We start from the raw sequence: 115343 nt of genomic DNA on the forward strand, positions 1-115343 counted from the left end.
GGTCGCACCCGGTGCGGCGAGGCGCGCGAGCGCCTTGGCGATGTGGGCGTCCCACATCTCCGCGTTGCGTGCCGGTGCGAAGCCGTCGAGGTAGAAGGCATCGACGTCGGCCACCAGTTCGGGCAGCCAGCTGCGCACGTCGCCGAGGGCAAGCAGCAGGCGCACGCGACCTGCCTCGAACTCGAGCGTGTGCAGGTTGTGCGTGAGAGAGGGCCAGGCATCGACCAGCGTGGCGGCCAGCGTTGGCGCAGGCGATTGTGCGTGGGCGCGCCGCATGTCGTCGGCGGTGAGAGGGTGCTGCTCGACCGAGATGAACACCAGCCGCTCGCATCGGGCCGGGTCGTCGCGCCATGCCTGCCAGGTGGCGAGGAAGTTGTTGCCGAGGCCGAAGCCGGTTTCCAGCACGACGAAGCGCGAGCGGCCCTGCCAGCGCGCTGGCAGCTCATTGCCGCCGAGGAACACATAACGTGCCTGCACGAAGGCACCGGCGCGCGGGTGGTAGATGTCCTGGTAGTGCGCCGAGTACGGCACGCCGTCGTCGGTATAGGCCAGCGTGGCCGCGGTGATGGGCCGGGTGTTCATCCGGCGGCGCGGGCCTGCAGCCACTCGAGCAGGCGGCCGCGGGCATCGGTGAGGCTGCGGTAGGCCAGCACCGCGTCGCTCATGCTTGCGAGCGCATCGTGCAACTGCTGCGCCTGGGCGGCGCTGGCCAGCGCTTGGGTGAGCGGCGTGAGGGTCACATGGATGGTGAACACCGCCTGCTGCAGTCCAGGCAGGGGAATGAAGGTCTGGTGCTCGGTGCGGAAGAAGGCGCGCTCGGCCAGTGTCCGGGCGTCGGCGGTCGCGGGCCAGGGGGCCGGGTCCAATCGCGCCGGGTGGGCATGCAGGCGCGGGTGCCGGGTGATGCTCCACACGTCACGGGACCAGCGCTCGTCACCGGTCACCAGCCGCGCCAGGTGATCGCTGGCCGTCACCAGCCGCTGGTTGTCGGCCACCGGGGCATGGACCTCGGCGAAGTGGCGCCCGACCTTCTCTTCCGGCGCCCAGCCGGATGGAAGGCACACCGCCAGCCAGGGGATGTGGGCGGTGCGGCCATCGATGACGGCGAAGTCTTCGGCAAACGCCAGGCTCAGCAGTGCGGGCAGCCGCCAAGGCGGAGGCAGCGCATGCAGGCACGGGCCGATGTCGGCTTGTGCGTTGGCGTGTGGCTCGAACTGGCCTTCACGCACCGACCAGCCCAGCCACCTGGCATGACCGTGGCCGGCACCGAGGGAGGACCAAGCCTCTGGATGCTCGGCGGCGGCATGCTCGCTGAGGGCCTGCAGCGCGGGAGATGGATCGAAACCTGGCGCGCAGAGCAAAGCCTGGCCGGCGTAGGCGCCGAGCACCGCGAGTTTTTCGCGCAGCGCCCGGTGACCCGGCGCATTGGGGGTCAGCTGTGTCGCACCGGGGGGCAGCCGGCGCAGGCCGGGCTGCATGCGGAACGGGGCGCTGACGCTCGCGAAGTCGAATGCCATCCGCAAATGATGCCCACAAAAGAGAAGGGCCCGCAAAGCGGGCCCGCCTTCGTCTCTGGCCGAGAGGCCTCAGACGCGCTTGCGGTACTCGTGCGTACGGGTGTCGATTTCGATCTTGTCGCCGGTTTCCACAAAGAGCGGCACCGCGATCTCGAAGCCCGTGGCCAGCTTGGCCGGCTTCATCACCTTGCCCGAGGTGTCGCCCTTGACGGCCGGCTCGGTGTAGGTCACTTCGCGCACCAGGCTGGTCGGCAGTTCGACCGAGATGGCCTTGCCTTCATAGAACACCACTTCGACCGGCATCTGCTCTTCCAGGTACTGGATCGCGTCGCCCATGTTCTCGGCCTCGACCTCGAACTGGTTGTACTCGGCATCCATGAAGGCGTACATCGGGTCGGCGAAGTAGGAGTAGGTGCACTCCTTCTTCTCGAGAATGATTTGGTCCATCTTGTCGTCGGCCTTGAAGACGACTTCGGTGCCCGAGTTGTTGAGCAGGCTCTTGAGCTTCATGCGCACGGTGGCGGCATTGCGGCCACCGCGGCTGTATTCGGTCTTGAGGACGACCATCGGGTCCTTGCCGTGCATGATGACGTTGCCGGCGCGAATTTCTTGAGCGATCTTCATAGCGATTCCCGTGGGGGTTTCCGTGTGCGTAGCAGGGGGTGCGCGCGCCGAACGGAACGACCTGTCAGGACGCGCAAAACGGCGGATTTTAGCCTGCTTCCGTGGCGAAACCCACCAGCTGCGTGGTCAAGTCCGGCTGCGCCAGCAACTGTTCACGCCAGTACCGACATGGGGTCGTCCAGTCTGCGGACGAGGGCTCCGGGGTTTGCAAGGGCCAGGGGCCGAGGCCGTTCCATGCGTGCCAGAGCGCGCGCAATCCGGGCACGTGCGGGAACCTGTCGAGAAAGGCATCGAGCTTTGCGGCATGGGCACCATCTGCCTGCGGGTAGATGTGCCACACGAAGGGCTTTCCGGCCCACTGGGCGCGCACGAAGGAGTCTTCGCCGCGCACGAAGTTGAGGTCGCAGCTCCAGAGGAGCCGGTCGTAGTCGGGCTGGCGGAGGTAGGGCAGGGTCTGACACCGCACCTGAGCGGGAAGGCGCGACGGCGCAGTACGGCCGGCCGCGAGCAGCAGCAGGGTGGGCGCCTTCCCGAGGGAGGCGAGCAGTGATTCGAAGGCGGGGTTCTCGTATGAGAACAGGCTCACCAGGCGCTCACCCTCGTGGGGCGTGATGCCGTGCGCCGCCAACCAGGCCTCGCGGTTGAAATGGGCGTGCGCGGCTATCAGATCGGGCTCACGCAGCAAGCCACCGGTGGCCGGAGTGAAGCCGGGGTAGAAGAACCATTTGGTCAAGCCTTTGCCGGGCCCTTGCCACTGCGGCGAAGGCAGTCGGTGGCTGCGCTCGACGTAGGACTCGGCGCTGAGATATTCGAGGTTGATCCAGCGTGGCGGCCGCGTCGCTGCGGCCATGCGTGCAACGAAAGCGTCGGGCACGGTGCAGCCGAAGGCTTCGATGACGACATCGCCAGGCTGCGCCTCCTCGAGGCTGGCCTGCCAGGGCAGCACCGTGACGCCCGTCGCGCCTTCGGGCGCCATCCAGGCGAATGCGGCGGGGTCGTCGATCCACAGGCGCACCGCGTGGCCACGCGACGCGAGGTCGGCCGACAGGCGCCAGCACACGCCGATGTCGCCGTAGTTGTCGATCACCTGACAGAACACATCCCACTGCATCGGCCGATTATCGAGGCGGCACAATCGTCGTCTGATGAGCGAGACAGAGTTCCCCGATCAACCCGAGCAGGGTCCTGCGCAAGACGCAGTGCGCGAGCGGCTGCTGGCCGAGGTGGCCGCCTTGCCCGGCCTGCCTGGTGTCTACCGCTACTACGACGCGAGCGAAGCAGTGCTGTATGTAGGCAAGGCGCGCGACCTGAAGAAGCGCGTCTCGAGCTACTTCCAGAAGAACCACGGCGGCACGCGCATCGGCCACATGGTCAGCAAGATCGCGCGCATGGAGACGACGGTCGTGCGCTCGGAGGCCGAGGCGCTGCTGCTCGAGAACAACCTCATCAAGTCGCTCGACCCGCGCTACAACATCCTCTTCCGCGACGACAAGAGCTACCCGTACCTCAAGATCGTGTCGCACAAATTTCCGCGCATGGCGTACTACCGGGGTTCGGTCGATCGCAAGCACCGCTATTTCGGTCCGTACCCGAGCGCGTGGGCGGTGAAGGAATCGATCCAGCTGCTGCAGAAGGTGTTCCGCCTGCGCACCTGCGAAGACACGGTCTTCAACAACCGCACACGGCCCTGCCTGCTGTACCAGATCAAGCGCTGCTCCGGCCCCTGCGTGAACTACATCGGCCCCGAGGATTACGCGCGCGACGTGGCGAATGCCGAGCGCTTCCTGCTTGGCGAGCAGCAGGAGGTGATGGACGCGCTGCAATCGCAGATGATGGCTCACTCGGAAGCGCTGGCCTTCGAGAAGGCGGCCGAGATCCGCGACCAGATCGGCGCCTTGTCCAAGGTGCTGCACCAGCAGTCGGTGGAAGACAACACCGGCGCGACGACGAAGGATGCCGACATCCTGGCCGTGAAGGTGCAGGGCGGTCGCGCCTGCGTGAACCTCGCGATGGTGCGAGGCGGACGCCACCTGGGCGACCGCCCGTATTTCCCGACGCATGTCGACGACGCGACCGAGATGGAACTGGAGGACGGCGAGGCGCGCAGCTCGCCCGAAGTGCAGGTGCTGGAAGCCTTCATCGCACAGCACTATCTCGAAAGCAGCGTGCCGCCCCTGCTCGTGCTGAGCCATGCGGTCGACAAGGCGCTGATCGAGGCCCTGTCGGTGCACAGCGGCACAAAGGTCACCGCCCAGCATCAGCCGCGCGAGCAGCGCCGGGCCTGGCTCGACATGTGCATCCAGGGCGCCGAAATCAAGCTGGCGCGGCTGCTGTCGGAAGAAGGCTCCCAGCAGGCCCGCACACGGGCGCTGGTGGAGGCGCTGGACCTTGCACCCGACAACCTCGACACCTTCCGAATCGAGTGTTTCGACATCAGCCACACCGCGGGCGAGTCGACGCAGGCGTCATGCGTGGTGTTCGAAGGCCACAAGATGCAGAGCTCGCAATACCGCCGCTACAACATCGAAGGCATCACCGGCGGTGACGACTACGCCGCGATGCGGCAGGTGCTCACGCGGCGCTACAGCAAGCTGGCGGCAGCGGCGCAGGCAGGTGAAGGGCGGCTGCCTGACCTGGTGCTGGTCGACGGCGGGCGTGGGCAGGTCAGCATGGCGCGCGAGGTCTTCGAGGAGCTGGGGCTGGACATCTCGCTCATCGTCGGCGTGGAGAAGGGCGAGGGCCGCAAGGTCGGCCTCGAAGAGCTGGTCTTCGCCGACGGCCGCAGCAAGGTCTACCTCGGGGCCGATTCCGCGGCCCTGATGCTCGTGGCGCAGATCCGCGACGAAGCCCACCGGTTCGCCATCACCGGCATGCGTGCAAAGCGTGCCAGTGTGCGCACCGGAGCCAGTGTTCTCGAGGAAATCCCGGGCGTCGGCCCGAAGAAACGTGCGAAACTTTTGCAGCGCTTCGGGGGGGCTCGTGGCGTTGGCCACGCCAGTGTCGAAGACCTCGCCAGCGTGGATGGGATCTCCAAAGAACTCGCAGAGGAAATCTATCGTGCGTTGCATTGACCTCACGCCATCCCGCAGCTCTGCCAGCTGGGCCGTCGTCGGCAGCCTGATGATTGCCGTGGGCCTCGCAGGGTGCGGAAGCAGTCCGAGTGCACCGTCGGCACCGGCACCCTCCGCGCCCAGCAAGGCCGCCGCGCCTGCAGCGCCCGCGCCGGCACCGGCGCCCGCAGTGTCGGGCGGCGTGAAGCTGCCGCCTCCGGCCCTGTCGCGCAACTGGAACGAGTACAAGCTGCAGGCGGCCAAGCGCATGGTCGCCGCCAACCCGACGGGCACCTACACCGGCAAGCCGCAGCAGATGCTGCTTGCGATCCCGGTGCTCGAGATCGAGCTGAATGCCGATGGCAGCGTCAAGAACATCGATGTGATGCGCCGCCCGAGCCAGGCGCAGGAGACCACGCAGATGGCGATCGATGCGGTGAAGCGCGCCGCGCCCTTCGGCGATGTCTCGAAGTTGCCCAAGCCCTGGAAGTTCGCCGAGGCCTTCCTCTTCAACGACGACAGGCGCTTCAAGCCACGCACGCTCGACGCGCAATAACCTCCAATCTGAAGAACGCGCGGGCGAAGCCGAGAAGTTCGGCACAATCCCCGCATGTTCTTCAATCTGCCCACCCTGCTGACCTGGGCGCGCATCGTCGCGATCCCGCTGATCGTCGGGATCTTCTACCTCGATCTCACCGCGGGCACCAAGAACCTGGTGGCCACGGTCCTCTTCGTGGTGGTGGCCCTGACCGACTGGGCTGATGGCTACCTCGCACGCAAGCTCAACCAGACGTCTTCCTTCGGTGCCTTCCTCGACCCGGTGGCCGACAAGTTCCTGGTCTGCGCCTCGCTTCTGATCCTGGTGCAGCTCGGCCGACTGGAGTCGCTGGTCGCCCTGGTGATCATCGGCCGCGAGATCGCGATCTCGGCCTTGCGCGAGTGGATGGCGCAGATCGGCGCGTCGCGCAGCGTGGCGGTGCACATGCTCGGCAAGCTCAAGACGACGGTGCAGATGGTCGCGATCCCGTTCCTGCTGTACCACGGGTCCCTGTTCGGCGTGATCGACACGCAGGCCTGGGGCACCTGGCTCATCTACGCCGCGGCGGTGCTCACCATCTGGTCGATGGTGTATTACCTGCAGAAGGCTCTGCCGGAAATCCGCGCCAAGGTCCGCTGACGCCGTTCCGCAGTCCGTGACGAGCCTTCAACGCGACGCGCTGCTGCGTGTCATGCCCGCGGTGTTCGTGCTGATCTGGAGCACGGGCTTCATCGTCGCGCGCTATGGCATGCCACACGCGCCGCCGCTCACCTTCCTCAGTTGGCGCTATGCGTTGTCGGTGCTGTGCTTCGGCATCTGGATCGTGCTGTCGCGCGCGGCCTGGCCACAGGGTGCGAAGCAGTGGGGGCACCTCTTCGTAACAGGTGTGCTGATGCACGCTGGCTATCTCGGTGGGGTGTGGGCCGCAGTGAAGGCCGGCATGGGTGCCGGCACCATCGCCCTGCTCGTCGGCTTGCAGCCGGTCCTGACGGCGCTCTGGTTGAGCCGCTCGCAGTCGCATGGCGAGGGCACTGCCGTTTCATGGCGGCAGTGGGTAGGCTTGCTGCTGGGCTTGCTGGGCCTCTTGCTCGTGGTGTGGCGCAAGCTCGGAGCGGGCGAGTTGTCGGCGCTGAACCTGTCGCTTGCGGTGCTGGCATTGATGGCCATCACGGCCGGCACGCTCTATCAGAAACGATTCGTCGCACCGTGCGATGTGCGGACTGCGAACATGGTGCAGCTGCTGGCGGCGCTCGCCGTGAGTCTTCCGCTTGCACTCCTCGAGACCGAGCCCATCGTGTTGCATCCGCACTTCGTTGGTGCTCTCGCATGGTCGGTCCTGGGGTTGACCCTTGGCGGAAGTTCGCTGCTCTATCTCTTGATCCAGCGAGGCGCGGCAACGCAGGTGACGAGCCTTCTGTATCTCGTGCCGCCCACCACCGCAGTGATGGCTTGGTTGCTTTTCAAAGAAGCATTGACGTTGCTCATGCTGGTCGGAATGGCACTCACTGCACTCGGTGTGTGGCTCGTCGCGCGCACCGAGGGAAAGCCCGAGGCGTGATGCGCACACGAGGTGTCGAAGTAGGCGGCACCCCTTCGCTTGTCAAGCGTGGAAGCACGCGGCGAGGCCCTCCGGCGATGCAGTTGATTACGCATAGAATCCGCTTCCGCGCTTGACACTGGGGGTGCCTGCGGCTGTAATCGTTTGAGCCGTTGAGCCACCAAACACGCGGCCCGAACCATCCACCCAGATTCTTTCGAGACACCTTTTTTGAGGGGGTACCTTCGTGAACAAATCCGAATTGATTGAACACATTGCCAAACAGGCTGACATCTCCAAAGCTGCTGCCACTCGCGCGCTGGAGGCCCTGATCGGCGGTGTGAAATCAACGCTCAAGAAGAACAACAGCGTCTCGCTGGTGGGCTTTGGCACTTTCAGCGTGAGCAAGCGCGCTGCACGCTCCGGCCGCAACCCCCGCACCGGCGCGACCATCAAGATCAAGGCTGCCAAGGTGCCGAAGTTCCGCCCGGGCAAGGCCCTGAAGGATGCGGTCAACTGATTGAGAATTCTGCGGGTGCTTAGCTCAGTTGGTAGAGCGGCGCCCTTACAAGGCGTAGGTCGGGGGTTCGAGCCCCTCAGCACCCACCAAGTCGTAGAGCTGGCCCCAAGGTGACCAGCCACCGTCAGATAAGATTCACGGCGTCCACCCGGCAAAGGCGAACTCAGGTTCGCCTTTGTTGCGTCTGGAGCCCCATTGCGCTCCTGCTCTGCGATCCATTGATCGAGGTCACCGATGTTTGAATTCGTCCGCAAGCACACTCGCATCCTGCAGTTCGTGCTGGTGTTGCTGATCTTCCCGTCCTTCGTGCTCTTTGGCATCCAGGGCTACAGCGGCCTGACCGAAGGCGGCAATGCCACGGTCGCGACCGTCGGGTCTCGCAAGATCAAACAGGCCGAGCTCGATGCTGCGCATCGTCGCCAGGTCGACATGCTGCGCCAGCAGATGCCAGGCATCGACGTGGCGCTCTTCGACACGCCGCAAATGAAGCGCAACACGCTCGACGGTCTTGTGCGCGAGCAAGTCATGCTTGCCGCAGCCGAGAAGGCGGGCTACGTGACGACCGACGATCGCCTGCTGCGCGAGTACATGACCGACCGGCAGTTCGACACCTTCCGTCGACCCGATGGCAGCCTGAACGTGCAGGCCCTCGAGCAGGCACTGAACGCACAAGGCCTCACCAAGCAGGGCTACGACCAGCTCAAGCGCGAAGAGCTGATGATGCGCCAGGTGCAGGGCGGCATGGTGAACACGGTCGTGGCGCCGTCGACGGCGGTGGCTTCTGCGATGGATGCCTTGTTCCAGCAGCGCGAGGTGCAACTGCAGCGCTTCGACACGAAAGACTATCTGTCCAAGGTCAACCCGACCGATGCGGACCTCGAGGCCTATTACAAGAACCCGGCGCACGCTGCCGAATTCCAGCTGCCCGAGAAAGCCGACGTGGAGTACGTCGTGCTCGACCTCGAGACCATCAAGAAGGGCATCAACGTGCCCGAGGACGAGCTCAAGAAGTACTACAGCGAAAACGAGAAGAACTACACCACTGCCGAAGAGCGTCGCGCGAGCCACATCCTGATCAAGGCGCCGTCGTCCATGCCGGCGGCTGAGCGGACGCAAGCGCGCGCCAAAGCCGATGCGTTGCTCGCCGAGCTGACCAAGGCGCCGGCGTCCTTCGCCGATGTTGCACGCAAGAATTCGCAAGACAGCTCGACCGCTGCGACCGGCGGCGATGCCGATCTCTTCATTGCCCGAGGCGACACCGAGAAGGCCTACGAAGACGCGCTGTTCGCGCTGAAGAAGCCGGGCGAACTGAGTCCCGTCGTGGAGACGAAGGACGGCTTCTTCATCCTGCAGCTCAAGGCCACGCGTGGTGGCGAAAAGCGGCCCTATGAAAGCGTGCGCGCCGACATCGAGCAGCAGCGCAAGAATCAGCTGGCCCAGGCCGAATACGCCAAGGCGGCAGCCGACTTCGGCAACGTCGTCTACGAGCAGTCCGACAGCCTCAAGCCGGCCGTCGACAAGTTCAAGCTCGAGTTGCGCACGGCCAAGGGCGTCACCCGCTTGCCGCAGCAAGATGCGTCAGGCCCCCTGGGCTCCAAGAAGTTGCTTGATGCCATCTTCAACGCGGAGGCCTTGCGCAACAAGCGCAACACCGAAGCGGTGGAGACCGCGCCCAACACGCTGGTCTCGGCACGTGTCGTGAACTACCAGCCGGCGGCGACGCCGCCCTTGGCGGAGGTCAAGAGCCGCGTGCGCGAGAAGGTGGTGGCGCAGCAGGCTGCGGCCCTGGCGCGCAAGGAAGGCGAGGCCCGACTGGCGGAGCTTCAGAAGGCGCCGGCCACCGACCTGGGCACGCCGACGAAGGTGGTCTCACGTGCCCAGGCGCAGGACGTGCCTCGCCCCGTCGTCGATGCGGTTCTGAAGGTCCCGACGGTGCCCGCCGTCGAGGGCGTGTCGCTGGACGACGAAGGGTATGTGGTGGCCAAGGTCACCAAGGTGCTGGGTCGTGACCCGTCCACCGCCGATGCAGCCCGCGCCTCCAGCTCTTACGCGCAAGCCTGGGCGAGTGCCGAAGCCCAGGCGTACTACGCCGCGCTGAAGAGCCGGTTCAAGGTTGAAGTTCACACGCCTGCCGCAGCGTCTGCTCCGACGAAGTGAGCTCGGGCGCTGCCGGTCCGCTATACTTGCCGGCTCTGCGGTGGCTGTAGCTCAGTTGGTAGAGTCCCAGATTGTGATTCTGGTTGTCGTGGGTTCGAGTCCCATCAGCCACCCCACCGTATTCAAGGCCTCCCCTGTGGAGGCCTTTTCATTTGGCAGATGGCTCCGCGCGCTCCGATAGCTGGCGGACGCACACCCGGCAGCAGATGCCGCCGGTCGGCACCTCGCGCCATTCCACTTCCCCGCCGAGCTGCTTGACGCGCTTGCGCACCCCTCCCAGCCCGAGCCCGTGGGACCAGGCCTTGGGGTTGCGACCGACGCCGTTGTCGCAAACGCTGAGGTCGAGGCGATCGTTCTCCAGCGAGAACTCGACGTCGACGCGGCGTGCCTGCGAATGCGAGATGACGTTGCTGACCAGTTCGCGCATGACCCGGGTCAGGGCCGACCACTGGACGACGGAGAGGGAGATGTCGCGATCGGTACTGAAGCTCCAGCCCAGCGTGATGTGAGCGGCGGCCAGGCGCTGCGTGAGGTCGGCTTTCCACTCGGCGGCCGCGTGTGACAGCGGGTGGCTGGGGGCGGCCAGGCCACGGGTGAGCGTCTTCAGGTCCTGCAGCGTGTGCCGCACGTAGTCCTCCATCTCGGGAGACTGGGCCTTGTACATCAGTGTCAGCAGGCGAGCGCCGATGTCGTCGTGCAAGTCCTGTGCGATGCGCAGCCGCTCTTCATTGCGACCCTGCTCGACGGCTTGGTCGAACGCGACGGCGCGCCGCAACTGCTCGACGACCCGCTCTGCGAGCCGGGCGTCTTCCGACGTGAACAGCCGTCGGCCGTGGTGGGCAAAGCGGATGACGATGGTGCCGTGCTCGGTCGCATCGCCGTGAGGCAACTCCGGAACAGGGATCAGCAGCGTGGAGCCGGCGCCGGCCACGCGCGGCGTCGGGTAGCGCTTGTCGATCACGCCGGCCTCCATCGGCTGGAAGAGATCGCGCAGCAGCTGCGTCAGCAGGCTCGACGTACGCTCAGGATGGGCTTCGACCTCGCGCGCAATGCGATAGAGCTTCTCGAACATGCGCTCGGTGGTGATCACGTTCTGGTTGCTCAGCTGGTTGAGCAGCCACTGGCGGGCGCCCGAATACAAGCCCAGCGACAAGAAGAGCGCCAGCGTCAGCGAAGCGAACTGGCCGAGCGAAAACGCGGCGACGAAGAGCAGGTCGAGCGCCGTCGCGATGGTGCTGATGGCCGCGAGCAGCGAGAACTCGCGCATCACCTGCTGCGATTTCGAGAGGAAGGGCAGCAGCACCAGCAAGGAGCCGAGAAGCACCGACCACAAGGTAGGCCCGACGATGGCGATCTGCTGCTGCAGCAAGGGGTGGTTGGCCGACCAGGCGATCGCAAGCGTGAGCGCGAGCCACGCCGCCGTGGCGAGCGTCGCGAAACGCCTCGTCACGATGGCGAACGGATGCGGCTCGAGCATGTGCGACCAGCTGAGCAACACGATCGCGCCCATGCCGAGAAGGGCCACGCTGCCTTGCACCCACCACCAGGCGGCCGCGAGCGCACCGTGGTTCAACGCCCACGACACAGCGGCCGTGCCCAGCCAGACCAGCCAGCCAATCACCCCTGCTGCAGGCAGCCGCCGTGGATGAAGCGCCGCGGCGTGCACCAGGGCGGCGCCTGCCAGGAGGTCAAGCGTCGCATGCGCGGGCAGGTTCCAATGCGGCATCGGCAGCGGAAGGCCCAGCGACATGCTCGACTCGATCGCAATCAGGGCCAGGTTGCCGGCCTGGCACAAGGCGGCCAACGCGAAGAGCAGATTGCGCAGGGTCGGCCTCGCCAGCATGACGACCATGGCCACGAGGTAGACGATCAGCGCAAGCCCGCACAACAGCCAGAACATCGGGCTGAGGGCCCGGATGCCGCGTGGCTCGGCTGGCACTTCGGCAGAGGAGCCATCGGCGAAGAGCAGGCTGACCTTGCCCTGCTGCAGGGCGCTCGCCATCGCCTGCTGCATGGCGATGTGCGCGTTGCGCTGGTTGTCGTCGACGAGCCAGCGGGAGGCGCGCCGCAGTGCCAGGTCGTCGAGTTTGATTCGGGTGCCATCGGCAGCCACCATCGCGACCACCGCTTCTCCTTCGTGGGGCTTGAGGACGGGCAGGGCGCTGGAGGCGAGCTCGAGTTGGCCTTTGCCCGAGGCGCGCCAGCCGACGTCGACCTGGGGAATGTCGCCCAGCGCACGCGCGAGCAGCAGGGTTGCAAGGCACCCGATGAGTGCCGCCACCACCAGCAGCCGCAGTCGCCAGCCCATCCACCGCGACAGGGGCTCGGCGGCGAGGCTGCGCTCGATCAGAGCGGAGTCGAGGGTCGAGTTTTCAGCGCCGAGGGTCGAGGCGCCCGGCAGCGCCGAATCAACGGAAGCGGACAGGCCGGGCGGGTGCATCTGGGCATCACCGAGCGGGCGGTGTCGGCCTCAGACCAGCCCTTGCTTGCTGGCGAGCACGGCTGCCTCGGCGCGGCTCGACACGTTCAGCTTCTTGTAGATCGACTTGATGTGGTCGTTGACGGTGAACCACTTGATGCCCATCAGGTTGGCGATTTCCTTGATGGTGAAGCCCTTGCTGAGATAGGTGAGCACCTCGCTCTCGCGCGGCGTGAGGCGCTCGTGGTCGAGCGGCGCACCACGGCCGAGGGCCATCGGCCGGCTGCTCTGGAAGCCGGAACCCCCGCCGAGTGCCGGCTCGGCCGCATTGCCCGTGCCGCCCGGGCCCTGGCGGAAGTGGCTCAGCAGACGTCGCGCGATGGCCGGCGACAGCGGCGGCTGCCCGCGCACGATCTTCTGCAGCTCCTCCACCAGCACCTCGAAGCGGTCTTCCTTCAGCAGGTAGCCATCGGCACCGCATTGCAGCGCCGGGAAGAGGTGGTCGTCATCGGAATAGAGCGTGGTGACGATCTTGGTGGCCGGGTAGCGCGCCAGCTCGGCCAGCAACTCCATGCCGTTGCCATCGGGCAGCTCCAGGTCGACGAGGGCGAGCTTGAAGGGATCCGCAGGAATCTCGCCGTTCTTCAGGTCGCGCAGCCCGATCTGGCGACGCGCGGTTTCCAGGTCACCGGCTTCGGTGATGGCGATGTCGTCGCTGAAGCTCTCGCGCACCACGCGGCACAGGAAGCTGCGGGCGACCGGGTTGTCTTCGACGATCAGTACCTTGATGGCCATGCCTGCGGGGTGCGCTCAGGAGTGCGTTCACAGAGAGGACACGCATCGTAGCGCACTGACCCTCGGGTGGCGTATCCCACACTCCTCAATGGCGAGGATGGGTGGTGCACTTGTCGTGGTGCACCACCTTGGGCGGCCTTACTCGTTGAGGAGGACGAGCTTGCCGCGCACTTGCCGGCTGCCCATGCGCGTGAAGGCTTCCTTGAGCCCGGTCATGGGCAGGCGGGTGTCGATCACCGGCTTGATCTTGCCCTGCGCGTACCACGAGGCCAGATCGGCCAGTGCCTGCACGTGTTGCTTCGGCTCGCGGCGCGCGAACTCGCCCCAGAACACCCCGACGATCGCGGCACCCTTCAGCAAGGTGAGGTTGAGCGGAATGGCAGGGATGGTGCCCTGCGCAAACCCGATGACGAGATAGCGGCCGCGCCAGCCGATGGAACGGAACACGGGCTCGGCGAGGTCGCCGCCGACCGGGTCGTAGACGATGTCGGGCCCCTTGCCGTCGGTGAGGGCCTTGATCTCGTCACGGATGTTGGCCTTCGCGTAGTTGATGGTCGCGTCGGCTCCCAGCTCCTTGCACAAGGCGCACTTCTCGTCGCTCGACGCGGCGGCGATCACCTTGGCGCCGGCGGCCTTGGCGATCTGGATGGCCGCCGTGCCCACGCCGCCTGCCGCGCCGAGCACAAGCACCGTCTCGCCCGCCTTGAGCGCACCACGGTCCATCAGCGCGTGCCAGGTGGTGCCGTAGGTGCACAGGAACGCTGCAGCATCGTCGAACGCAAAGCCTTTGGGCAGCGGCATCAACAGTGAGGTCTTGGCGACCACGTGGGTGCCGAAGCCGCCACCACCGCCGAAGGCCGCGACTGCATCGCCCACCTTAAAGTTGGTCACGCCTTCACCCACTGCTTCGATGACGCCGGCGTATTCGGAGCCGGGCACGAAAGGCGGTGTCGGCTTGGCCTGGTACTTGTTCTGGACGATCAAAAGGTCAGGGAAGTTCAGGCTCGCGGCCTTGATCGCGATACGCACTTCGCCCGACTTGGGCTCGGGTGTCGGCAGGTCCTTCCATTCGAGGGCTTCGGGGCCGATCGGGTTCTCGCAGAGCCATGCTTTCATCGTCGTCTCCATCCAGTGGGGCAGGGGTCGAAGATCATAGACGGCACGCCTGTGCCAGCCCCGTCACGGAGGTGACGAGTCCCTACAATCGCCACATGCGCATCCTCATTGCGAATGACGACGGCTACCTCGCACCTGGCTTGGCTGCTCTGGTGCGAGCTTGCGAAGGGCTCGGCGAGATCGACGTGGTGGCGCCCGAGCAGAACGCGAGCGGCACCTCCAACTCGCTGACCTTGAATCGACCGTTGTCGGCCTACACCGCTGCCAACGGGTTTCGATATTTCAACGGCACGCCCTCGGATTGCGTTCACGTCGCACTCACGGGCCTGCTGCCGCACCGGCCCGACCTCGTGCTCTCGGGCATCAACAACGGCGCCAACATGGGCGACGACACCTTGTACTCGGGCACGGTGGCGGCCGCCATGGAAGGGTTCCTTTTCGGCATTCCGGCGATCGCGTTCTCTCAGGTCGACAAGGGTTGGACGCATGTCGATGCCGCAGCGCAGGTTGCACGCGCCATCGTCGAGCATGTGCTGGCGTCACCGCCTGCGGCCGGCCCCTGGCTGCTGAACGTGAACATTCCCAATCGCGCCGATGCGATCGATTTGCCGCGCGAAGTGACGCGCCTTGGCCGCCGCCACGCCAGCCAGCCGGTGATCTGCCAGACCAACCCGCGCGGCGAGCCGATCTACTGGATCGGCCCCGCGGGCGATGCACGCGATGCCGCATCGGGCACCGATTTCCACGCCACGGCGAACGGGCGCGTGTCGATCACCCCGCTTCAGGTCGACCTGACCCACCACGCCGGCCTGCCTGCATGGCGCGAGTGGTTGAAGGCATGACGAAGCCCGAGCGTCCGCGCCCGAAGTTTCCGCTCCAGCTCGAGGGAGTGGTGTCGGGTGGCGTTGCCAGGAAGGCACCGCTCCTGCGGCCGCAGGCACCGTTGCAGCAGGCTGCGGTCGATTCAGCTCGGGCGGTGCGGCCCTCCGGCCTCGGGCTGGACTCTGGCGACGTGCGCCAGCGCATGGTCGATCGTCTGCAGGCGGCCGGCCTGCGCCACGAGCTCGTGATCGGTGCGATGAACAAGGTGCCGCGGCACCTCTTCGTCGACACCGCACTCGCAACGCAGGCCTATGAAGACACGAGCCTGCCCATCGGGCACGGCCAGACGATCTCCAAGCCGTCGGTGGTCGCCCGCATGATCGAGCTGCTGATGGCCGGAGCCAACGCGCGTGCGCGCCAGTCGCTCGGGCAGACGCTCGAGATCGGCACCGGCTGCGGCTATCAGGCAGCGGTGCTGGCGCAGTTGTCGCGCCAGGTGATGAGCGTCGAGCGCCTGAAGCCATTGCATGACAAGGCCCGCGAGCTGCTTTCGCCCTTGAGGCTGACCCACATCCGGCTGGTGTATGGTGACGGCATGCGTGGGCATGCACCGAATGCCCCGTACGACAGCATCATCTCCGCCGCAGGTGGCGAGGCGTTGCCCGAAGCCTGGCTCGCACAGCTCGCCGTGGGCGGCCGCCTGGTGGCACCGGTGCATGACGCTGGTGGCCGGCAGCAGGTGCTGGTCGTGGTGGACCGAACCGAAAGTGGCTTCGCGCGTTCGGTGCACGAAGCCGTGAACTTTGTTCCTCTGAAATCAGGAATGGATTGATGACGTCGACCTTGTCAGGATCGATACGCGAGAACACCAAGCCGACGCGGGCGGGCATTGCCCGCCTCGTGTTTGGATTTGCCGCCCTGCTGATCGTGGCGGGCTGCGCCTCGCCCGACAAATACCGCGCTCCGGTCGAAGACCGTTCCCTGGCGACACGGCACGTTGCCGGAGCCCCCGCGTCTGCGGCCTCTGCGCCCGCGGTGCCCGCGGCTGAGCCGGCGGTCAAGCCGCTGCCCGGCAGCGAAAACGCCGGCAAGGCAGGCTTCTACACGGTGCGCCCGGGTGACACGCTCATTCGCATCGGCCTCGAAACCGGCCAGAGCTGGAAAGACATCCTCAAGTGGAACAACCTCGAGAACCCCAACGTGATCGAGGTGGGGCAGGTGCTGCGCGTGGTGGCGCCCGGGGCTGACCCGAATGCCGTCGTCACCCGACCGGTGACGCTGCCGCGGCTCGAGTCGCGCCCGATCGACCCGTCGAAGCCGCCTCCGACGACGCCACCCGCATCGCCGTCGCCACCTGCGGCTTCCACCCCACCGGCCGTGCCGCCCGCGTTGCCAGCGCCTCCCGTCGCCCGCGAAGGCGACGACAACGTCAACTGGCTCTGGCCTGCGGCCGGCGCGGTGGTGAGCAACTTCGACGAAGCGCGCACCAAGGGCATCGCGATCGCCGGCAAACCCGGCGACACCGTGGTGGCTGCCGCCGACGGCAAGGTGGTCTACGCCGGCTCCGGCCTGCGCGGCTACGGCAACCTCGTCATCATCAAGCACAACAACACGTACCTCACGGCCTACGCCCACAATCAGGCCTTGATGGTCAAGGAGGAGCAGGCCGTGAAGCGTGGGCAGAAGATCGCCGAGATGGGCTCATCCGACGCGGAGCGCGTGCAACTGCACTTCGAGATCCGCAAGCAAGGCAAGCCGGTCGATCCGGCCAAGCTGCTGCCGCAGCGCTGAACGCCGCTGAGCCCACTCCCCAGCCTGGACGCGCCCACCATGAGCAAGAAGCGCCACGATGGGAACGGGTCCGCAGGGCCGGTGGTCGAGACCCCGGGGAACGGTGGTATGCCGCCGTCGCTGCAGTCCGTCTTGCAGACGCACGGCGAAGACCTCGATGCCGATGAGCCCGTGCCCGTGGCGGCTGTGGAAATCACGGCCGGCGAAGGCGAGGTCGGCAACACCCTGCAGGCCTATCTGCGCGAGATCCGGCGAGCGCCACTTTTCACGCCGCAGGAAGAGTTCGAGACGGCCACCCGCGCGCGCGCCGGTGATTTCGCAGCGCGTCAGCAGATGATCGAACGCAACCTGCGCCTCGTCGTCAGCATCGCGAAGAACTACCTCGGCCGCGGCCTGCCGATGACCGACCTGATCGAGGAGGGCAACCTCGGGCTCATGCATGCCATCGGGAAGTTCGAGCCGGAGCGCGGGTTTCGCTTCTCGACCTATTCCTCGTGGTGGATCCGCCAGAGCATCGAGCGCGCGATCATGCACCAGGCACGGCTGGTGAGGCTGCCGGTGCACGTGGTGCGTGAACTCAACCAGGTGCTCAAGGCCCGGCGCGCGCTGGAGGCGGCCACACCGGGGGTCGATGGCGAGCAGCAGGTGCGGGTGGAAGACATCGCGCAGCGCATCGGCCGGCCGGTGCAGGTGGTGGTCGAACTGCTGAAGTTCGCCGAGACCCCGACCTCCCTCGATGCACCGCTCGACCACGACGGCACCGAATCCATGCTGGACAGCGTGGCCGACGATGGCGCTGGCGATCCGGTCAACCTCACCTTGCACAACGAAGTCGAAGTGCTGCTCCAGCATGGACTGGAAGAGCTGAGCGAGCGTGAGCGCGAGGTGCTTGCAGGCCGTTATGGCCTGCACGACCGCGAACCCGAGACGCTGGAGGTGCTGGCCGAGCGGCTCGGGCTCACCCGCGAGCGCATCCGCCAGATCCAGCAGGAAGCACTCATCAAGCTCAAGCGCCGCATGACGCGCAGCGGCGTCAACCGCGAATCGCTTTTCTGAGCCGGTCGGGCTGAGACAATCGGCCCCATGACAGCAACAGACGAATGGCTCAAGGTCGAATCGCTCGACCTCGAGGCGCAAGGCGTGGCGCACAACGCCGAAGGCAAGGTGGTCTTCATCGACGGCGCCTTGCCCGGCGAAGAAGTGCGGGTCAGCGTGCAGCGCCGCAAGAACAACTGGGAACAGGCGACGGTCGTCGACCTGCGCCGGGAAAGCTCGCAGCGGGTAACACCGCGCTGCCGCCACTTCGGCACCTGCGGGGGCTGCAAGATGCAGCACCTCCACGTGGGCGCTCAGGTCGCGACCAAGCAGCGCGCGCTCGAGGATGGCTTGTGGCATCTGGGAAAGGTGAAGGCCGAGCGGGTGCTCCGGCCCATCGAGGGGCCGGCTTGGGGCTACCGGTACCGGGCTCGCTTGTCGGTGCGCCATGTGGTGAAGAAGGGCAAGGTGCTGGTGGGCTTCCACGAGCGCAAGTCGAGCTACGTGGCCGACATGGACAGCTGCGAGGTGCTGCCAGCGCACCTGAGCGCGCTGCTCGTCCCGCTGCGTGAATTGATCGCCTCGATGGAGCAGCGCGACCGGCTACCGCAGATCGAAGTGGCGGTGGGGGATGCGGTCACGGCCCTGGTGCTGCGTCATCTGGAGCCGCTGAGTGCGGGAGACCTGCAACGCCTGCGCGACTTCGCGGCGGAACACGGCATCCAGTGGTGGCTGCAACCCAAGGGACCTGAGACGGTGCGCCGGCTCGACGATGTGGGCCCCGAACTCGCGTACACCTTGCCCGAGTTCGGCATCACGATGCCGTTCAAGCCCACCGATTTCACCCAGGTCAACCACCAGATCAACCAGGTGCTGGTGGGCCAGGCGCTCAGGTTGCTGGATGCGCAAGCCGAGGAGCGCGTGATCGACTGGTTCTGCGGGCTCGGCAATTTCACCTTGCCGATCGCGACGCGCGCGCGCCAAGTCTTGGGCATCGAAGGCAGCGAGGCGCTCGTGGCTCGCTCACGCGAGAACGCGGTGGTGAATGGACTTTCGGGCAAGACCGAGTTCGTGGCGCGCAATCTTTTCGAGATCACGCCTCAGGAACTTGCGGGATATGGCCGGGCCGACAAATGGCTGGTCGATCCACCGCGCGAGGGAGCGTTTGCCTTGGCGAAGGCCTTGGCGGAGCTGGCGGCCGATCCCTCTTTCGCGGCAGGCTACCGCGCCCCGGGTCGCATTGTTTACGTCAGTTGCAATCCCGCCACCCTCGCGCGTGATGCGGGGCTGCTGGTGCACCAGGCAGGCTATCGCTGTGTTGCGGCCGGGGCGGTCAACATGTTCCCGCATACCGCGCACGTGGAAAGCATGGCGGTCTTCGAAAGGAGCTGAGCACAAAAGAGAAGGGGGCCCAAAGGGCCCCCGCTTTCTGCATTGCCGACAAGTCGTCAGTCGCGCTCGCCACCGAAGATGCCGAGCAGGCTCAACAGGTGCACGAAGACGTTGTAGACGTCGAGGTAGATCGCCAGCGTGGCGGTGACGTAGTTCGTCTCGCCGCCATCGACGACGCGCTTCAGGTCGTACAGCATGTAGGCCGAGAAGATCACGACGGCCAGCACCGACACCGTCATCATCAACGCGGGCATCTGCAGCCAGATGTTGGCCACGCTCGCGACGATGAGGCCGATCACGCCGACGAATAGCCACTTGCCCATGCCGGAGATGTCGCGCTTGATCGTGGTCGCCAGGGTGGCCATGCCAAAGAACACCAGGGCGGTGCCGCCGAAGGCCATGGTGATCAGCTGGCTGCCGTTGCGATAGCTGCCGAGCACGCCGCCGATCAGGCGCGACAGCATCAAGCCCATGAAGAAGGTGAAGGCCAGCAGCAGGACGACGCCCAGGCCGGAGTTCTTGGTCTTCTCGATGGCGAAGAAGAAGCCGAAGGCAACGCCCATGAACACCAGGAAGCCGATGAACGGGCTGCCGGCGAACCAGGCGAAGCCCATTTGCATGCCGACCCAGGAGCCCAGCACGGTGGGTACCAACGAAAGTGCGAGCAGCCAGTAGGTGTTGCGCAGGACGCGGTTGCGCTGCTCAACGGAAGGGACCGCATCGGAAAAACCGTACGCGGTCTGCAGGTTGTCGTTCATGAAACCTCCTTGAAAAAGACGATTGGGCTCTCGGACCCGGACGCCAAAATTCTAGTTCCGGCTGGCGGGTCGCAGCATCCACGAAAACGTGCAGGCAGGGAGCGTGCCTGCTCGTGGGGGATCAGGCTGCGACGGCGATGGGAACGTGGAGGGTGGTGATGCCGTGCTGGCGGGGCGCGGCCGAGCGGGCAGCTTCAAAGACACCGCGTGCGCAATCGGTGCAGCGGCCGCAGCATGAGGCCACGCCACTGTCCATCTGGAGCTCATCGAAGCTCGTGCACCCGTTGTGGGCATGGCGCTCGATGTCACGGTCAGAAACTCGACGGCAAACGCAAACGATCATGTCGATCCTCGGGAGCCCAGACCTCGGGCTGATGGATCGCACTATAAATAAGAATGATTCGCAGTTCAAGCGCGCCCGATCCCCATTCGGGGGATTAGTAGGCGCTCTCGGCGCGCGAGGCGCCGTCAGGAACTGATTTCACCCATCTGCGACTGCTGGTAGTTCTGCAACCCCACCTTGTTCACGAGTTCGAGCTGGGTCTCCAGGAAGTCGATGTGCTCCTCGGTGTCGTCAAGGATGCCTTGCAGCAGATCGCGCGACACGTAGTCCCGCACCGATTCGCAATGCGCAATGCCGTCCTTGATGGTGAGCTGGGCGGCTTGCTCGAGCTTCAAGTCGCACTGCAGGACTTCGACTGTGTCCTCGCCGATCAAGAGCTTGCCCAGGTCCTGCAGGTTCGGCAGGCCGTCGAGGGTGAGGATGCGGTCCATGAGTTTGTCAGCGTGCTTCATCTCGCCGATGGACTCGGCGTATTCCTTCGCGGCCAGCTTATCCAGGCCCCAGTGCTTGAATATCCTGTAGTGCAGGAAGTACTGGTTGATGGCCGTGAGCTCGTTCTTCAGCTGCGCGTTGAGGAACTCGATGACCTTGGCATCGCCCTTCATGGTCGTGTCCTTTTTGTTGGTGTGGGGAAGCATTCATTATCAGAGGCGGATGGGGCGTCGCTGCATCTCATTACGCTCTGACCGGACTCTCGAACCGATACGCGTTCTCGTCCGCATTCGCACATCTCACGCGCAGGCGGAATGTCGCGCTCGAGTACAATTCGAAGGTTTACCCGCAAACCCCACCGCCCAGCGAAGCCTCTCGCTGTTCCCGCGAAAACTCCTTCAGTTTTCCCAACCGTTCATGCTTGTAGAGCAGAGCTGGGCGCGCACAAAACGGAGAATCGTGTGCCCCCGCCATTGCTGCCCAACCAAGCCCAGGCTCTTCTCGCACTTGCGGATGGAACGGTCTTCAAGGGTGTGTCGATCGGCGCTGCCGGCCACACCACCGGTGAAGTGGTGTTCAACACCTCGTTGACCGGCTACCAGGAAATCCTCACCGACCCGAGCTACTGCCGTCAGATCGTCACGCTGACCTATCCCCACATCGGCAACTACGGCGTCAACGTCGAGGACGTCGAAGCCAAGAAGGTGTTTGCGGCAGGCCTCGTAATCAAGGATCTGCCGATCGTCGATTCGAACTTCCGCAAGACGATCGACCTATCGGGCTACCTCAAGGCTGAAGGCACGGTCGCCATCGCCAACATCGACACGCGCCGCCTGACCCGCGTGCTGCGTACCACAGGTGCACAGAACGGCTGCATCTACACGCTGCCGCTCGGCGAGGCGCTGACGCCTGCGCACATCGACAAGGCCATCGCACTCGCCCGCTCGGCCCCGTCGATGAGCGGGCTGGACCTCGCCAAGGTGGTGAGCCAGACCGATGTGAGCGACTGGACCGAAACCGAGTGGGCCCTCGAAGGCGGTTACGGCAAGGTGCAATCGCCGCGCTTCCACGTGGTGGCCTACGACTACGGGGTGAAGCGCAACATCCTTCGCATGCTGGCCAGCCGCGGCTGCAAGGTCACGGTGGTGCCGGCGCAGACGCCGGCCGCTGAAGTGCTCAAGCACAAGCCCGACGGCATCTTCCTCAGCAACGGCCCCGGCGACCCCGAGCCTTGCGACTACGCCATCCAGGCCACCCGCGAACTGATCGACGCCGGCATCCCCACCTTCGGCATCTGCCTCGGCCACCAGATCATGGCGCTGGCCTCCGGCGCCAAGACCTTCAAGATGAAGTTCGGGCACCACGGTGCGAACCACCCGGTGAAGGACCTCGACAACGGCCGCGTCAGCATCACGAGCCAGAACCACGGCTTCGCGGTCGACGAGAAGACGTTGCCCGCCAACCTGCGCGCCACGCACGTGAGCCTCTTCGACGGCACGCTGCAAGGCCTGGCCCGCACCGACAAACCCGCTTTCTGTTTCCAGGGCCACCCCGAGGCCTCACCCGGACCGCATGACATTGGCTACCTGTTCGACCGCTTCACTGCGCTGATGGAAAAGAGCCAGGAGAAGAAGAATGCCTAAGCGCCAAGACCTCAAATCCATCCTCATCATCGGCGCCGGCCCGATCATCATCGGGCAGGCCTGCGAGTTCGACTATTCCGGCGCACAGGCGTGCAAGGCGCTGCGCGAAGAGGGCTACAAGGTCATCCTCGTCAACAGCAACCCGGCGACGATCATGACCGATCCGGAGATGGCCGATGTGACCTACATCGAGCCCATCACGTGGCAGGTGGTGGAGAAGATCATCGCCAAGGAGCGCCCTGACGCGATCCTCCCGACCATGGGCGGCCAGACCGCGCTCAACTGCGCGCTCGACCTGCACAAGAACGGCGTGCTCGACAAGTACAAGGTCGAGATGATCGGCGCGAACGAAAAGGCGATCGAGAAAGCCGAAGACCGCCTCAAGTTCAAGGACGCGATGACGGGCATCGGCCTGCACTCGGCCAAGAGCGGCATCGCCCACTCGATGGAAGAAGCGCTGGCGGTGCAAAAGCGCATCACGCAGGAAATCGGCGGCAACGGCTTCCCCATGGTGATCCGCCCGAGCTTCACGCTGGGTGGTACCGGCGGCGGCATCGCCTACAACCCGGAAGAGTTCGAAGAGATTTGCAAGCGCGGCCTCGACCTCTCGCCGACCAAAGAGTTGCTGATCGAAGAGAGCCTCATCGGCTGGAAGGAATACGAGATGGAAGTCGTGCGCGACCGCGCCGACAACTGCATCATCGTGTGCTCCATCGAGAACCTCGACCCGATGGGCATCCACACCGGTGACTCCATCACCGTTGCACCGGCCCAGACCCTGACCGACAAGGAATACCAGCTGCTGCGCAACGCCTCGATCGCCATCCTGCGCGAGATCGGCGTCGACACCGGCGGCTCCAACGTGCAGTTCTCGATCAACCCCGAGAACGGTCGCATGGTCGTGATCGAGATGAACCCGCGCGTGAGCCGCTCTTCGGCACTCGCGTCGAAGGCCACGGGTTTCCCGATCGCCAAGGTCGCGGCCAAGCTGGCCGTGGGCTACACGCTCGACGAGCTGAAGAACGACATCACCGGCGGCGCCACGCCGGCGTCCTTCGAACCCAGCATCGACTACGTCGTCACCAAGATCCCGCGTTTCGCGTTCGAGAAGTTCCCGGCTGCCGACTCGCACCTCACGACGCAGATGAAGTCGGTGGGCGAGGTGATGGCCATGGGCCGCACCTTCCAGGAAAGCTTCCAGAAGGCGCTGCGCGGCCTCGAGACCGGCATCGACGGTCTGACCGAGCGCAGCACCGACCGCGACGAGATCATCGAGGAGATCGGCGAGCCAGGCCCGGAGCGCATCCTCTACGTGGGCGACGCCTTCCGCATCGGTATGAGCCTGAAGGAAGTGTTCGAGGAAACCGCCATCGACCCGTGGTTCCTCGCGCAGATCGAGCAACTGATCCAGACCGAGAAGGCGATCGCCGGTCGTGCGCTCGAGGGCCTGAGCGCCGACGAGCTGCGCTACCTCAAGCAGAAGGGCTTCTCGGACAAGCGCCTCGCCAAGCTGCTGGGCACGAATCAGCATGCCGTGCGTGAAGCGCGCTGGGCGAAGAACGTGCGACCGGTCTACAAGCGTGTCGACACCTGCGCAGCCGAGTTCGCCACGCAGACGGCCTACATGTACTCCACGTATGACGAGGAGTGCGAGGCCCAGCCGACGGACAAGAAGAAGATCATGGTGCTGGGCGGTGGACCGAACCGCATCGGCCAGGGCATCGAGTTCGACTACTGCTGCGTCCACGCCGCCCTCGCGATGCGCGAAGACGGCTACGAGACCATCATGGTCAACTGCAACCCCGAGACCGTCTCGACCGACTACGACACCTCCGACCGCCTGTACTTCGAGCCGGTGACGCTGGAAGACGTCCTCGAGATCGTCGACAAGGAAAAGCCGCTCGGCGTGATCGTGCAGTACGGCGGCCAGACGCCGCTGAAGCTGGCGCTCGATCTCGAGCGCGCCGGCGTGCCCATCGTCGGCACCACGCCCGACAGCATCGACATCGCCGAGGACCGCGAGCGCTTCCAGAAGCTGCTGCACGAGCTTGGCCTGAAGCAACCGCCCAACCGCACCGCTCGCACCGAAGAGCAGGCGCTGCAGCTGGCACAAGAGATCGGCTACCCGCTGGTGGTGCGCCCGAGCTACGTGCTCGGCGGCCGCGCGATGGAAATCGTGCACGGCGACAAGGACCTCGAGCGCTACATGCGCGAAGCAGTCAAGGTGAGCGAGAAGTCGCCGGTGCTGCTGGACCGATTCCTCGACGACGCGATCGAAGTCGACGTCGACTGCATCAGCGATGGCACCGACTGCATGATCGGCGGCATCATGGAGCACGTCGAACAGGCGGGTATCCACTCGGGCGACTCGGCCTGCTCGCTGCCGCCGTATTCGCTGCCGAAGGCGCTGCAGGACGAGCTGCGCCGCCAGACGGTGGCCATGGCCAAGGCGTTGAAGGTCAAGGGCCTGATGAACGTGCAGTTCGCCATCCAGGGTGAGGGCGCCGACGCGATCGTCTACGTGCTCGAGGTGAACCCGCGCGCCTCGCGCACGGTGCCCTTCGTGTCGAAGGCCACCGGCCAACCACTTGCCAAGATCGCTGCGCGTTGCATGGTCGGCCGGAAGCTGGCCGATCAAAAGGACAGCAAGGGTCGCGTGCCGGCCGAAGTGATCCCGCCGTATTTCTCGGTCAAGGAAGCCGTCTTCCCGTTCAACAAGTTCCCGGGTGTGGACCCGATCCTTGGGCCAGAGATGCGCTCCACGGGTGAAGTGATGGGCGCCGGCCGCACCTTCGGCGAAGCCATGCTCAAGAGTCAGCTCGGTGCCGGCTCGCGCCTGCCCGACCGTGGCACGGTCTGCATCACGGTGAAGAACAACGACAAGGCCCGCGCCGTGGCCGTGGCCCGCGACCTCGTGAAGCTTGGTTTCCAGGTCATCGCGACCAAGGGCACAGCCGCGGCCATTGCCGAAGGCGGTGTGCCGGTGAAGGTGGTCAACAAGGTGAAGGACGGCCGCCCCCACATCGTCGACATGGTGAAGGCAGGCGAGATCCAGCTGGTCTTCACCACGGTCGACGAGACGCGCACGGCAATTGCCGACTCGCGTCACATCCGCCAGGCGGCGCTCGCCAACCGGGTCACGTACTACACCAGCATGGCCGGCTGCGAGGCTGCGGTGGAAGGCATGAAGCACCAGGATGATCTGGTGGTGCTATCCCTGCAGGAACTGCACGCGGAACTGCACTAGACTTTCCCGATCACTGGTAGTTAGTCGGCCGCCGCCGAAGCTCCCGCAAGGGGCCGGGCGGCGGTTCTCTTTTGAATTTCAAGGTTTCATTCATGGCCACCATTCCCATCACCACCCGCGGCGCACAACTGCTGAAAGAAGAGCTGCACCGCCTGAAGACCGTGGAACGCCATGCCGTGGTGCAAGCCATCGCAGAAGCGCGTGCGCAGGGCGACCTGTCGGAGAACGCCGAGTACGAAGCTGCCAAAGACAAGCAGGGCTTCATCGAAGGTCGCATCCAGGAAATCGAAGGCAAGCTGGCGGCCGCGCAGATCATCGACCCGAGTTCGCTGAATGCCGGCGGCAAGGTGGTGTTCGGTGCCACGGTCGACCTGGAAGAAGAGTCCACCGGTGCCGCGGTCACCTATCAGATCGTGGGGGACGATGAGGCCGACCTGAAGCAAGGCCGTATCTCCATCAGCTCGCCCATCGCACGTGCGCTCATCGGCAAGGACGTCGGCTCCGTGGCCGACGTGCAGGCACCCGGCGGCGTGAAGAGCTACGAGATCGTCGACGTCCGCTACATCTGAAGGCATGGATCCGCGGCGACTGGCCGCCGTGGCGGCGGCCCTGTGGGCGGGCTTGATCCTGGGCATCGGCCTGATCGCCGCGCCAGCCGCCTTTGCGGTGCTGCAGCGCAGCGTGGCAGGTGCGGTGGTGGGCCACATCTTCACGCACGAGGCCTACGCCGGGCTGGTGTTTTCAGCGCTGCTGCTGTGGGCGGTGCGCCGTGTGGCCCGTGCCGATGCGGCGCAGGGCCATGGTTCGCAGTTCAGCCTGTCATTCGTGCTGGTGCTGGTCGCCCTTTTTTGCACGGTGTTTGGCCATTTCGGCCTGCAGCCGATGATGACGGCGGCCCGGGCCGGGGAAGGTGCGCTGTCGTTCGCAGCCCTGCACGGGATTTCCGCGGCGCTTTTCGTGCTGAAGGGGCTGGTGCTGGCTGCGCTGGCGTGGCGGCTGACCCAGCCACCGGCGTGAGGTCGATCAGTCGGCGACGGTGCGCTTGATGCTCGTCTGCCGCTTGCGGGCGCGCTTGATTTCGCCGCCGGCCGCCACCCGCTCGTTGCCCAGCACCTTGACCTTCTTGATCTGCGGGCGGTTGTTGCCGCTCTTGGAGAACTTGATGATCTTCACCACCTTGGGACCGGCGCCACGGTCTTCGCGCTCGGCCTTTTCCTTTGGTGGGATGGGTCGCCACAGGATCAGCAGCTTGCCGATGTGCTGGATGGGCGCGGCGTTCAGCTCGTCGCACAGCGTGGACAGCATCGCCTCGCGGGTGTCTCGCTCATCGGAGAAGACACGCACCTTGATCAGCCCGTGGGCCTTCAGCGCGGCATCGGTTTCCTTGATCACCGCCTTGGTCAGGCCTTCGCCTCCGATGCGGACGACGGGTTCCAGGTGGTGGGCTTGGGCGCGGATTTCCTTGCGCTGCGCAGGGCGGAGTTCGATGGCGGGCATGTGCCTATTATCCGTGCCAAGGTGCGATGCTCGGTCCCTCAGATGAAAACGAACACCAAAAGCAAGAAGGTCAACAAGGCGTGGCTGCACGACCATGTGACCGACCCCTACGTCGCGCTAGCCCAGAAAGAGGGCTACCGGGCACGCGCCGCATACAAGCTGAAAGAGATCGACGAAACGTTGCACCTCATCAAACCCGGTCAGCTGGTGGTCGACCTGGGGGCGACGCCCGGCGCATGGAGCCAATACGTCCGGCGCAAGTTTGCAGCCGGAGGGGCTGCCCCCGGTTTGCTGCACGGAACGATCATTGCGCTCGACATCCTGGATTTCGAGCCCATCGAAGGCGTCCATTTCATCCAGGGCGATTTCCGGGAGGCGTCGGTCCTGTCGCAACTCGAAGCGCTGGTGGGCGATCGCCCGGTGGATGTAGTGCTCTCCGACATGGCGCCCAATCTTTCTGGCATCGCCAGCACCGATTCGGCCCGCATCCAGCATCTGGTCGAACTCGCCGTCGATTTCGCCCAGAACCACCTCAAACCCCACGGGGCCTTGGTGGCCAAGGTCTTTCACGGTGGGGGGTACAACGAACTGGTGGCCCTGTTCAAGAAAACGTTCCGCGTGACCAAAACCCTGAAACCCAAGGCTTCGCGAGACCGATCGGCTGAAACCTTCCTGGTCGGAATCGGTCTCAAGGCCGGTGGTGTGGCTGCCGACAGGCCGGCGTGAAGAAATGCCGGTCTACCGACGGATACACCTCGGTGAAACGGGGTCGAGATCGGTCAGCCCAAATACTTGACTGAACTAGAATCCGCCCCATATGCCGTGGATGCGGGCCACCAGGCCCAAGCGGAAGTTTTGATTGCAAAGGAGCCGCGGTGAACAACCAATGGTTTTCGAAGGTTGCTGTTTGGCTGGTGATCGCCCTCGTGCTGTTCACCGTGTTCAAGCAGTTCGACAAACCTCGCGTCGCCGAAGGCGTGACCTATACGCAGTTCATGGAGGACGCGAAGGCCGGGAAGGTCAAGAAGGTCGAGGTCCAGGGGCGTAATCTCAAAGTCACGCCCACCGATGGCCAGGTCTACACGATCGCGTCACCCGGACAAGACATCTGGATGATCGGCGACCTGATGAAGTACGGGGTGCAGGTCTCCGGCAAGGCCGATGAAGAGCCTTCCATCCTGATGAGCATCCTGATCTCGTGGGGCCCGATGCTCCTGCTGATCGCCGTCTGGATTTACTTCATGCGGCAGATGCAGGGTGGCGGCAAGGGCGGTGCCTTCAGCTTTGGCAAGAGCAAGGCCCGCATGCTGGACGAGGCCAACAACTCCACCACCTTCGCCGACGTCGCGGGTTGCGACGAGGCCAAGGAAGAGGTGAAGGAGCTCGTCGACTTCCTGAAAGACCCGCAGAAGTTCCAGAAGCTCGGCGGCCGCATTCCGCGCGGCGTGCTGCTGGTCGGCCCTCCGGGCACCGGCAAGACCTTGCTCGCCAAGGCCATCGCCGGCGAAGCCAAGGTGCCGTTCTTCAGCATCTCCGGCTCGGATTTCGTTGAAATGTTCGTCGGTGTCGGCGCCGCCCGCGTGCGCGACATGTTCGAGCAGGCCAAGAAGAGCGCCCCCTGCATCATCTTCGTCGACGAAATCGACGCCGTCGGCCGCCACCGTGGTGCCGGCCTGGGCGGCGGCAACGACGAGCGCGAGCAGACGCTGAATCAGATGCTCGTCGAGATGGACGGCTTCGAGACCAACCTCGGCGTGATCGTGATGGCGGCCACCAACCGGCCCGACATCCTCGACCCTGCGCTGTTGCGCCCCGGCCGCTTCGACCGCCAGGTCTACGTGACGCTGCCCGACGTGCGTGGCCGCGAGCAGATCCTCAACGTGCACATGCGCAAGGTGCCGGTCGGCCAGGACATCCGCGCCGACATCCTGGCCCGCGGCACGCCCGGCTTCAGCGGTGCCGATCTGGCGAACCTGGTCAACGAAGCGGCTCTCTTCGCTGCGCGCCGCAACGGCCGCGTGGTCGAGATGGTCGACTTCGAGAAGGCCAAGGACAAGATCATGATGGGCCCCGAGCGCAAGTCCATGGTCATGCCCGAGGAAGAGCGCAAGAACACGGCGTACCACGAGGCCGGCCACGCGCTGGTGGCGCGCCTGATGCCCAAGACCGACCCGGTGCACAAGGTCACGGTGATCCCGCGCGGCCGCGCGCTGGGTGTCACGATGCAGCTTCCGGAAGGCGACCGCTACAGCATGGACAAGGAGCGCATGCTCTCAACCATCAGCGTGCTCTTCGGTGGGCGCATCGCGGAAGAGGTGTTCATGCACCAGATGACCACCGGCGCCAGCAACGACTTCGAGCGTGCGACGCAGATCGCCCGCGACATGGTCACGCGCTACGGCATGAGCGAGGCGATGGGCCCGATGGTCTATGCCGAGAACGAGGGCGAGGTTTTCCTCGGCCGCTCGGTCACCAAGACGACGAACGTCTCGGAAGAGACCATGCAGAAGGTCGATGCCGAAGTGCGCCGCATCATCGACGAACAGTACGCCGTCGCCCGCCGCTTGATCGAGAACAACCAGGACAAGATGCACGTCATGGCGAAGGCGCTGCTCGAGTGGGAAACCATCGACACCGAGCAGATCGACGACATCATGAATGGTCGCCCGCCGCGTCCCCCGAAGGACTGGAATGCGGCCACGGGCAAGTCGGGTGGCAGCACGCCGCCGGTCAACCCGGATGGTGCACCAGCCGCCGCCTGATCGGCGACTGTAAAGAGAATCACAACGGGGCTTCGGCCCCGTTTTTCGTTCGAGGCACAGATCTAGCAACATGCCTGCGACCTGGCACACCACGCGTTTCCGCATCGACCTGAGCCGCCCCCGGGTGATGGGCATCGTCAACATCACGCCCGATTCGTTCTCGGACGGAGGGCGCCATGCCACGACGCAAGCGGCCATCGCCCATTGCGAGCAGCTGCTGCGTGAAGGCGCTGACATCCTCGACCTGGGCGGCGAGTCGAGCCGCCCCGGGGCCGACCCTCTGCCGCTCGAAGAAGAGCAGGCCCGCGTGCTCCCGGTGCTGCGCGAGGCGCTGACGCTGGGCGTGCCGGTCTCCGTCGACACCTACAAGCCGGAGACCATGCGCGCCGCGCTCGACCTCGGTGCCGACATCGTCAACGACATCTATGCCTTGCGCTGGCCGGGGGCCGTCGAGGCGGTGGCGGCACACCCGAGCTGCGGCGTGTGCCTGATGCACATGCAAGGCGAGCCGGCCTCCATGCAGCAACGACCGATCTATGGGGACGTGCTGGAGGACGTGAGCCGCTTCCTGCTCGACCGGGCTGCGGCACTGACAGGGGCGGGCGTGCAGCGCGAGCGCATCACGCTCGATCCGGGCATCGGCTTCGGCAAGACGGTCGAGCACAACCTGGCCTTGCTGGCGCGCCAGCGGGAGCTGCTTCGCCTCGGGTATCCGCTGCTCCTGGGGTGGTCACGCAAGAGCAGCCTGGGCGCGCTGACGGGCCGACCGGTCGAGCAGCGCCAGGCCGCGAGCCTGGCTGCGGCATTGGCCGCTGCGCAGCATGGCGCGAAGGTGCTGCGCGTGCACGACGTCGCCGCAACGGTGGACGCCCTCAAGGTCGGGGAGGCGGCTGGTCTGCTGCCCGTGGTCGCCGAGGCGCTGCTGCACAATCCCGAGGCATGACAGCCTGCCTTTCCAGGGCACTTCGACAGACGACATGAGCAGAACCTATTTCGGCACCGACGGCATCCGCGGCACGGTCGGGCAATCGCCCATCACCCCTGACTTCATGCTGCGCCTCGGCCACGCCGTCGGCCGTGTGCTCAAAGGGCAGGGGAACCGGCCCACGGTGCTCATCGGCAAGGACACGCGAATCTCGGGCTACATGATCGAGTCGGCACTCGAAGCCGGCTTTGCCTCGGCGGGTGTCGACGTGCTGCTCACCGGCCCCCTGCCGACACCGGGCGTGGCCTACCTCACCCGCGCGTTGCGCCTGGACTTGGGTGTCGTGATCAGCGCTTCTCACAACCCGTATGGTGACAACGGCATCAAGTTCTTCTCGGCCCATGGCCAGAAGTTGCCCGATGACTGGGAGCGGGCCGTGGAAGCCATGCTCGATGAAACCCCGCGCTGGGTCGATTCGTCCCAGCTGGGGAAGGCCCGCCGCATCGACGATGCCCGCGGGCGCTATGTCGAGTTCTGCAAGAGCACCTTCGGCAACGACCTCTCGCTGAAGGGGCTGAAGGTGGTGGTCGATGCTGCCCACGGCGCGGCCTACCAGATCGCGCCCGAGGTGTTCCACGAGTTGGGCGCCGAGGTGGTCGGCATCGGCTGCAGCCCCGACGGAACCAACATCAACGACGGCTTCGGCGCCACGGCGCCCGACGCCTTGGTGCGGGCGGTGAAGGAACACGGCGCCAACTACGGCGTGGCGCTGGATGGCGACGCCGACCGGCTCCAGCTGGTGGACGCCGGTGGCCGCCTCTACAACGGCGACGAGTTGCTCTACGTCATGGTCGTCGACCGGCTGGCCCAAGGTCAGCGCGTCGCTGGCGCCGTCGGCACCCTGATGACCAACATGGCGGTCGAGGTCGCCCTGAAGGCGCATGACATCGAATTCGTCCGCGCCAAGGTCGGCGACCGCTACGTGCTGGAAGAACTCTCCGCCCGCGACTGGCTGCTGGGCGGCGAAGGCTCGGGCCACCTGCTGGCCCTGGACAAGCACACCACCGGAGACGGCATCGTGAGCGCCCTGCAGGTGCTGCAGGCCGTGATGCGCAGCGGCAAGTCGCTGGCCGAGCTGCTGGCGCCGGTGACCCTTTTCCCGCAGGTGCTGATCAATGTCCGCCTCAAACCAGGGCAGGACTGGAAGGCAACGGCTGGCTTGGCCGATCTGCAAGCCCAGGTCCAGCGGGAGCTGGGCAACGACGGCCGGCTCCTGATCCGCCCCTCCGGGACCGAGCCGCTGGTGCGCGTGATGGTCGAGGCACGAGACGCCGCCCAGGCCAAAACCTGCGCCGAACGCCTCGCCAACCAGCTCAAAACCGGCTGAAACAGGCTTTTTGACAGTTCAGCGACGGGTTTGTGACAGCTTTTCGGGGCGCCGCCCCGATGTCACATGGCTGTCATCTGCGACTTCTACAGTGCCGGCAGTTCACTGTCAGCCCTCTAGAAAGGCGCAACCATGACCCAATCCCTTGCTCGACTCACAACCGCTGCCGCCCTGTCTCTGGTGGCCGCTGCGGCTTCCGCCCAAGACGTGACCGGTGCCGGTGCCACGTTCCCCGCCCCGCTGTACGCCAAGTGGGCCGACGCCTACAACAAGGCGACCGGCGTGCGCATCAACTATCAATCGGTCGGTTCCGGTGCTGGCCTGAAACAGATCGGCAGTAAGACGGTCGATTTCGGCGCATCCGACATGCCGCTCAAGGACGACGCCCTGCAAAAGGATGGCCTGATCCAGTTTCCGACCGTGATTGGCGGCGTGGTGCCGGTGGTCAACATCGCCGGCATCAAGCCGGGCCAGATCAAGCTCACCGGCCAGGCACTGGGTGACATCTACCTTGGCAAGATCACCAAGTGGAACGATCCGGCACTGACCGCCATCAACCCCGGCGTGCCCCTGCCGGACGCTGCCATCTCGGTGGTGCGCCGGGCCGACGGTTCGGGCACGAGCTTCATCTTCACGAACTACCTGTCCAAGGTGAATGCCGAATGGCAGTCCAAGGTGGGTGAGGGCACGGCCGTGAATTGGCCCACGGGCGCGGGCGGCAAGGGCAACGAGGGCGTGGCGGCGTTCGTCGGCCGCCTGCCGAACTCCATCGGTTATGTCGAGTACGCCTACGTCAAGCAGAACAAGATGACGTACACGCTGCTGAAGAACAAGGACGGCAACTTCGTGGCCCCCGACGACCTCAACTTCAAGGCAGCGGCGGCCGGTGCCGACTGGGCCAAGAGCTTCTACCAGGTGCTGACCGAGCAGCCGGGCAAGGACGCCTGGCCGCTCACGGGTGCGACCTTCATCATGATGCACAAGCAGCAGGACAAGCCCGCCCAAGCCGCCGCCACCCTCAAGTTCTTCGACTGGGCCTACGCTAACGGCGATCAGGCCGCCGCCGAGCTGGAATATGTGGCACTGCCGGATTCGGTGAAGAGCCTGGTCCGCAAGCAGTGGTCGCAGATCAAGGACGCCGGCGGCAAGCAGGTCGCCGGTCTCTGACCGATCCCAAGCAAGCAGGACGCTGCGGCGCGGCCCGGGAGGGCGCGCCGCTTTCATGACGGAGGGACCGTGGCCGCTACACTCCCCGCATCTCACTACGACCCGGACAAGATGGACCGCTCCGACCCCATGGGGCGACCGCCGGCCCGCCGGCGGATCATGCCCTGGGCCGACACCGTGTTCTCGGTGCTGGCGCATGGCGCCGCCATCCTGACCCTGCTGCTGCTGGCCGGCATCATCTTCTCGCTGCTGATCGGCGCCATGCCGGCGATCAAGGAGTACGGCCTCGGCTTCCTCTTCAGCAGTGACTGGGACCCTGTCCAGGACAAGTACGGCGGCCTGGTGATGATCTACGGCACGCTGATGACCTCGCTGATCGCGCTGGTCATCGCGGTTCCGGTGAGCTTCGGGATTGCGCTTTTCCTGACCGAACTGTCGCCGGGCTGGCTGCGTCGCCCGCTCGGCACGGCCATCGAGCTGCTGGCCGCCGTGCCGTCGATCGTCTACGGCATGTGGGGTCTGCTGGTGTTCAGCCCCGTGCTGTCGACCTACGTGCAGCAGCCGCTGCAATCGCTCTTCGGCAACACGCCCTTCCTGAAGGACCTGGTCTCGGGCGCGCCGGTGGGCATCGGCATCCTGTCGGCGGGAATCATCCTCGCCATCATGATCATTCCCTTCATCGCTTCGGTGATGCGCGACGTGTTCGAGGTCACGCCGGCGATGCTGAAGGAGTCGGCCTACGGGCTGGGTGCCACCACCTGGGAGGTGGTCTTCAAGGTGGTGCTGCCGTACACGAAGACCGGCGTCATCGGCGGCATCATGCTCGGCCTCGGCCGCGCGCTCGGCGAAACCATGGCCGTCACCTTCGTGATCGGCAATGCCAACCAGCTCGCGGGCCCCTCGCTCTTCGAGGCAGCCAACAGCATTGCCTCCGTGCTGGCGAACGAGTTTGCCGAAGCCGGCGAGGGCCTGCACCAGGCATCGCTGCTGTACCTGGCGCTGGTGCTCTTCTTCATCACCTTCGTGGTGCTGTCGCTGTCCAAGCTGCTGCTCGCGCAGCTGAAGAAGGGCGAAGGAACACGCACATGAGCACTCTCATCTCCAGCGATCGCCTGGCCAAGCACCGCGGGCGCAAGCGCATCAACGCGGTGGCACTCACGCTCTCGCTGGCGGCCATGGCCTTCGGCCTCTTCTGGCTGATCTGGATCCTGGTCGAGACGGTGCGCCTCGGCTTCGGCGGCCTCGCCTGGTCGGTCTTCACCGAAATGACGCCGGCGCCGCTCGCCGAGACCGGCGGCCTGGCGAATGCGCTCATGGGCTCGCTGATGATGGTGGTGCTGGCCACCTGCGTGGGCACGCCCATCGGCGTCATGGCGGGCGTTTACCTGGCCGAGTACGGCCAGAAGACCTGGCTCGGCAGCGTCACGCGCTTCATCAACGACATCCTGCTCTCGGCCCCGTCGATCGTGATCGGCCTCTTCATCTACGCGGTGGTGGTGTCGCGCATGAAGACCTACTCGGGCTACGCCGGCATCCTGGCTTTGGCGCTGATCGTGATCCCGGTGGTCATCCGCACGACGGAGAACATGCTCACGCTGATCCCGAACGCGCTGCGCGAAGCGGCGTACGCGCTGGGCACGCCGAAGTGGAAGGTGATCTCGAGCGTCACGCTCAAGGCCGCCCGCGCCGGCGTGATCACCGGTATGCTGCTGGCCTTTGCGCGCATCGCGGGCGAGACGGCGCCGCTGCTTTTCACCGCGCTGTCGAACCAGTTCTGGTCGACCAACCTCGGCGCCCCGATGGCCAACCTGCCGGTGACCATCTTCAAGTTCGCGATGAGCCCCTACGAGAACTGGCAGAAGCTCGCCTGGGCGGGGGTTTTCCTCATCACGCTCGGCGTGCTGGCGCTCAACATCGTGGCGCGGGTCTTCCTGCGCAACAAACACTGAATCCGAAAGCGGGATCACATGGACATCAAAGTCGAAGGCCTCGTGACCGAAAAGCCGAAGCTTGCCGTGCGCGACCTCAACTTCTACTACGGCTCGTTCCACGCGCTCAAGCACATCAACCTCGACATCCCCGAGAAGAAGGTGACTGCCTTCATCGGCCCGTCGGGTTGCGGCAAGTCGACGCTGCTGCGCACCTTCAACCGCATGTACGAGCTCTACCCCGAGCAGCGCGCCGAGGGCGAGATCTCGATCGATGGCGAGAACATCCTCACCTCCAAGCACGACGTGTCGCTGATCCGCGCCAAGATCGGCATGGTGTTCCAGAAGCCCACGCCGTTCCCGATGTCAATCTACGACAACATCGCCTTCGGCGTGCGCCTGTTCGAGAACCTGCCGCGCGTCGAAATGGACGAGCGCGTGGAATGGGCGCTGAAGAAGGCGGCGCTGTGGAACGAGGTGCGCGACAAGCTCGACCAGAGCGGCTCCGGCCTCTCGGGTGGCCAGCAGCAACGCCTGTGCATCGCCCGCGGCATCGCGATCAAGCCCGAAGTGCTGCTGCTCGACGAGCCGTGCTCGGCGCTCGACCCCATCTCCACCGGCAAGATCGAAGAGCTGATCCACGAACTGAAGAGCGACTACACCGTCGTCATCGTGACCCACAACATGCAGCAGGCGGCTCGCTGCTCCGACTACACGGCGTACATGTACCTCGGCGACCTGATCGAGTTCGGGCCGACCTCCGAGCTCTTCATGAAGCCGAAGAAGAAAGACACCGAGGACTACATCACCGGCCGTTTCGGCTGATGATCCACAAGGCGAGGACGCAGCGATGAGCGAAAAACACCTCTCGACCCAGTTCGACAGCGAACTCAGTGGCATCTCGAACCGCGTGCTCGAAATGGGCGGGCTGGTCGAGTCCCAGGTGGCGCAGGCGGTCTATGCGCTGACCAACTTCAGCGGCGATGTCGCCACCGACGTGCTGCGCAGCGAAGAGCGCGTGAACACGATGGAAGTGGAGATCGACCGCGATCTGTCGACCATCATCGCCCGCCGCCAGCCGACGGCGCGCGACCTGCGCCTCCTGATCGCGATCTCGAAGACGATCGCCAACCTCGAGCGCGTGGGTGACGAAGCGGCACGGGTGGCACGCACGGTGCAGCGGCTCATCAACACCGGGGTGTCGAGCCGACTGCGCCTGCCGGTGAACGACCTTGCCTACGAGGCAGAACTCGCCATCGCCCAACTCCGCAAGGCGCTCGACGCGTTTGCCAGGCTCGACACCGCCAAGGCGGTCGAAGTGCTGAAGCAGGACGACCAGATCGACCAGGAGTTCGATGGCCTGATGCGCAAGCTCATCACCTACATGATGGAGGACCCGCGCACCATTTCGGCCAGCATTGACCTCGTCTTCGTGGCCAAGGCCATCGAGCGGGTGGGGGATCACGCGAAGAACCTCGCCGAGGTCATCATCTACATCGTGAAAGGCACCGACGTGCGGCACAACTCGGTCGAAACCGTGGAGTCGATGGTCAAGTGATCGGAGTACAAGCATGAGCCAGGTCCTGGTGGTTGAAGACGAATCGGCAATCGCCGAACTGATGTCGATCAACCTGCGCCACGCAGGCTATGAAGTCGTGATCGCTGCGACGGCAGATGACGCCCAGCAGCAGGTCGACCGGGTGCTGCCCGACCTGGTGGTGCTCGACTGGATGCTGCCCGGCCAGTCGGGCCTGCAACTGGCCAAGCGCTGGCGCTCGCAGCCGCGCACGCGTGACCTGCCGATCATCATGCTCACGGCGCGCGCCGAAGAAGCGGACAAGATCTCGGGCCTCGATGCCGGGGCTGACGACTACCTCACCAAGCCGTTCTCGACGCACGAGCTGATGGCGCGCATCCGCGCCGTGCTGCGCCGCAAGGCGCCGGAGGCGCTCGATTCGGCGGTGGAGATCGGCCTGCTGAAGCTCGACCCGGCCACGCGCCGCGTGTCGCGCGAGGGGCAGGAAGTGCGCCTCGGCCCGACCGAATTTCGCCTGCTGCATTTCTTCATGACGCACCCGGAGCGCGTGCACAGCCGCTCGCAGCTGCTCGACCGTGTGTGGGGCGACCATGTGTTCATCGAAGAGCGCACGGTCGACGTGCACGTGAAGCGCCTGCGCGAAGCCCTCACGCCGGTGCAATGCGCGCACATGATCGAGACCGTGCGCGGTGCCGGCTACCGGCTGACGCAACAGGTGCAGACACTGTCTGCCTGACGCATCGGGTATCGCGTGGACTGGCTGCTGACGAGGCTCGTGGTCGCGGTGGTTGCCGTGGCCCTGGGTGGCTTTGTCGGCTATCTCGCGGGCCACGCGGCCCATGTGCCGGTGGTGGGAGCGGTGATCGGCGGTGCCGTCGGTGCGTGCCTCGTGGTGCTGGCCGACACCTTGCGCGGCTACCGGCTCACGCGCTGGCTCAGCGGCAGCCAGGAGGGGCAAGCGCCGCGTGACACCGGCTTCTGGGGCGAGATCGGTTACCGCGTCGAGCGCTCGATCCGCCTGCGCGAGAAGAGCATGCAGACCGAGCAGATGCGGCTGGCGCAGTTCATCTCGGCGATGGAGGCGTCACCCAATGGCGTGCTGCTGCTCGACGAGGCCGACCAGATCACCTGGTGCAACGCCATGGCCGCCAACCACTTCGGCCTCGACCCGGAGCGCGACAAGCGCCAACGCATGACCAACCTCGTGCGGGCGCCGGTCTTCGTCGCGCATCTGCAGGCCGGCGTGTATGGCGAGACCCTGCTGATCCCCGATCCGCGCGGCCGGGGGACGCTGTCGGTGCTGGTTCGCAGCTATGGCGACGGCCTGAAACTCGTGCTCTCGCAAGACGTCACCGAGCGCGAGCGCTCCGAGGCGATGCGCCGCGACTTCGTGGCCAACGTGTCGCATGAAATCCGCACGCCGCTGACCGTGCTCGCAGGGTTCATCGAGACGATGAACAACCTGCCGTTGACCGAGGTCGAGCGCCGCCGCGTGCTCACGCTGATGTCACAGCAGACCCAGCGCATGCAGACGCTGGTGAGCGACCTGCTGACGCTGGCCCAGCTGGAAGGCGGGCCACGCCCCCCGATCGACCGTTGGGTGCCTGTGGCCAAGCTGATCGGGCAGGCGCATGCCGATGGCGCGTCGCTGTCGATGGGGCGCCATCAGTTCACGGTGTCAGAAGACACCGATGCGCAGATCGCCGGCCTGGAGAGCGAGTTGATGAGCGCGGTTGGCAACCTGGTCACCAACGCGGTGCGATACACGCCGGAAGGGGGGCGCATCGCGGTGATCTGGAGGCGCCGCGACGACGGCTCGGGCGAGATCACGGTGAGCGACACCGGCATCGGTGTGTCGCGCGAGCACATCCCGCGCTTGACGGAGCGCTTCTACCGGGTGGACGGTAGCCGGTCTCGCGAAACGGGCGGCACGGGCTTGGGCCTGTCCATCGTCAAGCACGTGGTGCAGCGGCATGGCGGCGAGCTCGATGTGCAGAGCGAGCTCGGCAAGGGCTCGAGTTTCAGCCTCGTTTTTCCGGCAGCGCGCGTGCGGGTGCCGGACTCGCCGGCGTCCGTGGACACGAAGTCTTCGGCCGTGGCTGAGAAGGTGCCACGTTAACGAGCGGTGGTGCCGTCGCCGCTGCGGCGGTAGACCGCGACGACTTCATCCTTGTCCACCGGCCGGCGTTCGCGAGCGACCAGCAGCCAGCCTGCCGGTGCCGGCGCACGCCGGTTGACCGTCTCGGTCAGCAGCAGGAACTCGCAGCGGGTCGCATCGCCCATCGCGTTGCCCTCGACCCGGTAGTCGCCGAAGTACTCGAGCGCCGCAATCTGCGCGCGCGACATGCCAGGCGCGGCGATGCAGGCATCGCGCGGCACGTGCTGGGTGATGCGCACGATGAGCGGTCGGTAGCTCCGGGCGTAGTCGAAGAGCGGCAGCCCGAGCGACATCACCAGCATCCAGCACACCGCCACGCCGCTGGCCGGCAACACCATGCTCTTCCACAGGGGGTGGCGGTTGCGACCCGTGCGCCATTGCACCAGCCACAACCAGGCGAGGGTGCCGAGCACGGCGACGGCCAGCGCGAAGGCCGAAAACTTCGGCACGAAGCCCGGAGCAAGCTTCATCACGTTGGCCGCCGGTTTGGCCGGGAAGCCGGTGTAGACCGAGGCGTAGATCACCCAGATCGCGATCACCCAGGCGGTGAAGAAGAAGACGGAGAACCAGTCGATGGCGGACGAGGTGCCGCGGTGCAAGGTGGGCAGCGCAAAAGCGGCCAGGACTGCCAACGCGGGCAATGCGAGCATCAGGGCGCGATCCGACCCGCCCATCGCCACGCACGCCACCAGGCTCACCAGGGCGCTGCCCAGGGGCACGGCGATGTGCCGGTGCAGCAGGTGGGAACGCCAGCGCCACAGCGTCCACAAGGCCAGCGGCCAGGCGGGCCATGTGAACCACGCCAGCAATCGGGCCACGTTGAAGAGCTGGCTGGGGTGCGCGTAGCCGTTCGCACGCCAAGCCCAGGCCTGCAGCGATAGCGCCACCACGGCGGCCAGCGCCGCGGACAAGACGATCCAGGTCGTGAAGCGGCGGGCGGGCTCGTAGCTCGAGTACCAGCAGGCCACGGCGCCTGCGCCGGCCAGGAGCATCGCAATGCTCGGCGCACCGCTGCCAGCGAGAACCGGAAGGGCGACGAGCGCTGCGACACGGCTTTGCCACGGCCTGAACGGACAGGCGGCAAGCGCGTAGAGAAACAAGGCGACGCTTGCGAGCTGGGCGAGTTCCGGCGTGGTTTCGTGTCCCAACTGCAGGAGGCCGAGGCTGGCGATCAGCGCGAGCAGCGCGCCGTCGGCGATGGCGCGGGCATAGTCCACCGGGCTTGCCTCACCGCCGAAGGCAAACGGCACCGGCTGGGCGGCGTCCGTGCGGGCGAGGTGATAGGTGCTGTACCACGTCCACAGAAAGGTGAGCCCGAGCAGGATCGCAAAGGGCACACGGGCAGCAAGCTCCGGCGCCACGAGCCCGCCTGACAGCTTGATGAAAACCGCGCCCAGCCAGTAAGGCAGCAGGGCGGCGTCGGCTGGCAGGCCACCGACCGTGGGCGTGAGCCAACTGGTGTGCCCCTGGGCGATGTTGACCATGTAGCCGAACGCGGAGATGTCGGCGCTCTTCCAAGGGTCCCGGCCAAAGACGCCTGGCAGCAGATAGGCTGCACACAGCAGGATCAGCGCCACCCGGGGCAGGCGGCTGGCGGCGCGTTCGGTGACGAGGGCGGGCTTGGGGGTGTTCAAGCTGAGGTGCTGATGTTGGGCGTCAGAGGCAGACGGCGATGATGCAGCAACTTGGGTGCATGCCCGGCGCAGGCAACAAAAAAGGCAGCCGAAGCTGCCTTTCCGTGCGGGTGCCAGCGGCGCCCGATTTACTTCTTGAGGTGCGCAAACTTGTTGCGGAACTTCTCGACGCGGCCGCCGAGGGAGTCGACGCTCTTTTGCGTGCCTGTGTAGAAGGGGTGGGACTCGCTGGTCGTTTCCAGCTTGAACAGCGGCACTTCACGGCCGTCGTCGAGCTTGATGGTTTCTTTGGTCTGGGCGCACGAGCGCGTCACGAACTTGAAACCGTTGGACAGGTCGACGAAGCAGACGTCGCGGTAGTTCGGGTGAATGCCTTCTTTCATGGGAACCTCTTCGCGTAAAGGTCGGGAGCCACGCCGAACCGCTCGGCGCACTTTCCGGATGGCGGAAAACCCGCGATTATGCCAGCGGCTTAGCCGCCGCGGCGCATCATGTCGAAGAAATCGAGGTTGTTCTTCGTGGATTTCATCTTGTCGAGGATGAATTCCATCGCCTCGATCTCGTCCATCGGGTAGAGCAGCTTTCGCAGGATCCAGGTCTTCTGCAGGATCTCGGGCTTCAGCAGCAGTTCCTCGCGCCGTGTGCCGCTCTTGTTCAGAAGGATCGACGGGTAGACCCGCTTCTCGGCCATGCGGCGGTCCAGGTGGATTTCGCAGTTGCCGGTGCCCTTGAACTCTTCGTAGATGACTTCGTCCATGCGGCTGCCGGTGTCGACCAGCGCGGTGCCGATGATGGTCAGCGAGCCGCCTTCTTCGATGTTGCGGGCCGCGCCGAAGAAGCGCTTCGGACGCTGCAGGGCGTTGGCGTCGACACCACCGGTCAGCACCTTGCCCGACGAGGGGAGCACGTTGTTGTAGGCGCGGGCGAGGCGGGTGATCGAGTCCAGAAGAATGACCACGTCCTTCTTCATCTCGACCAAGCGCTTGGCGCGCTCGATCACCATCTCGGCCACCTGCACGTGGCGGGCAGCGGGCTCGTCGAAGGTGGAGCTGATGACTTCGCCGCGCACGGTGCGCTGCATTTCGGTCACTTCTTCGGGGCGCTCGTCGACCAGCAGCACGATGAGGTAGACGTCGGGGTGGTTGGCGACGATCGCATGCGCCAGGTGCTGCATCATCACCGTCTTGCCGCTCTTGGGCGGCGCCACCAGCAGCGCGCGCTGGCCTTTGCCGAGCGGGGCGATGAGGTCGATGATGCGGCTCGTGATGTTCTCGTCGCCCTTGATCTCACGCTCGAGCTTGAACGCCTCTTTCGGGAAGAGCGGCGTCAGGTTCTCGAACATGATCTTGTGCTTGCTCTCCTCGGGCGTCACGCCGTTCACGCGATCGACCTTGACCAGCGCGAAGTAGCGCTCGCCGTCCTTGGGCACGCGCACTTCGCCTTCGATCATGTCGCCGGTGTGCAGGTTGAAGCGGCGGATCTGGCTGGGCGAGAGGTAGATGTCGTCGGTAGACGCCATGTAGCTCGTGTCAGGTGCGCGCAGGAAGCCGAAGCCGTCGGGCAGCACTTCGAGCACGCCGTCGCCGAACACCTGCTCGCCGGCCTTGGCGCGCTTCTTCATGATCGCGAACATCAGCTCCTGCTTGCGCATGCGCGAGACGTTCTCGATCTCCAGCTCCTCGCCCATCTTGATGAGCGCGGACACGTGGAGGGCTTTCAGTTCGGAAAGGTGCATGGGCGATGACCCTGGGTGAGAACGCCGATTGGCTGCAGGCTGGCGTTGCGCCTGGCACACCACGGTGCTGCCGCGGTGGAAACGCTGAAATGCGCGCTACTGGAACGCTGCGAGAACTTGGAGTTTGGGGCCGAACCGACGCGCCGTAGCGGGCGTGGTGGCGGGAGTCTTCTGGCGGTGACGCGGTGCTGGCTCAGAAGCCAGCGGACCGCGCCAACGCGATGGCGGAATTATAGATGACCGTCGAGGAACGCCGTCAACTGGGCTTTCGACAAGGCACCCACCTTGGTTGCAGCCAGTTGGCCGCCCTTGAACAGCATCAGCGTGGGGATGCCGCGGATGCCAAACTTCGCAGGCACGTCGCGGTTCTCATCGACGTTCATCTTCGCGATTTGCAGGCGACCGTCGTAATCCTTGGAGACTTCGTCGAGAATCGGCGCGATCATCTTGCAGGGGCCGCACCATTCAGCCCAGTAGTCCACCAGCACCGGCTTGCTCGACTGGAGCACGTCGCTCTCGAACGATGCATCGGTGGTGTGTTTGATCAGTTCACTGCTCATTGTCCTGTCCTCGGCTGGGGCCGCTCGTCGCGAGCGGCCAGGCGGAATGATTCTGACACAAAGCCCCTATTGCCTCCCCCTGGTGCGGTCTCGATGTTTTTATGGCAGCGATAGCCCGGCAGCCTCTTGAAACCGGCGCTGGATGGGCCGATATCGCAGCGCGGCTGAGTGATTGGGCGGCCGTGCGGGGGCTCGAATTGCGCTCGCTTGTGGTGCTCGTGCCGTTCGCCCAGCAGCTGGCGCCGGCGCGCAAGGCCTTTGCGTTGCGCGGTGGTTGGCAGCCTCGGGTGGAGACCACCCGGACCTTGGCCACATCGATGGGCCCGGCGCCACGGGGCGGCGAAGGGCACATCAGTTTCGACGCGGCGACCGACCGCTTGCACGCAGCGCGCCTGTTGCGCGGCCAGTCGTGGGTGTCGCGCGATCCGCTTGTGTTTGACGACGCCGTGTCCGCGGTCGTGACGACCGCTCACGCCATGCTCAAGGCGGCCGCCGCGGTCGCGCCTTCGGCGCGTGCCGATCATTGGCGGCGCGGTCGCGAGCTGATGGCGCCCGTGGCGGGCGTGGGGACCATCGAACGAGGGCTTGCGAGGGTGGCCCTGGAGTGGGCGGCATCTGCGCCGGCGCCGGTGACGGATGTGTTGTTTGCCAGTCGCCCGGGTGCGTGGGCGGTCGTGCAGGCTGGTGGCGAGGATCCACTCGTGCACAGCGTGATGACCGCCATGCCGGCAGATGTGCCGTGCCTCGTGCTGGATGCTGATGCGCGGGTGCTCGACGCGGTGGCGCCCACACTGGCGATGGCCCGTTGTGAAGGCTTCGAGCACGAAGCCGTGTGTGCCGCGGCCCAGGTGCTGGACCACGTGAGCCGCGGCGAGGTGCCGGTGGCGCTGGTGGCGCAGGACCGGCTGCTGATGCGCCGCGTGCGTGCCTTGCTCGAGCGGCACGGCGTGGGCTTGCAGGACGAGACCGGCTGGAAGCTCTCCACCACCCGCGCCGCAGCGCAAGTGATGGCCTTGCTCCGTGCTGCCGCGCCGAAGGCCTCGGCCGATCTCCTTCTCGACTGGCTGAAGACCACCGCGTGGCCGCAAGCTGCCGTGGCGCACATCGAGTCGGCGTGCCGCCGCGAAGGGTGGACGCAACTCAGCGCCATCCATGCCGAGCGTTTGCGCGGTGCCGCGATCCCGCTGCTCGCCGGTGCAACGGCCGTGCTGCAGAGCTTCCCCGCCACACGCCAGCCGCTGTCCGAGTGGCTGCGCATCCTTCGCGCCGCCTTGTGCGACAGCGGCGTGCTCGACCCCATGCTGTCGGACGACGCCGGCCTGCAGGTGCTGCAGACGCTCCACATCGAAGACGCTGCCGGCTGGTCGGCGCAGGCCGCACAGACTTCGATGAGCCTCGCCGACTTCAGCACCTGGGTCGACGCCGCGCTCGAAGACGCCTCCTTCATCCCCGACGCTGCACCCGATGCCAGCGTGATCGTCACGCCGCTGGCGCGGCTGATGTTGCGGCCCTTCGCCGCGTTGGTGTTTCCCGGTGCCGACGACCACCACCTCGGTGTCGACGCCGGCCCGCACCCCTTGCTCAACGAAGCCCAGGCCATGGCGCTCGGCGTGCCCACGGCGAAGCAGCGCCGCGAGGCGGAAGCGCTCGTGTTTGCCCATGCCGTGAGCCGTGCCCCGGTGACATTTTTCCATCGCCATGCCGACGGACCCGAGCCGCTCGCACCGAGCCCCTTGCTGGAGCAACTCGGGCTCAGGCTCGCCGCGATGGGCCGTTCACTGCAACCCTGGGTCGACCCGCGGGTGGCGGTGCAGCTCGACCCCACGCCCGTGACGATGCCGGCCCCCGCCGCGGCCGTGCTGCTGCCCGATCGTCTGTCGGCCAGTGCCTGCGAGGCGCTGAGAGCCTGCCCTTACCGCTTCTACGCGCTGTATCTTTTGCGCGCGCGCGAGGCGGAGGAGTTGGATGACGAGGTCGAGCAGCGTGACTATGGCAACTGGCTGCATGCCGTGCTGCTCAGGTTCCACACCGAGCGCGGCGAGCCCGCGTCTGTCGAGCTCGAAGCCGCTCGCCTGCTTGCCATCGCCCTGGAGGAGAAACAACTTCAGGGCCTCGACGATGCCGATTTCCTGCCCTTCGAAGCCGGCTTCATCGACCTCGTGCCGCGCTACATCGCCTGGCTCCACGAGCGCGATGCGCAAGGTGCCAGCTTCTGGCAGGGCGAGCAGGAGCGCGAGGTCGCGCCACCCGGATGGCACGGGATCCGCCTCTACGGCCGCATCGACCGAATGGACCGGCTGCCGGGCCCGGCCCTCGAGCTCATCGACTACAAGACCGGCAGCGCCGCCGGCCTGAAGGACAAGCTGCGCCAGCCGCTGGAAGACACGCAGCTCGCGTTCTACGCCGCGCTCGTGCAACCCGAGACCGCGCACCCCATCGAGGCGAGCTACCTGGCGCTCGGCCGCAAGATCGAATCCTTCCCGCACCCCGACGTGCAAGACAGCGCCAACGCGCTCGTGGCAGGTGTCGGCGTCGACGTCGCGCGCATCCGCGCCGGCGCAGGCATGCCTGCCCTGGGCGAGCCACCCACCTGCGATTTCTGCGAGGCCCGCGGCCTGTGCCGGCGCGACCACTGGAGCGGCGAATGAACACACCCGCCTACCGCGCTGACGGCCAGCTGATCGAGCGCGAGGCCTTCTACGCCATCGCCTGCGACCCGCAGCGCAGCGTCGTGGTCGAAGCCTGCGCCGGCGCCGGCAAGACCTGGATGCTCGTCTCACGCATCCTCCGCGCGCTGCTCGAGGGCGCGCAGCCGCAGGAGATCCTCGCCATCACCTTCACCCGCAAGGCCGCGGGAGAGATGCGCGAGCGCCTGCACGAGTGGCTGCGCGATTTCTCGGCGCATGCGATGGACGACGACGCCCGCGCGCAGCAGCTGCGTTTGCGTGGCCTCGACGCGGCACAGGCGCAGCAGCTCGCCCCCGCTCTCGGCCGCCTGCACGAAACCCTGCTCGCGAATGGCCGCAGCGTCGAGATCCGCACCTTCCACGCGTGGTTCTCGCAGCTCCTGCGGGCCGCACCGCGGGACCTGCTGGCCGAGCTCGGCCTCGCGCCCGGCATGACGTTGATGGAAGAGCTCGACGACCACCGCGCCGCCGTGTTCCGTCGCTTCCACGGCGTGGTGGCGGCCGACGCGGCCTTGCGCGCCGACCATGCCGCGCTCGTGCAGCGGCGTGGCCGCGATCAGCTGCGCAAGTGGCTCGAAGCGGCGCTCGACAAACGTGTCGAGCTGGAACTGGCCGATGCCGCCGGCGTGCTCGATGCCAGCATGCCGCCGCCTGATTGCGATGGGCATCCCTGCGAAGCCCTGAAGAGCGCGGCCTGGCGCGACAACCTGCGCGAGCTCGCGCGCGGCCTGGGGCAGGGTGGCGCCAAGGCCCAGGCCGCCGCCAACGGGGTGATCGACGCGATGTCGCTGCCCGAAAGCCAGGCGATGTTCCAGGGCCTGCGCAAAGCGCTCTTCACCGAAAAAGGCACGCCGCGGAAGCTGGGTGACCTGCCGCTGATGGCCACGCTCTCGGCAGAGCTCGAAGCCCTGCTCGCGCAAGTGCAGCAGTACGAGGCCCATCAGGAACACCTCCAGCTCGTCCGCCTCTCGCGCGTGCTGCTGCGCGAGCTGGCCGGCTACAAGCGCACGCGGGGCCTGGCCGACATGGCCGACCTCGAGCGTTGCGCGCTCGCCCTGCTGCGCGACGCCAGTCTCTCGGGCTGGGTGCAGGAGCGGCTGGACATGCGCATCCGCCACGTGCTGATCGACGAATTCCAGGACACCAGCCCGCTGCAGTGGCACGCGCTGCACAGCTGGCTCTCCGCCTATGCCGGTGCCGGTGGCGGCGCGAGCGGACAGCGGCCGCCGGGTGTCTTCATCGTGGGCGACCCCAAGCAGAGCATCTATCGCTTCCGGCGTGCCGAACCGAAGGTGTTCGGCGCCGCGCGCGAGTTCGTGACCGTCGGCCTGCACGGCCACTGGCTCGCCTGTGACCACACCCGGCGCAACGCCCCACAGGTGCTCGACGCGGTGAACCAGGTGTTCGAGCAGGCCGAACGGGAAGCGCTGTACGACGGCTTCCGCCCGCACACGACCGAACTGCAGGCCTTGCCCGCAGCGGGGGTCTACGCTTTGCCGCCGGTGCTGCGGGTGAAGCCGGTGAAGGGCGCGCCGGCGCAACCCTCGCTCTGGCGAGACAGCCTCGCCGTGCCGCGCCACGAGCCCGAAACGCAGCTGCGCGAGCAGGAAGCCCGGCATGTCGCGCATGCCATCCACGAGCTGCTGGCCGATGGCAGCACGCGCCCGGGCGAGGTTTTCGTGCTGTGCCGCAAGCGCGCCTCGCTGCGCCTGGTGGCGCGCGAGCTGCAGGCCTTGCACCTGCCATACGCGGCCGCCGAAGACCACGCGCTGATGGACGCCGCCGAGGTGCGCGACCTCGTGGCCGTGCTCGACGTGCTGGCCTCGCCCGAGCACCGCCTCTCGCTCGCGCATGCGTTGCGCAGCCCGGTGTTCGGCGTGAGCGACGACGAGCTGGTGCAGCTCTCGCTCGCTGCGCGCGACCACGCCGGCGACTGGTGGGCCGCCCTGCAGCAGATGCAGAGCCCGTCGCTCGCCCGCGCCGCGCGCCTGCTCGCGTCGTGGCACGAGGCTGCCGCGCAACTGCCGCCGCACGACCTGCTCGACCGCATCGTGTTCGAAGGCGAGGTGCGCGAGCGCGTGGCGGCCGTCGTGCCGCCCGAGCAGCGCCTGGCCGCGCTGAACGCGATCGACGCGCTGCTTGCCCAGGCGCTCACGCTCGATGGCGCGCGCTACGCCACGCCCTACAACTTCGTGCGCGCGCTGAAGCGCCGCCTGCTCAAGGCCGCGGCCCCGGTGCAGCCCGACGCCGTGCAGCTCTTGACCGTGCACGGCGCCAAGGGGTTGGAAGCCAAGGTGGTGTTCGTGATGGATTCGCAACCCGAAGCCGCCAAGCCAGACACCGCCACGCTCTTGATCGACTGGCCGGTCGAGGCCGACCGACCTCGGCGCTGCGCCTTCCTGTATTCCGAGGCGCAGTGCCCGCCCTCCCTGCGCGAGCTGATGGCCGACGAGATGAAGGCACGCCAGCGTGAGGAGCTCAACGGTCTTTACGTGGCGATGACGCGGGCCCGAGAGCGCCTCGTGTTCAGCCGCACCGAGCCCCACCACGCCGGCGCCTCCTGGTGGGAGCGGGTGGAGGGCCTGGCACAAGCGTGGCAACCCGCTGCGCCTGCGCAAGCGGCGGCGGGTGTCGCTTCACCGATCGTCCTGCAGGTGCTGCCCGCCGGGCGGCCGCTGGCCCGTGCCACGCCCCCCGTGCTGCGCTCGCCCGACACCCCCGCCACGCGGCTCGGCCAAGCCGTTCACCGGGTGCTCGAATGGGCGAGTGCGCAGCGGGAGACGCCCGATCTGGCGGAACTGGCCGAAGCCGCGGCGGCCGAGTTCGGTGCGCCACCCGGTGAAGTGGCGCGCATGGCCAGTGCCATCTGGCAGAACCCGCAGTGCCGGCGTTTCCTGGCCGGCCCGGGCCTGCTCTGGGCCGGCAACGAAGTGCCCATGGCCGAGGGCGGCGAGGTGCTGCGCCTGGACCGCCTCGTCAAGCTCGACGACGGCGCCGGCCCGACCTGGTGGGTGCTCGACTACAAGCTCTCGCTCCAGCCGGGCGAGCAGGCGGAGTACCGTGAACAGATGCTGCGCTACCGCCGCGCGGTGGCCGCCCTGGCGGCCGGCGAGCCGGTGCGCTGTGCGCTCGTCAACGGCCGTGGTGACGTGATCGAAGTCACATGAAACCGGTGCCGCCGCGTCGCCAGACCGGCGGCCGGAAATAACGGCCTGTTTTCGCGCCTGATCCGCGCATTGCTTCACGTCGCCGGGCGCTCAAATCCGGGCAGGCGCGCCTTTTGCGCGCAAGCTCTCATGCGCCTCCATGCTTGAAACGGAACACGCTCCGCCGAAACCGAACCCCACCCGGGTGCTTGGGCGCTTCGAGCTGCGCCAGTTGCTGGGCAAGAGCGAGCGCACCATGGTCTGGCTGGTCCACGACCCCCGCTCGGCCCAGGAACTGATGCTCACGCTGCCGCGCGTGCAACCCGGCTCGACCGCCGCCGCCGAGCTCTGGCTGGCCGATGCCAAGCATGCCGCTCGGCTGAACCACCCGAACCTGGCCCACGTGGTCGAGATCGGCGTGCAGGAGCACTGGCCCTACATCGCCGTTGACCGCGCCCTGGGCGTGACGCTCGGCGAGCGCCTGGCCACGAGCCCCAAGCTCACGGCCGAAGACGCGGTGAACTGGATCGCCCAGGCACTCGAAGGCCTGGCCTTCGCCCACGAAGCGGGCCTCGCCCATGGCGACCTGCAGCTCCACCAGCTCCTGATCAGCGAGCAGGGCACGGTGCGCGTGATGGCGCTCGGCGCGGGCCTGCCTGCGGCCGTGCAGGCCGAGCAGCTCGCCACCGACCGCGCCATGCCGCTCGACCCGAGCCGCCTGCGCCAGTCGCGCGAGGCGGCGGTGCGCGACGTGCTCACGATCGGCCTCCTGCTGTACCACGTGCTGGCCGGCGCGCCCGCGCTCGACGAGCCCGACACGGGCCGTGCCGTCGACCGCCTGCCGCCCCACGGCCGCGAGTTCGTGCGCCTGCCGTGGACCACACCGCAGCCGGTGCCCGAGGCGCTGCGCGCCATCGCCAACCGCGCGACCACGCACCAGGAGCGCCAGCGCTATCACAACGCCCGCACGCTGCTCGCCGCGCTGCAAGGCTGGCGCGAGACCGCGGCCCAAGAGAGCGGCGCGCTCGCACTGCTCATCGACCGGCTGCGCACCGTGGGCCATCTGCCGGCCGCCCCTGGCGTGGGCGCGCGCGTGGCACGGCTCGCCGTCGCCGAAGGCCAGCGCACCGACGAGATGGCGGCCAACATCCTGCAGGACATGGGGCTCTCGTTCGAGCTGTTGCGCACCGTGAACTCGGCGCAGGTGCAGGGCACGCAGGTGTCGGGCAACGGCCCGGTGCTGACGCTGCGCCGCGCCATCGCGCTCGTGGGGCTCAAGGGCGTGCGCCAGGCTGCGGCATCGCTGCGGCCGTGGCCTGGCCCCTTGTCTGAAGCGCACGCCACGACGATGCAGCGCCTGCTCGACCGCGTGCGCCTCGCGGGCCATGCCGCACAGGCCCTGCGGCCTGCGGGCTACGACCCCGAAGTCATCTACCTCGTCGCCACGCTGCAGAACCTCGGGCGGCTGATGGTCCAGTACCACTTTCCCGACGAGGCGTCGCAGATCCGCGAGCTGATGAAGAGCGCTCCCGCTGCAGAGCCTGGGGAGCCCGAGCTGCCCGGCATGAGCGAGGAGGCCGCCGCCTTCGCGGTGCTGGGAGCCGACATCGAATCCCTCGGCGCGGCCGTCGCCAAGCACTGGGGCCTGCACGAAGACGTGCTCTACATGATCCGCCGCCTGCCGGTGAGCAAGCCGGTGCGCGTGGCCGACACCGACAGCGACATGCTGCGCGTGGCGGCGAGCGCCGCCAACGAAGCCGTCGATGCCGTCACCGAGAACCCGCCGCAACGCGTGGGTGCCGCCTTGCAGCACGTGGCGCAGCGCTATGGCCGGGCCTTGTCGATCACGATGAAGGACCTGACCGAAGGCCTGCAGGCGGCCCGCGGCATCCTGCAAAGCGGGCCGACCGGCGTCGTGCCGCGCGCACCGCGCCGCGAAGAGGCCGAGCCGGGCGATCCCGGCACCACCGAGTTCTCGGCGCTGCTCGCGTCGCGCAAGCGCTGAACCGCCCGACCATGCCCGCCGTCGCCACCGCCGAGACCCTGGGACGCTTCGAGCTCAAGCGTGAGCTGGGCAAGGGCGCACAAGCGACCGTGTGGCTCGCGTTCGACCCGCGCCTGGAGCGCGAGGTTGCCGTCAAGCTGATGCGGCTGGGTGCCGATGCTTCCGTGTCGAGCCAGTGGCTGCAGGAGGCGCGCAGCGTGAGTCGCTTGAACCACCCGCACATCGTGCCGGTGTTCGAAGGCGACATGCACCACCAGCAGCCGTATCTCGTCTTCGAATACGTGCCCGGCCGCACGCTCACCGCCCACCTGCGCGCACGCGGCGCGCTGCCGGTGCGCGAGGCCGTCGAGATGATGGTGGGCGTGCTCGATGCGCTGGAAGTGGCGCACCAGGCCGGCGTCGTGCATCGCGACCTGAAGCCTTCGAACATCCTCGTCGACGGCCAGGGCCGTGGGCGGGTGATGGACTTCGGCATCGCGGCCAGGCTGCACGATCCTTCGCACCAGCAGCAGGTGGTCGGCACGCCGGGCTACATGTCACCCGAAGCGACGCATGGTCTCAAGCCTTCGCCTGGCATGGACGTGTTTTCGGCTGGCCTCGTGCTCGCGGAGATGCTCTCGGGCCAGCAGCTCGTGGCCGAGCGCGACCCGTTCCGCGCGATGTACCGCGTGGCACATGAAGACCGGGTGCTGCCGGAGAGCACGCCTGCCGACGTGGACGACCGCCTTCGCGCCATCGTGCTGCGCAGCCTGGCGCGCGACCCGTCGAAGCGCTTTGCACGCGCCGCGGAGTTTGCCGATGCCTTGCGGGACTGGCTTGCACCCGCGCCAGGGGAACAGCCGCAGGCCAGCGGCAACGGCACGCTCGACTTCCTCTTGCGCCGCATGCGGCACAAGAGCGACTTCCCCGCGCTGTCGAACTCGGTCGGTGCGATCCAGCGCGTGGCGAACTCCGAGAACGAGCGGCTCTCCAGCCTCTCGGGCGAGATCCTGAAAGACGTGGCGCTGACCAACAAGCTGCTGCGCATGGTCAACACCGCGAGCTTCCGGCATGCCGGCGGCGGCACCATCAGCACCGTGTCGCGCGCGGTGGCGCTGGTGGGCTTTGCCGGCATCCGCAACATGGCCCTGAGCCTGGTGCTGCTGGAACACATGAACGACAAGGCGCATGCCTCGCAGCTGAAGGAGGAGTTCCTCCGCTCGCTGATGGCCGCGTCGCTCGCCAACGAGCTGTGCGGTGCGCAGCGCGAAGGCGAGGAAGCCTTCATCGGCGCGATCTACCAGAGCCTCGGCCGTCTGCTGACCGAGTTCTACTTTCCCGAAGAAGCGCGCCAGGTGCGAAGCCTTGTCGCCGCGGCCACGAAGAAGCCCGGCACGAGCGGGCGCACCACCAGCGCCGAAGAAGCCGCATCCATCACTGTGCTGGGCCTCAGCTTCGAGGAGCTGGGCCTGGGCATCGCGCGCAGCTGGGGCCTGCCCGAGAACCTGCAGCGCTGCATGCGCCGCCCGACCATCGAGCCGCCGGGCCGCCCATGCGACAAGGCCGATCGCATCCAGTGGATCGCCACCGTGTCGAACGAACTGACCGATGCCTTGCTGAAAGCCGAGCCCGGCCATGCCAGCACCGCGATCGCTGCGGTGGCCGAGCGCTACGGCAAGGTGCTGGGGCTGGGCGTGCGTGACGTGCAGGCCGCATCGGTGCTCGCGCAGCAGCGTCTCGCGGAGCTGGCGCAGGCGATGAACCTGCACGTGCAGCCCGGCTCGCCGATGCGCCGCCTGCTGGAAAAGCCGGGCAATGGCACCGGCGACAACATCGAACACGACAGCCTGACCGAGCACGCGCTGCAGGCCACGATCCCCGTCGAGGCAGCGCAGGTGCCCTTCGATCATCAGGCTGCGATCGACATGCTTGCAGCCGGCATCCAGGACATCACCAACACGATGGTCGAGGACTTCAAGCTCAACGAGGTGTTGCGCATGATCCTCGAGACCATGCTGCGCGCGCTGGGCTTCAGGCGCGTGATCTTCTGCCTGCGTGACCCGAAGTGCGATGCGCTCACCGGCCGCTTCGGCCTCGGTGAAGGTGTGGAGCAGGTGTCTGCGAAGTTCAAGGTGCCGCTGAAGACACCCGCCGGTGCGCCTGTCGATCTCTTCGGTGCGGTGTGCCTGAAGGGCGCAGACACCTTGATCTCCGACGCGACCTTGCCGCAGATCGCGGGGCGCTTGCCCGTCTGGTACAAGCAGGGCGTGAATGCGCCTGCGTTCCTGCTGCTGCCCTTGCTGATGAAGGGCGCGCCCTTTGCGCTGATCTATGCCGACAAGGCGAGGCCTGGCGCGATCGAGTTGGGTGAGAAGGAACTCTCACTCCTGCGCACCTTGCGCAACCAGGCCGTGATGGCCTTCAAGCAGGCGAGCTGAAGCGCGCTGCGAGCCCGGTGTGTCGGGCTTCACGAATGAGTGGTACGCCAGCGGGGGCGCGATGCTAACGCTTGTGATACCTGTCACGCTAGTGACTCGGCGCTCGCGCAACAAGGTACTGACCCCCTTGTAGGAAGTTGTTTCGCGATGGCAGGATCGCGCCCGTCTAGTCCCCAAGTAAAGGCACACAACATGGCACACCAACAATGGACCCGCCGCAATGCACTGCGCGCTGTCGCATCGGCGAGCGCGCTGGCATCCACACCTCTGTGGGCGCAGGACAAGGAGGCCGCTGCCGCAGCCGCCGCAGGCAGCGAGATTCGCATCGGTCAGAGCGCCCACCTGACCGGCCCGCTGGCGCCGTCGTTCGTGCCGGTGCTCAAGGGCCAGGACCTCGCCATTGAAGAAGTCAACCGCAAGGGCGGCATCAACGGCCGTCCGCTCAAGTTGATCACGCTCGACGATGCGTACGACGCGAAGAAGTGCGTCGAGAACGTCAACACGCTGCTCGACAAGGACAAGGTCGTTGCGCTGTATGGCCTGGCGAGCACGCCCAACGTCGGCGCGGTGCTGCCCATCCTGGCCGAGAAGAAGGTGCCGTTGGTCTGCGTGTACACCGGCTCGCCGGCGCTGCGTGCAAAGCACCATCCGTACTTCTTCACCACCATGGCGAGCTATCGCGACGAGGTGGCGCAGATGGTGCGCAACCTGGTCACGCTGCAGAAGTCGCAGATCGGCCTCGTGTACCAGAACGCACCGTTCGGCCAGCTGATGAAGCCGGTGGTGGAAGAGGTGGCCAAGGAACTCGGCGCCACGCTCGTGGTGCAGGCACCGCTGGAAGCCAACGGCAGCGATGCCGTGGCGTGCGCGCAGTCGCTCGCAGCGGGCCGCCCCCAGGCGATCATCTTCATGGCCTTCGGCCCGTCGATGGTGGCCTTCGTGAAGGCCGCGCGTGCCCATGTGGGTGTGCCCATCTACGCGGTGTCGATTTCCAACTCGCCGCAGATCCTCAAGGCGCTGGGTGACGATGCCCGCGGTCTCGCGTTCACGCAGACCGTGCCGTATCCGTTCCGGCAGACCACGCCGCTGACGCGCGACCTCGCCGCGGCGCTCTCGCGCGAGAAGCTCGAGCCGGCCTACGACTACATGTTCGGCTACCTGAACATGCGCATCCTCATCGAAGGCATTCGCCGCGGTGGCAAGCAGGTCACGTCCGCGAGCATCGTCAAGGGCATGGAGAGCATGACCAAGGTCGACCTCGGCGGCTATCCGGTGGCCTACAGCCCCACCAAGCACCACGGCTCGAACTTCGTCGAGATCACCATCGTCGGCCCGGGCGGCCGCTGGATGCGCTGATCGTTCGCTTCGGCGAACGGACGGACGGCAGGCTTCGGCCTGCCGTTTTTCTTTGGGTCGGACGTTTCCTACCGTGGCCGGCTGTGTGCTCCGACCTGCCGTCACGCCCGCGGCCGGTGGTGGGAGAGGCTGCGAGAACCTATCGTTTCCTTCGTTTTCACTCCATCAGGAGACGAGCATGAACAGCAACGATCAAGGTCAGAACCCGCGCAGTGGCCAGGTCCAGGGCGAAGGCGACTACGAAGCCGCGCGCCGCTACGACAAGTCGGCCCGCGAGTTTGCGGAGTCGGGCAAGGTCAAGCCGGCGGCCGACCAATCGGCACCGCGCAACGAGCGCGAGGCGGAAGAGATGGAGCGAGCCGAAGAGACTGGCAAGTCGCGCGCCAAGGGCGAAGACCCGCAGGTGAAGCGATGAGCGAAAAGCCGATGAGCGAGAAGCGCCAGGGGCTCACCAAGCCCCAGCAAGGCGACACCACCGCCGCCTCGTCGGAGCCTGTGCCGCGCCTGCCGCACGAGCGCGACGAGTCCTCCGATGCCCACGACGACGGCCAGCCGCGAGCACTCATCCGCAAGGCACACGACGACCTTGCCAAAGGGCGCGTCGACACCGATCGCGGCACGCCGATGAACGAGACCTACCAGCGCCAGAAAGAAGCGCCGCAGAAGAACACATGACCCCGCAAAAGAACACCAGCCACGACCTCACCGCACGCTACCTCGTACTGCTCGATCAGGAAGATGTCACGCGGGCCTTGCTCTTTGCGCAAGACCACCGCTATCTCGCCGAAGTCATCGACGATGACACGGGCCTGCTGGTCGACAACCTCATGAAAGCCGGCACGCGATGCGTGCCACCACGCGAAGTGGCCGAGCAGGCCAGGACGGAGGAGCCCGCGAAGCTGCTGTGTTTTGCCCTTGAGTGGGAATGAGCAGGGCGGGTTGACGAGCCTTACCCCCGGCACTGGTTGCAACGCTTAGGGCTGCTTGGTTCCCCACCTGACCCGGTTGGGCGCGCTCCCATGCGGGGAGGCCCGTCGCGGCGGATTGTAGGTGACGATCTGTCGCCGACTTCGCTGCAGGGCCGCGATGTCGGCGAGATGGTGGTCAGCGCAGTTGAAGCGCGTCGTCGCCGAACTCGATCTTCAGCGGCTCGATGACGAGCTTCTTCGGGCCTGCTTCCACGCGGCCGGCGACGATCGCCTTCACGCCCTGCGCTTCAGCGACCGCGACGGTGCGCTCGGCGTCTTCCGCCCTCACGAAGAGGGCGAAGCCCGCGCCCATGTTGAGCGTGCTGTAGGCCTCTTGATCGTCTTGCTTCGCGTGCTGCTGGATGAACTTGAGCACCGGCGTCACTTCGGGCACGGTGTGGATGCGGTAGGTGTGCGTGGCCGGGTGGCGCAGCAGCTTGCGCCAGCCATGGCCGGTGATGTTGGCGCAGTAGTGCGGCGTGATGCCGGCCTTGTAGAGCGCTTCAGTAACCGGTGAATACAGAACGGTGGGGGCCAGCAAGGCTTCGCCGTAGGTGAGGCCGGGCTGCACTTCGGTGAGGTAGCCCTGCGAGAGGCGCTCCACCAGCTTGCGTGCGAGGCTCAGGCCATTCGCGTGGATGCCGCTGGATGCAAGCAGCACGATCGCGTCGCCTGGGGCGAGCTTGTCGCCGACCGAGAGGCGCTCCTTGGGGTTGATGAGGCCGGTGCAACTGGCGGCGAGGTCGATGCGGCCCTCTGCCACGATGCCGGCAAGCGCAGGCGTTTCGCCGCCGCCCCAGGCCACCTGGCAGGTGTCGCAGGCGCGCTTCCAGCCGTCGACGAGCGCCTTGGCGCGCTGTGCGTCGGAGAACCAGTCGGAACCGCCGGCCGCCCAGTAGGCCTGCACCACGAGCGGCGTGGCGCCGACGGTGATGAGGTCGTTGATCGCCATCGCGATCGTGTCTTGGGCGATGCCGTCGTAGTAGCTTTTGCCGGTGAGCGCCTTCATCTCGTCGGCCACCAGTGCCTTGGAACCCAGGCATTCGACGATGGAGGCGATGTAGAACGGGCCCACGTCGACCACGTAGGCCGATTCGCCACGCGAGGCCTCGACTTCGGTGAAACCATGGCCGGCCAAATGAGCACCCGTGGCCTTGGCAGCACGCTGTGCCGCGACCTTCAGCGGGTCGATCAGGTCGTAGTTGACGCCGGCTTGTTCATAGCTGAGCGTGTCTTGGGCAGGCGTGGGATTCATCGGGCAGGCTGGGCGAGCTGGTAGGCAAGAGAAGGCAGGATTATCCCGGATCACCCAGGACTGCCTCATTAGAATGGCCCGATGTCCTATCTCGTCCTCGCCCGCAAATACCGCTCCCGCGACTTCGAGGCGCTGGTGGGGCAGGAACACGTGGTGCAGGCCCTGAGCAATGCGCTCACGCAGCAGCGCCTGCACCATGCCTACCTCTTCACCGGCACGCGCGGCGTCGGCAAGACCTCGGTCTCGCGCATCCTGGCCAAGGCGCTCAACTGCACCGGAGCCGATGGCCAGGGCGGCATCACCGCCCACCCGTGCGGCACGTGCAGCGCCTGCCGTGACATCGACAGCGGCCGTTTCGTCGACTACGTCGAGCTCGATGCGGCGTCGAACCGTGGCGTCGAAGAGATCTCCCTGCTGCTCGACCAGGCGGTCTACAAGCCGGTGGTGGGGCGCTTCAAGGTCTATCTCATCGACGAAGTGCACATGCTCTCGAACACCGCGTTCAACGCGATGCTCAAGACGCTGGAAGAGCCCCCCGAATACCTGAAGTTCGTGCTGGCCACGACCGACCCGCAGAAGGTGCCGCCGACGGTGCTCTCGCGCTGCCTGCAATTCAACCTGCGCCCGATGGCACCGCAGACGGTGCAGGAGCATCTGGCCCGGGTACTCGCCGCAGAGAGCATCGCGGCCGAGCCGGGTGCCCTGCGCCTTCTGGCGAAGGCCGCACGCGGCTCGATGCGCGATGCGCTGTCGCTCACCGACCAGGCCATCGCCTTCGGTGCGGGCGTGTTGAGCGAAGCGGGCGTGCGCCAGATGCTGGGTGCCGTGGACCGGAGCCATGCCGTGCGGCTGGTCGAGGCGCTGGCGGCCGGGCAGGGTGCCGACGTGGTGGCCGCGGTCGACGGGCTGCGCAGCCTGGGCTTGTCGGCCGCCGGCACGCTGGAAGAGATGGCCGCCCTGCTGCAGCAGATGGCCGTGGCGCAGGCGGTGCCCGACGCGATCGACGAGAACGATCCCGACAGTCCGACCGCTGCGCGACTGGCCGGCCTCCTGGCGCCCGACGAAACGCAGTTCCTCTACAGCATCGTGCTCCATGGTCGCGCCGAGCTGGCCCTGGCCCCCGATGAGTACAGCGGGCTGGTGATGGTGCTGCTGCGCATGCTGGCATTCCGGCCAGGCGCGGCGGGCACCTCGCCGCAGCGAGCCGGTTCGGCGCCTGCCGCGCGAACCGCGGCACCCGCCGTGGTGACTCGGCCGGTGGCGGTTGCGCCTTCGCTGCCAACGCCGGTTCCCGCACCCGCACCTGCTTCACCCGCACCGGCGGCCCCGTCCGTTCGCGCGGCGGCGGTCGCGCCGGCGCCGGCCGCGCGCGCTGCCGTCGTGCCCACACCGGCGCCCGCGGCGAGCAGCGAGCCGCCCCCCTGGCTCGACGACGTGCCTGATGAAGATGAAGCCGCGTCAGCGCCTGTCGAGGTGCGCGAGCCGCCGCGGCCGTTTGCGTCCACGGCCGCCGCTGCGCCTGTGTTCGAGCCCACGCCGCTCGGCGACCGCTGGGCCGAGGTTGTGTCCCGCATGGTCGAGGCGGGCAGCATCGGCGCCCTGGTGAAGGAACTCGCGATGCAGGCGCAATGCCTCGCGGCCGATGAGCCCGCGGGTGTGTGGCGCTTGCGTGTCGAGCGCGAAACCCTGCGCGCACCGGCCCAGCGCGACAAGCTGCAGGCGGCGCTGGCCGACCTGCTGCAACGCCCGGTGCAGATCGAGGTCGAAGCCGGTGTTGCCACCGACACGCCGGCCCAGCGCGCCGCGGCAGAACGCACGCGCCGGCAGAACGAGGCCGAGCAAATCATCCACAACGACCCCCTGGTGCAGGCCCTGATGAAGCAGTTCAAGACGGCACGCATCGTGCCGGGCTCCGTCAAGCCTCATTGATTTCTGGAGAACCCCACCATGATGAAGAACCAACTCGCCGGCCTGATGAAGCAGGCGCAGGCGATGCAGGACAACCTGAAGAAGGCGCAGGAAGAACTCGCGAGCCTGGAAGTCGAAGGCCAGTCGGGTGCCGGCCTCGTGAAGATCACGATGACCTGCAAGCACGACGTCAAGCGCGTGGCCATCGACCCGAGCCTGCTCGCCGACGACAAGGACATGCTCGAAGATCTGGTGGCCGCCGCCTTCAACGACGCCGTGCGCCGCGCCGAGGCCGTGTCGCAGGAGAAGATGGGCAAGCTCACCGCTGGCATGCCGCTTCCCCCCGGCATGAAGTTCCCGTTCTGACCCCGTGGCCGAACCCGCGCTCGACGGCCTGATCGAAGCCCTGCGACGCCTGCCGGGCGTGGGGCAGAAATCGGCGCAGCGCATGGCCTTCCATCTGCTGCAGCACGACCGCGAAGGCGCCCAGCGCATCGCACATGCCTTGACCTCGGCGGTCAACGACATCCGCCACTGCGAACGCTGCCACACCTTCACCGAAGCAACGGTCTGCCGCACGTGTCTCGACGACACCCGCGATCAGCGCCTGCTGTGCGTGGTGGAGACGCCGGCCGACCAGGCGGCGATGGAGCGCACCGGCAGCTACCGCGGGCTCTATTTCGTGCTGATGGGGCGCTTGAGCCCGCTCGACGGCATCGGTGTGCGCGACATCGGGCTGCAGCAACTCGTCGATCGCGCCAGCGAGGGCAGCGTCGACGAGGTCATCGTCGCGACCAGCTTCACCGCAGAAGGCGAAGCGACGGCGCATGTGATCGCCGAAGCGCTCAAGTCGCGTGGCGTGAAGGTCACGCGGCTCGCGCGGGGCGTGCCGATCGGCAGCGAGCTCGAATACGTGGACCTGGGCACCATCGCCCACGCGCTGGTCGACCGCCGCTGATCAGCGACGCTTGCGCGTCGGGCTCGTTGCCTTGCGCTGGATCGCTGGCTTCTTCGCCTTGACGCTGCTGCGCACGGTGGGCTGCCGCTGCGGCACATAGACGATCACGCTGTGGCCGGCGGCGAAGCTGGCGCCGGTGGCGACCTTGTTCCACGAGGCCACCTGCGATGCGCTCACCCGGTAGCGACGAGCGACCGACGCGACGGTGTCGCCCTTGACCGCACGGTGCGTGATGCGACGCGGCGGCACCGCCTCGGGCGCGAGCGACATCACGGCGTTGTCGGCCAGGTGCACCGACACATCCTTCAAGAGGGTTTCAGCGCGCGGCACGAGCAGGGTCGAGCCGGCCTTCACCAGCATGCGCGGCGGAATCTTGTTCACGTCGCGCAGTTCGGCTTCGCTGATGCCGAACTGCTTGGCGGCTTCGCTTGGCTTCACCGTCTTGGGGGCCACCCAGGCCGTCCAGGTGGCAAACGGGCCGCGATGGGCGGCGACGTTGCGCACGAAGAGGCTGGCGTTGTCGTAGGGCAGCAGGATCTGAGGCGTGCCGGCGGCGAGGATCACCGGCTTGTTCATCTGCGGGTTGAGCGTCAGGAATTCGTCGCGCGAGATGCCGGCCAGCTGCACAGCCACGTTGACGTCGATGTCGCGCTCGATGGGCACGCTCAGGAAGTAGGGGTGGTTGGCCAGCGGCGGCAGCGTGATCGAGAAGGCCTCGGGCCGTGCCACGATGTTCTTCACCGCCTGCAGCTTGGGCACGTAGTAGGCCGTCTCGTTGGGCATGCGCAGGCTCAGGTAGTCGGTCGGCTTGCCGGCCTTGCGGTTGCGGGCCTGCGCGCGCATCACGCTGCCTTCGCCCCAGTTGTAGGCGGCGAGCGCGAGATGCCAGTCGCCGAACATGTTGTGCAGCTTCTGCAGGTAGTCGAGCGCCGCGCGGGTGGATGCGAGCACGTCGCGCCGGTCGTCGCGGAAGACGTTTTGCCGCAGGTCAAAATTTTTCCCGGTGGCGGGCATGAATTGCCACATGCCGGAGGCCTTGGCCGACGAGATGGCCTGCGGGTTGAACGCGCTTTCGATGAAGGGCAGCAGCGCCAGCTCGGTGGGCATGCCTCGGCGTTGCACTTCCTCGACGATGTGGAAGAGGTAGCGGCTGCCGCGGTCGGTCATGCGGGCCACGTAGTCGGGGCGGCTCGAGTACCACTGCTCGCCAGTGCGCACCAGCGGGGCGTCGAGGTCGGGCATCGCGAAGCCGCGGCGCACGCGCTCCCACAGGTCGATGTTGGCGGTCTTCGAATCGAGGTCGACCGGCACATCCGGGCGCAAGGGGTCGACCGGTGCGGCGGCCACCGGGCCGCTGCCGTCGCTGAGCGCTGCGCCGACGGAGCTTGCGGCCGAGGCGGCCCGGTCAGGCGCCGATGCGCTCGCGCCTGGCGCTGCAGCCGGCACGCCGGACGCCGCATTGGCCGGCAGGTCGACCTTGGCGATCACCGCCGGGAGATCGGCACTCTGGTCAGGGGCTTCGATGCGGGTGGCACACGCGGCGAGCAATGAGGCGAGCGCCAGCGGCAGCGCCCGTTGCAGGAAGAAGGACAGGCTCATCTGAAATTGTTTTTCCATTCGCGCAAGGCCGCGAGCACATCGACTTCACCGGGGCTGGCCGCGCCGTGGGCGAGGGCGGAATCCTGCACTTCGGCCACGCCGCAGCGCATGAAGGGGTTGATGCGCCGCTCCTGCTCGATGGTGCTGGGCAGCGTGGGTTGCCCCTGCGCGCGGAGTTGTTCGCAGTGTGCGGTGTAGGCCTGCAGGCCGTCGTTGTGGGGCTCGACGGCGTGCGCGAACTTGAGGTTGGACAAGGTGTACTCGTGGGCGCAGCACACGCGGGTATGGCCCGGCAGCGACGCGAGCCTCGACAAGGAGGTGTGCATCTGCGCTGGCGTGCCCTCGAAGAGACGGCCGCAGCCACCGGAAAAGAGCGTGTCGCCGCAGAAGAGCAGCGGGGCCTCGCCATCGGCGGGCTGGTGGAAGTAGGCGATGTGGCCGGCCGTGTGGCCCGGCACGTCGATCACGTCGAAGCGCAGCCCGAGCAGCTCGACCTGGTCGCCGCCATTGACGGCGGTGTAGGGCTCCGGAATGTTTTCGCGGGCCGGGCCGAAGATCGGCCCTTGCAGACGCGATCGCAGCGCAGAAAGGCCGCCGACGTGATCGCCATGGTGATGGGTCACTAGAATCCCGGCCAGCATCAAGCCCAGCGAATCGAGCGCGTGCTCGACTGGAGCCGATTCGCCCGGATCGACAACGAGCGCCTGCCGGCCATCGTGAAGCATCCAGATGTAGTTGTCCGAGAAGGCTGGCAGTGCTTGCAGGTTCATGGCGCGTTTTTGATGGCGCGTTCTCTATGGTGCAGAACGGCGGAATTATAGGTTTGGCCTCTTGGCTGAAGACGCCGCCGGGCCGCTATCTGCTGGCCTGGGAGCAGGCCCAGCTGGACCGCTGCGTGGCCGATGTCTTCGGCTTTCACGCGCTTCAGCTCGGTTTGCCCGAGCTCGACGCGCTGAAGGCCAATCGCATGCCCCACCGCTGGCAAGCGGTGGACCACCCTCCCGGTGCCGGAGTGGACCCCGCGCTCCAAGGCGAAGTTCCCCCGCCGCGGGCCATCATGCTGCATTGCGATTTCGACGCCTTGCCCTTCGACAGCCACAGCCTCGACCTCGTCGTGCTGCCGCATGCCCTGGAGCGTGCACGCGACCCGCACCATGCGCTTCGCGAAGTCGAGCGTGTGCTGGTGCCCGAGGGGCGCGTCGTCATCCTCGGGTTCAACCCGGGTGGACTGTGGGCGCTGCGCCAGAGCCTGGGGCGCTTGCTGCGCAGCCTGGGCCTTGCACGCGGGCGGCCGCTCTTCATGCCGGGCGAGGGCGAGCTGCTCGGCTACTGGCGCCTGCGCGACTGGCTGCGGCTGCTCAGCTTCGACATCGAAGAGGGGCGCTTCGGCTGTTATCGGCCGCCGTTCGAGTCGGACCACTGGCTCGCCCGCTTCGAATGGATGGAACGCACCGGCGGCCGCTGGTGGCCGGTGCTCGGCGCCGCCTACATGCTCGTGGCCGTGAAGCGGGTGCGCGGCATGCGCCTGATCGGCCTCGTGCGCCAGAAGCGCGTGCCTGCCAAGGCGGCGCCGGCCGTGGTCCGCCGCACCACAGCAACATCACAGCAACATGACATCGATACCTTCATCGACTGAAGTGCCCAAGCCCGCGATCCGCCGGCCGGCCGTCACCATCTACACCGACGGTGCCTGCAAGGGCAACCCGGGCCCTGGCGGCTGGGGGGCCTGGCTGAGCACCGGCGAGCATGAAAAAGAGCTGTTCGGCGGAGAACGCCAGACGACCAACAACCGCATGGAACTAACCGCCGTGATCGAGGCTCTGGCTTCGCTGAAGCGCAGCTGCGACGTCATCCTCTACACCGACAGCGAGTACGTGCGGAAAGGCATCACCGAATGGATCCACGGCTGGAAACTTCGCGGCTGGAAGACGGCCGACAAGAAGCCGGTGAAGAACGCCGATCTCTGGCAGCGGCTCGATGCGCTGCGCGCCTTGCACCAGGTCGACTGGCGGTGGGTGAAGGGGCACGCGGGAGACCCCGGCAACGAGCGCGCCGATGCGCTCGCCAACCGGGGCTGCGCACAGGCCGGTACGTGATTTCCAGCCTCGCGGTGAAACGGTCCCACGGCTACAGTGCCTGGGAACAAATTCAGGGTACAGCGTGAAAACTTTGCATACGGTGGTGGCGCTGGTGGGCATCTCCTTGGCCGGCGGCGCCGCCTGGTGGTACCAGCGCAAGGGGCCGGGTCCCCAGGGGGTGGAAGGGGCTGCAGCGAGCGCATCGGCCGCACCGAACGCTTCGGCAGCCAGAGCGGCGGGTGGCCCCGGTGCTCCGGGTGGGCCCGTGCCGGTCGAGGTCGGCAAGGTGGAGGTGATCTCCATTGCCGACGATGCGCAGGGCGTCGGCTCGCTGCGATCACGCCAGGGCGTGACGCTGCGCCCCGAAGTGAGTGGGCGAATATCGCGCCTCGGGTTCGTCGACGGCCAACGCGTGAAGCGGGGCCAGTTGCTGGTGCAGCTCGACGACACCCTGCAGCAGGCGCAGCTGCAGCAGGCCGAGGCCAGCGCGAGCATCGCCCGCACCAACCTGCAGCGCAACCGCGAACTGCTTGCCGCCAATTTCGTGAGCCAGAGCATGGTCGACCAGACGGCTGCGGCCTTGCAGGTGGCCGAAGCCCAGGTTGCCCTGGCCAAGGCCCAGGTGTCGCGCATGCGCATCGAGGCGCCGTTCGACGGCGTGGTGGGCATCCGCGTCGTCAACGTCGGCGACTACGTGAAAGACGGCGCCGACCTCGTCAACGTGGAAGACATCTCGTCGGTGCTGCTCGACTTCCGCCTGGCCGAGCGCTACGTCGCGCGCTTGAAGACCGGCCAGCCGGTCGAGGCCCAGCTCGACGCGATGCCTGGCCGCACGTTCAAGGGCCATGTCGATGCGTTCGACTCCGTGCTCGACGCCAACGGCCGCTCGCTGCTCGTACGCGCGCGCCTGGCCAACCCGGGAGGCGAGCTGCGCTCGGGCATGTTCGCCCGTACGCGCATCGTCTTTGCCACGCGCAACAACGCGACGGTCGTGCCCGAAGAGGCGCTGGTGCCGCTCGCCGGCAAGCAATACCTGGTGAAGGTGGTCGACGGGCCCAAGGGCAAGCAATCGCAGCGCCTCGAGGCGCGCATCGGCATGCGCCTGCCGGGCAAGGTCGAGATCCTCGAAGGCCTGAGCGCCGGCGACCAGGTCGTCACCGCCGGCCAGGCCCGCCTGATGCGTGAGCCGCTGCCGCTGCGCATCGTCGACCTCAACAACCCGTCGCGGGGTGCAGGCAGCCCGGGCCGTGCGGCCAGCGGGCCGGCGCGCGCGGCCAGTGCGGGTGCCAGTGCCGGCGCGAGTGTGGTGCGGCCGACGGCGCTCTGATCGCCGCCCCGATTGATTTGTTCGCCGTCGCTGAGAGGCGCATGCCATGAAGCTGTCTGACGTCACCATCCGCCGCCCGGTCTTTGCGACCGTGCTGTCCTTGCTGCTCATCCTGATCGGGGCGGTGTCGTTCACGCGGCTGCAGGTGCGCGAGTACCCGCGCATCGACGAGCCGGTCGTCAACGTGACCACGCGGCTCGTGGGCGCGTCGTCGGAAGTGATCGAGTCGCAGGTGACCAAGCCGCTCGAAGACTCCATCGCAGGGATCGACGGCGTGGAGATCATCACCTCGGTGTCGCGCTCCGAGCAGAGCCAGATCACGGTTCGCTTCAAGCTCGAGAAGGACCCTGACGATGCGGCGGCCGACGTGCGCGACCGGGTTTCGCGCGTGCGGGCACGCCTGCCCGATGCGGTCGACGAGCCCGTCATCGCCAAGGTGGAGGCCGATGCCACGCCCACCATCTGGCTCGCGTTCACGAGCGATACGCTCTCGCCGCTGCAGGTCACCGACGTCATCAACCGCATCGTCAAGCCGCGCCTGCAGACGGTGAGCGGCGTGGCCGACGTGCAGGTCAATGGCGACCGCAAGTTCTCGATGCGCATCTGGCTCGACCCCGACCGGCTCGCCTCGTACAAGCTCACCGTGCAGGACGTGGAAGACGCCCTGCGCAAGCAGAACCTCGAAGTGCCCGCGGGCCGCATCGAGAGCCAGCAGCGCGAGTTCAGCGTGACGGCTCGCACCGACCTCAACACCATCGAGCAGTTCAACGCCGTCGCGCTCAAGACCGTCAACGGCTACACCGTGCGCTTGCGCGATGTCGCGCGCATCGAGCAGGCCGCGGCCAGCGAGCGCAGCAGCGTGCGCCTGAACGGCGTGCCGTCGATCTCTGCCGGCGTGATCCGCCAGGCCACGGCCAACCCGCTGGAGGTGTCGGCCGGCGTGCGCGACATGATGCCCAAGCTGCAGCAGGACCTGCCGCCGGGCATCAAGGTCCAGGTGGCCAACGACAACTCGGTGTTCATCGACAGGTCGGTCAAGTCGGTGTACCGCACCATCACCGAAGCCGTGGTGCTGGTGGCGCTCGTGGTGTTTCTCTTCCTGCGGCACATGCGGGCGGCGATCATCCCGCTGGTCACCATTCCGGTGAGCCTGATCGGCACCTTCGCGATCATGGCGGTGGCTGGGTTCACCATCAACACGCTCACGCTGCTGGCGCTGGTGCTGGCGATCGGCCTGGTCGTCGACGACGCGATCGTGGTGCTGGAAAACATTTTCCGCCACATCGAGGACGGCATGTCGCCGTTCCAGGCGGCGCTGAAGGGCGCGAAGGAAATCGGCTTCGCGGTGGTCGCGATGACGATGACGCTGGCGGCGGTGTTTGCGCCGCTCGCGTTTGCTCCAGGGCGCACGGGGCGCCTGTTCACCGAGTTCGCGTTGACGCTCGCCGGCGCGGTGATCGTCTCGGGCTTCGTCGCGCTCACGCTCACGCCGATGATGTGCAGCAAGCTGCTGCGCCACGAGGCCAAGCCCAATCGTTTCGACATCTGGATGGAAGCCGGCCTCGACCGCCTGACCCGCGGCTACGGCAGCGCGCTGCGCTGGACCCTCGCACACCGCTGGATCGTGCTGGTGGTGATGGTGGCTTCGGCGGCCGGCAGCTGGTATCTCTTTCGCACGGCCAAGAGCGAGTTGGCCCCGATGGAAGACCGCGGGGTGATCCTCGCCACCATCAACGCGCCCGACGGCTCCACGCTCGACTACACCGCGCGATACCTGCGGGCCATCGAGGGCATCGGCCGCGACTACCCCGAGTTCGACCGTGTGTTCGTCGTGGCGGGCAACCCGACGGTGTCGCAAGGCATCTCGTTCCTGCGCACGGTCGACTGGGACGAACGCGAGCGCAGCACGCTGCAGCTCGCCCGTGAACTGCAGCCGCGCTTTGCCGGCCTGCCGGGCGTGACGGCCTTCCCGGTCACGCCGCCCAGCCTGGGCCAGGGCTTCCGCGAGCGACCGATCAACTACGTCATCGTCACCAACGATTCGTACGAAAACCTGTCCCGCGTGGCGCAGCAGATGGTGGCCGAGATGGCCAAGAACCCCGGCTTCGTGCAGCCCGACACCGACCTGCGGCTCAACAAGCCGGAGATCTTTCTCGAAGTCGACCGCGACCGTGCCGCCGATGCCGGCGTGAGCGTCGACCAGGTGGCCCGCACGGTCGAGACCATGCTGGGCGGCCGCGCCGTGACGCGCTACAAGCGCGACGCCGACCAGTACGACGTGCTGGTGCAGACCGAGATCCGCGGCCGCACCACGCCGGAAGACATCGACAAGCTCTTCGTGCGCGGCCGTGGCGACGCGATGGTGCCGCTGTCGTCGCTCGTGAAGGTGCGCGAGTCGGTGAGCCCGCGCGAGCTGAACCACTTCAACCAGCGCCGCTCGGTGTCGATCACCGCCAACCTGGCACCCGGCTATTCGCTCGGCGAGGCGCTGCAGTTCATGGACGACTCCGCCCGCAAGGTGCTCCAGCCGGGCTACTCGACCGAACTCAACGGCGTGTCGCGCGAATTCCGCTCGTCGAGCGGGGCGCTCGGGCTCGTGTTCGCGCTGGCGCTGCTCTTCATCTTCCTGGTGCTCAGCGCGCAGTTCGAGAGCTTCATCGACCCCTTCGTGATCATGCTGTCGGTGCCGCTGTCGATGGTGGGCGCGCTCGGGGCGCTGCAGCTCACGGGGGGCACGCTCAACGTGTATTCGCAGATCGGGCTCATCACGCTGGTGGGGCTCATCACCAAGCACGGCATCCTGATCGTCGAATTCAGCAACCAGTTGCGCCAGCAGGGCCGCTCGACCTTCGATGCGGTCACCGAGGCCGCCTCGTTGCGCCTGCGGCCCATCCTGATGACCACCGGCGCCATGGTGCTCGGCGCCGTGCCGCTGGCCATCGCGACCGGCGCGGGCGCCGAGAGCCGCCAGCAGATCGGCTGGGTGATCGTGGGCGGCATGTCGCTGGGCACCTTGCTCACGATCTTTGTGGTGCCGACGGTGTATTCGCTCTTCGCGCGCAAGTCGGTGCCGGGGGCGATCGAGACGCCGGCGGTGGACGACGAGGGCGGCGAGAAAGGCTCGCACCCCGCGCACGCCTGACCTTCAGGCGCGGGCCAGGTCGTCGGGCGTGTTGATGTTGAAGAAGGCAGCCGGGTCGTCGAAGGTGACCTCGGCCCGCCGCATCTGTGACATCCAGCGGCCGACCTTCCGTTCGCCCGCCGCGAGGTAGCGGCGCAGGCTGCCGGCCACGCCGAGCCGCATCAGGCAGAAGGCAGGCTCGGTGCCCGCGGCGGTGCGGGCGAGCACGAGGTCGATCTCGTCTTGCATCGCCTCGGCGAGACGGGCCACCAGGTCATCCGGGAAGCGCGGGCAGTCGCAGGGCACCGTGGCCAGGTAGGGCGTGTCGGCATGTGCCAGGCCGGCCAGGAAGCCGGCGAGTGGGCCCTGGTAACCAGAAAGATCCGGGGGGTCTGGCCACACCGGGGCGCCCCAGCGGGCGTATTCGTCGAGGTGGCGGTTCGCGCTCAGCATCACCTTGCCGACCTGCGGCGTGAGGCGTTGCAGTGCCTGCAGCGCCAGTGGCTGGCCTCGATGAAGCTGCAGGCCCTTGTCGACACCCCCGAGCCGGCTGCCCTGGCCGCCGGCCAGCACGAGGCCGGTGATCTCGGAACGATCAACCACCGATGTAGTGCATCTCGACGCGGCGTTGGCCCGAGCCGGCCTCGGCCGCCTGCGCGCCGCGCAGTTCGGAGTAGCGATCGCTGCGGCCTTGCCAGATGAGGCCGATGGCGCCGGCGATCTGCTCGTCGCTGTGGCCGCCGCGCAGCAGGGCGCGCAGGTCGTGGCCTTGCGTCGCGAAGAGGCAGAGGAAGAGCTTGCCTTCGGTCGACAGCCGGGCGCGGTTGCAGTCGCGGCAGAAGGCCTGGGTGACGCTGGAGATCGCGCCGATCTCGCCGCCGCCGTCTGCGTAGGCCCAACGCTCGGCGGTCTCGCCGGCGTAGTTGGCGCCGATGGCGTGCAACGGAAAGACTTCGTTGAGCCGGGCGACGACTTCGGAGGAGGGCAGCACCTGGTCCATGCGCCAGCCGTTGGTCTCGCCCACGTCCATGAACTCGATGAAGCGCAGCACCACGCGGCCGCCGAAGTGATCGCGGAAGTGGCGCGCCATCGGCACGATCTCGTGGTCGTTGACGCCGCGCTGCACCACCATGTTGACCTTGATCGGCCCGAGACCCACACGCTCGGCCGCCTCGATGCCGGCCAGCACGTCGGCGACCGGGAAGTCGGCGTCGTTCATGCGGCGGAAGATGGTGTCGTCGAGGGCGTCGAGGCTGACGGTGATGCGTTTGAGGCCGGCGTCCTTCAGCGCCTGGGCCTTGCGGGCGAGCAGGGACCCGTTGGTGGTGAGGGTGAGGTCGAGCGGCTCGCCATCGGGCGTGCGCAGCTGCGCCAGCATCTCGACCAGCACCTCGATGTGCTTGCGCAGCAGCGGCTCGCCGCCAGTAAGGCGGATCTTCTGCACGCCATGGGCGGCGAAGAGGCGGGCGGTGCGGGTGATCTCCTCGAAGCTCAGCAACGAGGTGTGCGGCAGGAACTGGTAGTGCTTGTCGAACACTTCCTTGGGCATGCAGTAGCCGCAGCGGAAGTTGCACCGGTCGGTGACGGAGATGCGCAGGTCGCGCAGCGGGCGGCCCAGGGTGTCGGACAAGAGGCCCGTCGGCACGATCGGCTGCGCTGGAATGCGCGGCAACGCCGCGGCATAGCGGTGGTCGGCCAGGGGGATGACTTTCTCGGTCATCGCCCGATTGTGCCGCTGCGGCGCTGCGCCTGCGCGAGAGGGTGCCTGAGCGGCGTTATGGCACGTCGTTGGGGATGGCGGGCGCGGGCTCGGCCACGGTGGCCGGTGTCGCGGCTGGCGTGGCCGTCGCCAGTGAGGCTGCGCTGTCGGCGCGGCGGGCGCCGGTGAAACGCTTGGCCCAGTACTTCACGCCCATGCTCTCGACGCGCACTTCGCCGCCGGTGCGCGGGGCGTGAATGAACTTGCCTTCGCCGATGTAGATGCCGACGTGCGAGAAGGTGCGGCGCAGGGTGTTGAAGAACACCAGATCGCCGGGCTGCAACTCGTCTTTCTTCACCGGGGAAAAGCCTGTCGCCTTGGCCTGGTCATCGACCCGGCGGGGCAGCACCAGGCCGAGGGTGCTTTCGTAGATGTGGCGGGTGAAGCCGCTGCAGTCGAAGCCGTCGTCGGAGTTGTCGCCGCCACGCTTGTAGGGCACGCCGAGGAAGTTCATCGCCGACACGACGAGGCCTGACGTGGTGTCGCGCACCTGGCGCCCGATGGAGGCGGCGCTGTCGATGGCCACGGCGTTGGAGCCGGAGGTGTGGCGCTTCTCCAGCACGCCACGCTCGATCAGCAACTGGGCCACCAGGTCCTGGCCTTCGGGCGCGGCCTGGACCCCCGCGGCCGCACACGCGCAGGCCAGCGCGAGAAGCGCTGAACGCAAGCGGGGCACGGGCTGGCGAGTCATGGGCTGCAGGATAGGGGAGCCGGGCGACGAGCGTCAACCGAAAAGGCAGGTGCGACAGGGACTTATCAGTCTTTCTTCATGCGATTCGCTCCTGCAGCCCCTGGCCCGCCCCGATGCAGGCCAAAGGCTCACCGGTTAGCCTCCACTTCCCTGTTCAGGAGTTGAAACATGTTCAAAGCTTTGCTGCTGGAGAAGACCGACGCCGGCTTCTCCGCCCAAGTCCAGTCCGTGGACGAAGCCCGCCTGCCGGCTGGTGACGTGCTGGTCCAGGTCGAGTGCTCCACCCTCAACTACAAGGATGGCCTGGCGATCACCAACAAAGCGCCGGTGGTGCGCCAGTGGCCCATGGTCGCCGGCATCGACGGGGCTGGCACCGTGCTCGAGAGCCAGCACCCCGGCTGGAAGCCCGGTGACCGCTTCGTGCTCAACGGCTGGGGCGTCGGCGAAACGCACTGGGGTTGCCTGGCCGAGCGGGCCCGGCTCAAGGGCGACTGGCTGGTCAAGCTGCCTGCGGCGTTCACCTCACGCCAGGCCATGGCGATCGGCACCGCCGGCTACACCGCCATGCTCTGCGTGCTGGCGCTGGAGCGCCACGGCTTGAAGCCGGGTGACGGCGAGGTGCTGGTGACCGGTGCCACCGGTGGCGTCGGCAGCGTGGCGACGGCCTTGCTCGCTCGCCTGGGTTATCGCGTGGTCGGCTCGACCGGCAAGGCCGCCGAGGCCGATTACCTGAAAGAGCTGGGCGCTGTGGGCGTGATCGATCGCGCCGAGCTGAGCGCGCCCGGCAAGCCCTTGCAGAAGGAGCGCTGGGCGGCGGTCGTCGATGCGGTCGGCAGCCACACCCTCGTCAACGCCTGCGCGCAGACCCGCTACGGCGGTGTGGTGGCCGCGTGTGGCCTCGCGCAAGGCAGTGATCTGCCGGGCACGGTGCTGCCCTTCATCCTGCGCAGCGTCACGCTGGCGGGTGTCGACAGCGTCATGGCGCCGCTTGCGCTGCGCCAGCAGGCGTGGGACAGGTTGGCGAAAGATTTGGACCCTAAGCTGCTCGAGCGCGTGGCCCAGGACATCGAGCTCGGCGACGCGATCTCGCACGCCGAAGCCTTGATGGCCGGCAAGGTGCGAGGCCGGTTGGTCGTGCACATTCGATAAAAAGGAGACAGCGATGAGCCGCTACGCAGACTTCCACCGCCGCTCGCTCGAAGACCGCGACGGCTTCTGGCGGGAGCAGGCGGCCCTCATCGATTGGCACAAGCCGCCGCAGACCATCTGCGACTACAGCAGGCCGCCGTTTGCCAAGTGGTTCGTCGGTGGAGAGACCAACCTCTGCCACAACGCCGTCGATCGCCACGTGGCGATGCGGCCCGACCAGAACGCGCTGATCTGGGTGTCGACCGAGGTCGACCAGCAGCGTGTCTACAGCTTCCGCGAGCTGCATGCCGAGGTGCAGCGCATGGCTGCCTGCCTCAAGGCCCTGGGCGTGAGGCAGGGCGACCGCGTGCTGATCTACATGCCGATGATCCCGGAGGCGGCGTTTGCGATGCTGGCCTGTGCGCGCATCGGTGCGATCCACTCGGTGGTGTTTGGCGGCTTTGCGAGCAACAGCCTGGCGAGCCGCATCGACGACGCCACGCCGGTGGTCGTGGTCAGCGCCGACGCCGGCAGCCGCAGCGGCAAGGTCGTGCCGTACAAGCCGCTGCTCGACGAGGCGCTGCGCTTGTCCGCGCACAAGCCGAAGAAGGTGCTGATGGTGGACCGTGGTCTGGCGCCGTTCGAGCGCACCAGCCGCGATGCCGACTATGCGGCGCTGCGCGAGCAGCACCTGAACGAGAAGGTGCCCTGCACCTGGCTGCGCGCCACCGACCCGAGCTACACCCTCTACACCAGCGGCACAACCGGCAAGCCCAAAGGCGTGCAGCGCGACACCGGCGGCTACGCGGTGGCGCTGGCGGGCAGCATGAAGCATGTCTTCCAGGGCAAGCCCGGCGAGACCTTCTTCAGCGCCAGTGACATCGGCTGGGTGGTCGGCCACAGCTACATCATCTATGGCCCGCTGATCGCCGGCATGGCAACCGTGATGTACGAAGGCCTGCCCGTCCGGCCGGATGCCGGCGTGTGGTGGAGCCTGGTCGAGAAGTACAAGGTCAACCTGATGTTCACGGCGCCGACCGCGGTGCGGGTGCTGAAGAAGCACGACGAACGCTTCATCCGCGAACACGACCTGAGCTCCCTGCGCACGCTCTTCCTCGCAGGCGAACCGCTGGATGAGCCCACGGCCACCTGGATCGCCAGGGCGCTCGGCAAACCGGTGATCGACAACTACTGGCAGACCGAGACCGGCTGGCCCATCCTCACCATCGCCAACGGCGTGGAGAAAGCGAAGAGCAAGTTCGGCAGCCCGGGCTTCGCGATGTACGGCTACGACGTGAAGCTGCTGGACGAGTCGACCGGTGAAGAGTTAACCGGAGCGAACGACAAGGGCGTGCTCGCGATCGAAGGCCCGCTGCCGCCCGGCTGCATGCAGACGGTGTGGGGTGACGACGAGCGCTTCGTGAAGACCTACTGGAACACGGTGCCCGGCCGCATGGTCTACAGCACCTTCGACTGGGGCATCCGCGACGAGGACGGCTACTACTTCATCCTCGGTCGCACCGATGACGTGATCAACGTGGCCGGCCACCGACTGGGCACGCGGGAGATCGAGGAGAGCATCTCGGGCCACCCTGCGGTGGCCGAGGTGGCGGTGGTCGGCGTGGCCGACTCGCTCAAGGGGCAGGTGGCGATGGCCTTCGCCGTCGTGAAAGACCCGGGCCTGATCGCCGACGAGGCGGGCAGGCTCAAGCTCGAGGGCGAGATCATGAAGACGGTCGACCAGAGCCTCGGCGCCGTGGCCCGGCCGGCACGGGTGCGCTTCGTGACGGTGCTGCCCAAGACACGCTCGGGCAAGCTGCTGCGCCGCGCCATCCAGGCGGTGTGCGAAGGCCGCGACCCCGGCGACCTGACCACGATCGAGGACCCGACTGCGCTGCAGCAGATCCGCGATCTGGTCTGAGTCTTACAGCACCTCGGACGCGAAGTCCGCCAGGCGCGAACGCTCGCCACGCGCCAGCGTCACGTGGCCCGAGTGCGGCCAGCCCTTGAAACGGTCGACCGCGTAGGTGAGGCCCGAGCTGCCTTCCGTGAGGTACGGCGTGTCGATCTGGGCGAGGTTGCCGAGGCAGACGATCTTGGTCCCGGGGCCGGCGCGCGTGATCAGTGTCTTCATCTGCTTGGGCGTGAGGTTCTGCGCCTCGTCGATGATGACGAACTTGTTGAGGAAGGTTCGCCCGCGCATGAAGTTCAGGCTCTTGATCTTGATCTTGCTGCGCACGAGGTCGTTGGTGGCGGCACGTCCCCATTCGCCGGCGCCGCTGTCGGTCTTGGACAGCACCTCGAGGTTGTCGTCGAGCGCGCCCATCCACGGGCCCATCTTTTCCTCTTCGGTGCCGGGCAGGAAGCCGATGTCTTCACCCACCGGCACGGTCACGCGCGTCACGATGATCTCGGTGTAGCGGCGGTCGTCCATCACCTGGGAAAGGCCGGCGGCGAGCGTCATCAGCGTCTTGCCCGTGCCGGCGGTGCCGGTGAGGGTGATGAAGTCGCACTCCGGGTCCATCAGCAAGTTCAGGGCGAAGTTCTGCTCGCGGTTGCGCGCGGTCACGCCCCAGACGGCGTTCTTCTGGTGGGTGTATTCGCGCAAGGTTCGCAGCACCGCGGTCTTGCCGGTGATCTCGGCGACCTTGGCGTAGAGCGGGGCGGCGCCCGGCGCTTCGAGGTAGACGAACTGGTTGACCATCAGGGCCGGCACCATCGGCCCGCTGATGCGGTAGTAGGTGCAGCCGCCCTGGTTCCAGCTTTCCATGGTCTTGCCGTGCTGGTCCCAGAAGTCGGACGGCAGCGGCAGCACGCCGGTGTAGAGCAGGTCGCCGTCGTCGAGCGTCTTGTCGTTGAAATAGTCTTCGGCGGCCAGGCCCAGGGCTCGGGCCTTGATGCGCATGTTGATGTCTTTCGACACCAGCACGACCTCGCGCTTGGGGTGCTGCTCGCGCAGTGCCTGCACCACGCCGAGGATCTGGTTGTCGGCCTTGCCCTGCGGCAGCCCGGCGGGCAGATTGACGTTGACCAGCGTGGTCTGGAAGAACAGCTTGCCGGTGGCGTCCTTGTGGCCGGTGCTGTCGAGCGGCAGGCCTTCGGCCATGTCGCGGCCATTGCCGTCCGACAGGGAGGCCGCCAGCGCATCGAGGTCGCGGCTCACCTGGCGGGCGTTGCGCGCCACTTCCGACATGCCTTTCTTGTGATCGTCCAGCTCCTCGAGCGTGATCATCGGCAGGTAGACGTCGTGCTCCTCGAAGCGGAAGACGCTCATCGGGTCGTGCATCAGCACGTTGGTGTCGAGCACGAAGAGCTTGGCCGGGCCGGTGTGCCTCGGCTTGCGGCGACGCGGCTCGGGCAATGGGGGGCGGGCGGCCACAGGGGCGGGCGCCGCGGCACGAGGGATCAGCGGGGCGGCTTCACGCGGCGGCTCCAGGAGGTCCAGCACGGCGGGGCCGGAGGGTTCGGAGGCGGCGTGTTTCTGAGTTCGTTTGCCCGGTTTGGGCGCTGCCTGGGATTCGAAGTCGGCGGGGGTGAGGAGGGCGGCTCGTTTGGCAGGCGGCTTGGGCAGTGGCATGTAGTTCAGTGCGGCAGTGAGAAAACAAAAAAGCCGCACAGTCGACTGTGCGGCTTTGTCTGGGGAGCACGAGGTTCACAACACACGGGCATGAAAACCATTATGCACAAGTGATGTGGCGACTCAACCGCCATGAACAGAGCGTGGTTGAAAAACAAAAAACCCGTGAAAACAAAAGCCGGCACAGGGCCGGCTTTCGTGGGAAAAGTCGCGCAGCCCGCTCAGGCGGCCTTTTTCAGCGACTTCACCGCCTTGAGCACTTCGTCGACGTGGCCGGCGACCTTGATGCCGCGCCATTCGGCCCGCAGCACGCCGTCGCTGTCGATCAGGAAAGTGCTGCGCTCGATGCCCTTGACCTTCTTGCCGTACATGATCTTGTTCTTCACCACGCCGAACATGTGGCAGAGCTTCTCTTCCGTGTCGGCGATCAGCTCGTAGGGCAGCTCCAGGTTCTGCTTGAACTTGTCGTGCGAGCTCATGTTGTCGCGCGAGACGCCGAAGACCACGGCGCCGGCCTTCACGAAGTCCTTGTGGCGATCACGGAACTGCATCGCCTCGGTGGTACAGCCAGGGGTGTTGTCCTTGGGGTAGAAGTACAGCACGACCGTTTGCCCGGCGTATGCCTGGGGCGTGAACTTCACGCCACCGGTTGCGAGCGCTTCAAATTCCGGGAGAGGTTTATTGAGGGCTGGCGTCATGAAGAATTCTGGAGTTGCGCCCTGTAAGGCGTAGCACGCAATTATAAGGGCTCGCGCGTGCCCGAATCGCCGCGGGCGACGTCCCCAAAACGGGCGAGAGGCTTACCCGAGGAGCAGTGCCGCTACCACTTTGCGGCTCTCGCCGGCGAGCACGTTGTAGGTGCGGCAGGCGGCGGCAGTGTCCATGGTCTCGATGCCGATTCGCCGCGCCATCAGGCCCCGCAACAGCAGGGGCGGAGCGAAGCGGATGCGCGCGCCGCTGCCGAAGATCACGAGCTCGGGGCCGAGCGCGGCCAGCCGGTCGAAATCTTCCGCGGTGAGGGCCTCGAAGCCTGCCGTGCCCCACGCCCCGACGTCGCCTACCCAGGGGATCACGATGCTGCTGGTGTGCTTGACGCCGTTGACCGACACCGCATCGGCGGTCAGCCCTGAAATGACGTTCACGCCTTCGATTCGATCGGGTTGGAGCTTCAATTCACGGATCCGGAAATTGCGTTGCCGAACCAGGAGGGCGCGACAGGCGTGAAAGTGGGGGCGATCAGGGATAATTCTAGGCTTTGCGCCGCTTTGGAGACCGTGTTGAAGCCCATCGTCAAGTCCGGCAAATTGGCCAGCGTGGCCTATGACATCCGCGGGCCGGTGCTGGAAAAGGCCCGCCAGATGGAGGACGAGGGCCAAAAGATCATCAAGCTCAACATCGGCAATGTGGCCGCGTTCGGGCTCGAGCCTCCCGACGAGATCGTGCAGGACATGATCCGCAACCTGCCCTCGCAAGTGGCGGCGGGCTACACCGACAGCAAGGGCCTCTTCGCCCCGCGCAAGGCCATCGTGCACTACACGCAGGAGAAGCGCATCGCCGGTGTCTCGGTCGACGACGTCTACCTCGGCAACGGCGCTTCCGAGCTGATTGCGATGAGCCTCAACGCGCTGCTCAACAACGGCGACGAGGTGCTGATCCCCGCGCCCGATTACCCGCTGTGGACGGCCGTCACCGGCCTCTCAGGCGGCACGCCGGTGCACTACATGTGCGACGAGCAGGCCGACTGGATGCCCGACGTGGCCGACATCAAGCGCAAGATCACGTCGAACACGCGCGCCATCGTCGTCATCAACCCCAACAACCCGACCGGCACGCTGTACCCCGAGAGCGTGCTGCTCGACATCATCGAAGTGGCGCGCCAGCACCAGCTGATCGTGCTGGTCGACGAGATCTACGACAAGACGCTGTACGACGGCCACGTGCACACCAGCATGGCGTCGCTCGCCGACGATGTTCTCTTCGTCACTTTCAACGGCCTGTCGAAGAACTACCGTGCCTGCGGTTACCGCGCCGGCTGGATGGTGGTCTCGGGCGAGAAGCGCCATGCGAAGGACTACATCGAAGGCCTCAACATGCTGGCCTCGCTGCGCCTGTGCGCCAACACGCCGGGCCAGCTCGCGATCCAGACGGCGCTCGGCGGCTACCAGAGCATCAAGGACCTGGTGCTGCCCACCGGCCGCCTCGGCCGCCAGCGCGACCTCGCGTACAAGCTGCTGACCGACATCCCCGGCGTTACCTGCGTCAAGCCCAAGGCCGCGCTCTATATGTTCCCGAAGCTGGATCCGAAGATCTACCCGATCCAGGACGACCAGCAGTTCGCCTACGAGCTGCTCGCCGAAGAGAAGGTGCTGATCGTGCAAGGCACTGGCTTCAACTGGACGCAGCCCGACCACTTCCGCGTGGTCTTCCTGCCCAACAGCGACGACCTCACCGACGCGATCGGCCGCATCGCGCGCTTCCTGCATCACTACGCCAAGCGGCACCACTGAGACAACACCTATGAAGCCCATCCAAGTCGGCCTCCTCGGCATCGGCACCGTCGGCAGCGGCACGTTCAACGTGCTCCAGCGCAACCAGGAAGAGATCCGCCGCCGTGCGGGCCGCGGCATTCAGATCACCATGGTGGCCGACCTCGACACCGCCCGCGCCAAGTCGGTGGTGGGCGACGCCGCCAAAGTGGTGGGCGATGCCCGCGAGGTGATCGCCAATCCCGAGATCGACATCGTCATCGAACTGATCGGCGGATATGGCGTGGCCAAGACGCTGGTAATGGAAGCCATCGCAGCCGGCAAGCACGTGGTCACCGCCAACAAGGCCTTGCTCGCGGTGCACGGCACCGAGATATTCGCGGCCGCCCACGAGAAGGGCGTGATCGTCGCCTTCGAAGCGGCGGTGGCCGGCGGCATCCCCATCATCAAGGCACTGCGCGAAGGGCTCACCGCCAACCGCATCGAGTGGATCGCCGGCATCATCAACGGCACCACCAATTTCATCCTGTCCGAGATGCGCGCCAAGGGCCTCGACTTCGACGTGGTGCTGAAGGAAGCACAACGCCTGGGCTACGCGGAGGCCGACCCGACCTTCGACATCGAAGGCGTCGACGCCGCGCACAAGGCGACCATCATGAGCGCCATCGCCTTCGGCATCCCGGTGCAGTTCGACAAGGCGCACGTCGAGGGCATCACCAAGCTGCAGGCGGCCGACATCAACTACGCCGAGCAACTCGGCTACCGGATCAAGCTCCTGGGCATCACGAAGCGCCGCGACGACGCGAAGGGCATCGAGCTGCGCGTGCACCCGACGCTGATCCCGGCCAAGCGCCTGATCGCCAACGTCGAAGGCGCGATGAACGCCGTGGTCGTGCATGGCGACGCCGTCGGCACGACGCTCTACTACGGCAAGGGCGCCGGCTCCGAGCCCACCGCCTCGGCCGTGATCGCCGACCTCGTCGACATCACGCGCCTGCACACGGCCGACCCCGACCACCGCGTGCCGCACCTGGCCTTCCAGCCCAAGGAGCTCGCCAACACGGCGATCCTGGGCATGGACGACGTGGTCACCTCGTTCTACCTCCGCCTGCAGGTGGCCGACCAGGCCGGCGTGCTGGCGCGCATCACCGGCATCCTGGCCGAGGGTGGCATCTCGATCGACGCGCTGCTGCAGCGCGAGTCGGCCGAAGGCGAAGCGCAGACCGACGTGATCATCCTGACGCACGACACGACCGAAGGCGAGATGAACAAGGCCATCGCGCAGATGCAGGCCCTGCCGACGGTGCTCGCCCCGATCGTCCGCATCCGCAAGGAAGAGCTGAACTAAACCGATGAAATACATCTCCACCCGCGGCGACAAGACGCCGCGCGGCTTCTCCGACATCCTGCTCGAAGGCCTGGCGCCGGACGGCGGCCTGTACCTGCCGACGCACTACCCCATCGTCACCCGCGCGATGCTGGCGAAGTGGCGCAAGCTCTCGTATGCCGAGCTGGCATTCGAGATCCTGTCGCTCTACATCGACGACATCCCGGCCGCCGACCTGCGCCGCCTGGTCGAGAAGACCTACACGCCAGAAGTCTTCGGCACGAAGGAGATCACGCCGCTCAAGCAGGTGCAGCCCGGCCTGTACCTCGAAGCCTTGTCGAACGGGCCCACGCTCGCCTTCAAGGACATGGCGATGCAGCTGCTCGGCAACCTCTTCGAATATGAATTGGGCCGCCGCGGCGAGACGCTCAACATCCTCGGCGCCACCTCGGGCGACACCGGCAGCGCCGCCGAATACGCGATGCGCGGCAAGGCTGGCGTGAACGTCTTCATGCTCTCGCCGCACGGCCGCATGAGCCCCTTCCAGCAGGCGCAGATGTTCAGCCTGCAGGACGCGAACATCCACAACATCACCATCGAAGGCGTGTTCGACGATTGCCAGGACATCGTCAAGGCCACGTCCAACGACCTCGAGTTCAAGCGCAAGTACCGCATCGGCACGGTGAACTCGATCAACTGGGCTCGCCTGCTGGCCCAGGTCGTGTACTACTTCGCCGGCTACTTCCAGGCGACCCAGAGCGAGCAGGAGCGCGTCAGCTTCGCCGTGCCCTCGGGCAACTTCGGCAACATCTGCGCCGGTCACGTCGCGCGCATGATGGGCCTGCCGATCAAGCGCCTGGTGCTGGCGACCAACGAGAACCGCGTGCTCGACGAGTTCTTCCGCACCGGCACCTATCGCCCGCGTGCGAGCGCCGAGACCTATGAGACCTCCAGCCCCTCGATGGACATCTCCAAGGCCTCGAACTTCGAGCGCTTCGTCTTCGACCTGCTCGGCCGCAACGCCGACCGCGTGCGCGAGCTGTTCCAGGCCGGGCATTTCCAGCTGACCCCGGGCGAGTTCGACCGCATCTCCGTCTACGGCTTCCTCTCGGGCCACAGCACGCACGCCGATCGCCTCGAGACCATTCGCCAGACGTTCAAGGACAGCGGCGTGATGATCGACACCCACACCGCCGACGGCCTGAAGGTCGCGCGCGAATATCTCGAGCCCAACGTGCCGATGATCGTGCTCGAAACCGCGCTGCCCGCGAAGTTCGCCGAGACCATCGTCGAAGCGCTGGGGCGCGAGCCGGACCGGCCCGCGGCGCTGCACGGCATCGAGAATCTGCCCAAGCGCTTCCAGGTGATGAGGGCCGATGCCGAAGCGGTGAAGAACTACATCCGCAGCAACGTCTGACATGCGCGTCGTCGGCTTCTGCGGCTACTCCGGATCCGGCAAGACGACGCTCATCGAGAAACTGATCGGCTGCCTCAGGCAGGCGGGGCAGCGTGTGTCGGTGATCAAGCATGCGCATCACCGCTTCGACATCGACCACCCCGGCAAGGACTCGTATCGCCATCGCGAGGCGGGTGCCTTCGAGGTGGTGGTGGCGTCCAACCGCCGGCTGGCCAAGGTGCGCGAGTACGAAGTCGAGACCGAGCTCACCGTGCACCAGCTGCTGGCCGAGCTCGCGCCGTGCGACTGGGCCATCGTCGAAGGTTTCCGCCATGCCGACCTGCTGAAGATCGAGGTGTGGCGGGCCGAGACCGGCGAGCGCGCGCACTATCCCGACGACCCTTTCGTGATCGCGGTGGCCACCGACGCGCCGCACAATCTGCCGGTGCCAACGCCGCTGCCGGTGTTCGACCTGGACAACCCGCAGGCGGTGGCCGATTTCCTCCTGTCCCACGCCGACCGCCATGAATACACCTCGCCCTTCGATGCTGACGCTTGACGAAGCCCAGTCGCGGCTCCTGGGCGCGGTGTCGCCGCTGGCCGAGACAGAGGTCATCTCCACCTTCAACGGGCTGGGCCGTGTGCTGGCCGAGGAGGTGCGCTCCCTCGTCGACGTGCCGTCGGCCGACAACAGCGCAATGGATGGCTATGCGTTGCGCAGTGCCGATGTCCCGGCCGCCGGCACCGTGTTGCCCGTGAGCCAGCGCATCCCCGCGGGCACCGTGGGCACGCCGCTGCAGGCCGGCACGGCGGCACGGATCTTCACCGGCGCCTTCCTGCCCGAAGGCGCCGATGCGGTCGTGATGCAGGAGCAGTGTGAAGCGCTCGACGGCAGCGTGCGCATCAACACCGAGCCGCTGCCTGGCACCGCCGTCCGCCGCCGTGGAGAAGACCTGTCGCGCGGTGCCGTGGCGCTGCCTCGCGGCCTGCGCCTCACGCCGCAGGCGCTGGGCCTCGCCGCGACCGGGGGGGCGGCGACGCTGACCGTGACGCGCCGCCCGCGGGTCGCCCTGTTCTCCACGGGCGACGAACTCGCCATGCCCGGCGAGCCGCTGAAGCCGGGTGCGATCTACAACTCCAACCGCTTCACGCTGCGCGCCTTGATCCACGCACTGGGCTGCGAGTGCACCGACCTCGGGATCGTTCCCGACCAGCTCGAAGCGACACGCGATGCCCTGCGTCGTGCGGCGCAGGGCCATGACCTCATCGTCACGAGCGGTGGTGTTTCGGTGGGGGAAGAGGACCACCTGAAGCCCGCGGTGCACGCAGAAGGCTCGCTCGACCTTTGGCAGATGGCCATCAAGCCCGGCAAGCCGCTCGCCTTCGGCAGCGTGCGCCGCGCCGATGCCGGCAAGGCTTGGTTCGTCGGCCTGCCCGGCAACCCCGTGTCAAGCTTCGTGACCTTCCTGCTGGCCGTGCGGCCCTTGCTGCTGAAGTTGCAAGGGGCGACCGCGCTGCTGCCGACCGGCGTGCCGATGCGAGCCGACTTTGACTGGCCGCGTGCCGACAAGCGCCGCGAATTCCTGCGCGCCCGCCGCAACGAGCGCGGCGGCCTCGACCTCTTCACCAACCAGGGCTCGGGCGTGCTCACCTCCACTGTGTGGGCCGATGGCCTGATCGACAACCCGCCCGAGACGCCCATCCGCGCCGGCGACACCGTGCGCTTCATCTCGCTCGCGGAGTGGGTGGCATGAAGATCCGCGTGCGCTACTTCGCGTCGCTGCGAGAGGCCCTTGGCGCCGGCGAAACCATCGAGGCGGCCGACGGCAGCACCGTCGCCCATGTGCGCGACACGCTCATCGCCCGCGGTGGCGCCCATGCCCAGGCGCTGGCCCGCAGCCGCGCCGTGCGCACCGCGCTCGACCAGACGCTGTGCGACGAATCGCACTTATTGCATGACAACGCCGAGCTGGCCTTCTTCCCGCCCGTGACGGGCGGTTGAAACCAGCGCGATCGCGTCGGTCAGGGCAGGCGGACACGCTCGGCCCGCTCCAGTGCCGCCCAGGTGCGCTGGACCGCTTCGACCGAGGCCGGGCTGTGCGGCAGGCGCAACGTGTCGCTCATCCAGCCCTGCCGTGCCAGCACCGCCTTGAAGACGCTCGGGTTGGGCTCGGCAAAGAGGGCGTGCGCCAGCGGCGTGAGCATGTGATGCAGTTGCCGCGCTTCTTCCAGCCGGCCTGCACGTGCGCTGGACACGAGGCGCGCAAAGTGCCCCGGCAGAAGATGTCCCGCCGCCGCGATGGCACCGGCACCCCCTAGGCAGGCGGTGTTGAAGATGCGGGCGTCGTCACCCGCGAGCACCGCCAGGCGGCCATCGGCGATGAGGGCACGGGTCTTCTCCTCGTCGCCGCCGCAGTCCTTCAGCGCGCGGATGTTGGGGTGCTCGGCCAGCGTGAGCAGCGTCTCCAGGGAGAGCATGGCGCCGGTGCGGGCGGGGATGTCGTAGACGACAACCGGCACCGGCGACGCATCGGCCAGCGCGCGGAAGTGCGCCACGATGCCGGCCTGCGCGGGCCGCAAGTACTGCGGTGGCGAGATGAGCAGCCCGGCCACCGGCCTGCGCACGATCTCGTTCATCTGGCGCAGCAGGTCCTGCAGGCGCACGCCCGCCAGGCCCATCACCACCGGCTTGTCGCGGCAGCTGGCGAGCACCGTGTCGAGCACGGCCAACTGCTCCTCATGGCTGAGCGACTCGGCTTCGCCGGTGCTGCCGCAGGGCACGAAGCCTGTGATCGGCGAGCGCGCCAGGTGGTCCACCAGGCGGCTCAGAGCGGACACGTCCACGCCCTCACCTTGGAAGGGCGTGACCAGCGGAATCCAGAGGCCGGAAAAATCAACGAACTGACCCACGAAGCATCTCCTTGAACACAAGACCGGTGGAGGGTCCGCGTCGTGGAGCTCGGGTTCAGCGTGGGGAAGGGTGGAGGCCTGCCGTGAAGTCTGTTCCGTCGCTCAGCTGACGACGGAACTGCAGCGCTCCGGTCAGATGAGCGTCTGCTTTTTGGCTTTGAGCGCGCACGCGGCTCCGCCCGAGGGGCGGGAGGCGAGGGCGGTGCGTCGCAAAAGCATGCCCGGCATTCTGCCGTGTGTAGCGCCGTGGCGGTGCCACAATTTCCCGCACATCTTGATTGCCAGGAGATGCGATGCGTTGGCGTCACGGGTTTGTTTGCGCACTGGCGGTGCCGGGCCTCGCGGTGGCGGCCTGCGGCGAGCGGGCCACGATCGCCACCCACGACGGCACCCAGATGCCGTACTCGCTGGCCCAGCCTGCCGACGGCGTGGCGGTGCGGGGCGCAGTGGTGCTGCTGGCCGGTGGCGATGGCCACCTCAAGCTCGATGCGCAAGGCTGCCCCAAGGCGCTGAATGGCAACTTCCTCGTGCGCACGGCGGGGCTCTTTCGTGACGCCGGCTACGCCACCGCCCTGGTCGACGTGCCGAGCGACCACCAAGGCACCGATGGCCTGGCGGGCTTTCGCGCGGCCGAGGCCCATGGCGCCGACCTGGGCAAGTTGGTTGCCGAGCTGCGCCGCCGCGTGAAGGGGCCGGTGTGGGTGATCGGCACCAGCCGCGGCACGATTTCGGCGTCCAACGTGGCGTCTCGTGCAACGGGTGATGCGGCACCCGACGGCGTGGTGCTCAGCTCCGCGCTGATGCAGGGAACCAGCGGAGGCCAGAAGACCTGGACGCAGCAGACGGTGTTCGACCTTCCCCTGACGGCGATCAAGGTCCCGGCGCTCGTCATCGGGCATGTTCACGACCAGTGCCTGCGTTCGCCGCCGGCCGAGATGCCGCGCCTGTTGGCACAGCTGGGCAGCGCACGCAAGCAGATGGTGTCGGTGGAGGGCGGTGCGGCGCCGTCGGGCCAGGTCAGCCTCGCGGCTTGCGAAGGGCGCTCGCCGCACGGCTACGTCGGGCAGGAGGCTGCCACGGTGGAGACCATCGTGCGCTTCATGCAGGCGAACTGAGGCCACAATCCCAGCCCACATGACCACCGCGCGCGTGACCATCCAGACCCATGACTTCGACCTCAGCGCCGAGGTGGCCGCCTTGCGGGCGGGCGACCCCGGCGTGGGCGCAATCGTGAGCTTCGTCGGGACGGTGCGTGACCGCAGCGAAAGCCAGGGCGTCCAGCTGATGGAGCTGGAGCACTACCCCGGCATGACCGAGAAGTCGATCGAAGCGATGACGATCGAGGCTGCCCACCGCTTTGACATCCGCGCGGCTTGCGTGATCCACCGCGTGGGCCTGCTCAAGCCGCAGGACCAGATCGTGCTGGTGGCCGTCACCTCGGCGCACCGAGGCCACGCCTTCCAAGCCTGCGAGTTCCTGATGGACTACCTGAAGACACAAGCCCCGTTCTGGAAGAAGGAGTACACGCCCGAAGGTGCCCGCTGGGTCGATGCGCGCACGCACGACGACGAGGCGCTCGCGCGCTGGGGGATCGCCAGCGGGAATGCGGCATGACGGCCGGCGTGCCGTGGCTGCAGGTCGTGGCCGTCGCCGTCGGGTCGGCGATCGGCGCGCTGCTGCGCTGGTGGGCGGGCTTGGCCTTCAACAACCTGTGGAGCGGCTTCCCGCTGGGCACCTTGCTCGTCAACTGCGTCGGCGGCCTGCTGATCGGCGCGGCGCTGGTGTGGTTCGACCGCACGCCCAACGAGGTCTTGCGCCTGCTGCTGGTGACGGGTTTCCTCGGCGGCCTGACCACCTTCTCGGCCTTCTCGGGCGAATCGCTCTCGCTGATGCAGCGCGGCGAGTATTTCTGGGCACTGGTCCATACCTCGGCCCATGTGGTGGGCTCTCTCGCCTTCGCCGCCATCGGCTTTAGATTGATGCGCAGCGCGCTGGCTTGAATTTCGGGAGAGCTGCCTCAAATCCCCAGCAATCGGAGGATTTCACCCATGCGTCTCGACAAGCTCACCACCAAGTTCCAGGAAGCCCTCGGCGAAGCCCAGAGCCTCGCGCTCGCCCGCGACAACCCCTACATCGAACCGGTGCACGTGCTGGCCGCCATGCTGGCCCAGACCGACGGCCCCAAGGCCCTGCTCGAACGGGCCGGCGTCAACACCGCCAAGCTGCAATCGGCGCTCGACGCCGAGATCAAGAAGCTGCCGCAGGTGCAAGGTGGCGAGCAGGTGCAGGCCGGCCGCGAGACCGGCGCGCTGATCCAGGCGTCTGAGAAAGAAGCCACCAAGCGTGGCGACCAGTACATCGCGAGCGAGATGTTCCTGCTCGCCGCAGCCGACAGCAAGTCCGTCGGCCCCATCGTCAAGGAACACGGCCTGACCCGCAAGGCGCTCGAAGCCGCGATCGACGCGGTGCGCGGCGGCCAGAAGGTCGACAGCCCCGAGTCCGAAGGCCAGCGCGAGGCGCTGAAGAAGTACACCCTCGACCTCACCGAGCGTGCCCGCATGGGCAAGCTCGACCCGGTGATCGGCCGCGACGACGAGATCCGCCGCGCGATCCAGGTGTTGCAGCGTCGCACCAAGAACAACCCGGTGCTGATTGGCGAGCCGGGGGTCGGCAAGACGGCCATCGTCGAAGGCCTGGCGCAGCGCATCGTCGCGGGCGAGGTGCCCGACACCTTGAAGAACAAGCGCGTGCTGGTGCTCGACATGGCGCTGCTGCTGGCCGGTGCCAAGTACCGCGGCGAATTCGAGGAGCGCCTGAAGAGCGTGCTCAAGGAAGTGGCGCAGGACGAGGGCCAGACCATCGTCTTCATCGACGAGATCCACACCATGGTCGGCGCCGGCAAGGCCGAAGGCGCCATCGACGCCGGCAACATGCTGAAACCCGCGCTGGCGCGCGGCGAGCTGCACTGCATCGGCGCGACCACGCTGGATGAATACCGCAAGTACGTGGAGAAGGATGCTGCGCTGGAGCGCCGCTTCCAGAAGGTGCTCGTCGGCGAGCCGAGCGTCGAGGCCACCATCGCCATCCTCCGCGGCCTGCAGGAAAAGTACGAGGTGCACCACGGCGTGGAGATCACCGACCCGGCCATCGTGGCCGCGGCCGAGCTCTCTCACCGCTACATCACCGACCGTTTCCTGCCCGACAAGGCCATCGACCTGATCGACGAGGCCGCCGCCAAGATCAAGATCGAGATCGACTCCAAGCCCGAGGCGATGGACAAGCTCGACCGCCGTTTGATCCAGCTCAAGATCGAGCGCGAAGCGGTGAAGAAGGAGAAGGACGAAGCCTCGCAGAAGCGCCTGGGCCTGATCGAAGACGAGATCGGCAAGCTCGAGCGCGAGTACGCCGACCTGGAAGAAATCTGGAAGAGCGAGAAGGCCACGGCGCAGGGCTCCGCGCATGTGAAGGAAGAGATCGACCGGATCCGCTTCCAGATCGAGGAGTTCAAGCGCAAGGGTGACTTCAACAAGGTCGCCGAGCTGCAGTACGGCAAGCTGCCCGAGCTGGAGAAATCGCTCAAGGACGCGCAAGCCAAGGAGCTGAAGAAGGGCGGCGGTGCCGCCGGCCGGCCCCAGCTGCTGCGCACGATGGTGGGCTCGGAAGAGATCGCCGAGGTCGTGGCGCGTGCCACCGGCATCCCGGTCGCGAAGCTGATGCAGGGCGAGCGCGAGAAGCTCTTGCAGATGGAGACCAAGCTGCACGAGCGCGTGGTGGGGCAGGACGAGGCCATCTCGGCCGTGGCCAATGCCATCCGCCGTTCACGCTCGGGCCTCTCGGACCCGAACCGGCCCACCGGCTCGTTCCTCTTCCTCGGCCCCACCGGCGTGGGCAAGACCGAGCTGTGCAAGGCACTGGCCGCGTTCCTCTTCGACAGCGAAGAGCAGCTCATCCGCGTCGACATGAGCGAGTTCATGGAGAAGCACTCGGTGGCTCGCCTGATCGGTGCGCCCCCGGGCTACGTGGGCTATGACGAGGGCGGCTACCTGACCGAAGCCGTGCGGCGCAAGCCTTACAGCGTGCTGCTGCTCGACGAGGTGGAGAAGGCGCACCCCGATGTCTTCAACGTGCTGCTGCAGGTGCTCGACGATGGTCGCCTGACCGACGGCCAGGGCCGCACGGTGGACTTCAAGAACACGGTGATCGTGATGACCAGCAACCTGGGCTCGCACCAGATCATGCAGATGGCCGGGCAGGACCCCGAGGCCATTCGCGACGCGGTGTGGGTCGAGGTGAAGCAGCATTTCCGCCCGGAGTTCCTGAACCGCATCGACGAGACGGTGGTGTTCCACGCACTGGACCAGGCCAACATCCAGTCCATCGCGAAGATCCAGCTCAAGGTGCTGGAGAGCCGCATGGAGAAGATGGACATGAAGCTCGACGTCTCGCCGGCCGCGCTGGCCGAGATCGCCAAGGCGGGATTCGACCCGGTGTTCGGTGCGCGGCCGCTCAAGCGGGCGATCCAGCAGCGCATCGAGAACCCGGTGTCCAAGCTGATCCTCGAAGGCAAGTTCGGGCCGAAGGATGTGATCCCGGTGGTCGTCGACGCGAACGGCGAGCTGAGCTTCGAGCGCACCGTGCACTGACGTTGCGTCGACCCTTGCGAAAGGCCGCGTCCCGAAGAGGGAGCGGCCTTTTTTCTTATTGACGTTCGGCGTCGAGCACCGCGTCCATGCGGCCGATTTGCAGCCGTGCGAGCGTGAGGTTGGCGTGGGTCTTGTCGAGCACTGCGTGCAGCGCGAGGCCCGGGTGGTGCGGCACGGCCCTCAGCAGCAGGTGGTGCGTGCCGAGCGTGACGGCCGCTTCGGGCAGCGCATGGCCCATGCCGAGCGTGCGGCTGGCGTGCGCCATCGCGGCAAGCAATGCCGAGCCGTGCTGGCCCAGCTCGGTGCCGCCGGGGCGAGCACCGGCGTGAAGCAGGGGCTGGCCGCTCGCGGTGTCGAAGATGGCCACGCTCACCATGCCCGGCAGGCCGATGAGCTGGTGCACGTAGCGCCCCAGCACGCCGTCTTCGGCCTGCGGCTCCCGTGGGCTCGTGGCCGGCATCGGCTTCATCGCCACCGGCGGGATCACGGGTGGCGAGAGCGGCGTCGGCGCGCTGACGACGGCCTCCGCGGGTGCACCCGGTGCACCGGCCCGGCTGTTGGCCCCCGGCAGGGGCGGCAAGCCCACCCCGGCTTCGGTGTGAATCTGCTCGCGCAGCCGATTCCAGGTGCCGCTGATGAACGACCAGGCATCGGCCGGGCGTGTGACCTGCGGCGTGGTGCGCACCGCCACGCCGGTGCCGCGGCCAAGCTCGGTGGCGGTGATGTTGAGCGCGGTCGAGTTGGCGAGCGGCAGCAGCAGCATGTGCCGGTTGCGCCAGTCGCGCTTGATCATGGCTTCGCGCAGCGGCTCGAACGACGAGCCCATCAGGTGCGGCGGCAGGTCGCCGATCATGATCACGCCGAGGCGGCTGTAGCAGAGCAGCACGCGGGCCAGCTCATGGCGCTGGTGGGTGTCGGCGTCGGTTTCGGTGGTGTAGAGGCGCAGCGACGACTGGCCGGCCGAGGGAAAGTCGACGAACTCGAGCGTGGCCAGCGGCGTGCCGTACCCCTGGCGGCGGATCACGAGCTTCTGCACCGGTCGGCCACTCGCCGCGGCCACCCCCGCGAGCAGCTTGCGCGACGACGACGTGCCGATGTCGTGCAGGGCGATGTATTCGGGCTGCAGGTGGTCGAGCTGCTGCTGCATCGCCTCGGCCGGGTCGCACGAGACGAAGAGCTCCCGCTGCGTGGGGCTCACCGGGCGACCGATGTCGCGCTGGGCGGGGTCGCTGTCGTCTTCTTCCCGAGGCTGGATCTGCGTCGGCACCGCGGTCTCGGCGCGGGTGGACTGCCATTCGTCGGCCTGGCCGGAGGAGGGAGGGGTGGACATGTGGGGTGTGCGCCTTGCCGATTCGCCAGTGTAGGCCTGCTGTTTCAAAATGTGACGGGTGGCCTGGGCATGTTTTCACACCGCTGTGCCTGCGCCCATCCCTAAACCTGACGAAGCGGGAACAGGCCCGTCGATAGAATCCGGCCCTCCCAGCGCCTCTGCATCACCCATGCCACACGCCAGCACGCCCGTTCAGCCCACGCTTCCCGTGGTGATCGTCGGTGCGGGGCTCGCGGGCCTCACCGTGGCGCTCCACCTGGCCGACAAGCACCCGGTGGTGGTGCTGGCCAAGCGCAACCTCAACGAGGGCGCCACGCAATGGGCCCAGGGCGGCATCGTCGGCGTGCTGGGCACCGACGACAGCATCGAATCGCACGTGCGTGACACGCAGGACGCCGGTGCCGGCCTCGTCGACGAGCACACGGCGCGTTTCATTGCCGAGCACAGCGCCGCGGCCGTGGAATGGCTGGTGGCGCGCGGCGTGCCCTTCTCGCCCGACCCCGAAGGCCCGCTCGGCCTGCACCTCACCCGCGAAGGCGGCCACGCCGTGCGCCGCATTGCCCACGCGGCCGACGCCACCGGCAAGGCCATCCACGACGTGCTGCTCGAGGAGGTGGCCCGCCACCCCAACATCCAGCTGCGCGAGCGCTGGATGGCGGTCGACGTGATCACCTCGCGCCACCTCAAGCGCGACGAGCAGCCGCATTGCTACGGCGTCTACGCACTCGACATCGACCACCAGCGCGTCGAGACACTCCCTGCCGCCGCAGTGGTGATGGCGACCGGCGGTGCCGGCAAGGTCTACCGCTACACCACCAACCCCGATACCTCCACCGGCGACGGCATCGCGATGGCGTGGCGCGCGGGCGCCCGCGTCGGCAACATGGAATTCATCCAGTTCCACCCGACCTGCCTGTACCACCCGCAGGAGCGCAGCTTCCTCATCACCGAGGCGCTGCGAGGCGAGGGCGGCCATCTCAAGTTGCCCGATGGCACGCGCTTCATGCATGCGCACGACGAGCGCGGCGAGCTGGCCCCGCGCGACATCGTCGCCCGGGCGATCGACTTCGAGATGAAGAAGCACGGCGTCGACAACGTGCTGCTCGACGCCACGCACCTCGGCGCCGAGTTCCTGAAAGAACACTTCCCGACCATCTACGCGCGTTGCCTGAAGCTCGGCATCGACATCACGACGCAGCCCATCCCCGTGGTGCCGGCGGCGCACTACACCTGCGGCGGCGTGGTGACCGACCTGCACGGCCGCACCGACATCCCGGGGCTCTACGCGGTGGGCGAGACCACCTACACCGGCCTGCACGGCGCCAACCGCCTGGCGAGCAACTCGCTGCTCGAATGCGTGGTGCTCGGCCGCACCTGCGCCGACAGCATCCTCGCGCTCGGCGGGCGTGAGCCGGCCGCGTTGCCGGCTTGGGACGAGAGCCAGGTCGAGAACTCCGACGAGCAGGTGGTCATCTCCCACAACTGGGATGAGCTGCGCCTCCTGATGTGGAACTACGTGGGCATCGTGCGCACGACCAAGCGGCTGGAGCGTGCGCTGCATCGCATCTCGCTGCTGCGCGGCGAGATCGATGACTACTACGGCAGCTTCCGCGTGACGCGTGACCTGCTGGAGCTGCGCAACCTGGTCGATTGCGCCGAGCTGATCGTGCGCTCGGCGCTGATGCGGCACGAGAGCCGCGGGCTGCACTTCAGCCGCGACTTCCCGCAGACGCTGCCGGTGAGCTTCCCGACGATCCTGATGCGGCCGGCGGGTCGCACGCAACGCGGGCCGCAGCCTCGCGGCGCAGGGCCCACCGGTCTCTGGCGATAGCCCCTCAGGCGGCGGCGAACTTCGCCAGCCGCTGACCGATGATCGCTTCGGCCTCGGCCATGATGCGGTCGATCAGTTCCTTCACCGTCGGCACGTCCTTGATCAGGCCGGCCACCATGCCGCACGACCACGCGCCCAGGTCCATCTCGCCCTCCTTCATGATGCGCGGGTAGACGCCGGCCACTTCGGCCGCGATGTCGTTGAAGGTGATGGCAGAACCCAGTTCGCGCTCCTTCTCCAGCAGCCGCTCCACCGCCGCGTTCTTCAGCACACGCTCGGTGTTGCGCAGCGGGCGCATCACCAGCCGCGTGTCGAGCTCGCTGGCCGCGACGATCGCGTCCTTCACGTTCTGGTGCACCGGCGCTTCCTTTGTTGCGATGAAGCGCGTGCCCATGTTCATGCCGTCGGCGCCGAGTGCGAGCGCGGCCACGAGCGAGCGGCCATCGGCCATGCCGCCCGAGGCGACGAACGGGATCTTCAGCTCTTCGGCTGCGCGGGGGAGCAGGATGAAGTTGGGCACGTCGTCTTCACCCGGGTGGCCGCCGCACTCGAAGCCGTCGACGCTCACCGCATCGCAGCCGATGGCTTCGGCCTTCAGCGCGTGGCGCACCGAGGTGCACTTGTGGATGACCTTGATACCGGCTTCCTTCAGCGCAGGCAGGTACTTCTGCGGGTTGTTGCCGGCGGTCTCGACCGCCTTCACGCCGCCGTCGATGATGGCCTTGATGTAGCCAGGGTAGTCGGGCGTGTTCACCGAGGGCAGGAAGGTGAGGTTCACGCCGAAGGGCTTGTCGGTCATCTCGCGGCAGCGGGCGATCTCCTTCGCCAGGTCGGCCGCGCTGCGCTGCGTGAGGCCGGTGATCAGCCCCAAGCCGCCCGCGTTGGAGACGGCCGCGGCCATCTCGGCGAAGCCGACGTAGTGCATGCCGCCCTGGATGATGGGGTGCTCGATGCCGAAGAGTTCTGTGATGCGGGTCTTCATGGAGGGAGTCCTCTTGACGGTGGAATTGTTCTAGGCGGCCTTCAGGCGTGCGACCGCCGCCTGCTTGATTTCGCGCTTCAGGATCTTGCCGGAGGGCGTGCGGGGGAGCGGTGCGCGCGCGCGTTCGATGTAGCGCGGGATCTCGAACTTCGCGAGATGCACTTCGAGGAATTTGCGCAGCTCGTCGACGTCGAGCTTGTCGGTGCCGTAGACGGTCGCGCCGACCTCTTCGCCGAGGCGCTCGTCGGGCACCGCGTAGACCGAGGCCTCGATCACCTCCGGGTGCATCACCAGCGCCGCCTCGACCGCGCCGCAGCCGATGTTCTCGCCGCCGCGGATGATCAGGTCCTTGAGGCGGTCGACGATGTAGAGGTAGCCCTCGGCGTCGATGTAGGCGCCATCGCCGGTGCGGAACCAGTCGCCGTCGAACGCCTGCTTGTTCGCCTCGGGGTTGTTCCAGTAGCCGGTGAAGACCGAGGTGCCACGCACCCACAGCTCGCCGCGCTCGCCTGGGGGCAGCACGCGGCCGGTCTCGTCGGTGACGCGCAGCTCCAGCACTTGCGAGCAATGCCCCGAGCTGCTGGGGTGGTCGAGGTAGTCCTGCCCCACGATGCCGGCGCCGATGGCGTTGGTCTCGGTCATGCCCCAGCCGATGTTGGGGATGGCCTGCGTGAAGCTCGCGTCGATCTGCCGCACCTGCTCGGGCGCACGCGGGGCACCGCCGCCACCGAGCGAGGCCAATGTGGCGAGGCTGAAGCGACCCGACTGCGCCACACGGATCAGGTCGCCGGTGACGGCGGCCGGCCCGGTGAGCGAGGTGAGGCGCTCGCCGTCGATCAGCTCGGCCGCCTTCTCCGCATCCCAGCGGTACATGCTGGCCAGGCGTCGCTGCAGGCGGTAGCTGCCCAGGAAGGACGAATGCAGCCCCGTCACATGAAAGAGCGGCACGGCGAGCAGCGTGCCACCTTGTTCGACGGGCTCGGGGCGCACGACGCCATTGACCTTGTCGAGGATGGCGTAGTCGAGCTCCCACGAGAGCAGGGCCGAGATCACCATGCGGTGCGTCGACGGCACGCCCTTGGGCCGGCCGCTGGAGCCCGAGGTATAGAGCATGATGGCCAGGTCGTCGGGCCCCATCACGACGGGTGGCATCGGCACATCGCCGAGCCCGGCCGTCGCGGCCTTCAGGTCGCGCGCCCCGGCCTTCAGTTCGGTGGCACGCACCGACAACACCTGCAGGCCCTTCACGGGTTTCTGTGCCAGCCGGTCGAGCCGCTCCTGGTCGGCCAGCAGCACTTTCGCCCCGCAGTCGACGAGGGCGTAGGCCATGTCGTCGGCCTGCCAGTGCGCGTTCATCGCGACGGCGATGGCGCCGATGGACGTGATGGCGCTGAACGCAAGCATCCACTCGGGGTAGTTGCGCATCGAGATCGCCACGCGGTCGCCCGGCTTCACGCCGCACTGGCGGACGAGCACATGTCCGATGCGCGAGGCCTGCTGCCACGCTTCACGGAAGGTGTAGCGCTCGTCCTCGTAGATCAGGAAGGGCAGGTCGGTGACATAGAGCTCGTAGTAGTCGCGCAGCGTTGGCGGGGCGTTCTTGAACGCCTTCACCTTGCGGCCATGGGCGACGATGTCGATCAATTCGCCGGGTTGCCCTGGCGCGGTGAGTTCCGCGATCGCTTGCGCGCGAAGCATCGGTTCCGGCATTCAGCGCCCCTTGAAGACAGGCTCGCGCTTTTCCACGAATGCCTTGGCGGCCTCCTTGTGATCTTCTGTCTGTCCGCAGTGGATGTGGTGCGTGGCTTCGAGGTCCAGGCACTCGTCGACCTCGCCCGCCATCGCGCGGTTGAGGTTCTCCTTCATGTAGCGGTAGGCCACGGCCGGACCCTTGGCGAGGCGGGCGGTGAGCTCGTTGGTGCGTGCGCCCAGGTGCTCGGGCTCGCACACCCAGTTGGCGAGGCCGAGGCGCAGCGCTTCGTCGGCAGAGATGCGGTCGGAGAGCATGTACAGCTCGCGTGCCTTCGCGGCGCCGATCAGCTGCGTCATGAAGTAGGTGCCGCCGTAGTCGCCGGCGAAGCCGACCTTTGCGAACGCGGTGGTCATGAAGGCGCTGCTCGACATCAGGCGCAGGTCGCAGGCCATCGCGAGCGACAAGCCCGCGCCGGCCGCCGCACCGTGCAGCACGGCCACCGTGGGCTTGGGCATCTTGAAGAGGCGGCCCGCCGTCTCGCGCTGGCTGTGGCGCTGCTGGTGGATGGCTTCGTCGATGGTGCGCTGGCCCACCGTGCCGTCGCCGGCGGCGGCCATGCCCTTCACGTCGCCACCGGCGCAGAAGGCCTTGCCCGCGCCGGTGAGCACGACGCAGCGCACCTCGCTGTTGAACTCGGCGGCGACGAGTTGCTGCTGCATGGCCTGCAGCATCGCGCGCGAGAGGGCGTTGCGCGCCTCGGGGCGGTTCATCGTCAGCGTGAGCACGCCGGCGTGCAGGGAGGCTTGCAGGTCCGGCGTGCCGGTGTCGAGCGTGGTCATGGGCTGTCTCCTGTCGTCGTCTGGTTCGTCTTACTTCACGAGGCCGAGTTCGCGGGCGTCTTTTTCATAGTTGGCATACGAGGCCTTGAGCGTGGCGCTGTTGAGGATCATCTCGGCCACCTGCGTGCGCGTGCCGGCTTGGAAGACCTTGGTGCGGATCCAGCACGACTCGGTGCGTGCACTCTCGCTGAGGGCGATGATGTCGCGCTCGAGGTCATACGATTGACCGACGAAGAGCGGCCCCTTGATGAGGCGGATCTGCTGGCCAGCAAAGAGGCCGACCGCGGGCTGCTTGCCCTTGAAGCCCGCGAGCGCCGAGGTGCTGCCGAGCAGCACGCTGATCATCTCGATGGGGATGATGGCGCGGCCCCAGGGCGACGAGGCGCCACCCTCGGCGGTGTACCAGGGCGAGGGCTCGGTGATGACCTTGAGCTTCGAGTTGAGCGTGAAGGGGTAGTAGTCGCCCATGTGCTGGTCGAAGCCCATGGCGATGGTTTCCTTCTGCGCGCCCCGCTGGCCGACCTTGAGGTCGCGGTTGATCACGAGGCCGGTGGCCGGGCGCAGCTTGGCGATGCGTTGCGGGATCTCGTGTTGCGCATCGGGCACGTCGCCGACGGAGGCCGTGCCGGTGAGCACGGGCGTGCCGTCCTTCTTCTCGGCCCAGATCTTCACGAGCTTCTCGCCGGCCTTCGGTGGCTGCACGAAGGCGCGCACCTCTTCGCCTTCGACGACCATGTTCTGGTAGTGCGAGCTGATGCAGCCGGTCTCGAACCAGGCGTTGCCGAAGAGGCTCGCGAGCAGCGGGTCGAACTGGCTGAAGTGCGTGGGGCCTTCGATGGGGCCGGCCTTCAGGCCCAGGTCCCCGGCGGTCTTGTCGTCGTGGATGGAAAGGTGGCCGCCATAGGTCTGCTCGGCGAGCATCTGGCGGGGTTGGCGCAAGGGGCCGCAGAGGGCCAGCGGGGTGTCGAAGGGGGCGGTCATGGCGCGTCCTGGCACAACGATGGGAGAGGACAACGAGCATAGGCCCCGCGCCATGCCAGCACAGTCGCGCGGGTGTCATGCGAGAGGGGCTCCGTTGACGGAAGATGCAGCCCTTGCGCGGCTGCAGGCCGTCCCCCCGCACAAACCCGAATCCAAAAATGGAACTGCTCACCACCACACCCCTGCCGGCCCACGGCTGCATCGAAACGCAAGTCGTCGGCAACGTGCTCCTGATCGGCATCAACCGCCCGGCCAAGCGCAATGGCTGGACGCCCGAGATGTTCCGCCAGCTCGGCGAGGCCTACACGCGGCTCGACGACGACCCGTCGCTGTTCGTCGGTGTGCTGCATGCCTTCGGCGACCACTTCACCGCCGGCCTCGACATGCCCGCCGTGCAGTCGCACCTGGAGCGCGGCGAGAAGTTGATCCCCGAAGGCCTGGTCGAGCCGCACGACTTCGGCAAGCCCGGCTACCGCCGCCGCACCAAGCCGGTGGTCGCCGCGGTGAAGGGCATCTGCTTCACGGTTGGCATCGAGCTGATGCTGGGCGCCGACATCGTGGTGGCGGGTGAAGACTGCCGCTTCTGCCAGAAGGAAGTGCAGCGCGGCCTGATGCCGGGCGGTGGCGCGACGCTGCGCATGTCGGAGCGCGCAGGCCTGGGCAACGCGATGCTGTACCTCTTGACCGGCGACGAGTTCGACACCCCTACCGCCTACCGGCTCAACTTCGTGCAGAAGGTGGTGCCGAATGCTCAGGTGCTCGATGAAGCGCTCGCGATTGCGCAGCGCATCGCCGCACAGGCGCCACTCGCGGTGACCGCGACGCGCCTCAACGCGATCAAGGCAGTGGAAGAAGGGCCGGCGGCAGCCGTCGCCGAATTCGCGGCCGTCCAGCGCAAGATCTTCGCCAGCGAAGACTGGGCCGAAGGCGTGCGCTCCTTCGTCGAGAAGCGCCCCGCGGTGTTCAAGGGCCGCTAGGCGCGCGCCTTCATGGCGCTTCGGGCCTGCACGAATTCGAACGCGTACTTCACCGCCTCGGCGATGGCCACTTCGTTGTGGGCGCGTTCGTTTTCGGTGAGGTAGAAGACCAGGTCCACGTCGTGGCGGACGTAGCGCGGCGGCAGCCGGTTCAGCGCCACGCAGGCCACGTCGGCCAGCTGGTCGCGTGGCACCTGGTACTTCGCGGACGAGGCCAGCACGGCCTCGAAGATGATCCGCTCGTAGTGGTTGTGGATCGACTCGAAATCAGCAGCGCTCATGATGTCGAGCGCACGACTCAAAGACGTTCGAGCACCCGCATGGAATAGTCGACCGCCTTCACGTCCTTGGTCAAGCGGCCGATGGAGATGCGGTCGACGCCGGTGGCTGCAATTTCACGAATCTGGCTCAGCTGCACGTTGCCCGAGACTTCGAGCAGCGCGCGGCCCTGGGTGATGGCCACGGCCTCGCGCATCAGCGGCTCGGTGAAGTTGTCGAGCAGCACGCTCTGCGCGCCGGCATCGAGGGCCTCGCGCAGTTGATCCAGGTTTTCCACCTCGACCTGGATGTCGACGCCCGAGTTCAGCGCCAGCGCGCGGCGCAGCGCCTGGGACACACCGCCGGCCGCGGCGATGTGGTTCTCCTTGATCAGGATGCCGTGCCACAGCGCCAGGCGCTGGTTCTGGCCGCCGCCCACGCGCACCGCGTACTTCTGCGCCTGGCGCAGGCCGGGGATGGTCTTGCGCGTGTCGAGCACGGCGCAGCCGCGTGGGTTGGGCGAGGCGCCGGCGATCGCGTCGACATGGCGGCGGGTGATCGTCGCGGTGCCCGAGAGCAGCTGAAGGAAGTTGAGCGCAGGTCGCTCGGCCGAGAGCAGGGCGCGTGCGTTCGATTCGATGTGGCACACGGTCGTGTCGGGCGACATCAGCGCGCCTTCGTCCACATGCCAGTCGATGCGGGCATCGTTGTCGAGCGCCTTCACGCATCCGTCGAACCAGTCGCGCCCGCACAGCACCGCTTCTTCGCGCACCAGCACGCGCGCCTTCACCCGCTGCGCGCCGGGCACGAGCATGGCCGTCCAGTCGTGGCGGCCGATGTCTTCGCTCAGTGCATCGTCGATGTTGCGTTCGCGGGCTTGTTCGAGGGTTTCGTTCTGGTCGTACATGGCGAAAAGAGCAGTGTTCAGGCTGCGCCGACGTTGGGCACCAAACCCGGCTTCTGGATGGCAGTGGGGTTGCGCTTCACGAAGTCGAGCATGCGATCGATGCAGCCCAGCGCCTGGGTGCGGATCGGCTCCTCGACGTGGATTTCGCCCACGCCGTTTTCCAGGCAGGCGACCACGCCTTGCAGGGCGTTCATCGCCATCCAAGGGCAGTGCGCGCAGCTCTTGCACGTCGCGCTGTTGCCGGCCGTCGGGGCTTCGATCAGCGTTTTGCCCGGCGCGAGCTGGCGCATGCGGTGGAGGATGCCGTTGTCGGTGGCGACGATGTAGGCGGGTGCGTTGCCTTGCACCACCGCGTTGAGCAACTGTGAGGTGGAGCCCACCACGTCGGCCTGCTTCACCACGCTTTCGGGCGACTCAGGGTGCACCAGCACCATCGCGCCGGGATGCTGCGACTTGAGCAGGTCGAGCTCGAGGCCCTTGAACTCGTCGTGCACGATGCAGGCGCCGTTCCACATCAGCATGTCGGCATGCGTCTGCTGCTGGATGTAGCGGCCGAGGTGGCGGTCGGGTGCCCACAGGATCTTCTCGCCCTGGTCTTTCAGGTGCTTCACGATGGCGAGCGCACAGGAGCTCGTGACCATCCAGTCGGCGCGGGCCTTCACCGCCGCGCTGGTGTTGGCGTAGACGACGACCTTGCGGTCGGGGTGCGCATCGCAGAAGCGGGCGAAGTCATCGGCGGGGCAGCCGAGGTCGAGCGAACAGGTGGCATCCAGATCGGGCATCAGCACGCGCTTCTCGGGGCTGAGGATCTTGGCGCTCTCGCCCATGAAACGCACGCCGGCAACGACAAGTGTCTTGGCGGCATGGTCGCGGCCGAAGCGGGCCATCTCGAGCGAATCGGACACGATGCCGCCCGTCTCGAGCGCGAGATCCTGCAGGTCGCCATCGACGTAGTAATGCGCGACGAGCACGGCGTTGTGCCTGGCGAGCAGCGCCTTCGCGCGCTCTTTCCAGCTCTGGCGCTGATCAGGGGTGAGGGGCTCGGGGACTTTGGCCCAGGCTTGGGCGGTGCAGCTGGCGCCAGTGGCGTCTTGCCGCGTGTAGTCGAACAGCACTTGGCTCATGGCTGGGTGTGAGGTGATCCGTGACCGGCACGGGGTCGGTCATGGTAGCCCAGCAAGGAAACCAGCAAAGAAAAGGGTGCGGGCCTTGCGGACCGCACCCAAAGGGACGACAGCTCAGAAAACACGATCAGCGGTTGAAGCGCTGATGGGATCTAGTTTTGCACGGTCGTACATATATCGCCTCAGGATTTGCCCCAGGACAGCCTCTGCCGCGTGAAATCGGCCGGATTTTCGGTGAGTTTTTGCGCAGTCGTGCAAAAGACGGCGACCGGCGGGCAAAGAAAAGCGCCACGAGTGGCGCTGTGTGCGGGGGCCTTGGATCAACCGAGGCTTTGCTCGGCTTCCATCAGCTTGTATCGCGCGAGGGCGAGGTTGGTGCGCTGCTTGTCGAGCACGGCGAACAGGAAGAGCCCCTTGTGCCGCGTGGCGTGGCGCATGACGTGGTGGCGCGGGCCGGCGCTCGTCATCACCTCGTCGATCTCGGTCGTGAGGCCGAGCTGGCGGGCTACGTGCTGGTGGGTGCGCAGCAGTTGCGCACTGGCGGCGGCTGCGAGGTCGAGATCGACCGGCTGGCCTGGCTGCTCCTGCTTGGCGAGGACGAGGCCGGAGCTGGCATCGACCACCGCGCAGGCAAAGAGTCCGTCAAGGGCCGACAGCACCTCCAGGGCACGCTCGGCGAGTGCGGGGTCGAGCAGCGGGCGGCGCGGCAGGGGGACCGTGGCCTCGTAGGCCGTGGCGGAAACGGGCAGCGAGACCTTGGCGCCTTCCACGCCCGGGGCGGGGCTGGACAGGTCGGCCACCTTGATCTGGAAGCCGTCGAGCCCGGGAGCCAGCGCAGGAGGCGGCCCCCACACGGGCTCCTTCTTGACGCGGTTCCACATGCCCAGCAGCGAGTTCCACACGGCCGACGCGCTCGTCAGCGCTTCGTTGAGCACCTGTACCTTGAGCCGCGCAGGCCACTCGATCATGCCGATCTTGTTGGCGATCCACACGGCGTTGGGCGGCAGCATGAAGAGCAGGGTGGGGCAGCGCCAGTTGGCGTGCCGCACGGCGGCCTGCAGGGTGTCGAGCATCTCGTCGATCGCATGCGGCTGCATGGCGCCGACGATGACGGCCGTCATGTGGCTGCGCTCCATCAGCGCAAGCGGCACGGCCGCATTCGCGGTGCCGGGGGCGCGCACGTCGGCGTGGTAGATGCGCAGCATGTCCTCGTTGCGGCGCTCGAGCGTGGTGCGCTCGATCATCGCCAGTGTGCGCAGCGTGCCCTGCTCGCGCAGGTGCAGGCGCTCGATAGGGCGGCCGCTCGCATCCGACAGCGCCTTGATCACCGCGCTCGCCCACACCGCCGTGGGGTCGTAGAGCGCGATCAGCCGCGTGGCCGTCTCGAGGTCGGCGCGGGTGGCGGTGAAGTGATCGCGGATCGCCTGCGCAGGCGATCCCGAGACGACCAGGTCGCGCTGGTGGCTGTCGACCATCTGGCCGCGGTCATTGACCTCGGTGGCCACGCTCTCCAGGATGGCGGTGGCGGCAAAGCCCTGGTCCGAATCTCCAGATGCGGACTGGCCGCGAATGGTGCGCAAGTCACCGAAGAGCGAGCTGAGCATGTCTTGTACTCCCGTACATCCGCGCCGTGGGCGGCGCTGTTGACTCGGGAGTCTAGGCCCCTGCCGTCTTCACGACATCCCATGGTTTGCAACCATTGGTTGAAAAGGGGCATTCGTTTGAGGGGGGCCGGCCCGCAGGAGCGGTCAGCGCGCGCTCGCAAGTCGCGGCAACCGGCAGTTCAGCTGAAGAACACGCTCGGTGGCGCCCCCACCGAGCGCCTGACCATCGCGGTGAAGGCGCTGGGGCTTGCATAGCCGAGTTCGGTCGCGATCACCGACATCGGCACCTTGCGTGCGGCCATCGTCAGCGCCTTGGCCAGCAGCACCTGCTGGCGCCACTGCAGGAAGGTCGTGCCCAGCTCGCTGCGGAAGAGCCGCGCCACCGTTCGCGCGCTGGCGCCGGTCTCGGCGGCGCAGGTCTCGAGCGTGCTCCAGCGCGTGGGGTCGTCGAGCACCGATTCGCACAAGACACGCAGGCGCTTGTCCTGCGGCAGGTCCACGCCGATGGGCACCTGCTGCGCGCGGCGCAGCTCGTCGAGCACGAGGGCGATCAGGTGCTGCTCGCGCGGCCCGGGCCGCTGGCCGGGAACGATGGCGCCGGGCTCGGTGCCCAGGTGCATCACGAGCTCGCGCAGCAGGCTCGAGACCTCGATCACGCGGCAGTGGCGCCAGGGCGAATCGGCCGGGGGGCTGAGCTCCGGGCCGACGTGCCTGTCGTCCTGATAGAGGTAGAGCGTGCGGATCTCGGCGTCTTCGACCACGTTGACCATGTGCTCCACGTTTTGCGGGATCCACACCGCGCGCGACGGCGGCACGATGTAGGTGCTGCGCGTGGCCGTCATGCGGATCACGCCCGTCACCGAGAACGCGAGCTGCCCCCAGGGGTGGTGGTGCGGATCGATGTGGGTGTCGGCCGCCAAGCGACGCATCTTGGCGCGCACCGGGTAGTCGGCCGTTGGCGCATAACGCTTCGGGTCGACGGGCGGCACGCTGGTGCGGCGGCGAGGTGCAGGCGAACGGGTCATGTCCGTTTCTCGATAGAAGTTGACGAACTATCGTAACTCTGTCGTTCACCCGGCGCCTAGAGTGCGGGCATTGCATCTCGGCAGCTCCCATGACTTCTGCTTCCGTTTCCCTGTCGCAAGACGCCAAGACGATCAGCCTGATCGGCCTGGCGCACGGCACCTCGCACTTCTTCCACATGCTGCTGGCGCCGCTGTTTCCGCTGTTCATCCGCGACTTCGGCTTCAGCTATTCCGAGCTCGGCCTCCTGGTGTCGGTGTTCTTCGTCGTCTCGGGCGTGGGGCAGGCGCTGGCGGGCTTCCTCGTCGACCGCGTGGGTGCGCGGCCGGTGCTCTTCGTCGCATTGGGCTGCTTCGTGCTCGCCGCGCTGGCCGTGGCCACGGCGCAGAGCTACACCGGCCTGATGCTGGCCGCGATGCTCGCCGGCCTGGGCAACTCGCCTTTCCACCCGGTGGACTTCACCATCCTCAACAAGCGCGTGTCGCAGCCCCGGCTGGGCCATGCGTTCTCGGTGCACGGCATCACCGGCAACCTGGGCTGGGCCGCAGCGCCCGTGTTCCTCGCCGGCCTGACGGCGGCCACCGGCTCGTGGCGCATCGCGGCCGCCGGCATGGGCGTGTGGGCCCTCTTCGTGATGGCGGTGCTGTGGCTGCACCGCGATGCCATCGACGACCGCGTGGGCAGCTGGGCGCATGAGGCCAAGGGCAGCACCAAGGCCGCGCCGGTGAACGAGCACCCGCTGGCCTTCCTGCGCCTGCCGTCGGTGTGGCTGTGCTTCTCGTTCTTCTTCTGGACCACGGTGTCGCTGAGCGCGATCCAGAGCTTTGCGAGCCCGGCGCTGCAGAAGATGTACGACCTGCCGCTGTCGATCACGGCCTTCGTCGTGACGGGCTACATGCTGTGCGGCGCGGCAGGCATGGTGGCGGGGGGCTTCCTGGCGAACCGCGCCGAGCGGCTGGAACGCATCATCGGTTTCTGCCTGATGGGCGCGGCGCTGTTGCTGGCGATCGTGGCGACGGGCGCGTTGCCGGGCCTGCTGGCCTGTGCGGTCGCATCGCTGGCGGGTTTCGGTGCGGGTCTCGCCGGGCCTTCGCGCGACATGCTCATCAAGCAGGCCGCGCCTCCCGGGGCGACGGGCCGCGTGTATGGCACGGTGTACTCGGGGCTGGACTTGGGCTTTGCCATCGCGGCACCGGTGTTCGGTGCGCTGCTCGACCACGGCTCGGCGTCGGGCGTGTTCTACGGCTCGGCCCTGGCGCTCACGTTGGGCGTGGCCTCCGCCTCGCTCGTCGGCATCGGCATTGCGCAACTTCGTGGGGCCCGTAAAGTCGCTGCATGACGACTTCTTCTGCACGCCTCGCCGGCCACGCGCTGGTGGAGGCCCTGGTGGCGCAGGGCGTGAGCACGGTGTTCGGCGTGCCGGGCGAGAGTTTTCTCGCCGCGCTCGATGGCTTTCACGAGCACCGCGACAAGATCCGCTTCGTCGCCTGCCGGCAGGAGGGTGGCGCTGCCTTCATGGCCGAAGCGCAGGGCAAGCTGACGGGCCGGCCCGGCGTGTGTTTCGTGACGCGCGGGCCGGGTGCGACGAATGCCAGCATCGGCCTGCACACCGCGTTTCAGGACAGCACGCCGATGGTCCTCTTCATCGGCCAGGTGGCGAGCGACCAGCGCGACCGCGAGGCCTTCCAGGAAGTCGACTACCGCCAGATGTTCGGCCCCGGCACGCTCGGCTTCGCCAAGTGGGTGGGCGAGGTGCACGACGCCGACCGCCTGCCGGAGTACGTCTCGCGGGCCTTCCACACCGCGCTGCAGGGCCGACCCGGCCCGGTGGTGCTGGTGCTCCCCGAAGACATGCTGACGAAGGCGACGGCTTCTCCGGTGCTGCCGCGGGCCGAGCCCGCGCATGCCTGGCCGGCGCCCGGCGGCCTTCGCGAGGTGCGCTCGATGCTGCTCGCCTCGAAGCGCCCGTTCGTGATCGTCGGCGGCGGCGGCTGGGACGCCGCGGCCTGCGCCGCGATGCAGCGCTTTGCCGAGAATTGGAAGCTGCCAGTCGGCTGCGCCTTCCGTTTCCAGGATGTGTTCGACAACCGCCACCCGCAGTACGCCGGCGACGTGGGCATCGCCATCAACCCCAAGCTCGCCGAGCGCATCCGCAGCGCCGACCTCGTGCTCGCCATCGGGCCACGCCTCGGCGAGATGACGACCAGCGGCTACACGCTGCTGCAGCCACCACGGCCGGTGCAGAAGCTCATCCACATCCACGCGGGCCCCGAGGAGCTGGGGCGTGTGTATGCGGCCGACCTGTTGCTGCAGTCGTCGATGGCCAGCGCCGCCAAGGCCCTCGAAGGCCTCACCGCGCCGCCCCAGCTGCCGTGGGCCGAGTGGACCGAGCAGGCCCATGCCGACTACGACGCCAACCACGTCGCGCAGGAGGTTCAGCCGCTCGACATGGCGGTCGTGGTCAAGACGATCCAGCGCCTTGCCCCTGAAAACACCGTCTACACCAACGGCGCCGGCAACTACGCCGGCTGGCTGCACCGCTACTGCCGCTACCACGGCCTGCAGCACCATGGCCGCACGCAGCTTGCGCCGACCTCGGGGGCGATGGGCTATGGCGTGCCGGCGGCCGTGGCCGCGTCGTTGCTCTACCCAGATCGCACCGTGGTCAACATCGCCGGCGATGGCGACTTCCTGATGACCGGGCAGGAGCTGGCCACCGCCACCGGCTATGGCGCCAAACGGCTGATCAGCGTGGTGGTCGACAACGGCACCTACGGCACCATCCGCATGCACCAGGAGCGCGAATACCCGGGCCGCGTGAGCGGCAGCGATCTCTTCAACCCCGACTTCGCGGCGCTCGCACGGGCCTACGGCTGGCAGGCGTGGTCGCTCTCGCGCACCGACGAGTTCGAGCCCGCTTTCGCCGAAGCGCTGGCCTCGCAGCGTCCGTCCCTGCTGCATCTGAAGCTTGATGCCGACGTCAGCACCAGCCGCAGCACGCTCACCGCCATCCGCGACGCCGCACTCAAGTCTTCGCCGAAGGCTTGAGGAACAGCAGCACCAGCCCCAGCAGCACCACGCCGGCCGCCGTCCACTCGAACGCGGTCACCACCTCGCCCAGCACCACCACGCCGAGCAGCATGGCGATCACCGGGTTGACGAAGGTGTAGCTCGACGCGACGGCCGCGCTGGTGCGTTCGAGCAGCAGCATGTAGGCGTTGAACGCGATCAGCGAGCCGAAGACGACGAGGTACAGCCACGCCACCGCGGCCGCGGGTTCCGGCGGCCACTGCGGCACTTCGCCACGCAGCGCCGACATCGCCATCAGCACCGCCCCGCCGCAGATCATCTCGCTTGAAAACCCGGCGAGGCCCGGTGCCAGCGGGAGGCTGCGCTGGCTCAGCACGCTGCCGAGCGACCACGCCGCACAGGCGATCGCGATCGCCGCCAGGCCCGCGGGCGAGGCCTGGAAGCCTGCGCCCTGCGTCAGCATCAGCACGCCGCACAGGCCGACGACGATGCCCGCCAGTTCCAGCCGGCTCGGCTTGATGCCCCACAGGCGGTTGAGCGCCGCAATCATCAGCGGCACGACCGCGATGAACGCGACGACGAGACCCGAGCCGACCGTCTGCTCGGCATAGGCCACGCCGCCCATGCCACCGCCCAGCATCAGCGCGCCCACCACGAGGGCGTGCCCCCATTGCCGCCGCGAGGGCATGGTCGCCCCGCGCCACGCCATCCACGCCAGCACCGACAGGCCGGCCACGAGAAAGCGCGTTCCCATCTGGAAGAACGGAGGGAAGCTCACCAGCGCGAACTTGATCGCGAGGTAGGTCGAGCCCCACACGATCCAGGTTGCGGCGAGGCAGGCGATCAACAGCGGGCTCAAACCCGCGCGGTCGGAAGAGGAGAGGGCGGCAGTTCTGTCCATGCGCTGCATCGTAGGAAGGGCGCGTGCTGGTTTGAATGGCAAACTGAAGCTTTCCGCGGCCAGCTGCTTGTCCGATTCAAAGCCGAAAGCGAGGTTTGCCTTGAACTCCGAACTGGACGCCTACGACACCCGCATCCTCGCCGAGCTGCAGGCCGATGCCCGCCTGTCCATGGCCGAGCTGGGGCGCCGCGTGCACCTGAGCCAGCCCGCCGTCACCGAGCGAGTGCGCAAGCTCGAAGGGGCCGGCGTCATCACCGGCTACCGTGCGTCGGTCGACCTGTCGAAGCTCGGCTACGGCATCCGTGCGCTGGTGCGCGTGGGTCGAGCCGAGTACGCCCGCGTGGTCAAGCTCGTGAGCCAGACGCCGGAGGTGGTCAACGCCTTCAACGTGACCGGCGAAGACAGCTGGATCCTCGAGATCGCCGTGATCGACGTGCCGCACCTCGATGCGGTGGTGAGCCGCTTCTGCCTGCTCACCGAGACCTCCACCGCCATCATCCTCAACGTGGCACGCGAGCACCACGCCATGCTGCCGCCGCGCCGAGAAGACGTGAAGCCGCCCGTCGGTCGACGGAAGGCCTGATCAGCGACCCGCGACCTGCGCCACGTAGCGGGCGAGCAGCGCGAGGTCTTTCTCGGAGAGCTTGTCGCGGAACGAGGGCATCACGCCGAGGCCGTTGCGCAGCGCCTGCGAGACGCGGGCCTCATCGGGCTTGAGCTCATCGAGCGGCGGGCCGATCTCGCCGCTGGCCTGGGCATCGCGCAGGCTGTGGCAGACGGCGCAAGACGGCGCCGTGCCGCTCGTGAAGAGCTTGCGCCCCGCCTCGCGCTCATCGGCCTGCACCGCGAGGCTGGACGCGGCCAGGGCGGCCGCGGCGATGCAGTGCAGTGCGGTGTTCACGCGGCGACGACGTTCACCGCGTGGTCGGCCCAGCTGTTGTTGCCGTAGCCGGCGAGGTTTTCCTCTCGTTGCTGCGGCTGCACGTTGCCGGCCGCATCGGTCGCGCGGCTCACCAGCACGTGGTTGCCGGCGGGCAGGTTGGCCGAGAGGGCGAACTGGCGCCACGCGAACGGCCCGAGGTCGGGGCCGACGAGCTTGGCATCGCGCCAGGTCTTGCCGCCGTCGGTCGACACTTCCACGCGCTTGATCGGCGAGCCGCCGCTGAAGGCCACGCCGAGGATCTGCACCGAGCCCGCGCCGACCTTGCCGCCGCCGTCGCCCGAAGGGGTGTTGATCCACGACTTCACGTTCATCAGCAGCACCGAGGCCTGCGTCGGCTCGGCCTTCTGGCCCATCGGCGTCATGCGGTAGCCGTGCGACATGATCCTGGCCTTGCTCTCGGTCGGGGCGAGCGCGATGCGCTTGACGTACTTGATGTTGTTGACGCCCTGGTAACCCGGCAGCACCAGGCGCAGCGGGCCGCCATGGGCGACGGACAACGGCGCGCCGTTCATTTCCCAGGCCAGCATCGCGTCTTGCAGCGCGGCGATCGGCACCGAGCGCTCGACCATCACGCTCAGCGGGTCGACGCCCTCGGGCAGCTTCTCGCCACCGGTGCCGGTGAGGTAGAGCATGCCGCTCTGCGCGCCGCCCAGGCGCTCGATGACCGACTTCAGCGGCACCCCAGCCCAGATCACGCAACCGGCGGCGCCCACCTTCCATGGCGTGCCGCTCGGCTTGTGCGGGAAGAAGCCGCGGCCGTTGCCGCTGCACTGCAGGACGGTGGCGACGGAGGTGAAGTCGATGGTCTTGAGCTGCGCGAGCGTGAGCGTGCCGGGCTTGGCCACGCCTTCGAAGGCGACTTCCCAGGCGTCGCGGTTGGCGACCACGCTCTCGGGCGGCGCCGGCAGGTTGTTGCGCACGTACAGGCGCTCGGCCGGCGTGATGAGGCTCGAGCCCATGGCGCTGCGCTTGGTTTCGATCGTGCTGCTGCTGTGGATGATCAGGCTGTCGGCATCCTTCCAGGCGGCATAGGCCGGCAGCTTGGGCGCGGCAGGTGCGGCCGGCGGAACGGCCGGGGCCGGCACTGCCGGCGCGGCAGCGGTCGTCGCTGCGCCCGTGGCACAGCCCGCCAGCGGAGCGGCAACGAGGGCGGCGCTGCCTGCAAGAAGTTGACGGCGGCGGACATCGGTGGGCTGTGACATGGCGGTCGATCGCTCCAGGGTGATTGGCGGTTCAGGAAGACCCGTCGCGTAGGCGTGGGTCAGGCGGACTGACGGGCGCGAAGCATAGCCAGCCTGTTGGAAACCCAACAGGTCGTTGAATCGATTGCTTACACCTTGCGCGTTTATTGTTGCGAAGAGAACGAAAGTGCTCTCGAAAATAGCATTCGCACAAGAAGGTGCTGCCTTTGCAACAAAGGCAGGTTCAAAAACCGCAGGAGGACATCGTCATGTTGAGAACCCGCCACGCCCTGGCCGCCGCTTGCTTCTTGCTGAGCGCCGGCCTTGCCCATGCTCAGCAGGTCACCGCGATGATCGCGGTCGAGCCGACCTCGAAGAAAGACTCGCTCGCCGTCGTCACGGCCATCGTCGAGTCGGCCCTCAGCAAGGCCACCGGCAAGGTGGCCAAGGTCTCCATCAACGAGGACCTGACCGACGTGATGCGGGCCACCCGCACCGGCGAGGTCGACATCTACATCGCCCCGCCCCAGGTGGCGGCCTCGGCCCTGTCGCGCGGCTACGAGCTGATCGGCTCCACCAACCCGATGGAGCAGTACGTGCTCGTGACCCGGCGCGACAGCAGCACCGTCTCGGCGCTCGGCGGCCGCCGCCTGTACCTGCCGCAGCAGGACTCGGTGTACTCGTACGTGGCGCGCGGCATGCTGAACGCGGCAGGGCTGTCGTTCCAGAACCTGCAGGTCGAGTTCGCGCGCTGGCCGAGCGCCGGGCTGATCGCCGTCGACATGGGCGTGTTCGATGCAACCGTGGTGCGCCAGACCGAGTGGGACGACTGGGTCAAGTCACGCGGCCGTGCCTTGCATGCGGTGTCGACCTCCATCCCGGTGCCGGGCGGTCTCTCGGTGGTGGTGCGCAAGACGCTGCCCGAGAAATCGCGCGAGAAGCTGGCACGCTGGTTTGCCACCAACGCCACCAGTTCGGGCCTGAAGGCGGTGACGGAGCGGCCCGACATGTCGATGTACAAGGCCGTGGCCGAGCTCGGCTACTTCACGCCCAACAGCCTGCCCGGCGCCGAAGTCGTCACCGCGGCCGACGTGCGCAGGCTCGTGGCCGAAGGCGCGGTGATCGTCGACACCCGCTCGGAGAAGGAATACAAGGCCAAGCGCATTCCGCAGGCGGTGTTCGTGCCTTACCACGAGAAGAGCCTGAAGGACGTGGCCTTCGACTTCGCGAAAGACGACTTCCGCGACCTCGCCAAGCTCGACAAGGAGAAGCCGACCATCTTCTCGTGCAACGGCGCCGAGTGCTGGAAGTCGTACAAGGCCTCCAAGGCGGCGGTGGCGGCCGGCTTCAAGAAGGTCTACTGGTTCCGCGGTGGCCTGCCCGAATGGGAAGGCACCGGCCTGCAGGTCGCACAGAACTGATCGGGCGCGCCGGGGCAGGGCCGGCGCGATGGCAAACTTCAGCGGGTGCTGCACCGCCACATGCCGGTGGCGGTGCCGAATTCCCCGGCATTGGAAGGACGCCATTCATGACCACCGACTTCGCCACCTGCGACTTCTGCGACACCCACAAGAACAACACCGACGGCACGTTCCGCGTGCTGCCGCCGGTGTTCAAGGACTACGGCAAGCGCCTCAAGTTCGCCGGCCGCGTGACCACCGTCAAGTGCTTCGAAGACAACTCGCTGGTGAAGGCCGCGCTCGACACCCCGGGTGAAGGCCGCGTGCTGGTGGTCGACGGCGGCGGCTCGCTGCGGCGTGCGCTGGTCGGCGGCAACCTGGGCGCCGCGGGCGCCAAGAACGGCTGGGCCGGCATCGTGGTCGACGGGTGTGTGCGCGACAGCGCCGAGCTCGCCATCTGCGACCTGGGCATCCGTGCGCTCGCGCTGATGCCGCTGCCCACCGAGAAGCGCAACGAGGGCCAGCGCGACGTGGCCGTGCAGATCCAGGGCGTGTGGGTGCGGCCCGGCGACTGGCTGTACGCCGATGAAGACGGCATCGTCGTCAGTGCCTCCGCTTTGACCTGAGCGGCGCAATGCCGCGCACCGGCGAGATCAGCGAGCCGCGGGTGCTGCTGACGGGTTTCGACCCGTTCGGTGGCGCCTCGCTCAACCCGAGCTGGCTGGCCGTGCAGGCCTTGCACGGCCGGCAGGTGGCGGGCCATCGGGTGGTGGCGGCCCGGCTGCCCACGGTGTTTGACGAATCGGTCGCGCAACTGCGCGCGCTGCTCGCGGCGCACACGCCCGGGCTCGTGCTCTGCGTGGGCGTGGCGAGCGGCCGGCGTGCCATCTCGATCGAGCGGGTGGCGATCAACCTCAACGATGCCAGCCTGGCCGACAACCAGGGCGCGCGCCCTGTCGACACCCCGGTCGTGCCCGGCGGCCCGGCCGCCTTCTTCAGCAGCCTGCCGGTCAAGGCGATGCTGCAGGCCTTGCAGAAGCAGGGCCTGCCGGTGGAGCTGTCGCAGACCGCCGGCACTTTTGTCTGCAACCACGTCTTCTACGGCCTGATGCACACCCTGGCGACCGACCCGGCCCACGAGGGCGTGCGCGGCGGCTTCGTCCACGTGCCCGATCTGGACGCACTGGCCTTGCCCGATCTGGTGGGCGGAATGCATTTGCTGCTGGAGGTGGCGATCCGCGTTCGCACCGACCTGACCCTCAGCGCCGGCGCGGTGTTCTGAGGCATTTGCCCCAAGTCGGGGCTATAGCGCGCGAGCTGTTTGCCGATATCCGTCGGATCGGGCCGATCGTGCCCGCATTCACAGAAGGAGGTACCGCGTGCGCTGGTTTGAACGACTGAAACTTTCCCATCGACTGATCGCCTCGTTTGGCGTCGCCATCGTGCTGACGATGGCACTGGGCGCTGGCGCCGTGTGGCAGCTGGGGCGGGTCAACCACGTCGCGGCCGACCTGCAATCGCACTGGATGCCCTCGGTGCGCGCCGCGCTCGAATGGCGTGCCGACCTGCAGGCCATCCGCCTGGCCACGCTGCAGCATGCCACCGCTGCCAACGAGCGGGAGAAGCGCCGCCATACCGCCGTGGCAACGGCCGCGCTGGAGCTGTACGCGAAACATGCCGCCGAATTCGCCGCGCTCGCCACGATGGAAGAGCAGAAGACGCTGCTCGCCGAGCTGGGGCCGCTCAACGAATCGTTCATCAACGTGACCAAGCAGGTGCTCGAGGTGTCGAGCAAGGAAGGCAACGATGCGGCGATGGCGCTGCAGAACGAGGAGATGCGCCCGCGCGCCCAGCAGGTCGAAGGGCGCATGGACCGGCTGGTCCAGCTGAGCATCGAGGGCGGCAACGCGGCCGCGGCCAGCAGTGAGCGGGCCTACAAGATCAGCCGTGCGGTGCTCGCCGGCGGTGTGGTGCTGTCGGTGCTGCTGGGCCTGGGCCTCGCAGCCGCGGTAACGCGCTCGGTGCTGCGCCAGCTGGGCGGTGACCCGGCCGAAGTGGCCGCCGTCGTGGAGCGCGTGGCGTCGGGCGACCTCACGGTGCAGATCGCCACCCGCAAGAACGACCAGACCAGCCTGCTCGCGAGCATGCAGCGCATGGTGGGCAACCTGTCGGGCATCGTCTCGGGCGTGCGCATCGGCGCCGAGTCGATCTCGACCGCGTCGACCGAAGTGGCGAGCGGCAACCTCGACCTCTCGTCACGCACCGAGGCGCAGGCCGCCAACGTGCAGCAGACCGCCGCCACGCTGCATGAACTCAGCAGCACCGTGCGCAGCAACGCCGACGCCTCTCGCGATGCAACGACGATGGCCGCGAGCGCCTCGGAGATCGCCGAAAAGGGCGGCTCGGTGGTGGGCGAGGTGGTGCAGCAGATGGAGCAGATCACCACTGCCTCCAAGCGCATCGGCGAAATCATCGGCGTGATCGACGGCATCGCGTTCCAGACCAACATCCTGGCGCTGAACGCGGCGGTGGAAGCCGCACGTGCGGGCGAGCAGGGCCGTGGCTTTGCGGTCGTGGCCGCCGAGGTGCGCAGCCTGGCGCAGCGCTCGGCCGAGGCCGCCAAGGAAATCAAGGTGCTGATCCGCAACAGCGAAGAGCGCGTCGAAGCCGGCTCCACGCTGGCCAACGATGCGGGCCGCATCATGCAGGAGGTGGTGGCGTCGGTGCGCGAGGTGTCGGGCACGATCCGGGCCATCGCCGATGCGACGGTCGAGCAGTCGACCGGCCTCGAACAGGTGAACAGCTCGGTGTCGCAGATGGACAGCGCCACGCAGCACAACGCGGCGCTGGTGGAGCAGTCGTCGGCCGCGGCAGAGAGTCTCAAGCAGCAGGCGCAGGCGCTGAGCCAGGCGGTCAGCGCGTTCCGGATCGCCTGATCAGCGCACGACTTCGAGCAGGCGGTCCAGGCCGCCGGTGTTGATGGCGACCATCGCCTGCTCGCGCACCTTGGGCTTGGCGTGGTAGGCCACCGAGAGGCCGGCTTCGCCCATCATCGGCAGGTCGTTCGCACCGTCGCCCATCGCAATGCCCTGTGAAGGCTGGATGCCGAGCTGCGTGCAGGTGGCGAGGAACATCTTGCGTTTCTCTTCACCGTCGCAGATGTCGCCCCAGTGCTGGTCGACCATGCGGCCCGTGAGCGCGCCGTTTTCCACTTCGAGCACGTTGCTGCGCGTGAAGTCGATGCCGAGCCGGTCGCGCACGTTGTCGGTGAAGAAGGTGAAGCCGCCGGAGACCAGCAGCACCTTCATGCCCACCGCCTTGCAGGCTTGCACGAGTTCTTTCGCACCGGGGTTGAGCTGCAGGCGCTGGTCGAGCACCTGCTGCATCGCGCTCACCGGCACGCCCTTCAAGAGCGTCACACGCCGGCGCAGGCTCTCCTTGTAGTCGGTGATCTCGCCGCGCATCGCGGCCTCGGTGATCGCCGCCACCTCGGCCTTGCGGCCGGCGGCATCGGCGATCTCGTCGACGCACTCGATGTTGATCAGCGTCGAGTCCATGTCGAAGGCGATGAGCTTGAAGTCCGCGAGCTTGAGCGGCGGGGTGAAGCGCTGGATGACGAGGCCGGGGGCGAATTCTTGTGCGGACATGGACGCGGTTGTGGAGTTCAGGCGGGTTGCTTGGTGGTCGGGGTGCCGAGCGAGCGCAGCACGTCGCGGATGAGCTGGGCGCGGTCTTTCGGGTCAGGGGTCTGGCGCTCGATGCGCAGCTTCTCGTTGCCGGCCAGCTTGATGTGGCGGTTCTTCTGCACCAGCTCGATGATGCGCATCGCGTCGATCGGCGGGTTGGGGCGGAAGCTGATGACCATGGCCGAGGTGCCGGCGTCGATCTTGGACACGCCATACGGCTTGGCCAGTACGCGCAGGCGGTGCACGTCGAAGAGCGTCTGACCCTGCGGCGGCAGTTTGCCGAAGCGGTCGGTGATCTCTTCCAGCATCGCGTCGATCTGCTCGGTCTTGTCGGCGGTGGCGAGGCGCTTGTAGAGCGAGAGGCGGGTGTGCACGTCGCCGCAGTAGTCGTTGGGCAGCAGGGCCGGCGCGTGCAGGTTGATCTCGGTCGTTGCACTCAGCGGCGAGAGCAGGTCGGGCTCCTTGCCGGCCTTCAATGAGCGCACGGCCTCGGCCAGCATGTCGTTGTAGAGCTGGAAGCCCACCTCCATCATGTTGCCGCTCTGGTTGTCGCCCAGCACTTCGCCGGCGCCGCGGATCTCGAGGTCATGCATCGCGAGGTAGAAGCCGCTGCCGAGTTCCTCCATGGCCTGGATGGCCTCCAGGCGCTGGCCGGCCTGCTTGGTGAGGCTTTCCACATCGGGTACCAGCAGGTACGCATACGCCTGGTGGTGCGAGCGGCCGACACGCCCCCGCAGCTGGTGCAGCTGCGCGAGGCCGAACTTGTCGGCCCGGCTGATGACGATGGTGTTGGCGCTCGGCACGTCGATGCCGGTCTCGATAATGGTCGAGCACAGCAGGATGTTGTGGCGCTGGGCCACGAAGTCGCGCATCACCGCTTCGAGCTGGCGCTCGGGCATCTGCCCGTGGGCGACGGCGATGCGCGCCTCGGGCAGCAGTTCCTGCAGCTTCTCGCGCCGGTTTTCGATGGTCTCGACCTCGTTGTGCAGGAAGTAGACCTGGCCACCGCGCTTCAACTCGCGCAGCACCGCTTCGCGGATCACGCTCGAGCCTTCGGTGCGCACGAAGGTCTTGATGGCGAGGCGGCGCTGCGGGGCGGTGGCGATGACGGAGAGGTCGCGCAGGCCTTCGAGCGCCATGCCCAGCGTGCGGGGAATGGGTGTGGCGGTGAGTGTCAGCACGTCGACCTCGGAGCGCATGGCCTTGATCGCCTCCTTGTGGCGCACGCCGAAGCGGTGTTCCTCGTCGATCACCAAGAGGCCCAGGCGCTTGAACTTCACCTTGTCGCCGATGAGCGCGTGCGTGCCGACCACGATGTCGACGGTGCCGTCGGCCAGGCCTTCGAGCGTGGTCTTGACCTCCTTGCTGGAGCGGAAGCGCGAGATCTCGGCCACGCGCACCGGCCACTTGCCGAAGCGGTCGGCGATGTTCTGGTAGTGCTGCTCGGCCAAGAGCGTGGTGGGCGCGAGGATGGCCACCTGCTTGCCGCCGGTGACGGCGACGAAGGCGGCGCGCAGCGCGACCTCGGTCTTGCCGAAGCCCACATCGCCGCAGACCAGGCGGTCCATCGGCTTCGGGCTGACCATGTCCTGGATGACGGCGTGGATCGCGGCCTTCTGGTCGGGCGTTTCCTCGAAGCCGAAGCTCGCGGCAAAGGCCTCGTAGTCGTGCGGCGAGAAACGGAAGGCGAAGCCTTCGCGGGCAGCGCGCCTCGCATAGAGATTCAACAATTCAGCGGCCGTGTCCCGCACCTGCTCGGCGGCCTTGCGCTTGGCCTTTTCCCACTGGCCCGAGCCGAGCCTGTGCAGCGGCGCTTCTTCCGGGCTCACGCCGGTGTAGCGGCTGATGAGGTGCAGCTGCGAGACGGGGATCTTGAGCGTCGCCTTGTCGGCGTATTCCAGGATCAGGAACTCGCTCGGGCCATCGCCCAGGTCGATGTTCTCCAGGCCCACGTAGCGCCCGATGCCGTGGTTCAGGTGCACCACCGGGTCGCCGACCTTCAGCTCCGACAGGTCCTTGATCAGCGTGTTGACGTCGCTGGCCTGCTCCTGCTTGCGCTTGCGTCTTGCCGTGGGCGTCGTCGCGAAGAGTTCAGTCTCGGTGACGAACTGGATGTTCTTGTCGGGCTCGGTCCAGAAGAAGCCTTCGGCCATGGGCGCCACGGCAATCGCGTAGCGCTCGTCGCCGGCTTCGAACTCGGCCAGGCTCTTCACCGACGGCGGCTCGATCTTGTTGTCGCGCAGCAGCTCCAGGAGGCTCTCGCGGCGGCCTTCGCTCTCGGCGACGACCAGCACGCGGTGCGGCGTCGCCCCCAGGTGCAGTTGCAGGCGCTTGAGCGGATCGGGGGCGCCACGGTCCACGCTCAGGTCGGGCAGCGGGCGGGCCCAGTCGACCGGCTCTTTGCCGCGCACCGCGAGCACGGCATGCGCGTTGGCGAGCGTGAAGAAATCTTCGGGGCGCAGGAACAGGTCTTCCGGCGGCAGGATCGGCCGTTCCTTGTCGTGCTGCAGGAAGCGGTGACGCTCGCGGGTGTCGGTCCAGAAGCGCTTGAGCGCCTCGTCGATGTCACCGTGCAGTGCGACGGCGGCATTGGCGCCGAGGTACTCGAAGATCGGCGCGGTGCTGTCGAAGAAGAGCGGCAGGTAGTACTCGATGCCGGCGGTGGCGATGCCGGTGCCGATGTCCTTGTACAGCCGCACCTTGGTCGGATCGCCCTCGACCTTCTCGCGCCAGCGCGCGCGGAACTTGGCACGTGCCTCCTCGTCCATCGGGAACTCGCGGCCGGGCAGCAGGCGCACCTCGGGCACGGGGTAGAGGCTGCGCTGGCTGTCGGGGTCGAAGGTGCGGATGCTGTCGACCTCGTCGCCAAAGAGGTCCACCCGGTA

Annotated in this window: 101 protein-coding genes, 2 tRNA genes, 1 other RNA gene and 1 pseudogene (2 of these 105 cut by a window edge); 64 read left to right on the top strand and 41 right to left on the bottom strand. The window is 67.2% G+C overall.

Going from position 1 to position 115343, the window contains the following annotated elements; genetic code table 11:
• From mnmC to earP, 4 genes are all read right to left on the bottom strand, one after another.
• On the bottom strand, positions 1-582 hold the 5' portion of the coding sequence (mnmC, locus tag JI745_RS25420; protein ID WP_201813312.1) for a bifunctional tRNA (5-methylaminomethyl-2-thiouridine)(34)-methyltransferase MnmD/FAD-dependent 5-carboxymethylaminomethyl-2-thiouridine(34) oxidoreductase MnmC. Its footprint begins 1353 nt before the window's first position; 582 of the gene's 1935 nt are visible here — the first part of the coding sequence; it begins with the start codon at positions 580-582; its stop codon lies off the left edge, out of view.
• Positions 579-1517, bottom strand: coding sequence for a heme-dependent oxidative N-demethylase subunit alpha family protein (locus tag JI745_RS25425; protein ID WP_201813313.1), 939 nt, complete (start codon positions 1515-1517; stop codon positions 579-581). Before JI745_RS25425 ends, mnmC begins: the two co-directional genes overlap by 4 nt.
• 69 nt (positions 1518-1586) lie before the next feature.
• Positions 1587-2141, bottom strand: coding sequence for an elongation factor P (gene efp, locus JI745_RS25430; protein WP_201813314.1), 555 nt, complete (start codon positions 2139-2141; stop codon positions 1587-1589).
• An 88-nt stretch (positions 2142-2229) separates the two neighbouring features.
• Positions 2230-3252, bottom strand: coding sequence for an elongation factor P maturation arginine rhamnosyltransferase EarP (earP, locus tag JI745_RS25435; protein ID WP_201813315.1), 1023 nt, complete (start codon positions 3250-3252; stop codon positions 2230-2232).
• A gap of 34 nt (positions 3253-3286) precedes the next feature.
• On the opposite strand from earP, the gene uvrC reads away from it, so the two are divergent.
• The 8 genes from uvrC (at position 3287) to JI745_RS25475 (ending at position 10059) form a co-directional block, all read left to right on the top strand.
• Complete coding sequence (gene uvrC, locus JI745_RS25440; RefSeq protein ID WP_201813316.1) at positions 3287-5212, top strand: excinuclease ABC subunit UvrC; 1926 nt, start codon at positions 3287-3289, stop codon at positions 5210-5212.
• Positions 5199-5747 (top strand): hypothetical protein, encoded by a 549-nt coding sequence (locus tag JI745_RS25445; protein WP_310738771.1) that lies wholly within the window; start codon positions 5199-5201, stop codon positions 5745-5747. Before uvrC ends, JI745_RS25445 begins: the two co-directional genes overlap by 14 nt.
• A 54-nt stretch (positions 5748-5801) precedes the next feature.
• Positions 5802-6368 carry a CDP-diacylglycerol--glycerol-3-phosphate 3-phosphatidyltransferase gene (pgsA, locus tag JI745_RS25450; RefSeq protein ID WP_201813317.1) on the top strand — a complete coding sequence of 189 codons (567 nt, stop codon included), beginning with the start codon at positions 5802-5804 and terminating at the stop codon, positions 6366-6368.
• Between the two features lie 52 nt (positions 6369-6420).
• Positions 6421-7287: a DMT family transporter gene (locus JI745_RS25455; RefSeq protein WP_201813481.1), complete on the top strand. Its 867-nt coding sequence runs from the start codon at positions 6421-6423 to the stop codon at positions 7285-7287.
• Positions 7288-7513: 226 nt separating this feature from the next.
• A complete protein-coding gene (locus tag JI745_RS25460; protein WP_201813318.1) occupies positions 7514-7786 on the top strand; it encodes an HU family DNA-binding protein in 273 nt (90 codons plus the stop codon).
• Between the two features lie 13 nt (positions 7787-7799).
• Positions 7800-7875: transfer RNA gene (locus JI745_RS25465), tRNA-Val, on the top strand.
• Between the two features lie 145 nt (positions 7876-8020).
• Entirely contained in the window at positions 8021-9943 is a 1923-nt protein-coding gene (locus JI745_RS25470; RefSeq protein ID WP_201813319.1) for a SurA N-terminal domain-containing protein, read from the top strand.
• Positions 9944-9983: 40 nt separating this feature from the next.
• Positions 9984-10059: transfer RNA gene (locus JI745_RS25475), tRNA-His, on the top strand.
• Positions 10060-10091: 32 nt separating this feature from the next.
• Here the strand turns inward: JI745_RS25475 and JI745_RS25480 are convergent.
• From JI745_RS25480 to JI745_RS25490, 3 genes are all read right to left on the bottom strand, one after another.
• The gene (locus JI745_RS25480) at positions 10092-12383 is read right to left on the bottom strand and encodes an ATP-binding protein (RefSeq protein ID WP_201813320.1); all 2292 of its coding nucleotides are present in this window, start codon (positions 12381-12383) and stop codon (positions 10092-10094) included.
• Positions 12384-12413: 30 nt separating this feature from the next.
• A complete protein-coding gene (locus JI745_RS25485; RefSeq protein ID WP_201813321.1) occupies positions 12414-13157 on the bottom strand; it encodes a response regulator transcription factor in 744 nt (247 codons plus the stop codon).
• Between the two features lie 138 nt (positions 13158-13295).
• On the bottom strand, positions 13296-14273 hold the full coding sequence (locus JI745_RS25490) for an NADPH:quinone oxidoreductase family protein (protein WP_201813322.1): 978 nt from the start codon (positions 14271-14273) through the stop codon (positions 13296-13298).
• 95 nt (positions 14274-14368) lie between these two features.
• Between JI745_RS25490 and surE the strand changes: the two genes are divergently transcribed.
• From surE to rlmD, 5 genes are all read left to right on the top strand, one after another.
• A complete protein-coding gene (gene surE / locus JI745_RS25495) occupies positions 14369-15115 on the top strand; it encodes a 5'/3'-nucleotidase SurE (protein ID WP_201813323.1) in 747 nt (248 codons plus the stop codon).
• Entirely contained in the window at positions 15112-15927 is an 816-nt protein-coding gene (locus JI745_RS25500) for a protein-L-isoaspartate(D-aspartate) O-methyltransferase (RefSeq protein WP_201813324.1), read from the top strand. Before surE ends, JI745_RS25500 begins: the two co-directional genes overlap by 4 nt.
• Positions 15927-16886: a peptidoglycan DD-metalloendopeptidase family protein gene (locus JI745_RS25505; protein ID WP_201813325.1), complete on the top strand. Its 960-nt coding sequence runs from the start codon at positions 15927-15929 to the stop codon at positions 16884-16886. Before JI745_RS25500 ends, JI745_RS25505 begins: the two co-directional genes overlap by 1 nt.
• A gap of 108 nt (positions 16887-16994) precedes the next feature.
• Entirely contained in the window at positions 16995-17942 is a 948-nt protein-coding gene (gene rpoS, locus JI745_RS25510; RefSeq protein ID WP_404932866.1) for an RNA polymerase sigma factor RpoS, read from the top strand.
• A 27-nt stretch (positions 17943-17969) separates the two neighbouring features.
• The gene (rlmD, locus tag JI745_RS25515) at positions 17970-19313 is read left to right on the top strand and encodes a 23S rRNA (uracil(1939)-C(5))-methyltransferase RlmD (RefSeq protein ID WP_201813327.1); all 1344 of its coding nucleotides are present in this window, start codon (positions 17970-17972) and stop codon (positions 19311-19313) included.
• Between the two features lie 56 nt (positions 19314-19369).
• Here the strand turns inward: rlmD and JI745_RS25520 are convergent, their stop codons facing one another.
• The 3 genes from JI745_RS25520 to bfr all read right to left on the bottom strand — a co-directional run bounded on the left by JI745_RS25520 (position 19370) and on the right by bfr (position 21019).
• A complete protein-coding gene (locus tag JI745_RS25520; RefSeq protein WP_201813328.1) occupies positions 19370-20071 on the bottom strand; it encodes a Bax inhibitor-1/YccA family protein in 702 nt (233 codons plus the stop codon).
• Between the two features lie 121 nt (positions 20072-20192).
• Positions 20193-20414 (bottom strand): bacterioferritin-associated ferredoxin, encoded by a 222-nt coding sequence (locus JI745_RS25525; protein WP_201813329.1) that lies wholly within the window; start codon positions 20412-20414, stop codon positions 20193-20195.
• A 125-nt stretch (positions 20415-20539) separates the two neighbouring features.
• On the bottom strand, positions 20540-21019 hold the full coding sequence (bfr, locus tag JI745_RS25530) for a bacterioferritin (RefSeq protein WP_201813330.1): 480 nt from the start codon (positions 21017-21019) through the stop codon (positions 20540-20542).
• A 288-nt stretch (positions 21020-21307) separates the two neighbouring features.
• Here bfr and carA point away from each other — a divergent pair, with 288 nt between their 5' ends.
• From carA to JI745_RS25550, 4 genes are all read left to right on the top strand, one after another.
• A complete protein-coding gene (gene carA, locus JI745_RS25535; RefSeq protein WP_310738773.1) occupies positions 21308-22489 on the top strand; it encodes a glutamine-hydrolyzing carbamoyl-phosphate synthase small subunit in 1182 nt (393 codons plus the stop codon).
• A complete protein-coding gene (gene carB / locus JI745_RS25540) occupies positions 22482-25736 on the top strand; it encodes a carbamoyl-phosphate synthase large subunit (protein WP_201813332.1) in 3255 nt (1084 codons plus the stop codon). The genes carA and carB overlap by 8 nt, the downstream gene beginning before the upstream one ends.
• Before the next feature lie 92 nt (positions 25737-25828).
• Positions 25829-26305 carry a transcription elongation factor GreA gene (gene greA / locus JI745_RS25545; RefSeq protein ID WP_201813333.1) on the top strand — a complete coding sequence of 159 codons (477 nt, stop codon included), beginning with the start codon at positions 25829-25831 and terminating at the stop codon, positions 26303-26305.
• A gap of 4 nt (positions 26306-26309) precedes the next feature.
• Entirely contained in the window at positions 26310-26753 is a 444-nt protein-coding gene (locus JI745_RS25550) for a DUF4149 domain-containing protein (RefSeq protein ID WP_201813334.1), read from the top strand.
• A 6-nt stretch (positions 26754-26759) separates the two neighbouring features.
• Here the strand turns inward: JI745_RS25550 and JI745_RS25555 are convergent, their stop codons facing one another.
• Positions 26760-27233 carry a YhbY family RNA-binding protein gene (locus JI745_RS25555; protein WP_201813335.1) on the bottom strand — a complete coding sequence of 158 codons (474 nt, stop codon included), beginning with the start codon at positions 27231-27233 and terminating at the stop codon, positions 26760-26762.
• 42 nt (positions 27234-27275) lie between these two features.
• On the opposite strand from JI745_RS25555, the gene JI745_RS25560 reads away from it, so the two are divergent.
• From JI745_RS25560 to phoR, 11 genes are all read left to right on the top strand, one after another.
• A complete protein-coding gene (locus JI745_RS25560) occupies positions 27276-27959 on the top strand; it encodes an RlmE family RNA methyltransferase (protein ID WP_201813336.1) in 684 nt (227 codons plus the stop codon).
• Positions 27960-28108: 149 nt separating this feature from the next.
• Positions 28109-29995, top strand: a complete 1887-nt coding sequence (gene ftsH, locus JI745_RS25565; RefSeq protein ID WP_201813337.1) for an ATP-dependent zinc metalloprotease FtsH — start codon at positions 28109-28111, stop codon at positions 29993-29995.
• A gap of 70 nt (positions 29996-30065) precedes the next feature.
• Positions 30066-30938, top strand: a complete 873-nt coding sequence (gene folP / locus JI745_RS25570) for a dihydropteroate synthase (RefSeq protein ID WP_201813338.1) — start codon at positions 30066-30068, stop codon at positions 30936-30938.
• A gap of 34 nt (positions 30939-30972) precedes the next feature.
• A complete protein-coding gene (gene glmM, locus JI745_RS25575; protein ID WP_201813339.1) occupies positions 30973-32307 on the top strand; it encodes a phosphoglucosamine mutase in 1335 nt (444 codons plus the stop codon).
• 132 nt (positions 32308-32439) lie between these two features.
• Complete coding sequence (pstS, locus tag JI745_RS25580) at positions 32440-33474, top strand: phosphate ABC transporter substrate-binding protein PstS (RefSeq protein ID WP_201813340.1); 1035 nt, start codon at positions 32440-32442, stop codon at positions 33472-33474.
• Between the two features lie 111 nt (positions 33475-33585).
• Positions 33586-34563: a phosphate ABC transporter permease subunit PstC gene (gene pstC / locus JI745_RS25585; RefSeq protein WP_201813482.1), complete on the top strand. Its 978-nt coding sequence runs from the start codon at positions 33586-33588 to the stop codon at positions 34561-34563.
• Positions 34560-35423: a phosphate ABC transporter permease PstA gene (pstA, locus tag JI745_RS25590; protein WP_201813341.1), complete on the top strand. Its 864-nt coding sequence runs from the start codon at positions 34560-34562 to the stop codon at positions 35421-35423. Before pstC ends, pstA begins: the two co-directional genes overlap by 4 nt.
• Before the next feature lie 18 nt (positions 35424-35441).
• Entirely contained in the window at positions 35442-36227 is a 786-nt protein-coding gene (gene pstB, locus JI745_RS25595; RefSeq protein WP_201813342.1) for a phosphate ABC transporter ATP-binding protein PstB, read from the top strand.
• Positions 36228-36252: 25 nt separating this feature from the next.
• Entirely contained in the window at positions 36253-36960 is a 708-nt protein-coding gene (phoU, locus tag JI745_RS25600) for a phosphate signaling complex protein PhoU (protein ID WP_201813343.1), read from the top strand.
• A gap of 13 nt (positions 36961-36973) precedes the next feature.
• The gene (gene phoB, locus JI745_RS25605; protein ID WP_201813344.1) at positions 36974-37675 is read left to right on the top strand and encodes a phosphate regulon transcriptional regulator PhoB; all 702 of its coding nucleotides are present in this window, start codon (positions 36974-36976) and stop codon (positions 37673-37675) included.
• A 15-nt stretch (positions 37676-37690) separates the two neighbouring features.
• Positions 37691-39058 (top strand): phosphate regulon sensor histidine kinase PhoR, encoded by a 1368-nt coding sequence (phoR, locus tag JI745_RS25610; protein WP_201813345.1) that lies wholly within the window; start codon positions 37691-37693, stop codon positions 39056-39058.
• On the opposite strand, the gene JI745_RS25615 is transcribed toward phoR, so the two are convergent.
• From JI745_RS25615 to trxA, 4 genes are all read right to left on the bottom strand, one after another.
• Positions 39055-40731, bottom strand: a complete 1677-nt coding sequence (locus JI745_RS25615) for a hypothetical protein (protein ID WP_201813346.1) — start codon at positions 40729-40731, stop codon at positions 39055-39057. The two genes, phoR and JI745_RS25615, sit on opposite strands and share 4 nt — an antisense overlap.
• 128 nt (positions 40732-40859) lie before the next feature.
• Positions 40860-41114: a type B 50S ribosomal protein L31 gene (locus JI745_RS25620; protein ID WP_085751606.1), complete on the bottom strand. Its 255-nt coding sequence runs from the start codon at positions 41112-41114 to the stop codon at positions 40860-40862.
• A gap of 89 nt (positions 41115-41203) precedes the next feature.
• Positions 41204-42466: a transcription termination factor Rho gene (gene rho / locus JI745_RS25625; RefSeq protein WP_201813347.1), complete on the bottom strand. Its 1263-nt coding sequence runs from the start codon at positions 42464-42466 to the stop codon at positions 41204-41206.
• 230 nt (positions 42467-42696) lie between these two features.
• Positions 42697-43026: a thioredoxin TrxA gene (trxA, locus tag JI745_RS25630; RefSeq protein ID WP_201813348.1), complete on the bottom strand. Its 330-nt coding sequence runs from the start codon at positions 43024-43026 to the stop codon at positions 42697-42699.
• 182 nt (positions 43027-43208) lie between these two features.
• On the opposite strand from trxA, the gene JI745_RS26855 reads away from it, so the two are divergent.
• From JI745_RS26855 to JI745_RS25670, 8 genes are all read left to right on the top strand, one after another.
• Positions 43209-45674, top strand: coding sequence for a PD-(D/E)XK nuclease family protein (locus tag JI745_RS26855; RefSeq protein ID WP_201813349.1), 2466 nt, complete (start codon positions 43209-43211; stop codon positions 45672-45674).
• Positions 45671-48880 carry an exodeoxyribonuclease V subunit beta gene (locus JI745_RS25640; protein WP_201813350.1) on the top strand — a complete coding sequence of 1070 codons (3210 nt, stop codon included), beginning with the start codon at positions 45671-45673 and terminating at the stop codon, positions 48878-48880. Before JI745_RS26855 ends, JI745_RS25640 begins: the two co-directional genes overlap by 4 nt.
• 184 nt (positions 48881-49064) lie before the next feature.
• A complete protein-coding gene (locus tag JI745_RS25645) occupies positions 49065-50864 on the top strand; it encodes an HDOD domain-containing protein (protein WP_310738774.1) in 1800 nt (599 codons plus the stop codon).
• An 11-nt stretch (positions 50865-50875) separates the two neighbouring features.
• A complete protein-coding gene (locus JI745_RS25650; RefSeq protein WP_201813352.1) occupies positions 50876-53281 on the top strand; it encodes a serine/threonine protein kinase in 2406 nt (801 codons plus the stop codon).
• Between the two features lie 192 nt (positions 53282-53473).
• On the top strand, positions 53474-54637 hold the full coding sequence (locus JI745_RS25655) for an ABC transporter substrate-binding protein (RefSeq protein ID WP_201813353.1): 1164 nt from the start codon (positions 53474-53476) through the stop codon (positions 54635-54637).
• Positions 54638-54815: 178 nt separating this feature from the next.
• On the top strand, positions 54816-55052 hold the full coding sequence (locus tag JI745_RS25660; protein WP_201813354.1) for a hypothetical protein: 237 nt from the start codon (positions 54816-54818) through the stop codon (positions 55050-55052).
• A complete protein-coding gene (locus JI745_RS25665) occupies positions 55049-55312 on the top strand; it encodes a hypothetical protein (protein ID WP_201813355.1) in 264 nt (87 codons plus the stop codon). The genes JI745_RS25660 and JI745_RS25665 overlap by 4 nt, the downstream gene beginning before the upstream one ends.
• A complete protein-coding gene (locus tag JI745_RS25670) occupies positions 55309-55566 on the top strand; it encodes a hypothetical protein (RefSeq protein WP_201813356.1) in 258 nt (85 codons plus the stop codon). The genes JI745_RS25665 and JI745_RS25670 overlap by 4 nt, the downstream gene beginning before the upstream one ends.
• 9 nt (positions 55567-55575) lie before the next feature.
• Here JI745_RS25670 and ffs read toward each other — a convergent pair.
• Positions 55576-55673: signal recognition particle sRNA small type (ffs, locus tag JI745_RS25675), an RNA gene on the bottom strand.
• Between the two features lie 68 nt (positions 55674-55741).
• The gene (locus JI745_RS25680; RefSeq protein WP_201813357.1) at positions 55742-56860 is read right to left on the bottom strand and encodes an AIR synthase-related protein; all 1119 of its coding nucleotides are present in this window, start codon (positions 56858-56860) and stop codon (positions 55742-55744) included.
• Positions 56861-56941: 81 nt separating this feature from the next.
• Here JI745_RS25680 and dnaX point away from each other — a divergent pair, with 81 nt between their 5' ends.
• Genes dnaX through recR form a run of 3 tightly spaced genes read left to right on the top strand, consistent with a single transcriptional unit; the run spans position 56942 to position 59726 of the window.
• Entirely contained in the window at positions 56942-58789 is a 1848-nt protein-coding gene (gene dnaX, locus JI745_RS25685; protein WP_201813358.1) for a DNA polymerase III subunit gamma/tau, read from the top strand.
• An 18-nt stretch (positions 58790-58807) separates the two neighbouring features.
• Complete coding sequence (locus JI745_RS25690) at positions 58808-59134, top strand: YbaB/EbfC family nucleoid-associated protein (RefSeq protein ID WP_201813359.1); 327 nt, start codon at positions 58808-58810, stop codon at positions 59132-59134.
• A gap of 4 nt (positions 59135-59138) precedes the next feature.
• On the top strand, positions 59139-59726 hold the full coding sequence (gene recR / locus JI745_RS25695) for a recombination mediator RecR (RefSeq protein ID WP_201813360.1): 588 nt from the start codon (positions 59139-59141) through the stop codon (positions 59724-59726).
• Here the strand turns inward: recR and JI745_RS25700 are convergent, their stop codons facing one another.
• Both JI745_RS25700 and gloB read right to left on the bottom strand, forming a co-directional pair.
• Positions 59727-61325, bottom strand: coding sequence for a transglycosylase SLT domain-containing protein (locus tag JI745_RS25700; protein ID WP_201813361.1), 1599 nt, complete (start codon positions 61323-61325; stop codon positions 59727-59729).
• On the bottom strand, positions 61322-62095 hold the full coding sequence (gene gloB / locus JI745_RS25705) for a hydroxyacylglutathione hydrolase (RefSeq protein WP_201813362.1): 774 nt from the start codon (positions 62093-62095) through the stop codon (positions 61322-61324). The genes JI745_RS25700 and gloB overlap by 4 nt, the downstream gene beginning before the upstream one ends.
• A gap of 53 nt (positions 62096-62148) precedes the next feature.
• Between gloB and JI745_RS25710 the strand changes: the two genes are divergently transcribed.
• From JI745_RS25710 to JI745_RS25725, 4 genes are all read left to right on the top strand, one after another.
• Positions 62149-62961, top strand: coding sequence for a class I SAM-dependent methyltransferase (locus JI745_RS25710; protein WP_404932863.1), 813 nt, complete (start codon positions 62149-62151; stop codon positions 62959-62961).
• Between the two features lies 1 nt (position 62962).
• On the top strand, positions 62963-63421 hold the full coding sequence (gene rnhA / locus JI745_RS25715; RefSeq protein WP_404932864.1) for a ribonuclease HI: 459 nt from the start codon (positions 62963-62965) through the stop codon (positions 63419-63421).
• 64 nt (positions 63422-63485) lie between these two features.
• The gene (locus JI745_RS25720; RefSeq protein WP_310738775.1) at positions 63486-64730 is read left to right on the top strand and encodes an efflux RND transporter periplasmic adaptor subunit; all 1245 of its coding nucleotides are present in this window, start codon (positions 63486-63488) and stop codon (positions 64728-64730) included.
• A gap of 46 nt (positions 64731-64776) precedes the next feature.
• Positions 64777-67872, top strand: a complete 3096-nt coding sequence (locus JI745_RS25725; RefSeq protein ID WP_201813366.1) for an efflux RND transporter permease subunit — start codon at positions 64777-64779, stop codon at positions 67870-67872.
• 3 nt (positions 67873-67875) lie between these two features.
• On the opposite strand, the gene mobA is transcribed toward JI745_RS25725, so the two are convergent.
• Genes mobA through JI745_RS25740 form a run of 3 tightly spaced genes read right to left on the bottom strand, consistent with a single transcriptional unit; the run spans position 67876 to position 70301 of the window.
• Positions 67876-68454 (bottom strand): molybdenum cofactor guanylyltransferase MobA, encoded by a 579-nt coding sequence (gene mobA / locus JI745_RS25730; protein WP_201813367.1) that lies wholly within the window; start codon positions 68452-68454, stop codon positions 67876-67878.
• The gene (gene moaA / locus JI745_RS25735; RefSeq protein WP_201813368.1) at positions 68447-69571 is read right to left on the bottom strand and encodes a GTP 3',8-cyclase MoaA; all 1125 of its coding nucleotides are present in this window, start codon (positions 69569-69571) and stop codon (positions 68447-68449) included. Before moaA ends, mobA begins: the two co-directional genes overlap by 8 nt.
• Positions 69572-69626: 55 nt before the next feature.
• The gene (locus JI745_RS25740) at positions 69627-70301 is read right to left on the bottom strand and encodes a C40 family peptidase (protein WP_201813369.1); all 675 of its coding nucleotides are present in this window, start codon (positions 70299-70301) and stop codon (positions 69627-69629) included.
• A 168-nt stretch (positions 70302-70469) separates the two neighbouring features.
• On the opposite strand from JI745_RS25740, the gene JI745_RS25745 reads away from it, so the two are divergent.
• Together JI745_RS25745 and JI745_RS25750 are read left to right on the top strand one after the other, a co-directional pair.
• Positions 70470-71450: an MDR family oxidoreductase gene (locus tag JI745_RS25745; RefSeq protein ID WP_201813370.1), complete on the top strand. Its 981-nt coding sequence runs from the start codon at positions 70470-70472 to the stop codon at positions 71448-71450.
• 7 nt (positions 71451-71457) lie between these two features.
• Positions 71458-73350 (top strand): annotated as a pseudogene (locus JI745_RS25750) (propionate--CoA ligase); the annotation flags it as partial.
• Between the two features lie 3 nt (positions 73351-73353).
• Here the strand turns inward: JI745_RS25750 and JI745_RS25755 are convergent.
• From JI745_RS25755 to JI745_RS25765, 3 genes are all read right to left on the bottom strand, one after another.
• The gene (locus JI745_RS25755) at positions 73354-75006 is read right to left on the bottom strand and encodes a PhoH family protein (protein WP_201813372.1); all 1653 of its coding nucleotides are present in this window, start codon (positions 75004-75006) and stop codon (positions 73354-73356) included.
• A 221-nt stretch (positions 75007-75227) separates the two neighbouring features.
• Positions 75228-75704 carry a peroxiredoxin gene (locus JI745_RS25760; RefSeq protein ID WP_201813373.1) on the bottom strand — a complete coding sequence of 159 codons (477 nt, stop codon included), beginning with the start codon at positions 75702-75704 and terminating at the stop codon, positions 75228-75230.
• 102 nt (positions 75705-75806) lie between these two features.
• Positions 75807-76178 carry an Mth938-like domain-containing protein gene (locus JI745_RS25765; protein WP_201813374.1) on the bottom strand — a complete coding sequence of 124 codons (372 nt, stop codon included), beginning with the start codon at positions 76176-76178 and terminating at the stop codon, positions 75807-75809.
• Positions 76179-76283: 105 nt separating this feature from the next.
• Between JI745_RS25765 and JI745_RS25770 the strand changes: the two genes are divergently transcribed.
• Genes JI745_RS25770 through JI745_RS25795 form a run of 6 tightly spaced genes read left to right on the top strand, consistent with a single transcriptional unit; the run spans position 76284 to position 82217 of the window.
• Complete coding sequence (locus tag JI745_RS25770) at positions 76284-77513, top strand: pyridoxal phosphate-dependent aminotransferase (protein WP_201813375.1); 1230 nt, start codon at positions 76284-76286, stop codon at positions 77511-77513.
• 10 nt (positions 77514-77523) lie between these two features.
• Complete coding sequence (locus JI745_RS25775) at positions 77524-78840, top strand: homoserine dehydrogenase (protein ID WP_201813376.1); 1317 nt, start codon at positions 77524-77526, stop codon at positions 78838-78840.
• Positions 78841-78844: 4 nt separating this feature from the next.
• A complete protein-coding gene (thrC, locus tag JI745_RS25780) occupies positions 78845-80236 on the top strand; it encodes a threonine synthase (RefSeq protein ID WP_201813377.1) in 1392 nt (463 codons plus the stop codon).
• Position 80237: 1 nt separating this feature from the next.
• A complete protein-coding gene (gene mobB, locus JI745_RS25785; protein WP_201813378.1) occupies positions 80238-80774 on the top strand; it encodes a molybdopterin-guanine dinucleotide biosynthesis protein B in 537 nt (178 codons plus the stop codon).
• Positions 80761-81969 (top strand): gephyrin-like molybdotransferase Glp, encoded by a 1209-nt coding sequence (gene glp, locus JI745_RS25790; protein WP_201813379.1) that lies wholly within the window; start codon positions 80761-80763, stop codon positions 81967-81969. The genes mobB and glp overlap by 14 nt, the downstream gene beginning before the upstream one ends.
• Complete coding sequence (locus tag JI745_RS25795) at positions 81966-82217, top strand: MoaD/ThiS family protein (protein WP_201813380.1); 252 nt, start codon at positions 81966-81968, stop codon at positions 82215-82217. Before glp ends, JI745_RS25795 begins: the two co-directional genes overlap by 4 nt.
• A 20-nt stretch (positions 82218-82237) precedes the next feature.
• Here JI745_RS25795 and dapA read toward each other — a convergent pair whose 3' ends face one another.
• Complete coding sequence (gene dapA, locus JI745_RS25800; protein ID WP_201813381.1) at positions 82238-83125, bottom strand: 4-hydroxy-tetrahydrodipicolinate synthase; 888 nt, start codon at positions 83123-83125, stop codon at positions 82238-82240.
• A 293-nt stretch (positions 83126-83418) separates the two neighbouring features.
• Here dapA and JI745_RS25805 point away from each other — a divergent pair, with 293 nt between their 5' ends.
• Genes JI745_RS25805 through clpB form a run of 4 tightly spaced genes read left to right on the top strand, consistent with a single transcriptional unit; the run spans position 83419 to position 87768 of the window.
• Positions 83419-84240, top strand: coding sequence for an alpha/beta hydrolase (locus JI745_RS25805; RefSeq protein ID WP_201813382.1), 822 nt, complete (start codon positions 83419-83421; stop codon positions 84238-84240).
• A 19-nt stretch (positions 84241-84259) separates the two neighbouring features.
• Positions 84260-84739 carry a molybdenum cofactor biosynthesis protein MoaE gene (locus tag JI745_RS25810; protein ID WP_201813383.1) on the top strand — a complete coding sequence of 160 codons (480 nt, stop codon included), beginning with the start codon at positions 84260-84262 and terminating at the stop codon, positions 84737-84739.
• The gene (crcB, locus tag JI745_RS25815; RefSeq protein ID WP_201813384.1) at positions 84736-85125 is read left to right on the top strand and encodes a fluoride efflux transporter CrcB; all 390 of its coding nucleotides are present in this window, start codon (positions 84736-84738) and stop codon (positions 85123-85125) included. The genes JI745_RS25810 and crcB overlap by 4 nt, the downstream gene beginning before the upstream one ends.
• 48 nt (positions 85126-85173) lie before the next feature.
• The gene (gene clpB / locus JI745_RS25820; RefSeq protein WP_201813385.1) at positions 85174-87768 is read left to right on the top strand and encodes an ATP-dependent chaperone ClpB; all 2595 of its coding nucleotides are present in this window, start codon (positions 85174-85176) and stop codon (positions 87766-87768) included.
• 55 nt (positions 87769-87823) lie between these two features.
• On the opposite strand, the gene JI745_RS25825 is transcribed toward clpB, so the two are convergent.
• Positions 87824-89098 (bottom strand): hypothetical protein, encoded by a 1275-nt coding sequence (locus tag JI745_RS25825; protein ID WP_201813386.1) that lies wholly within the window; start codon positions 89096-89098, stop codon positions 87824-87826.
• 169 nt (positions 89099-89267) lie between these two features.
• Here JI745_RS25825 and nadB point away from each other — a divergent pair, with 169 nt between their 5' ends.
• Positions 89268-90929, top strand: a complete 1662-nt coding sequence (gene nadB / locus JI745_RS25830) for an L-aspartate oxidase (protein ID WP_201813387.1) — start codon at positions 89268-89270, stop codon at positions 90927-90929.
• Between the two features lie 4 nt (positions 90930-90933).
• Here the strand turns inward: nadB and JI745_RS25835 are convergent, their stop codons facing one another.
• The 4 genes from JI745_RS25835 to JI745_RS25850 are packed head-to-tail and all read right to left on the bottom strand — an operon-like array spanning position 90934 to position 95424.
• Positions 90934-91911: a nitronate monooxygenase family protein gene (locus JI745_RS25835; RefSeq protein WP_201813388.1), complete on the bottom strand. Its 978-nt coding sequence runs from the start codon at positions 91909-91911 to the stop codon at positions 90934-90936.
• 30 nt (positions 91912-91941) lie between these two features.
• A complete protein-coding gene (locus tag JI745_RS25840) occupies positions 91942-93609 on the bottom strand; it encodes a class I adenylate-forming enzyme family protein (protein ID WP_201813389.1) in 1668 nt (555 codons plus the stop codon).
• A gap of 12 nt (positions 93610-93621) precedes the next feature.
• Complete coding sequence (locus JI745_RS25845; RefSeq protein WP_201813390.1) at positions 93622-94443, bottom strand: enoyl-CoA hydratase; 822 nt, start codon at positions 94441-94443, stop codon at positions 93622-93624.
• A gap of 30 nt (positions 94444-94473) precedes the next feature.
• Positions 94474-95424 (bottom strand): hypothetical protein, encoded by a 951-nt coding sequence (locus tag JI745_RS25850; protein WP_201813391.1) that lies wholly within the window; start codon positions 95422-95424, stop codon positions 94474-94476.
• A gap of 158 nt (positions 95425-95582) precedes the next feature.
• On the opposite strand from JI745_RS25850, the gene JI745_RS25855 reads away from it, so the two are divergent.
• Positions 95583-96401: a crotonase/enoyl-CoA hydratase family protein gene (locus JI745_RS25855; RefSeq protein ID WP_201813392.1), complete on the top strand. Its 819-nt coding sequence runs from the start codon at positions 95583-95585 to the stop codon at positions 96399-96401.
• On the opposite strand, the gene JI745_RS25860 is transcribed toward JI745_RS25855, so the two are convergent.
• From JI745_RS25860 to JI745_RS25880, 5 genes are all read right to left on the bottom strand, one after another.
• The gene (locus JI745_RS25860; protein ID WP_201813393.1) at positions 96398-96682 is read right to left on the bottom strand and encodes a late competence development ComFB family protein; all 285 of its coding nucleotides are present in this window, start codon (positions 96680-96682) and stop codon (positions 96398-96400) included. The two genes, JI745_RS25855 and JI745_RS25860, sit on opposite strands and share 4 nt — an antisense overlap.
• A gap of 17 nt (positions 96683-96699) precedes the next feature.
• Positions 96700-97566, bottom strand: coding sequence for a carboxylating nicotinate-nucleotide diphosphorylase (gene nadC, locus JI745_RS25865; RefSeq protein ID WP_201813394.1), 867 nt, complete (start codon positions 97564-97566; stop codon positions 96700-96702).
• A 17-nt stretch (positions 97567-97583) separates the two neighbouring features.
• Entirely contained in the window at positions 97584-98690 is a 1107-nt protein-coding gene (gene nadA, locus JI745_RS25870; protein ID WP_201813395.1) for a quinolinate synthase NadA, read from the bottom strand.
• Between the two features lie 320 nt (positions 98691-99010).
• On the bottom strand, positions 99011-100294 hold the full coding sequence (locus JI745_RS25875; RefSeq protein ID WP_201813396.1) for a hypothetical protein: 1284 nt from the start codon (positions 100292-100294) through the stop codon (positions 99011-99013).
• A gap of 179 nt (positions 100295-100473) precedes the next feature.
• Positions 100474-101319 (bottom strand): helix-turn-helix transcriptional regulator, encoded by an 846-nt coding sequence (locus JI745_RS25880; protein ID WP_201813397.1) that lies wholly within the window; start codon positions 101317-101319, stop codon positions 100474-100476.
• Positions 101320-101408: 89 nt separating this feature from the next.
• Between JI745_RS25880 and JI745_RS25885 the strand changes: the two genes are divergently transcribed.
• Complete coding sequence (locus tag JI745_RS25885) at positions 101409-102656, top strand: MFS transporter (RefSeq protein ID WP_201813398.1); 1248 nt, start codon at positions 101409-101411, stop codon at positions 102654-102656.
• On the top strand, positions 102653-104365 hold the full coding sequence (locus tag JI745_RS25890) for a thiamine pyrophosphate-binding protein (RefSeq protein ID WP_201813399.1): 1713 nt from the start codon (positions 102653-102655) through the stop codon (positions 104363-104365). The genes JI745_RS25885 and JI745_RS25890 overlap by 4 nt, the downstream gene beginning before the upstream one ends.
• Here the strand turns inward: JI745_RS25890 and yedA are convergent.
• On the bottom strand, positions 104343-105248 hold the full coding sequence (gene yedA / locus JI745_RS25895) for a drug/metabolite exporter YedA (protein ID WP_201813400.1): 906 nt from the start codon (positions 105246-105248) through the stop codon (positions 104343-104345). The genes JI745_RS25890 and yedA overlap by 23 nt on opposite strands.
• 100 nt (positions 105249-105348) lie before the next feature.
• Here yedA and JI745_RS25900 point away from each other — a divergent pair, with 100 nt between their 5' ends.
• A complete protein-coding gene (locus JI745_RS25900; protein ID WP_255545785.1) occupies positions 105349-105831 on the top strand; it encodes an Lrp/AsnC family transcriptional regulator in 483 nt (160 codons plus the stop codon).
• Here the strand turns inward: JI745_RS25900 and JI745_RS25905 are convergent, their stop codons facing one another.
• Positions 105832-106149, bottom strand: coding sequence for a cytochrome c (locus JI745_RS25905; protein WP_201813402.1), 318 nt, complete (start codon positions 106147-106149; stop codon positions 105832-105834). It abuts the gene before it with no gap.
• Positions 106146-107393 (bottom strand): sulfite oxidase, encoded by a 1248-nt coding sequence (locus tag JI745_RS25910; protein ID WP_201813403.1) that lies wholly within the window; start codon positions 107391-107393, stop codon positions 106146-106148. Before JI745_RS25910 ends, JI745_RS25905 begins: the two co-directional genes overlap by 4 nt.
• 248 nt (positions 107394-107641) lie before the next feature.
• Here JI745_RS25910 and JI745_RS25915 point away from each other — a divergent pair, with 248 nt between their 5' ends.
• The 4 genes from JI745_RS25915 (at position 107642) to JI745_RS25930 (ending at position 111708) form a co-directional block, all read left to right on the top strand.
• Positions 107642-108793, top strand: a complete 1152-nt coding sequence (locus JI745_RS25915) for a PhnD/SsuA/transferrin family substrate-binding protein (protein ID WP_201813404.1) — start codon at positions 107642-107644, stop codon at positions 108791-108793.
• Between the two features lie 107 nt (positions 108794-108900).
• Positions 108901-109398 (top strand): ribonuclease E activity regulator RraA, encoded by a 498-nt coding sequence (gene rraA, locus JI745_RS25920; RefSeq protein WP_201813405.1) that lies wholly within the window; start codon positions 108901-108903, stop codon positions 109396-109398.
• Positions 109399-109406: 8 nt separating this feature from the next.
• Positions 109407-110054 carry a pyroglutamyl-peptidase I gene (pcp, locus tag JI745_RS25925; protein ID WP_201813406.1) on the top strand — a complete coding sequence of 216 codons (648 nt, stop codon included), beginning with the start codon at positions 109407-109409 and terminating at the stop codon, positions 110052-110054.
• Between the two features lie 97 nt (positions 110055-110151).
• Positions 110152-111708, top strand: coding sequence for a methyl-accepting chemotaxis protein (locus JI745_RS25930; RefSeq protein ID WP_201813407.1), 1557 nt, complete (start codon positions 110152-110154; stop codon positions 111706-111708).
• Here JI745_RS25930 and serB read toward each other — a convergent pair whose 3' ends face one another.
• Positions 111709-112419 carry a phosphoserine phosphatase SerB gene (serB, locus tag JI745_RS25935; RefSeq protein WP_201813408.1) on the bottom strand — a complete coding sequence of 237 codons (711 nt, stop codon included), beginning with the start codon at positions 112417-112419 and terminating at the stop codon, positions 111709-111711.
• Between the two features lie 17 nt (positions 112420-112436).
• Positions 112437-115343: the 3' portion of a transcription-repair coupling factor gene (gene mfd, locus JI745_RS25940; RefSeq protein WP_201813409.1), read on the bottom strand. Its footprint extends 534 nt past the window's final position; the window shows 2907 of its 3441 coding nt (coding positions 535-3441); the start codon falls outside the window, past its right edge; the stop codon is at positions 112437-112439.

Source organism: Piscinibacter sp. HJYY11 (assembly GCF_016735515.1).
GTDB lineage: Bacteria > Pseudomonadota > Gammaproteobacteria > Burkholderiales > Burkholderiaceae_C > Rhizobacter.

Coding starts and splice junctions, on each gene's coding strand:
- thrC (WP_201813377.1), top strand. CDS start 78,845: ATGAAATACATCTCCACCCGCGGCGACAAGACGCCGCGCGGCTTCTCC.
- JI745_RS25665 (WP_201813355.1), top strand. CDS start 55,049: ATGAGCGAAAAGCCGATGAGCGAGAAGCGCCAGGGGCTCACCAAGCCC.
- JI745_RS25890 (WP_201813399.1), top strand. CDS start 102,653: ATGACGACTTCTTCTGCACGCCTCGCCGGCCACGCGCTGGTGGAGGCC.
- JI745_RS25520 (WP_201813328.1), bottom strand. CDS start 20,071: ATGAACGACAACCTGCAGACCGCGTACGGTTTTTCCGATGCGGTCCCT.
- JI745_RS25835 (WP_201813388.1), bottom strand. CDS start 91,911: ATGAAGACCCGCATCACAGAACTCTTCGGCATCGAGCACCCCATCATC.
- JI745_RS25840 (WP_201813389.1), bottom strand. CDS start 93,609: ATGCTTCGCGCGCAAGCGATCGCGGAACTCACCGCGCCAGGGCAACCC.
- mobB (WP_201813378.1), top strand. CDS start 80,238: ATGCGCGTCGTCGGCTTCTGCGGCTACTCCGGATCCGGCAAGACGACG.
- JI745_RS25755 (WP_201813372.1), bottom strand. CDS start 75,006: ATGCCACTGCCCAAGCCGCCTGCCAAACGAGCCGCCCTCCTCACCCCC.
- JI745_RS25455 (WP_201813481.1), top strand. CDS start 6,421: ATGCCCGCGGTGTTCGTGCTGATCTGGAGCACGGGCTTCATCGTCGCG.
- JI745_RS25850 (WP_201813391.1), bottom strand. CDS start 95,424: ATGACCGCCCCCTTCGACACCCCGCTGGCCCTCTGCGGCCCCTTGCGC.
- JI745_RS25775 (WP_201813376.1), top strand. CDS start 77,524: ATGAAGCCCATCCAAGTCGGCCTCCTCGGCATCGGCACCGTCGGCAGC.
- JI745_RS25880 (WP_201813397.1), bottom strand. CDS start 101,319: ATGACCCGTTCGCCTGCACCTCGCCGCCGCACCAGCGTGCCGCCCGTC.
- crcB (WP_201813384.1), top strand. CDS start 84,736: ATGACGGCCGGCGTGCCGTGGCTGCAGGTCGTGGCCGTCGCCGTCGGG.
- nadA (WP_201813395.1), bottom strand. CDS start 98,690: ATGAGCCAAGTGCTGTTCGACTACACGCGGCAAGACGCCACTGGCGCC.
- gloB (WP_201813362.1), bottom strand. CDS start 62,095: ATGAACCTGCAAGCACTGCCAGCCTTCTCGGACAACTACATCTGGATG.
- rpoS (WP_404932866.1), top strand. CDS start 16,995: ATGCCGCCGTCGCTGCAGTCCGTCTTGCAGACGCACGGCGAAGACCTC.
- JI745_RS25500 (WP_201813324.1), top strand. CDS start 15,112: ATGACGAAGCCCGAGCGTCCGCGCCCGAAGTTTCCGCTCCAGCTCGAG.
- JI745_RS25555 (WP_201813335.1), bottom strand. CDS start 27,233: ATGCCCGCCATCGAACTCCGCCCTGCGCAGCGCAAGGAAATCCGCGCC.
- JI745_RS25825 (WP_201813386.1), bottom strand. CDS start 89,098: ATGTCCACCCCTCCCTCCTCCGGCCAGGCCGACGAATGGCAGTCCACC.
- JI745_RS25700 (WP_201813361.1), bottom strand. CDS start 61,325: ATGAGCCTGTCCTTCTTCCTGCAACGGGCGCTGCCGCTGGCGCTCGCC.
- JI745_RS25860 (WP_201813393.1), bottom strand. CDS start 96,682: ATGAGCGCTGCTGATTTCGAGTCGATCCACAACCACTACGAGCGGATC.
- pstB (WP_201813342.1), top strand. CDS start 35,442: ATGGACATCAAAGTCGAAGGCCTCGTGACCGAAAAGCCGAAGCTTGCC.
- JI745_RS25915 (WP_201813404.1), top strand. CDS start 107,642: ATGTTGAGAACCCGCCACGCCCTGGCCGCCGCTTGCTTCTTGCTGAGC.
- clpB (WP_201813385.1), top strand. CDS start 85,174: ATGCGTCTCGACAAGCTCACCACCAAGTTCCAGGAAGCCCTCGGCGAA.
- nadC (WP_201813394.1), bottom strand. CDS start 97,566: ATGTACGACCAGAACGAAACCCTCGAACAAGCCCGCGAACGCAACATC.
- JI745_RS25875 (WP_201813396.1), bottom strand. CDS start 100,294: ATGCTCAGCTCGCTCTTCGGTGACTTGCGCACCATTCGCGGCCAGTCC.
- folP (WP_201813338.1), top strand. CDS start 30,066: ATGCCTGCGACCTGGCACACCACGCGTTTCCGCATCGACCTGAGCCGC.
- carB (WP_201813332.1), top strand. CDS start 22,482: ATGCCTAAGCGCCAAGACCTCAAATCCATCCTCATCATCGGCGCCGGC.
- JI745_RS25855 (WP_201813392.1), top strand. CDS start 95,583: ATGGAACTGCTCACCACCACACCCCTGCCGGCCCACGGCTGCATCGAA.
- pcp (WP_201813406.1), top strand. CDS start 109,407: ATGCCGCGCACCGGCGAGATCAGCGAGCCGCGGGTGCTGCTGACGGGT.
- glp (WP_201813379.1), top strand. CDS start 80,761: ATGCTGACGCTTGACGAAGCCCAGTCGCGGCTCCTGGGCGCGGTGTCG.
- JI745_RS25760 (WP_201813373.1), bottom strand. CDS start 75,704: ATGACGCCAGCCCTCAATAAACCTCTCCCGGAATTTGAAGCGCTCGCA.
- JI745_RS25640 (WP_201813350.1), top strand. CDS start 45,671: ATGAACACACCCGCCTACCGCGCTGACGGCCAGCTGATCGAGCGCGAG.
- glmM (WP_201813339.1), top strand. CDS start 30,973: ATGAGCAGAACCTATTTCGGCACCGACGGCATCCGCGGCACGGTCGGG.
- phoB (WP_201813344.1), top strand. CDS start 36,974: ATGAGCCAGGTCCTGGTGGTTGAAGACGAATCGGCAATCGCCGAACTG.
- rraA (WP_201813405.1), top strand. CDS start 108,901: ATGACCACCGACTTCGCCACCTGCGACTTCTGCGACACCCACAAGAAC.
- nadB (WP_201813387.1), top strand. CDS start 89,268: ATGCCACACGCCAGCACGCCCGTTCAGCCCACGCTTCCCGTGGTGATC.
- JI745_RS25655 (WP_201813353.1), top strand. CDS start 53,474: ATGGCACACCAACAATGGACCCGCCGCAATGCACTGCGCGCTGTCGCA.
- JI745_RS25620 (WP_085751606.1), bottom strand. CDS start 41,114: ATGAAAGAAGGCATTCACCCGAACTACCGCGACGTCTGCTTCGTCGAC.
- JI745_RS25560 (WP_201813336.1), top strand. CDS start 27,276: ATGAAAACGAACACCAAAAGCAAGAAGGTCAACAAGGCGTGGCTGCAC.
- rlmD (WP_201813327.1), top strand. CDS start 17,970: ATGACAGCAACAGACGAATGGCTCAAGGTCGAATCGCTCGACCTCGAG.
- JI745_RS25845 (WP_201813390.1), bottom strand. CDS start 94,443: ATGACCACGCTCGACACCGGCACGCCGGACCTGCAAGCCTCCCTGCAC.
- rho (WP_201813347.1), bottom strand. CDS start 42,466: ATGCACCTTTCCGAACTGAAAGCCCTCCACGTGTCCGCGCTCATCAAG.
- JI745_RS25740 (WP_201813369.1), bottom strand. CDS start 70,301: ATGACTCGCCAGCCCGTGCCCCGCTTGCGTTCAGCGCTTCTCGCGCTG.
- JI745_RS25490 (WP_201813322.1), bottom strand. CDS start 14,273: ATGAAAGCATGGCTCTGCGAGAACCCGATCGGCCCCGAAGCCCTCGAA.
- uvrC (WP_201813316.1), top strand. CDS start 3,287: ATGAGCGAGACAGAGTTCCCCGATCAACCCGAGCAGGGTCCTGCGCAA.
- JI745_RS25485 (WP_201813321.1), bottom strand. CDS start 13,157: ATGGCCATCAAGGTACTGATCGTCGAAGACAACCCGGTCGCCCGCAGC.
- phoU (WP_201813343.1), top strand. CDS start 36,253: ATGAGCGAAAAACACCTCTCGACCCAGTTCGACAGCGAACTCAGTGGC.
- JI745_RS25805 (WP_201813382.1), top strand. CDS start 83,419: ATGCGTTGGCGTCACGGGTTTGTTTGCGCACTGGCGGTGCCGGGCCTC.
- bfr (WP_201813330.1), bottom strand. CDS start 21,019: ATGAAGGGCGATGCCAAGGTCATCGAGTTCCTCAACGCGCAGCTGAAG.
- JI745_RS25505 (WP_201813325.1), top strand. CDS start 15,927: ATGACGTCGACCTTGTCAGGATCGATACGCGAGAACACCAAGCCGACG.
- JI745_RS25745 (WP_201813370.1), top strand. CDS start 70,470: ATGTTCAAAGCTTTGCTGCTGGAGAAGACCGACGCCGGCTTCTCCGCC.
- serB (WP_201813408.1), bottom strand. CDS start 112,419: ATGTCCGCACAAGAATTCGCCCCCGGCCTCGTCATCCAGCGCTTCACC.
- JI745_RS25910 (WP_201813403.1), bottom strand. CDS start 107,393: ATGTCACAGCCCACCGATGTCCGCCGCCGTCAACTTCTTGCAGGCAGC.
- JI745_RS25795 (WP_201813380.1), top strand. CDS start 81,966: ATGAAGATCCGCGTGCGCTACTTCGCGTCGCTGCGAGAGGCCCTTGGC.
- JI745_RS25650 (WP_201813352.1), top strand. CDS start 50,876: ATGCCCGCCGTCGCCACCGCCGAGACCCTGGGACGCTTCGAGCTCAAG.
- JI745_RS25810 (WP_201813383.1), top strand. CDS start 84,260: ATGACCACCGCGCGCGTGACCATCCAGACCCATGACTTCGACCTCAGC.
- surE (WP_201813323.1), top strand. CDS start 14,369: ATGCGCATCCTCATTGCGAATGACGACGGCTACCTCGCACCTGGCTTG.
- pstC (WP_201813482.1), top strand. CDS start 33,586: ATGGACCGCTCCGACCCCATGGGGCGACCGCCGGCCCGCCGGCGGATC.
- efp (WP_201813314.1), bottom strand. CDS start 2,141: ATGAAGATCGCTCAAGAAATTCGCGCCGGCAACGTCATCATGCACGGC.
- JI745_RS25660 (WP_201813354.1), top strand. CDS start 54,816: ATGAACAGCAACGATCAAGGTCAGAACCCGCGCAGTGGCCAGGTCCAG.
- earP (WP_201813315.1), bottom strand. CDS start 3,252: ATGCAGTGGGATGTGTTCTGTCAGGTGATCGACAACTACGGCGACATC.
- JI745_RS25550 (WP_201813334.1), top strand. CDS start 26,310: ATGGATCCGCGGCGACTGGCCGCCGTGGCGGCGGCCCTGTGGGCGGGC.
- JI745_RS25670 (WP_201813356.1), top strand. CDS start 55,309: ATGACCCCGCAAAAGAACACCAGCCACGACCTCACCGCACGCTACCTC.
- pstA (WP_201813341.1), top strand. CDS start 34,560: ATGAGCACTCTCATCTCCAGCGATCGCCTGGCCAAGCACCGCGGGCGC.
- JI745_RS25680 (WP_201813357.1), bottom strand. CDS start 56,860: ATGAATCCCACGCCTGCCCAAGACACGCTCAGCTATGAACAAGCCGGC.
- yedA (WP_201813400.1), bottom strand. CDS start 105,248: ATGGACAGAACTGCCGCCCTCTCCTCTTCCGACCGCGCGGGTTTGAGC.
- JI745_RS25690 (WP_201813359.1), top strand. CDS start 58,808: ATGATGAAGAACCAACTCGCCGGCCTGATGAAGCAGGCGCAGGCGATG.
- pstS (WP_201813340.1), top strand. CDS start 32,440: ATGACCCAATCCCTTGCTCGACTCACAACCGCTGCCGCCCTGTCTCTG.
- JI745_RS25480 (WP_201813320.1), bottom strand. CDS start 12,383: ATGCACCCGCCCGGCCTGTCCGCTTCCGTTGATTCGGCGCTGCCGGGC.
- pgsA (WP_201813317.1), top strand. CDS start 5,802: ATGTTCTTCAATCTGCCCACCCTGCTGACCTGGGCGCGCATCGTCGCG.
- JI745_RS25470 (WP_201813319.1), top strand. CDS start 8,021: ATGTTTGAATTCGTCCGCAAGCACACTCGCATCCTGCAGTTCGTGCTG.
- trxA (WP_201813348.1), bottom strand. CDS start 43,026: ATGAGCAGTGAACTGATCAAACACACCACCGATGCATCGTTCGAGAGC.
- dnaX (WP_201813358.1), top strand. CDS start 56,942: ATGTCCTATCTCGTCCTCGCCCGCAAATACCGCTCCCGCGACTTCGAG.
- JI745_RS25525 (WP_201813329.1), bottom strand. CDS start 20,414: ATGATCGTTTGCGTTTGCCGTCGAGTTTCTGACCGTGACATCGAGCGC.
- JI745_RS25885 (WP_201813398.1), top strand. CDS start 101,409: ATGACTTCTGCTTCCGTTTCCCTGTCGCAAGACGCCAAGACGATCAGC.
- greA (WP_201813333.1), top strand. CDS start 25,829: ATGGCCACCATTCCCATCACCACCCGCGGCGCACAACTGCTGAAAGAA.
- JI745_RS25725 (WP_201813366.1), top strand. CDS start 64,777: ATGAAGCTGTCTGACGTCACCATCCGCCGCCCGGTCTTTGCGACCGTG.
- JI745_RS25425 (WP_201813313.1), bottom strand. CDS start 1,517: ATGGCATTCGACTTCGCGAGCGTCAGCGCCCCGTTCCGCATGCAGCCC.
- moaA (WP_201813368.1), bottom strand. CDS start 69,571: ATGACCGAGAAAGTCATCCCCCTGGCCGACCACCGCTATGCCGCGGCG.